The following is a 115343-nucleotide window of genomic DNA, read 5'->3' on the forward strand; positions in this document are numbered from 1 at the left end:
GCGACCGAACGAATGCGGCGCGAGCATCAGGGCTATGTGATAGTGCTTGAAAATGCGACGGAGCTGCTGCGGGCGCAGAAGCAGTCGGCGTGGAAGGAGGTGGCGCGGCGTGTGGCGCATGAGATCAAGAATCCGCTCACGCCGATCAGTCTGAGTGCGGAACAGATTCGCCGCCATATCGACCGCCTTGCGCGTGCTGTCGCTGAGGCCACGCCTGCCAGCGCTCCGGAGCCGCCCTCGATCGCTGTCATTCGTCGATGTTCGGAGGTGATTACCTCGTCGGTCGAGAGCATGCGGTCGCTCGTCGATCAGTTTGCCGCGCTTGCGGAGTTTCCGACGGCGCGGCCAAAGCCTGCGGACCTCAACACGATTGTCGAGAACTCGCTCGCGCTGTTTGCTGGACGGATGCAGACGGTTCGCGTCGTGCGCAAGATGAGCCCCGACCTGCCGCTGGTGATGGCGGATCCTGAGGCGCTGAAACGCGCGCTTGGCAATCTCATCGATAACGCCGCTGAGGCGATGCAGCAGAGTCTCTATCGCGAGCTGCAGATCAGCACTTGTCTGCTGGAGAACGGAATGGTCGAGCTTGCGATTGCGGACAGTGGCTCGGGCCTTACCGATGACATGCGCGAGCGCCTCTTTCTGCCTTACTTCTCGACCAAGCAGCGTGGCACGGGCTTGGGTCTCGCGATTGCCGCGAAGATTATCCAGGAGCATCAGGGCACTATTCGCGCGGAGAAGAATGAACCTGCGGGCGCGAGGTTCATCATCGAACTGCGTCCGGCTCTCTCGCCTGACAGCGACCCGGAAGCGCCGGCGGCCTTAAGTGCCTTCGCCACGCCGCAGAACGGTCATCAGCCGACGGTTGAGGTTGAGTCTGTCGCGGACACTCCAGTTCACAGCAACACCAAAGCAGAGGACGACTTTGCCTCCACCCTCCCCAGAGGCCCCCAATGAACCACGTACTCATCGTTGACGACGAAGCCGAGATTCGCGAGTCGCTCGAAAGCATCCTTCGTGAAGAGGACTATCTCGTCACCACTGCCGCTACTGCCGGTGAAGCGCTCGAGCTACTGCGGGATGCTGCCTACGATGTCGTCCTGCTCGACATCTGGCTGCCGGATCGCGACGGCCTCGATACTTTGACCGAGATCCGTCAGATGGAGTCGAGCAATGTTCCTGAGGTCGTCATCATCAGCGGCCACGGCACGATTGAAGCTGCGGTGCGTGCTACCAAGCTTGGGGCGTACGACTTTCTGGAGAAGCCTCTCTCGCTCGACCGCACGCTGATCGTCTTGAAGAATGCGATGAAGGCTCGGCAGATGCGCGAGGATAACCAGGAGTTTTCGCGTCAGCTTGCGAAGGGAACAGTGACAGGAAACTCTGTTCCCATGAAGGCGCTGCGCCAGCAGATCAAGCTGATGGCTCCTACGAACGGGCGCGTGCTGATCTATGGGGAGTCGGGGGCAGGGAAGGAGCTTGTCGGCAGAGCGATGCATGCGGAGAGTCTGCGCAAAGACCGGCCTTTTGTGGAACTCAACTGCGCGGCGATTCCAGAGGATTACATCGAGAGCGAACTCTTCGGTTATCGCCACGGAGCTGTGCCGGGTGGGCCCACTGAGAAGCGCGGAACGTTTGAGCGCGCGGACGGAGGAACGTTGTTCCTCGACGAGGTTGGCGACATGAGCCTGAAGACACAGGCCAAGGTGTTGCGGGCGCTCGATGAGCAGCGCTTTCTTCCGGTCGGCGCTTCGCATCCTGTGCACGTCGATGTGCGGGTGATCGCCGCGACGAATAAGGATCTTGAAGAGGAGATCGCTCGCGGCAACTTTCGCGAAGACCTGTTCTATCGCCTCAATGTCATTCCGTTTTTTGTGCCGCCTCTGCGCGACCGCAAGGAGGATATTCCTCTCCTCGTCAAAGAATTTCTGCAGCAGTTTGGCGCTGAGTACGGCCGTCCTCACGTCGAGATGACCGAAGATGCGCTTGCTGCTTTGAAGCAATACCACTGGCCGGGCAACGTGCGTGAGTTGCGCAATCTTGTTGAGCGCGTGCTGATCCTGAACCCGAAGACGCAACGCATCGAGCGCAAACATCTGCCGATGCTGGTCTATCGCGACTCGGCCAAGGACTCCAACAAGGGTAATGGACGCGAGGAGTTCACCAGCCTGCTGCAGGCTCGTGAGGCGTATGAACGCGACTACATTTTGAAAAAATTAGATGAGTTTCATGGCAATGTCAGCCGCGCCGCTGAGGGGCTGGGTCTTGAACGCAGTCATTTGTATCGCAAGATGAAAGCTCTGGGCGTCAGCGTCAAAGAATAGCTACTTTGAATCGCTACTTTCTTGCTTTGCGATACGCCTTCTCCAGGCGTTTCAGGGCTGCTGCAAGTTTGTCATCGTCTTCGACCGCGAAGCTTTGCCACTTTTCACGCTCAGTCGGTCCAGGTTCATTCAGTTTCGTTGCGATTGTGTTCGGCTGCTCCAACCCTCTGGTGCCGGGAAGCAAGGCAAAGATCGTGTCGCCCCGATAGATGCTGAACATGCCAAACATGCGGCCTATCCGTGTCTCAGGCCACCGTTGTACCTCGTCTATCAACAGACTCGACCGGCGCTGCATCTCCTCAGATACCTTGGGTAGCGCTGGCCGTCTGGCTCCCATCTCACTCTTCCGTCTGCTGTTTTTCTGCAATTAACTCCAACTGCCGACGCCAGTCGAGGTCTTCGACGAAGCCGCGGCTGGAGCGCCACTCTTCCTGAACCTTGACGAAGAGTTCGAGAAAGACGCGTGTGCCGAGGAGTGGTTCGATGTCTTTGCGGGCTGCGGTGCCGATGCGCTTCAGCATCTCGCCCTGCTTGCCGATGAGGATTGCTTTCTGTCCGGTGCGCTCGCAGAAGATTGCGGCGGAGATCTTCGTCACGGGCAGCTTGCCGTCCTTCATCTTCTTCATGGAGGCGGGCTCTTCGAACTTCTCGATGACGACCGCGGTGGCGTAGGGGACCTCTTCGCCGGTGAGCATGAGAATCTTTTCGCGGATGAGTTCGGCGACGAGGAAGCGCTCAGGCTGGTCAGTCAGTTGATGCTTGGGGAAGTAGCGCTGGCCCTCTTTGAGCTGTCCGACGACCTTCTCGAGAAGAAGATCGAGGCCCTCCTTCTTGCGGGCTGAGATGGGAATCACGTCGGCAAACGGATGCAGTGTGGACCAGTGCGCGATCAGCGGGAGCAGGTCTTTCTTGGGGATCGCGTCCATCTTGTTGAGGACGAGAATGACTGGGCACTCCAGCTTTTTGATCAGCGAGAGGGCGAAGTCGTCCTCGGCGGCGGACATGCCCATGCGGCCTGTGGTCTTGCCACTGTCTCCTGCGCCGGGGACCTTTGGCAGGCGGTGGGTCACGTCGACGATAAACAAGACGGCATCGCGTGACTCCAGCGCATCGTGGACCTCCTGCATCATGCGGCGGTCGAGCTGGGTGTCGGGCTTGTGGATGCCGGGTGTGTCGACCAGAACCACCTGCGCGGCGGGGTGACCGGGCTCGCCTTTGGCCTTCTTTTTCAGAGGAACTTCGAGCACGCCATGGATGCGTGTGCGCGTCGTCTGCGGCTTGTGCGTGACGATCGCCAGCTTCTGCCCGAGCAGGGCGTTGAGCAGAGTGGATTTGCCCGCGTTGGGGCGACCGATGATGGATACGAAACCGGAGCGAAAGGCCATTCTCTTTATTATGCGCTGTTGCGGTGCCCGAATTCGCAAACCTCGTCTAAACTGGCTCGTATGAGATTCACCAAACTGCGGACGGCACGCAGAGTCGCTCGAGGTCTGGCCCTGTTATCTTCTGTCACCGCGCCGCTGTTTCTTTCGGCTCAAGCTATCAAACCGTTCTCTTCGATTGAGGTTCACTCTGATCGGACGGTGACCTTCGCCTATAAGGATGCCGCGGCCGGCAAGGTGGAGCTGGTCGTGGGCGGGCTTCCGAAGAAGCTGCCGATGAAGAAGGATACGGCCGGCATCTGGACGGTGACGACGCCGTCGCTGCCGCCTGAGATCTATGGGTATCACTTTGAGGCGGATGGCGACTTCCGGCTGGATCCTGCGAATCCGGATACGACGATCAACCTGGTTGATGTTGCGAATGAGCTGACGGTTCCGGGCGATACGCCGCAGCTGTGGGAGGTGGCCGACGTTCCGCACGGCGTTCTGCACCACTACAACTACACAACGAATATTGTTCAGGGGCTGCCGCAAAATCAGAGTCGCTACTACGTGTATACGCCTCCGGGCTACGATCCGAAGGCTCCGCAGCCGTATCCGGTGCTCTATCTGCTGCATGGATGGAGCGATTCGGACTCGGGCTGGACGGCGGTGGGTCGCGCGGATCTGATGCTCGACAATCTGCTGGCCCAGGGCAAGATCAAGCCAATGGTAGTGGTGATGCCGCTGGGTTACGGGGATATGTCCTTCCTGCACCAGTTTTATGTGTGGGAGGACCCGGCCGCCATTGATCGCAACACGGATCTGTTTACCAAGGCGCTCCTTACGGAGGTGCTTCCGCGGGTTGAGGCGGAGTATCACGTCTCGAAGGATCGCAACGATCGGGCTATCGTCGGACTGTCCATGGGCGGACTTGAAAGCCTCTCGATTGGGCTCTCGCATACGGATAAGTTTGCGTGGGTGGGAGGATTCAGCTCGGCTGTGCACAATTTGAACTACGAGAACAGACTGGCTGCGCTCGACCCCAAGACGGCGGACCTTCGCCTGCTGTGGGTAGCGTGCGGAACGGAGGATTCGCTGATCGAGCCGAACCGCAAGCTGGCGGAGTTTCTCAAGAGCAAGAAGATGCCGGTCAAGCAGATTGAAACACCCGGCTATCACACGTGGATGGTGTGGCGGGATAATTTGAGCCAGTTTGCTCCGCTGCTCTTTCAGTCGAAGTAGCTGTTGAGAGTGGGCGTTATCTATCTGTTGCTGGTGCGTTGATCTCTTTGAGGTAGGCCGGGCTTAGCGTGCCTTTTGTCTTTGCGAGTGCGAGGAGAGTGGGGTAGAACTGGACGAATGTCGTGTCTACGGCGGCGTGACTCTCGTGGCATTCATAGCAGGAGGCGGGGCGCTTCACCACTTTGGCGGTGCCTTTGGGAGCGTCGAACTCGAAGAATCCCCAGCCGCCTTCGAGCTTCGCGTCCTTGACGTGGACCTCGATGCCCATGATCTCCGGGGATTGCGTGTGGCCGTTCTTGTTGATCGAACTGGCACCCTCGGCGCCGCGAATCTCGAGCACGAGCGTGGTCTTGTCGGGCCAGGTTCCAGTCTGGAGGAAGGCTCGATAGGAGCTGGGGTTGACGAAGACGTTGTCGAACATGGAGTGGCCCATCATGGACGCTTTGGGGCTGTAGCTCATGTCGACGCCGGAGGTGAGGAAGACCCACTCGCGGTAGTGCTCGGGCATCTTGAACTGGCCTTCCGTCGTGTAGCTTTGGCCAACTCCCTCGGCGATATCAGGGTAGGACCGGACATTCTCTTGTTGTGGCAGGAGGGCAACCAGGAGCAGCAGGAGCGCGGAACGCAGCATGGATTTACCTCGTCATCGGATTCAGGGTCTCATGGCAATACGGTCTGGCGGGGGATTTCGTTCAACAGCGAAAAGAGATAGGGAAGAGAGAAAAAGTTGGTCTCCGCATCCAGCACGCCACCTCCGTCTGCGCTCAACTTCGCGGATAATCAGTGCTAGCGCATGGAATCTTTCTTTACACGGTATAAAAACGTTCTGGTGCTGGTGGCGATCCTGCTGGCCCAGACGATCGGCCTTGCGGTGCAGGTTCGCCGCCCGGTCGAGTCGGGCGCTCCCGACAGCAGCAAGGTTACGCTTATCCGCTACTGGGCGGTGTCCGTCGTGACTCCGTTTGAGCGATTTTTTCATGGGATCGGTTATACCTTCCGGCATGGCTGGTCGAACTACGTGGATCTGCGTCACACCCGGCAGGAGAATCATGACCTCCAGGAGCAGATCGCGCGGCTGCGGCTGGAGCAGGCCTCCTTCGCCGAAGACGCCATGCAGGGGCACCGTCTGCAGGCCATGCTGGATTTCCAGCAACACTACGTGTCGACTACGGTCGCGGCACAGGTGATCGGGACGAGCGGGAACGATCTCTCTCGCGTGGTCTATATAGATAAAGGCGCGAAGGATGGTCTGAAGGCGGATCAGGCGGTTATTACTCCGGATGGCATCGTCGGCAAGATCCGCGATGTCTTCCCGCATACCTCGCAGGTGCTGCTGATCAACGACCAGACCTCGGGGGCGGGCGTGCTGCTGGCTACGACGCGGATTCGTGCGATTCTTCGCGGCAGCACCACCGGTCAGATTCTCATCAACAATCTGACTCCGGATGATCGGATCAAGCCCGGCGAACAGGTGCTCAGCTCGGGTGGCGACCAGGTCTACCCGCGCGGGCTTCCCGTCGGCACCATCGAGTCGATCAAGGTCGACCCGGATCATCAGCCTTACACGCTCATCCAACTTCGACCCGAAGCCAATCTGAATCAGCTTGAGGAGGTTCTGGTTATCACCGGGACCCAGACTACGCTGCCTGCTGCGGCCCAGAAGGATCTGGCTGCAGGAGCCGCGACTGCCGAGGCCCAGGCCGCCGCCAAACAGCTTGCAGACCAGCAGGCCGCTGAAGCTGCTGCGCGGTCGGCGGCTCAGATCGTGGCGGACCGGCTGCCCAGCATTCACGAGGGCGACGACGACACCACCAAGACGGGAGCTGCGGCAACACCCGCCGCCAAGACTCCGCCCGTCAACGTGGTTCCGAAGCCGCTTCCGACCCTTCACTCTGACCGTTATTCGCCGGGAGCGACGCCTTCGGCTGCCGATCTCAGACCCGGGGCTCCTGAGGCGGCCAATCCGGTTGTGCCTCAGACGCCGACTCCGGACGCAACGACTCAACCAGCAACACCGAAGCCGGTACAGCCTAAGCCTCGCAAACCTCAGCCTCCAGCGGACTCGGCTCAGCCCCCGACCCAGTCCCCAAACCCTCAGCCGTAGCAGTCTGCTAAAAACACCATGGCTACCCGCAGCTTTACATCCCGTCGAGAGCTAGAGCAGCACAGCTTTCCCTCTGCCGTCGCGTTGCTGGTTCCGCTGGGCGCGATCCTTCTGCAGGCGCTGCTCCCCCGGCCCTTTCCCCGGCTTGCCATCCTCGATCTCCCCTTGATCGTGACCATCTTCTTTGCCGTTTCGCGCCGCAACCCCGTCGCGGGGACCCTTACCGGTGCGGCCATTGGGCTTCTTCAGGACGCCCTCACCGCTCAGCCCATCGGGGTCAACGGCATGGCGAAGTCTGTCATCGGCTACATTGCGGCCAGCATTGGCATCCAGGTTGACGTTGAAAACCTTACGACGCGTATTTTCATCAACTTCGGATTCTTTCTTATCAACAGCTTTCTGCTTTTTCTGATCAACCGCCGTCTGCTTGGACTGACGAACTTTCACATCTACTGGGGACATGAATTTATCCGTGCCGCGATTAACACTGTCGTCGCGCTTCCCATCTTTTATCTGCTGGATAACACCAAACGCACCGAGTGAAAGCGAACTTCGACCGTCTAAACGGTACTTACGACACAACAGTGGTAGTCACGGATCACCGACTCCCGCCGTAAACTGAGATCAGCCATGCAAATGACCCACCATATCGACCCGAACGACGTCGGCCCCAATGGAAGGGCTGAGAAGGTCTCTGCGGGAAAACTTCATGCGGCCCAATATATTGTCGCGGGCATTCTGATTGTGCTGATCACGGGTCTCTGGCGCTTGCAGGTTCTTGGAGCGGACAACTTCCGCGCGCTCGCCGAAGCTAATCGAATTCGCAAGGTTCCAATCCTTGCGCCGCGTGGGAGGCTCTTTGATCGTGAGGGCCGGCTGCTTGTCGACAACTACCCTTCGGTCTCCTGCTACCTGCTGCGTGAGCAGGTCAAAGACCTCGATGTTGATCTGCCTCTCATCTCGCAGGGCCTCCACATCCCCATAGAGCAGATTCAGTCCACGCTTCGCCGTTACCAGATCGCACCGAAGTATCAGCCTATTCCACTGAAGCAGGACATCTCTCCTGACGAGCAGGCCTTCATCGCTGCGCATCGCGATGAGCTCCCCGAGCTTGAGACCCTCGACGAGCAACGCCGTCTCTATCCTCGGGACGGATTCGCCGCTCACCTCATCGGGTATGTTGGCGAAGTCTCCGAGCAGATGCTCGACGACCCACGCTACGCCTTCTACTCTCCCGGCGATGTCGTCGGCCGCTCCGGTGTCGAGCAGACCTACGACGCACTGCTTCGCGGGAAAGACGGCAGCCGCGACGTCATCGTCAACAGCCACGGCAAGGAGCTTGGACACCTCGGGCAAGAGCTCGCCATTCCTGGCAAAGATCTGAAGCTCACCATCGATCTTGACCTCCAGATCGCTGCGGAAAAAGCTCTCGATGGCAAGAACGGCGCCATCGTCGCGATGGACCCTCACACCGGCGAGATCCTCGCGATGGTCTCGCGTCCGACCTACGATCCCAACCAGTTCTCCGTCCGTCTCACCAAAAACTACTGGAACGAGATCATCAATAATCCGGATCACCCGCTGCTGAATAAGAGCCTTCAGGCGCAGCTTGCTCCGGGCAGTACCTTCAAGATCATCATGTCAGTGGCCGGCCTGCAGGAGAATGTCGCTCAGACGATGCATGTAAGCTGCAACGGCGGGGCAGAGTTTTACGGCCACTTCTATGCCTGCGACAAACACCACGGCGCGGTCGACATCAACAACGCGATTCCTTACTCCTGCGACACTTTTTACTACACGCTTGCCAATCGGCTTGGCATCGATACGATCGCGAAGTACGCCACCTCCGTGGGTCTGGGGCAAAGGACCGGCATCGACCTGCCCGATGAGGTCACCGGGACGATGCCTTCTACGGCGTGGAAGCTGAAGACGCAGCATGACAAGTGGTTTGCGGGCGAGACCATCTCGGTCGGCATCGGTCAGGGGGCCGTTACAGCGACGCCGATGCAACTGGCGCGTGCGCTGAGTGGTATCGCATCGGGTGGAGTCTTCCGCCGTCCCCACGTGATCTTCGCCGATGAAGTTCCGCCGGAGATGCAGCAGGCGATTCAGGAGTCCTTCCCCGGCTCGGGCGATGCGATCATTCCACTGACCACCGAGAACTGGCAGCTGATCACCGACGCGATGGCGAACGTGACCAGCAGCCCCATCGGCACTGCCTACGCTGCGCATCTTGAAGGGGTCGACTTCGCGGGCAAGACCGGGACGGCTCAGGTCATCGGCCACGACGCTCTTGCCAAGACAAACAAGGGCCACAACACGGAGCCGAATGCGTGGTTCGTCGGCATGGCTCCGCGGCGCAATCCCGACATCGTCGTCGCTGTGCTCTGGGAGCATGGCAACTGGGGCAACAACTCCGCCAAGCTCGCCTCGCAGATCATTGATGCGTATGTGAACAAACAGCGCAAACGCGACAATAACATCCGCATCGCAACTACTCCTGAGCCCGCCAAGCCCGCGGCTCCAACCAGCGAAACACCTACCGTACCCAGCGCAGAATAGGACAGACCAGCCATGCCCCGCCTCTCCTCTTATCGCGACTTCGACTGGGTCCTTCTCGGATTTGTGCTGCTGCTCTCGCTGATCTCTGTGCTTGAGATTAAGTCGGCTACGCTGCACACCAAGTTCCACGGCTTCGACCACAAGCAGGTCCAGTTTCTCGCCGGTGGCATTTTCCTGATGTTTGTCATCTCGCTGATCGACTATCACCGGCTGATCGATATCATCCACTGGGCCTATGGCGTCAGCGTGCTCTCGCTGATTGCTGTTCTGATCGTCGGCACCAAGGTTCTCGGCGGACGCCGCTGGATTAAATTTCCTGGCGGCATTCACTTTCAGCCGTCCGAGTGGGTGAAGCTGGTGCTGATCCTCGCGGTGGCCCGCTACTTCTGGGGGCTGGCGGGGAAGGAGCTTACGTGGGGGGATATCGGCAAGGCTGCGGCTATGGTGATGGTGCCGATGGCGCTCGTGCTCAAGCAGCCAGACCTTGGGACTGCGTTGACCTATCTTCCTATCTTGATCTGCGGGTTGTTTCTTGGCGGCATTCGCGTCAAGCAGGTTGGCCTGGTCGTGCTGGCGATTGCGCTTATCGGCGGGGTCGCCTGGAAGAGCGGCAAGCATCTGAAGCCGTATCAGCAGGCACGCATCAACGCGTTCATGGATCCTGACTCCGACCCACGCGGCTCCGGGTACCAGATTCGTCAGTCTCTTATCGCTGTCGGCTCCGGCGGCATATGGGGGAAGGGTGCGAACAAGGGGACACAGACTCAGGGAGACTTCCTCCCCATCCCGTACACCGATTTTATCTTTGCGGCCTTCTGCGAGGAGCACGGCTTTGTGGGTGCGATCGGGGTTCTGCTGCTCTACTTTCTTATTTTGATGCGTCTGATTCAGAACGCCCAGACCGCCTCCGATCTTCCCGGCAGCTTCATCATCATGGGGGTGGTCGCAGTTATCGTCTTTCAGATCGCCGTTAATGTTGGCATGGTCGTGGGCCTGATGCCGGTCACGGGGATTCCTTTGCCGTTGCTGAGTTATGGCGGCTCGTCGGTTCTGTTTACTTTTCTGTCGCTTGGGATCGTGATGAACATCCGCATGCGGCGGTTCGTGAACTAGCGGATTACAAGGGGTTACAGCTCGACAATAGAGGAATGTGAATGCCGTGTGGCTTTTGCAGCGGCTTTAGTGCAATACTGTTAGCAACACTGTTCGGCTGTAGATGCCGCTCAGTGTACCCCGCTACTCGGGCGCACGGTCGCCAGTCAGCGGCAACAAAAGACTTTTTAGAAGAAAAGGCCGGCCAGCCAGAGACATCGATCCGTTGGCCGGACAGGTTTTAGGGAATGATTGCATCCGGATGGCGAACGGCCCCGCCTCAAATCTCTGATTTTGAGGTTGTTCTGGTCACAAACTCCGCATGTCTCGAAATGCTTGAAGCATCCCCCCGTGTCCCCGATCTACCCGGTATTGCCCAATCCGCGCTCGCCTTGAGTGCGCCCACGGCAGAGCTGCATTCCTACCTCGTACCGGTCGTCGAGTCTTGTTCACGAGCTTCCGCAGCCCGTAATCTGTCCGCTCCACGGTGAGCCACACCTGCCCTCCGGGTCAGGCGAACTCCCGATTGTTCTCTGTCGCGTCTGCCGCTCGAACCTCCTAGAGGTCGGGCAGAAAGAGCACAGCGAATGTCGAAAGAAATTTATATCTCCAGTACCCCCCACGAGACTCGTCTCGCCATCGTCGAAAACGACGCCCTAACGGAAATCTATTACGAGCGCGAGAACGAGTACACTCTCGCTGGATCCATCTACAACGGTAAAGTCACGCGCGTTCTGCCAGGCATGCAGTCCTCCTTCGTGGATATCGGCCTCGAGCGCGATGCCTTCCTCTACATCACGGACTTCATGGAGGAGGCCGGCGACTCGGCTGACTTCGATACCAATGGCGACTCCGGCCGCCGCTCCGAGGGTCGGCGCAGTGACCGTGGCGACCGCAACGGCAGCCCCACCACCATCGAAGGCACGATAGCCAGCCCTCCGGATCGCCTCGACCAGACCAGCGACTCCGGTGTCCGCTCTTCCGAGCGCACAGACCGCGGTGATCGAGGTGGACGTAGCGACCGTGGCCGCGGTGGCAGAGGCCGTCGGGACCGTGGTGGCAACCGTGACCGCCAGCCCATTGCAGATCCGCTCGCGCCTGCTTCGCCGGACGACAGCTTCAACGCCCCAGTGACTGACTTCTTCTCCGCTGATCAGCCGACTGAAAATCTCACCGACCGAAACGACGCGGGCGAGATCGGCGAAGGAGCGCCTGGCGCTGATGGCAGCCGCCGCTGGCGTGGCCGTCGTGGCCGTCGTCGTGGCCGTGGCCCAGGGCAGCGCGACGAGTCGCCGAACGTCGCTGGTGCCACTCCGGAGAACGCCTCCGGTGAGGCCGTCTATGACGAAGACTCTTTCGACATCGACGGAGCCGCTGCGCCTATCGCGCCTGCCAACAGCACGACAGCTCCAATCGCCTCTGCCTATGGGGCCCCCGAGACAAGCACCTCCTCCCCGGAGAACTTGGACCGTGGCAATCGCGACCGAGGAAACGAACGTGGCGCCCGCAATGATCGCGGAGGCCGTAGTCGCGGAGGTCGCAACGACCGCGACGACCGCGGCAACCGTGGAGATCGAGGAGATCGTGGTGGACGTGACCGCGAACCACGCGTCCCTCGTGGCTTCGCTCCCAAGACTGCGCTCTACGGCGTAGACGACGCACCCGCCTACGATCAGGCCCCGGAGCTCGACGCCAACGCGCCCGAGCCCATCGTTCTCCCTGGCGAGTCTCTCTCCAAGTACCGCAAGGGCGGAGAGGAGCCGGTAGCCGCAGCGTCCAAACCTGCCGAGACCAATGTCATCATTCCGTCGGCGCCGGAGTTCAGCATCCCTGAAGGCTGGGACGGCGGATCGATTCTTCCGGGAGAGTCTCTCTCCCGCCATCGCCGCAACGAACCCCGCACAGAGAGCCGCAACCAGCCCCGCGCAGAGCATCGCCAGGAAGCCCGCGCCGACTACCGCAATGCCAGTCCCGCGCCTTCTCTGCCTCGCGCCGAAGTCATTCGTGAAGCAGACGGATTCAGCGTCGGCGAGACGATCGTCACGGAGACGAAGGAACAGCCCGAGGTTCTTCTCGCCACGCATCCCGACCTCATCTCGCACGAACAACTCCAGCACGAGACTCCAGCCGAGCCCGTCGAGTATGAACCTACCGACGCTTCTGCCTCCTACCGCATCGATCCCGCGGCTCCCAGCGAGTACCGCCAGAGCGCGCCAGTGCTCGATGCTCCTGAGGAGGTTCACGCAGAGACTCATGGCGAGCCGCAAGCTCACGATCACAGCGCCGAGCACAGCGCAGCCCACAGCATCACGCCTGCTCCAGACGAGCATGTTGCGCAGCTCCGCACTGAGCCTGCGCACACCGCGTACGAACCATTTGACTGGCAGACCCCGGCGGCAACCCCCTTTGAGCCTGCGTCCGCGCACGTTGAGCGTGCAGTTCTCGCCGAGGCAGCTCCCGCGCCGCACGAGTTGACCACGCTCCACGCTACCGGCGAGATGCACTCTGAGGCTCCGGTCGCGATCTTTACGCCCGAGCATGCCACCGAAACCGTCTCGCCGATTGAGCACGAGACTGCTGTCGCGAATCCGGCCGACAACGTCGTCGCAGACCAGGCAGCTCCGCAGCACTTCTCGCCCGGCATCGGCTCTCTCGAGGAGGAGACACTCGACGAGGAGGACTTCAACGCTACCCTCCACGCCAGCTCCATCGAAGAGATGGACGACTTTGAAGAAGAAGAGACACTCGAAGGCGCAGCCGATCTCGGCACTATGATTCGCGAGATGTCCATCGACCAGATCACCCGCTCCGGCAACGTGGACGAAGATGAAGAGGACGACCTCGAAGAAGAGGACGCTATTTACGATCCTCTCGTCGGCGACCTCGAGGACACTGACGAAGAAGACCTCGACGAATCGGACACCGAAGAAGATGTTCTGCATGAGGAGTTCGTGGAAGGCGACGAAGTAGCTGCAAACGGATTCGATCAGGCGCAGGCTGGTGCTCCGGCTCCCGCGACAGACCGCAATCGTGATCAGGACCGTGGCCGTGGCCGCCGCGATGGTCGTCGTGATGGCCGCCGCGGAGATCGCTATGGCCGCAGCGACCGAAACGACCGCCCCCGCAACACCGGTGGCGCAGGCGACCGTGAGCGCTCCAGCAGCGGACGCGATCGCCGTGGTGGCCGCAGTTCGATGCAGTCCACCAATCTGCCGGCCATCAGCGAACTGCTCAAGCCCGGTCAGGAGATCCTGGTTCAAATCGCCAAGGAGCCCATTGCGAAGAAGGGTGCGCGTATTACCTCGCACATTGCGCTGCCTGGCCGCTTCCTTGTCTTCATGCCGACCGTCAATCACACCGGGGTCTCCCGCAAGATCGACTCCGATAGCGAGCGCCGTCGTCTGAAGGAGATTCTGCTCAGCGAAAAGGGCGATGCTGCTGGCGGGTTCATCGTTCGCACTGCCGCATCGGGAGCCAGCGAAGAGGAGCTTCGCTCTGACCTGCGCTTCCTGCTCAATCTCTGGGCCGACATCAAGCAGCGCTCCGAGTCCTCGAAGTCTCCGGCGCTGATCTATCACGATCTCAATCTCGTTGAGCGCATCCTTCGCGATCAGGTCACGGACAACTTCTCCGCCATCTGGGTCGACAGCGAGAGCGAGTACGAGCGCGTTCTGCGCTTCCTGCAGCGCTTTCAGCCATCGCTGATTCGTCGCGTCAAGCTCTACACCAAAGAGACTCCTCTCTTCGAGCAGTTCGGCATCACCGAAGAGATCAACAAGGCGCTCCGCTCCAAGGTGTGGCTCAAGTCCGGTGGCTCCATCGTCATCAACCAGACCGAGGCGCTCGTCGCGATCGACATCAACACCGGCAAGTTCGTCGGCAAGACGGCTCGCCTTGAAGACACCATCGTCAAGACCAACCTCGATGCGATCCCTGAGATCGTTCGTCAGATTCGTCTGCGCGATCTAGGCGGCATTATCATCATCGACTTCATCGACATGGATGAGCGCAAGAACCGCAACAAGGTTATGGCTGCGCTGGAAGAGGAGTTGAAGACTGATCGTGCTCCTTCGAAGGTTCTTCAGTTCAACGACTTTGGTCTGGTCGCCATCACTCGCAAGCGGGTCAAGCAGTCGCTTGAGCGCACTCTGTCCACCACTTGCAACATTTGCACCGGCACCGGGATGGTCAAATCACCCGTCACCGTCTGCAACGACATCTACATCGAGATGCGCAAGATGCAGAAGCATCTCGACCGCGGCGACGTGATGCTTCGCGTCAACCCGGAGGTCGTCAAACAGCTCAAAGCTCCAGGCACCAAGTGGCTTCAGGAGATGGAAGAGATGGTCGGCAAGACGATCCTCGTCAAATCCGATCCCAGCTTGCACCCTGAGCAGTTCGACATTCACTAGACCGCTGTTTCTGAGAGGAGCTGCGCTTCAGCCTGTGACGAGATTCCGAAAAAAGATCGATTCATGGCATGAGATACTACGGGCGTCCAACGCATCGGGACGCCCGTAACTATTCTTCCCTCAGCATCTTCTGGCAAACGCAAAATGTAAAAACTCCGCCGGAGTGTCATCCTAAACAACATTTCCTGCGTCTTACACAACAAGCGCGTAAGAGTCGGGTTCAAGCCAATGAAGAACCTTACAGCACCAAGGGAGCCACGCAAAGATGCACACCACGATCACTGGGAATCGCCTACACCGTATCCTTGGCCGCACCGCGGCAGTCACTTTTTTTGCTGCTGCAGGGACCCTGGGCCTTCACGCGCAGCAGTCTGCCGGCACCGCATCCCCATTGCCGCCGGTTAATATAAAAGCGAGTCTGGTTACACCGCTCAATCTTTCCACTCCGGACGATCTCGGCTACAGCAGCAGCACGGGCAGTGCAGAGACCGCCAGTGCCGTGGACTTCAACCTCAGCAGCGATGTGAGCCAGCCTCCGCCGCGTCGTCGTTACAGCCGCCCAAACTACAGCGATAGCCATACCAACGCGGATGGCTCCGCGAAGTATACCTTCCTTGTCGGTGGGGGCTTCACTCTACCGACTGGCGGAACCCACAACTACGCGACGCCAAGTTGGAAGATCCAGGCCGGCGTTGGGCGCAACTTCAACAAGACCTTCGGAGTCATCGCCCAGTTCGACTACGATAAGTTCGGCATTCAGACCAGTACTCTCAATAACCAGCTTGCCCTCTACAATAATCTGTGCCCGACCTGCGGCTTTCCACAGATAAGCGGCAACGTCCATGATTGGTCCTTCACGCTCAATCCAATCGTGAACTACTATACGTCCGATACCCTCGGGGCATATGTCGTCGGTGGCCTTGGCTTCTACCACAAATACACCAACTTCACTACTCCGGTGACTGGTACGTGTTTCGACCCATATTATGGCTACTACCAGTGTTCGGCCAATCAATCCATCGACTGGTATACCAGCAATGCCTTCGGGGTGAATGCCGGCCTTGGCGTTACCTACAAGGTCTCGCGCTTTGCCTCGACGCGGTTCTACGCTGAGGCACGGTATGTCTGGACTGATAATAAGCCTCGTCCGTTCGATGTCAGCGGTACTACGAGCTACTTCAATGCGTTTCCGCAGGCCAGCGCGCGGACGACATACATTCCGGTCACCTTTGGACTCCGCTTCTAGCGTTTACCTGCGGGATCGAGCTGCAAAAGAAGAGAGGCACGCCGCCTCTCTTCTTTATTTTCTAAACTCTGCCTTGGGCGGTCTCTTCCGGTCGCGGGCTATCGCAGCCGAAGAAAAAATCCCGCAGTCACGCCGGCCACGGTTGCCAGGCTCATCAGCATCTGATGTCCGACCCCGCGCTGACGCATCTCCCATGTATTTGTCCACAACACTCCCATAAGAACGACCATCAAAGCCATGCCGCCAATCCACGGAGAGTGATCCGTGCCAAGGACGAGTGCTGCCGCATAACCCCCTATCGCAGTGCACACCAGCCACACCCCATCCTGAAGAAATTTGTATCTCGGCGTGATGCGATAGTCTCGCGCAACCAGATCAGGCAGGGACGTAGTAATGGCAAAGGTTGCCGCCATCGACAGGCCGACCGTGAGCAAATACCCAAGACTGATTGCAAGTAGAAGAAAAGCGCCAGTAATCATGAACCTATTCTGGTCTCCTGCGCTGCGATTTTGCCGACAGTTCTTCAGGAGACATCGACAGCCAGTCTATCAGTCTCAATCGTCTAAATGCCTACCGGATACGGCTTCTCGTGCATCTCCTGGTCGGGGTCGCGGCTCCGTTCGAAACGACCCTGCAGCAGGCTCAACAAGCCGGTGTACCAGTACCCGAACACAAAAAGCACTAGAAACGGTACCGTAAAGAAGTTCTCCGTCGAAATCGCATAGTAGACGGTCCAAGCAAAGTAGCATCCAATCGCCATCTCAATCCAGGGAATAACGCCCAGCCGTTTGCGATATACCTTTGCCTGGCTCTTCTCACCCTTCTTCTTCACGCTGTACTTCGGCGTCCTGGCGAACGCGCTCTTCACTCCCAACAGCGCCTCCATCACCGCCTTGGTATTGGTGATGGTCAAGCCCACCCCGCCCAGCGCCATGACGAACGGCACGTAGATGATGGACTTGTACCAGCTCTTCGGATAGAGCTCCTTCTGGCTCACCATGTAGAACGTTGAAACCGACATCGTGCTTGCGATGAACAGAGGAAAGTCGATCAGCAGCATCTGGATATAGCCCTGCCAGCTGCGAATAATCATCGCCGGCATCAACAACACACTCAGCACGATCATCAGCGGATAACTGATATTCGCCGTCAGGTGATACCACGCCTCGAGCTTCGTATGCCACGGCGCATCGCTCTTCAACACCCTCGGCAGAATCTTCTTTCCCGTCTGGATCAGACCCTTCGCCCATCGTGCCTGCTGCGTCTTAAAGGCGGTCATCTCAATCGGCAGCTCCGCTGGACATTCCACGTCCTGCAGATATTTGAACTGCCACCCCACGAGTTGGGCCCGGTAGCTCAGGTCAGTATCCTCGGTCAACGTGTCGTGCTGCCAGCCGCCTGCGGTTGAGATCGTCTCCCGCCGCCACATCCCCGCTGTGCCGTTGAAGTTGAAGAACACCCCAGCCCGGCTTCGTCCTCCGTGCTCGAGCACAAAGTGCCCATCCAGCAGAATCGCTTCAACCTGCGTAAGGAAGCTGTAGTTTCGATTCAGGTGGGTCCACCGCGTCTGCACCATGCCGATCTCAGGCTGCGCGAAGTGGTGAATCACCTGCATCACCCACTGGCGCGGCGGCACAAAGTCCGCATCGAAGATCGCCACAAACTCGCCTCGAGCAACATCGAGGCCTTTGTCCAGAGCTCCCGCCTTGTACCCATGCCGATTGCTGCGGTGCAGATAAACAATCGGCTGAGGGGCCATGCCGACAAATCCGCGCGCGTAACGTTCGACGATCTCCCGCGCCACGCCGGTCGTCTCGTCGGTCGAGTCGTCCAGCACCTGAACCTCAAACCGGTCTCGCGGATAGTCCAGACTGCACACCGCCTCGATCAGCCGCTCGATCACAAACTGTTCATTGAAGATCGGAAGTTGAACCGTGACAAACGGCAGTTGTCCCTCAGCGAACCGCATCGGTGGCTCACTCCACTTAGCTGCGTTCTTTTTGTTTTTGAAGTAGAGCCACACCAGCTGATAGCGGTGAATCCCATAAAACGCCAGAATGATCATGACGATGAAGTAGGGAATCAGCATCGCCGTATCGAAGGCATTCCATCGATACAAGTGCTCGAAGGTCTTGTCTGCGTAGTGGGTCTTCCAATAGTGACCGAAGCCCTTTGGACCGACCAGCAACCCGAGTTGGGACGTCAGTGTTTGAAGAGAAAATTGCAGGATCGTTGCTCCGCGAAAGGTTCGGGTACCCAACCGATTCTACGCGAATCTAGTTCAAGAACATCGTCCGGTAGACCGTATCGCGTTGAACCGGCTTGAATCCCGCGTCGCGAATCACTTGGCGCAACTGCTCCTCGGTCGCCGCATTGGCACCCTCGGCGTGGAGCACGCTGCCTACATCGTTGCCGCCGAAGCGTAGACCGACCTGCAGCACCTTCAGTCCTTGCGTCTCCAGGTTCGACTGCACGTTATCGATGTTGTCGAGGTACATGCGCGAGATGGCCAGCGTCTTCAGATACTCGACTGCGGTTGCCTCCTCAAACCCCGGCATTGACGCGGCTTTGGGCGCGAAGCTCCACGGCGTGAACGAGGCAAAGCCGTTCGTCTCTTGCTGCAGACCGCGCACAGCTTCAAGGTGATTTACGCGATGCTCGATCGTCTCGCCGCCGCCGAAGGTCATGGTCGCGGTTGTCTGCATGCCGAGCTTGTGAGCGGCGCGATGGACAGCGAGCCAGTCCGCCGTGGTCCACTTTGTGCGGGTGCCCTGCTGTACTGCATCGTCGAGAATACCCGCGTCATCACCGGGGATTGAGTCCAGTCCGGCATCGTGCAGGCGCGCGATAGTGTCTTCTATGGTGGCTCCGGTCTGCTTGGCGATGGAGAGGATCTCGCCGGCGGAGAGGGAGTGGAGCCAGAGGGAAGGGAAGCGTTTCTTGATGCTGCGAAAGAGCCCGTCAAACCAGGAGATTGTGAGCGCAGGGGTTACCTCGCCCTGCAGCATCACGCCGTGGCCGCCCCTCTCCACGATGTGGGAGATCTCTTCGCAGAGTTGATCAAAACCCGCGCCAGTTGCGGACTGCGCGTAGGTGACTCTTCCGTCGATCGCGTAGCTTACGACGCCTTCGGGGTGCAGACGGCGGCGGACGGCGTCGGCTTCCATTCCAATTCCAATCAGATCATCGCTACGAAAGCAGTCCAGCGCTTCGTTCCGGCTAATTCCCATGGTTCAATTCTACGGTTTTTGGCAGAAAAAAATCTGGGATGGGGGAATAGTGGTTTTTCAGGGGTATTTTGTGTTTTTGGGTGATTTTGCTGTGGTGAAAACGTGGTGAAGTTGTGGTGAAATGCGTGGCTGATGTGGTGTTTTAGCCGTCACTTTTTCGGGGCCGAAAGATACGCCACCTCTTGCAAGTTTATTTTCGGGAGACCAGATCCGGACGCCAGATCCCGGACGCGCTTACCGCTGGAGCAACCGGACCAGCAGGACGACGACCATCGAAACCAGCGCGATCAGGATAGGAACGCCGGCCTTCAACCACAGGCTGAACGAGGCCACCTGCTTTTCGAGCGCCTCCATCCGGTGTTCGTTCTGCTCCATCGACGCCTGCGCACGCTTTACCACTTCGCCTACCTCGGTGATCTGCGCGCTCTGGTCCTGCAACTGGCGGTAGAGCCCCATGTGCGCCTTGGTGACCTGTCCCAGGTCGCCGCGAACGCCCTCGGCCACAGCCAGCATCGCGGCTTCGTTTGCCTTTTCGGCGGCAGCTTTGGAGGTGAGAAACTTGTCCGCCATCGGCACCAGCCGCGAGATGTGAGGCAGCAACTCAACTAACTGCAAGAATACCTTTGGCCACATACACTGCTCCCGATGTTGCTCTTCTTATGTTTCTTGCGGCGAAGACTAGTCCAACCAACTTCTAAATCCTAGTCCAGACACGACCCTCGCTGATCCGTACCGAATCTTTATTTTGGTTCTTTATGGCGTGAGCGCCGAGCGCTTCTGCCTCCACCGCATTACGAGCGCGACGACCGTCACCAGCAAAATGGCCGTAACGATCCCCTGCGACCACAGACAGTAGATGCACCACTTCTGCAGGACGTATGCCTCGATGTAGCTGAGAAACGCCGCGAAGAGGAAGCCCACCTGAGCGAACTCGAAGACCAGCCACCAGCGGCCCATCAGCGCGAGAACGCCGATCGCCGCGTAGCCTGCGATACCCAGCATCGCCACGGGAATATGCGGGCCGGCCTTTGGGTCTTCGTCGAAGGTGTGGGGAGGAAAGACAGCAAAGCGGCTGTGGTTGACCGCGCCACAGTCGAACTTCTCGGTCACGGCGCAGGGAGGAGCCAGGGCAGGGTCCATGTAGTGAACGTGAAGGGCCATGGTTGAAACGATAATGCCTGCAACTGCCAGCAACGCAATCAGATACTTCATGTCTTCGATTTTACTTCGTGAGAGAACGTGAGGCGACGAGGTCGTCTTTGTGGTTCGAGGTCGGGTCATCCTCCGCATGGAGTTGCGGGTCGGTCTTGATTGGGGACGAGTATCATCAGAACAGGCAAGACGGGCGAGCGGCATAACACCCGCAGGGCTTGCCGCGGAGAGAAAAGATGCGCGGAGAGAAAAGATGATCGACAACCGCTTGAACATGAACGGGTATCCCACCACGATCGAGGGCGCACGCGAGGAGACGGCCTCGCTGCTGGCCAAGGTGCTGGGTATCACTTCGCTTGGCTTTCTGATCACGGCCCTGGGCGTCGCGACTGCTCCCGCATGGAGCACGATTCCAGGGATGATCGCGGTGCTTGTCCTCGTGCTGGCGATCACCTTCACTCGCAAGGCGAGTCCGGCGCTGGCGCTTGGGCTGTTCCTTACGCTGACCTACTTCATGGGCTGGGAGATCGGCCCGCTGATTCATCGCTACGCTCAGACTGTTGGGTCGGCGGTCGTCTTCAACGCGGCGGCAACGACCGGCCTGGGCATGGCGGCCATGGGATGCGTCGCGTATCTGTTCAACATCAACTATCGGCGCATCGCCGGTATTGGTTTCGCCGCGCTGCTTTTGCTGATGCTCGCCGGCATCGCCAGCATCTTCTTCCGCTTCATGACGCCGGATACCTACTCCTGGTTGACGCTGGGGGTCTTTACGCTGCTTACGGTCGGCGACTTTGCCCGTATCCGTGCAGGTGGAGATGGCCGGTCGGCGGTGTCTCTTGCTCTCTCGATCTACCTCGACGCGATCAACATCTTTATGGCGGTCCTGCAGTTGATGGGCGGACGCCGCAGGGATTAGCCGCGGAGGGTTGCGTCTGGCGAAGATGCAGAGCGTGCAGAGTGTGGATCGTCCGAAGACCTCCTGAAAGCGTTGAACCTTTTGGGTTCCTGTGCCTGATCCTCCAGGCACGAGGGTAGGGCATTGCTTCAGGGGCGCGATATTCACGCGCAGGTTGCTTTCTGTCGAGGTACACTGAGCCGACTCAATGAGGCACTCTCTACCGGAGGATCAAGTGAAGATTCAAGTCAATAGCGACAAGACGATTGACGTAGACGCGAGTTTGACGGGTTTTGTCGAAGGGGAGGTGGGCCGTGTTTTGGACCGGTTTGCCAAGAGGCTTACGCGGGTAGAGGTCCATCTTGCTGACGTGGATAACAAAAAGACAGGCAAAGCGGACAAGCGCTGCTTGATTGAGGTTCGCCCCGCTGGGGACAAGCCGCAGAGCGCGAGCGCAGTCGCTATGACGACGGAGTCCGCAGTTGGAGCGGCCCTGGGAAAGATGCAGCGCTTGCTTACCACCTTCTTCGGACGGAGGGGAAGGGCTCCAGAGGAGGTCTCCGGGCCTGTCACGCCCGCCGAAAAGGCCGCGCCAGTTCTGCCGGCCAAGAAAGCGGCGGCCAGTAAGACCGTTGCCAAAACAAGCAAGAAGGTCGCGGCAAAGAAGGCCGTAGCGAAGAAGGCTGCCGCGAAGAAGCCGACCAAGCTCAGTCCACGAGGCCCAAAGAAAAAGTTGATCTTCCAGGCCCGGCGAAAGTCTCAACCTTCCCGGTAGGCGGCGGACTACGAGGGCCGCTGCCTGCGGCCATGGAGAAGATGTCAAACTTTTATCGTTGAGTCGGTGCGCGGATTTATCTGGGAATTTGTCTGGGGATTTATCTGCGGATTTATGATGGAGCGGTGAACTCGACCAGCCGCAGACAGTTTCTCGCGATGCTTGGCGCTACCGGTCTTTCGGCCGCTGTTGCGCCTTCGTTTCTTGCAGCATCAGCGCCTGCCGGGCCGGTTCAAGAGCCATTCACTTTTCTGTTTGTTACGGATGCGCATCTCCAGCCTGAACTGAATGGCGTTGTCGGCACGGATATGGCATTCAAGAAGGCTCGTGCGGTCAAAGCTGACTTCGCCATCAATGGAGGCGATCACGTCTTCGATGCGCTGGGCGTGCCGAAGCAACGTGCCCTGACCCTCTTCGATCTCTACGACAAGACCGAACAGGATCTGGGCGTGAAGGTGTACCACACCGTCGGCAATCACGATGTCCTTGGCATCTACCCGGCCAGTGGTATCGCGCAGGATGATCCGCTCTACGGCAAGAAGCTCTTCGAGCAGCGCTTCGGCAAGCTGTACTACTCCTTCGATCACAAGGGCCATCACTTCATCGTGCTGGACTCGATCGGCATCACGCCGGACCGCGCCTACGAGGGCCGTATCGACGCGGCACAACTGCAGTGGCTGGCCGCCGATCTCGCTGCGCTGCCTGTTGGAGCGCCCGTGATTGTCTCGATACACATTCCGCTGGTTACGGCGATTGCAGCGTATATGCCCGAACCGGCTGTCGCGCCGGCTCACCACGGCCTGAGTGTTGCGAACGCCAACCAGGTGCTCGATCTCTTCGCTGGACATAATGTGCTGGGCGTTCTGCAGGGCCACACCCACGTCAACGAGGTGGTTGAGTGGAAGGGCGTGCCGTACATCACGAGTGGAGCAGTGTGCGGCAACTGGTGGCATGGCACGCGCCTGGGCACGCCGGAGGGCTTTACGGTCGTCACCGTCGCAGACAATAAGCTCACCACGCACTACGAACCCTCGGGCTTCCAGTCGGTCGCGCCGCAAAACACCTAAAGAACAGATGCACTGGATGGGGGGGGTGCCCCGCTCACGGGTGTTTTTGTTTCTTTGTTAAAATACCATGGTACATTGGTACGTATGGTTACTTCAAAGAACGTCGTTGAGATCGAGCGGATTCAGACAGGGGTCCGCATGGAGAAGCGGCTGCTGAAGGTGTTGAAGGCCGTGGCCGAGTTGAAAGACATGAGTCTGGGAGACTTGTTGGAGGGCATTGTGCTCCACGCGTTTGAAGGCAAGTCCGCGTTCTCCCCGCAGACCTTGAAAGAGATCGAGAAACTGAAGAACATCTATGGCCTGACGCTGCGTGCGTCCGACAGCCATCACTTGAAGGAGCGCAGATGAAAGCAACCACGTTACTTCCTCTCGCACTGGCAACTGGAGTCGTGAGCGCAGGACAGCCCCTTGCGATGGCGCAAACAGCAGCCTTGCCGGCTCACGTCAGCAACAGCTTTCAGTTCGTTGTGCCGGCTCCGTTGAGCCGCGCCTCGGCGCTCTTCGGTCCGGAGGGTGAGCGTTGCTGGGCGGGCAAGCACTGGAAGCCTGAGTTTCTTCATCCTCAACCGGCGGAGGACGTCCAGGGAGCTGTCTTCACGGTCCAGCATGGTCCGCATAAGAGCGTGTGGGTGAATACAGTCCTTGATCGGGTGGGAGGCCGTATGCAGTATGTGTCCTTTATCCCGGACGCGCTGGTCTTTACCGTCGAGGTGCGGCTCTCTGTCCTCGCGCCCTCGAGCACGAAGGTGGAGGTGACTTAGTTCGGACGGCTCTCGATGTAGAGGCGAATGATGATGTATTGGCCATGGGAAAGCAAGACGCGGAGAGCGGGCCGGAGTGGCAGAGGTCGATTGAGGAGTGCCTCGCCGCGGAGGGGAAGGCGGCAAAGCAGTAATCGTCGCGTGAATCCGATAACGACGCAGGGTCGGCCACCGCTGGAGGTATTTTGCAGGGCGAAAATTGTGCGGAACCTGGAAAAAGTAAGTTGAACCGCGTCGATTCCGGGGTATGCTGGGTAGCACTTCAGACGAGGTCGAAATTCCCGAGCTGTCTCGCGCTGACTTGTCGTCTGCACTTAGGCCCCAATTCCATCTTTCAGGAGTGATGCCATGCAGTGTCCCGTCTGCCACAACGAAGTCTCGCCCCAGAATGCATTTTGTAACCATTGCGGTGCGCCCGTTGCCACTGCTGGCGGCGCTGCTGCGAGTTCAACCGTGCCGCCTCCGCCGGACTATACGAATGTTCCGCCGGCTTACTCTACCGTGCCTCCTGGTTATGTTGTGGCTCCGCCGGTCGTGGCCAGCTCTGGCCTCTCGGAGAATGCGGCGGCGGCCATCTCCTACCTGACGATTATTCCCGCGATTATCTTCCTGGTGCTCGAGCCCTACAACAAGATGCCGCTGGTGCGATTTCACTCGTGGCAGTCGATAGGGCTTTGCGTGGGGGCGTTTGTGCTGCAGCTGCTGATCTCTTTTGGGGAGATGCTCCTGCACTTCATTCCGGGAATTGTTCTGCTGTTTTCGCTGGTGCATCTGGTGATCGGACTTGGCCTCTTTCTGATCTGGCTGTTCCTCATCCTGAAGGCCAGCAAGGGCGAGTGGTACAAGCTGCCGGTCATTGGCGACTTCGCCGAGAAGCAGGCGCGCGGGTAGATCTTCTGGCCCTGGGGAGCGGCAAGTCCTCTCTCCGGGGGGCGTACGGCGCGAGGCGTCTCTCCATCACGGCGATGGCTGCGGCGCTCTCGTCGACCAGGAGGAAGCTGCGAGCGTGTTTGGCGGCGGCGGCGCCGGTGGTTCCGCTGCCGGCAAAGAAGTCGAGCACCGTGTCGCCGGGGTTGGAGTGGACACGCACGATTCTCTCGAGAACGCCGAGTGGCTTCTGCGTGGCGTAGCCGGTCTTCTCCTTGCCGGTGGGCGAGACGATGGTGTGCCACCAGACATCGGTGGGCGTCTTGCCGCGGGCTGCCTTCGTTGCGCCGACCAGCCCCGGCGCCATGTAGGGGATACGGTCGCTCTCGTTGAGGTTGAAGGTGTAGCGCCTGGGATCCCTGGTGTACCAGAGGATGTTGTCGTGCTTGGCGGGCCAGCGTTTGGTGGCGCGTGCGCCGTAGTCGTAGGCCCAGATGATCTCGTTCTGGAAGCAGTCGCGACCGAAGATCTCGTCGAGCATGACCTTGCAGTAGTGGACCTCGCGATAGTCGATGTGGAAGAAGAGGGAGCCGGTGGGCGAGAGGACGCGGTGTGCTTCGACCAGGCGCGGTCGCAGGAAGCCGAGGAAGTCGTCGAAGCGGTCGCCATAACCTGCGCCTCCGTTTTGCTGCTCCAGCACTTCGGTGCGGTAGCGTCGGCCGCCGAATCCGACGCGGTCGCCTGCCTCATCGCGAATGGTCTTCATCTGGGTGCGGCTCTGACGTTTGCCGGTGTTGAAGGGGGGATCGACGTAGATCAGCTCTACGGATGCTGCTGCCAACGACTGCAAAACGGTGAGGTTATCTCCCTGCACGATCCGGTTCATGCCAACGGTCTCCGCTCCTAACACTAACGTACCCTTGGTCTCTTCGGCTGCGACGTGTATTGTTCTCTTCGGATGGCTCCGCTGCACTTGGCCCCGCTCGACTATGTCCGCGACACACCTCATCTACGCCATGCTCACTCACCGCGGCCGCGTCCGTAAGGGCAATGAAGATACCTGCGCCGCGGCGCCGGAGATCGGCGCGTTTGTCGTCTGCGACGGCATGGGCGGAGCGGCCGCCGGAGAGGTTGCGAGCAATCTGGCTGCCGATACCTTCCTGGCGAATCTCTCTTCGCCGCGAGGTGGGCTCGAAGCAGCGTCGTTGACGCCGGAGGCGCGCATGAATGCCGCGATTCAGGCGGCCAATCATGCGGTCTATCAGCAGTCCCGCCAGTTGCGGCAGTACAACGGCATGGGCACGACCCTGGTCGCCCTGCTGCACACGCCGGTGGTCCAGGGGGAGAATGGCAAGGCTGCATCCACTCGCCGTGCGCCGGCCAGTCATCTGAACTCCCGCGTCACCGATCCTCCGACGCTCTGGCTGGGCCACGTTGGCGACAGCCGCTGTTACCGCCAGCGTCGCGGCAAGCTGGAGCAACTCACCATCGATCATTCGCTGGTCGAGGAGCAGCTTCGCGCCGGGCAGATCACGCTCGATCAGGCGGCGCACTCGCCCATGCGCAACCTCATCACGCGCGCCATCGGTTCGCAGGCTACAGTGCAGCCCGAGATTCAAAGCCATCGTCCGCAGGCGAACGACGTGTATTTGCTCGCCTCCGACGGTCTGACCCACGAGGTGAGCGACGAAGAGATCGCGGAGATTCTGACTGCGATCCCCAAGCCGCAGACAATGGCCGCGCTCACCAGGGCGTGCGAAGAGTTGATTACGAGTGCTAATCGCAACGGCGGCAACGACAACATCACCGTGCTGCTGGTCGCCGTCGCTCCCTAGCTGCCGTAGTGGGTCAGTTTGGAATGAATGACTGAGGTTGCCGAAAGCCGACTTTGCGGGAGTGCCTCGGGTTCGTTGAACTCAAACCCAGGCGAATACGCACTGTCTCAGAATGCGTGGTGCAGTCCAAGCAGCGATGAACTCTTCTCTGGGGAGCAATTTGCCCTCAGCAAGTCGAAGCATTCCGCGACTCGTTCCGAGAATGATCGAGAAGTGACCAGACTCTGAAGGGGTGTCGTACAGGACGATGGGGATTTGTCGGCGTCTCCTCAATGTCAGCAGATCGGACAGATCGATGGCGTTTTCCACCGGCACACCCAGACGCTTGAGCCGACGATAACCGCGCATCTCAAAGCTGCCAATATCGTTGTCGGGCTCCGTGTGAAAAGAAACTTGAAGACCCAACTCTTTGAGGCCTGCCGCCAGATGAACTGCGAATACGCCATAGCGCTTCGTATGGCGACATGCGGAGATAATCTGAGCCGTTGTGAAGCTTTTCCCAAAATAATTGAGCACAGACCACGCGGCGATAGGACCGCAGTGTCCATCCAAGTCCAAGAGTTCTTCTGGGGCCGTCCACCATTCAGGAAATTTCATCGTCGGTACTTATCGGGTCGCTGTAACGTGCTGATGCAAAGCTTACCAGCGATCCTCGGAGCACCCGATTCGAGGTGATCCCGCGAAACGGTGTTATAGGTAACTAGGTGGCCCCGGATTTCAAATTGACGCACTGCCTAGCTCCCCTCTGATTCCGCGCATCCCTCTCGAACTGCTACACTGCGAAGTCGTCTGAAACTCCTTTATGCCTGATTTGAAGACCACTGAGACTACCAAGACCATTGCAATCCTCGGCGCCGGCACCATGGGCAACGGCATCGCGCACGTCTGCGCCCGCTCCGGCTTCAACGTGATCCTCTACGATCTGCAGCAGCCGTTTCTCGATCGCGGACTCGCCACCATCGAGAAGAATCTTGCTCGCGAAGTAACGAAGAACAAGCTGACCCAGCAGCAGGCCGATGAGGCACGAGCGCGTATTACTCCGACTCTCGACCGCGAAGCTCTCGGCAGTTGCAGCTTTGCCATCGAAGCCGCGACGGAGAAGTTTGCAATCAAGTCGGAGATCTTTCGTGATCTCGACCGCATCCTTCCCGCTGGCGCCATCCTCGCGACCAACACCAGTTCCATCTCGATCACGAAGCTTGCCGCAGTGACGAAGCGCCCGGAACAGGTCATCGGGATGCACTTCTTCAACCCGGTGCCGGTGATGCAGCTGGTGGAGGTGATCCGCGGCCTTGCGACCTCGCAGGCTACCTTCGACGCCGTCCATGCGCTCTCGCTGCAGCTTGGCAAGACTCCGGTCGAGGTCAACGACGCGGCAGGATTCATCTCGAACCGCGTGCTGATGCCGCTGATCAACGAGGCGATCTACTCCGTGATGGAGGGCGTGGCTACGGCTGAGGCCGTCGATCAGGTCTTCGTGCTCGGCATGGCGCATCCGATGGGCCCGCTGACTCTCGCCGACTTCATCGGCCTCGATGTCTGCGCTGACATCATGCGCGTCCTCGCCGACGGCCTTGGCAGCCCGAAGTACAACCCCTGTCCGCTGCTGGTTCGCATGGTCGATGCAGGCTGGCTGGGCCGAAAATCAGGTCGCGGCTTCTACACCTATCCCACATCATGAGCAAGATCGGCGCTTGCGGCTCTACACTAATGAGACCAGCCGAAGCCTGAAGCAGGACGCAGCATCCAATGGAAGAGGAGAGACAATGCCCAAGGAGTTTTACTACGAAGACTTTTACGTAGGCCAGAAGTTCAATTCGCTTGGCCAGGCCAAGGTGACTGCCGAAGAGATCAAAGAGTTTGGCAGCAAGTACGACCCGCAGCCCTTTCACCTCGACGAGGCTGCCGGCGAAAACTCTTTCTTCAAGGGCCTCGCGGCCTCGGGCTGGCTCACCGCCGCTATCGTCATGCGCCTTCGCGTGCAGTCGATCACGGTTGCGGGCGGCATGATCGGCGCGGGCGTCGAAGAGATGCGCTGGACCGAGCCGGTCCGTCCGGGCGACTCGCTCCGCACTGAGATCGAGGTCGTCGGGGTACGCCAATCCAACTCCCGCAAGGAGTTCGGTGTGGTCCGCACGCGCACGCTCGCCTTCAACCAGCGCGACGAAGTGGTGATGCGCTCGACCGTCAACTTCCTGGCTCCCGTCAGGCCCATCGGCAAGTAAAGAGGGAGCCTTCGATGACCAGTGAGGATCTCGCTCTTCTCAAATCCAGTATCGACCTCGTCGTCACCCTTGAGATGGCTGACGGCGAGCGGTTCCTCGCTCAAATTCTCTTTGTCTTCGAGTCCGAGGATACCCCCGACGTCTTCTACCTGAAGGTCGAGCCTGGGCCCAATGGCAACTTCGTTCCGCTGGGGAGTGGCGGCTATTCCACGCTGCTCTCGGACATCGCCGCGGTTCATCGTCTGGAGGATTGAGAGACTGTCCTGCCGGACGGGCGCCCTACGCGGGTAGCGGTCACTTCGTGACGTGTATACCGCTTTGCGTGGCGCTCCCGTTGGTCGCAGACAGAATCTTGTGCCGACCAACGGGAGGACCACGCGAAGCTTTAAAAAGGCGTGCGAACGCCCGCCCTCCGCGCAGGAGGCCCGTCCGGCAGGGCGAACCAATCTGGTTACCCGGACGACATTCTCACAACCAATCGGCGTATCCTAACGGGATGATGCGTATGACAGTGCTCGCCTCCGGATCCAAAGGCAACAGCACCGTCATCGCCAGCTCCCGGACACGCGTTCTGGTCGATGCCGGCCTCTCCTGCCGCGAACTTCTGCGGCGTATGGCCGTCGCCGGGGAAGACCCCGCCAGGCTCGACGCTATCCTCGTCACGCATGAGCATCAGGACCACATCGCAGGGCTTGCTGTCCTCGCGCGCCGCCTGAAGATCCCCGTCTTCTTCACCGAGCCGACCCACCGCGCCTGGGTTCGCATGCTGACCCCGCGCACCACGATGACCTACGCCAAGTGGCTCGATCATGTGCAACGCGAGAAGGAAGCCCGCGCCACCGCTATTGCTGCGAGCACCCCGACTTGTATCCAGACTGCGGGCCTGGCCGCCCAGCTTGCCGCGCAGTCTGAGGCGATCGCCAGCGTCTCCGCCGAGGCTGCTGCTCTCAACCGCTCCGACGACTCCAACATCACCCTTGAGTTGCCCGTCGACCCCGATGAGGAGGAGCTTTGCAGCCCCGAGCCCGCCGAACAAAAGGCAGAGCAGAAGGCAGATCCCACCCACCTTCCCGCAGTGGAGTACTTCCACGCCGGCACACGGTTTTCGATCGGTGACATCGACATTACCCCCTTCACCATTCCGCACGATGCGGCTGACCCTTGCGGGTTTGTGTTTGAGGCCGAGGGTATCCGCATGGCGCTGGCGACCGACCTTGGCTACATGCCGCCGAACGTCAAGGCTGCGCTCAAACGCATCGATGTGCTGCTGCTGGAGTCGAACCACGATCTCGAGATGCTGCGCGACGGCCCGTACCCCTGGTCAGTCAAGCAGCGCGTTCTCTCGCGCGTCGGCCATCTGTCCAACGACGCGACGGCTGAGTTTCTCGAGAAGGACTACGACGGAGGCGCATCGTGGATCGTCCTCGGACACCTCTCCGAGTCCAACAACGCTCCTGAGCTGGCGCGACTTTCAGCCGAACAGGCACTGGGTAACCAGCCTACGCTGCTCGGTAACCGGATTGTTCTGGCCGGGCAGTCTGTTCCGCTCGATCCGATCACGCTTTAGTTCTGCATTTTCAGATGGTTAGTGAGGGTACTCTAACGGTTACGATTCGATGAATCCTTTCCTTTCATCGAGCTATCAAACAAGATAGAATGGTGACTATAAACCGATGAAAAAAACAGCGTTAGCATTTCCAGTGAACCGCAGAGCCTATAGCCGAGGTTGCATCGATCAGGTGGTGGGAGATATCCTCTCCGGTTGGCGCTACGACATCTCGGGACTCTCTCCGGCCATGCGCACGGACTACGATCAGCATCTCTCCGATTGCAGCCACTGCCGTCGCCGCCAGCGCATCGCCCGCACCATTGATGTTCTCCTGATCAGCGTCAGCTCCCTTTCGATTGTTGCGTTTCTGCTCGCTGCCGTGGTCATTCACCGGGTTGAGGTTGTCACCCACATCAACACCGTTCGGGTCCATCTGAACCAGGCTCATGCGGTTGCCGTGTCGCTTGAGGCGGTCGCGATCGTCGGCCTTGTCTTCTCGACGCTCCTCTGGGTGCTGGTTGCCATTGCGACCCCGCTTCCCGGCTTTATCGGCGGCATCGTCCAGCAGCGGATTCCCGCTGATCTCCGCGACCGCTTTACCAAGGACGCCGCCTGAACAGAGTTTTGGGCTCTTCGTTAGCCGCCGCGCGGACCACATGCGGCGGCTTCTGATTACGGCGAACAATTCACCTCTGCCCCCCGCGGCATTTGATAGCGTAGTAGAACACAATGTCCTTCCCCACCCCTGAAGGCGAAGTCCTGCCGCCGCACACCGACGGTATCCCCGCTCAGCCGATCCCCGACTACGAGCGCGAGGCCTCACGCCCCAACTCCCGTGAGCGCGGCTGGAATATCTTCGCCACCCCCGGCACCTACATCCTGCTCGGCATCAACATCGCCGTCTTCTGCTACATGATCTTCCGCGGCGTCTCGCCCAGTAGCCCGACGCCTTATCAGCTGCTCTATTTTGGCGCGACCAGTCCGGAGCTGATCATGCACGGCCAGTGGTATCGCCTGCTTACGGCCACCTTCGTTCATGTGGGCCTGCTGCATATCGCGACCAACATGTGGTGCCTGTGGAACCTTGGCCTGCTCGGCGAGCCGCTGCTTGGCCCTTTCGGCCTGATCGCGGTTTATGTGATTACCGGTGTCGCCGGCAACCTGCTTGGCCTTTGCTCCAGCGTTATCTTTCGCGACTACGGCTCGGTAGGCGCAGGAGCCTCGGGCGCGGTCTTCGGCATCGCAGGTATTCTGATCGTTCTGCTGTCGAACAAGAAGCTCCCCATTCCGGTGTTCGAGCTCAAACGCCTCCGTCGCTCCGTCATTCAGTTTGCGGTGTTGAACCTGATCATCGGCATCGGCGCGAACTTTACCAGCATCGTCCGCATCGACAACCACGCCCACATCGGCGGCTTTCTGAGCGGGTTGGCGCTAGGCGTTCCGCTGGTGCCGCGCATGACCTCCGGCCGCACCCGCTACCTCGCGCGGCAGAAACTCACCTTCGCCGGTGCCGCGTTTCTGCTCCTCCTCTTCGCGTACTTCATCACCAAGCTCAGGTAAGCGAGTTAGCTGGTCGCCAGTCAGCGGAGTTGTCGCTGACTGACTTGCTGACCCGCCTTTGCGGCTGCATGCAGGACAGAGACGCTACCGCCTGGGCTCGGCCCAAAACGCTTCGAGCACACGGGCACACTCTTCGAGCAGCGCCTGCGCCTCTGCATCGAAGGCATTTAGGTGCTCGCTCTCCACATCCAGGGTCCCGATCACGCGATCGCCGTGGCCATGGGCAAGAACCGGAACGATAATCTCCGCCCGCGTGCTGTCGAACGTAGTCATGTAGCCCGAGTCATCGGCCACATTTCCGGCGTTGACCGTTCTTATTCCGGCAATCGCTCTCGCGGTGAGACCCTGCGTGATCGGAAAAGCGGGATGAGAGGGCGCAGAGTACCCACTCCACGCGATATTGACGACCAGTCCACGCTCGAAGTCGACATCATAGATCCCCACCCAACGCCAGGAGCCTTCCTTGCGAATGGCATCCGCGATTCTTTTCGCCCTGGTGGAGCGATCTGAGCCTTCAGCAGTGATGTTCCTGAGCGTATGCAGAAGTTCGCTATCCGGCACCAGTCGATCCCTCGGTCTGAGTAGAGTGAGACGAACCTCGTCCTAGCTGAGCGTCGTCTGGGCGAACTTCCGCACCATGGCCAGCAGCAGTCTCCGGTCGCTCTCCGACAAGTGCGCCGAGTAGCGCTGCACCTGGGTCAGAAACCGGATCTCCTCCTCGCCCAGGTTCAGCCCCGACATCTCCTTCGCCATCGTCTCTTCGGCAAAGAACTCCGAGAGCTGCAGGTCCAGCGCTCGCGCAATCTTCTGCAGTGTCTCGAGCGACGGCACCGTGTGCCCATTCTCCACACGCGAGAGATAACAGCGCAACAGCCCGGTCCGCTTCTCGATGTCGCCCTGCGACATGCCTTTTTGCAGCCGATATCCGCGAATCGTAGAACCGATATTCATCGAGATGGAAAGAGCCTCAATCGACTCGTTCGCCAGATCAACAGGTATAGTTTGCATGTCAGCCATTAGCCACAAAGTAAACAGCCGCAACGAGTTGGTCAATGCCTATCTTTGGGGACCAAGGCAATTCTGAACCATCCCAGGTTCATCGAGAGGCAGTTACCGGCCAAACCCTGAAGCCTTACTTGAACTCCCCCCGAGTCTGGGAACCGCCCCCGGCATTACTGGATCGGTTACTAGCGCTGGAGTAACCCCGTCCTTGCTGCGGGGTGGTCTTTGTGGAGGGTCATCCCACTCCTCCCACCCACCGGTACACGCTGCACAGATCCTCCGGCGAGGCCACGTGGTCCGCCGCCGTGTCCTCCTCCGACATCTCCACCGTCCCGGTCCACAGAAGCCTGAAGCCGACGTGCGCCTCCAGCAACTCGCCAGCCTCGGGGTTGAAGTAGATGACGTCCAGCAGCCCTGGCCTGCCTGCAAACTCAGTCTCCAGCCGCTCAATCAGCCGCTCCACCACCGGAGCCGCGAACGGGTTGAAGAGATAGAGCAGGCACGGCCCCTCTGGAAACGAAAATTCGGTCGCGTCCTGATGGAGAATCCGCACCGGACACACCGCCCGCCCTGCGCCGGTCCACGCGGCCAGGTTCGACTCGGCGGTCTTGGCCAGTGATGCGTTCAACTCCACGCCGATCACCTGACGAAACGAGAACTCCGAGGCCATCATCATCGCGCGCCCCTTGCCGCAGCCCAGATCGACGAAGCTGTACTGAGAGATCGCGGCATGACTGGAGTCGGAGATCCAATCCTCGACCACACGCCGAAACCGCGAAGGAGCCATGCCGTAGTAGGCGGTATTGAAGACGTCATTCTTATGGCCCGTGCGCAGGTCGCCACCGCCGATCAGCCCGCTCGTGTCGACGCCGTAGCGCTGATCGAACGGATGCAGCGGCGGCTTTTCCGCGCCCACAGCGCTGTCCTGTCGCTGCAGCCGCTCCAGCGCGATCCGCATCGTTCCCGCCAGTCCGCGTTGCGCCAGCGACCATCGCAGCTTCGACCATGCTGTGCCGAGTCTTGTCATTCGTCATCGTGTCTGCGTCAGGATCTCTGCGAAACGAAGCGCCGCCGGCTTCTTCTCTTAGCAAGAAGTCTAGTGCAACTCCCAACGCAGCGCGGGATCGACCAGCGTCTGCAGCAGAAAGTTATTTCTTGGCGGCGACCAGTGGGCCACCCGGCGCAGCAGCGAGACAAATAGCGATTGTTTCGCCACTACAATATCGACCGCCTTCTCGGAGATGAACGCGTGCCGCATCGAGTGGGGTGTTCCGCCCTCGAAGAACAGTCTGGATGTCCCGATCTCAATCTCATGCTCGATCAGGTACGAACGAATCATTGTTCCCACCGAGTACCTCTCAAGACCGCTGCGATTCATCTGCCAGTCGATCTCGGATACGCCATGATGTCTCCTGCCGCCGAGCAGGCTGATCCACTGGCCGTCCGGCGTCTTCACTCCAACGCAGAATAGTCCATTCAGCGCCTTCATCGTGCTGTATCGCCTCTCGAGGACGAGGTCGGAGACAGGATGGGTCGACGCCTGATTCAATTCGTTCAGCAAAGCTTTACTGAGATTTTTTTTAACATCGCCTTCAAAGGTGCATCCCAACTCTGCTTCGGCCTTGCGGCGGTAGTACCTCAGATTGCGGCGCGTGTGTTTGCCCATCGAAGCCAGCGTCTCATCGAGAGTCTTCTCCAATACGATGGTTGCCCCTACCTCGCGGGTCTGCGTGGTCCACCAGCGCTTTTTATCTCCTGCCACCGAGCCGTCGAAGCACTGCGACCAGGTCTCATTGCCCTCGCCAGCGTAGCTCAGCATCACCACTTGCGCGCCGCACGCCATCAAATAGCGACCCACACTCGTCGAGAGCCTGGTCCGTTCCGCAGGCGGTGCAATCACAGCTCGGCTGCCATTGAAGTCGCTAGTATTAAATACGCGCGAAGGCATCCCCAGTACTTTGTACTCATAGATCAGTACCGCGCCCTTCAAATCTTCGGCCCGGAGTTCCGCCAGATCCAAATTCGGCCGCTTCTCGGCCAGCACCAGATAGGGGATCTTCTTTAGATTGTCAGTTCCGGTAAGAAAGTATTCCAGATAGTCCATCGCCCCGGTTTGTTCGCAGAGCGCAGACAGTTGAACCAGGACAGGCTGAATGCGCAGGATCGCCGCCCGTCCGCGCAGAACGAAAAAGTGCGCGGCATCCAGGTCACTCCCCAATGAGTCTTTGGCTTCATGACTGGTCAGCAGCATAGTGACGTAGGTGAACCGAAGATCGCGGTAACTAATCAAAGACAGTGGTCTTTGCGATGCGGCAGATAGGGGCTGGTTTCATAGGATGCGTTTTTGCCAGTCCCAGGAGTGGCCGGCTGAAACAAATCAGTAATAACTTTTGGCAAACAAGTCACACAGGGGCTGGTAAGCTTACGCCAAATCAATTCAGATTGGATCTTCCCTGACTCAAACCTCTGCAATCATTCCGGGACTTGGTTTTTTCAACTCCTACCCATATTGCTTTGAGAGAGGCAACCCCAAAAAACTCTGGACAGGTGCAAAAGATCGACCTCGAAATTCAAGAGAACATCGAACCATAAATCAGCTGCTGGAAAGACTTTACAGTAAGTGCACGACGAAACTATGAATAAAATTTCATCCTGCCAATGGTATCCACAGGGCGAGTTACCCCATGAACATGCCGCCGTTCACATCCAGCGTGTGCCCAGTGATATAGCTGGCCTCCTCCGATGCGAGGAACGCAACCGCATGGGCGACCTCAACGTCGGTTCCAACTCGTCCCAGTGGAATGAACTGCGCATTCATCGCCTTCTGCTCGGCGGTCAGAACCTCGGTCATCGCCGTCTCGATAAATCCCGGCGCCACCGCGTTCACCGTAATCGTCCGGCTCGCCAGCTCCCGGGCCAGCGACTTGGTCAGCCCGATCAGCCCCGCCTTCGAGGCCGCATAGTTCGCCTGCCCCGCCTGTCCCGTCTCTCCCACCACTGAAGTCACGTTGACGATCCGCCCCCAGCGGCCCTTCACCATCTGCGACATCACCGCCTGCGTCATCAGGAACGCGCCCGTCAGGTTGGTCGTCAGCACATCGTCCCAATCCCTCCGCTTCATCCGCAGCGCCAGGATGTCCCGCGTGATGCCGGCGTTATTCACCAGAATGTGCACCGCTCCAAAGTGGGCGATCACCGCTTTCGCGCACTCCTTGATCGACTCCTCGTTCGAAACATCCAGCGCGAACGCATGCGCCTTTCCCCCGGCAGCCGCAATCTCCGCCGCAACGTCGCCCAGCTTCTCGAGATTCCTCGCCGCCAGCGCCACCGTCGCCCCCGCCCGCGCCAGCTCCAGCGCACACGCGCGCCCAATCCCCTGCGAAGCCCCCGTCACCAACGCAACACGTCCTGCCGAAATACTCATGACTCTCCTTGAAACAAAGCACCGAAACAAACTCACTCATTATACGAACCCGGTCAACAGGTTCTCCGAGCGGTCTTCGAGCAGCGACCAGATGTAAACATTCAGCTCTCGTGCGAAGTGCAGTACCGGTGCGTGATCCGGCAGCGCAATACCATGCGCCGCAGGTAGCTCATTCACGCGAATCTCTGCCTCGGCCCGCTCCAGCGGCCACGGAAGATGATGAATATGTCCCACCAGCATCCTCCCGCCGTGCGGAGCAAACAGGCAGTAGCGCTCCGTCAAAAAATGTTCCAGCGTGCCGCCAACACTCGGCCCGGCGAGCTCGCCCAGGGCGCGATAGCTCGCCTCGAAGCGAACGATGCTCCCCGTCAGCAGTCGTCTGCTGCGATACTCGATCGTTCCATCCTGCGCGGTTTTTCGTCGCATGTCGGCCAGAAAATACGGCAGATGAAACAGTGTCCGCGCACCCAGCACAGCCAGCGCACTCGCCGCATCGAGCGAGAAAAAATATACGCCGCGCAGCCCAGTGACCCGCGAACGCGCATAGGTCCGCAGATTCAACTCGCAAAACTTCCCCGCACTCGGAACCGTGACGCATCTCTCGCCCACCGCCCGCGTCCGTACCTGATCCATCCAGAAGGGCACCACACCCACCCACGCCCATCCGTCGAAGCTGTCGACCTCCAGTCCTGCAGGCAGCAGCCGCGCCATCGCGTCCACCGCAATCGGCCAGTGCGCGAACAGCAGGTCGTTCCACCGCTGCGCCATGCGCCAACGCCCTGCAGGCAGCTCATACGGACGATGTTCCACGGTGTTCAAAACATTCAGCATAGCTAAGGATAGATGCTGTCCACAGGCCACCGCTCTCAGATCAAGTATCCTGAGTCTCACCATGCCAGCCAGCCAGAAGACAGACACCCTCGATCCCTCCCCCGCAAACGCCTCCGCCGCGCACCCGCCCGCCAGCGAGACCGACGTCTACGCCATCCACGGTGCCGACCCCGAGGTCCTCGCCTACGCCATGGCCAAGTACTCCCGCTCCGCCCTCACCATGAAGGAGTCCCTCGCCGAGATCAGCTCCCAGCGCGCCGAGCAGTTCCTCAACACCTTCTACTTCGCCTACGGCCATCGCTCCATCGCCGACCTCGCCCACATCCCCTTCGCCATCGAGCGCCTCTCCCTGCTCGCCGCCATCGAGCTCGTCGACGAGCAGCGCTGGGACGGCCAGGAGCGCTCCACCCGCTACCAGAACTTCCGCCTCTCCGGCTGGTTCACCCCTGCCCTCGCCGCCGAAACCCCCACCTTCACCGCCGCCCTCGAGCGCCTCTTCGCCACCTACGACAAGGTCAGCGCCGGCATGCTCACCGCTCTCAAGGCCGCCATCCCGCAGCCCGAAGCCATGAAGCCCGAGGCCTACGAGCGCACCCTCAAAGCCCGCGCCTTCGACGTCGCCCGCTATCTCCTGCCGCTTGCGACCAACACCTCGCTGGGCCAGATCGTCAACGCCCGCACCCTCGAAACCCAGGTCTCCCGCCTGCTCACCAGCGACTTCGCCGAGATCCGCCAGCTCGGCGAAAAGCTCCGCGCCGCCGCCTCCGAGCCCGCCTGGAATGTCCAGCACGCCGCCGGCGAGGTTCTCTGCGAAGAGATCTCCTCCCTTGAGGGCAGCCTCGGCGAGCGCGCCCACGAAGCCTTCCTGCGCCCCGTCAAAGCCGCGCCCACGCTGGTCAAATACGCCGCCCCCAACGACTATCAACGCGAAACCCGCAGCGAACTCGCCCACGCCGCGAAGCTCCTCATGGGCAGCCAGCCCATCGCCCCCGCGCCCGTAGTCGATCTCCTCGACGGCGACGAACCCCTCGAGGTCGAGCTCGCCACCTCGCTCCTCTACCCGCACTGCCACTACCCCTACCGCCAGCTTCGCCACCAGGTCGCCGCCCTCAGCGCCAATCAGCGCGGCGAGATCACCGCCCTCGGCACCAAGCATCGCGGCCGCCACGACGAGCTCCTCCGCAGCTTCTCCTCCGGCCACAGCCTCCGCTTCGACATCCTCATGGACATCGGCGGCTTCCGCGACATGCACCGCCATCGCCGCTGCGTCCAGCTCCTCCAGCCCTACACCGACCTCCACGGCTACGACGAGCCCATCTGCCCCGGCCAGCCCACCCTCGCCGAAGCTGGACTCGAAACCCTCTACAGCGAAGCCCTCGCCGCCACCTACGCCACCTACCGCAGCCTGCGCGACTCCGCCGTCCCCGAGGCCGCGCAATCCGCGCAGTACCTCCTCCCCCTGGCCACCCGCTGCCGTTCGCTCTTCAAGATGGACTTCGCCGAAGCCCTCTATATCTCCGAGCTGCGCTCAGGCGTCGCCGGCCACTTCAGCTATCGCCGCGTCGCATGGGAGATGTACAAGGCCGTCGCCAAAAAACACCCCTCCCTCGCCCAGTACTTCCGCATCGAAGACGTCAACGAGCCAGTCGACCTATTGCGCCGTTAGTCGCGGGAGCTACTGAGGCGCGTGCCTGGTGAACTTGTGCAGGACGAACTCCTGAATAAAGCCGTTGGCCATATCGGCTGCGATGTCGACAAAGGTGGTCGAAAAGACCTGCCCCGCGCCGCGGTTCGACGCCGGATAGTAGGCATTGGAGATAGCGCCCGAGGCCACATATCCGCCCAGGCTTGAGAAGTTCGGCTGCAAGCGTCCGTTATCTCCCCGGCAGATGAAAGGCGTAGAGAGGGCATGCAGCGAGCGCGACTTCTTCGTTCCCGTCCCCTGGTAGAAGTAGCGCGGATCCTGATGAAGGAGGGAGGGCAGGATGGCGCCGCCGATGAAGATGTCGGTCAAACCGTTGGCGTAGTTGGCGCCCAGACGCTGGCCGTAACCCTTCGCGCCCTGGCCGTAGTCGGGTGTGCCGGCAGCCTGGTCGATGCCGGCGATGAACGCTGAGCCGGCGAAGGTGACGGGGTCAAGCGAGGTCTTGTAAGCCAGTCTGAACTTCAGCTTCGGCGTCAGCGGCGCAGGATTGTGGTCATAGACGACGTAGAAGTTGGGGATGAATCCCAGGATGCGCTGCTTCTCCGCTTCCTTGACCTGCTCGGTGGCGATCTCCTCGGGGCTAACGGCGTTGACCACGGTGACCGCGACTGCAATGCGGAGCCGAATGCCCGTCAGATCCATATACTGACCGGGCTTCAGGGTGATCTCCGGCGAGCTCCAGTCTGCGAACCCCTTGGCGCTGACCGTGACATGGTAGGGTACCTCCGGATTCAGATGGGAAAGTTTGAAGAATCCGTCATCGCCCGTCTTCACGCATTCGGGAGCGGTGAGCGAAGGGCTCTCAAGAGCGACGGTCGCTCCAGGAACGGTGCCATCATTCACATCGGTCACCGTACCGATAATGGTTCCAGTCGGTTGCGCGGATCGGAAACTATTCTGGGCTGCCGCAATGGGGACGCACACACTGACAATAAGACAAAACAGGCGATGCATGAGGCTCACCTGCCGCCGAGTCTCTTTGACACCTTGTTGGTGGACTTCCTTAACCTCTGTCACTCCGAAAAACAGCAGAGATTTCGCGAACGTCGTCTAGACACACTGATCAGATGCAGGTGTCGCGCCAGGTGATTCCGGATTTCCACGTGTGATAGTTCGGGCGATCGAGTGGACTCAACCTCATCTCTGGCCTCGATTGCAGCGCGGAACGCGTTCTTCCAAACAGATAAATTATCTCTGTCCTAGTGGACAGTCGAAGCAATCACCACACGAGATCAAACCCGTCGCCAGCGAGAACGCCCGGAAATTACCAAAAGGACACTTAAGTTGTATTCGCCTTTTATTTGCTTTTCCCATTTTGAGTGCTAGAATCCCAAATTGAAACATCAACCTCCCTTTCACCCACTCTCAGGAGAGAAATCACGTGGCAGATGACCGCAGCAAGGCAATAGAACTGGCCCTTTCCGGGCTGGAAAAGCAATTTGGCAAAGGTTCCATCATGCGGCTCGGCTCGAAAGACGTCGTGCCGATCTCGGTCATCTCCACCGGCTCCATCTCCTTCGACGCAGCCCTTGGTGTAGGCGGCGTCCCCCGTGGCCGCGTCATCGAGATCTTTGGCCCTGAGTCCTCGGGCAAGACCACCATCACCCTCCAGATCATCGCCGAGGCGCAAAAAGCCGGCGGCCTCGCAGCCTTCGTCGACGCCGAACACGCGCTCGACCCCGCCTACGCCGCCAAGCTGGGCGTCGACATCGACAACCTCCTCGTCTCGCAGCCCGACTACGGCGAGCAGGCCCTCGAGATCGTCGAAGCCCTCGTCCGCTCGAACGCCATCGACGTCCTCGTGGTCGACTCGGTCGCCGCGCTGGTCCCCAAGGCTGAGCTCGACGGCGAGATGGGCGACTCCCACATGGGGCTGCAAGCACGTTTGATGAGTCAGGCGCTGAGAAAGCTCACCGGCACCGTCTCGAAGTCGCGCACCTGCCTCATCTTTATTAATCAAATACGCGAGAAGATCGGCGTCATGTTCGGCAACCCCGAGACCACCACCGGCGGCAAGGCGCTCAAGTTCTACTCCTCTGTCCGCATCGACATTCGCCGCATCGGCGCCGTCAAAGACGGTGACTCGGTCGTCGGCTCCCGCACCAAGGTCAAGATCGTCAAGAACAAGGTCGCCGCACCCTTCCGCGACGCCGAGTTCGACATCCTCTACGGCGAAGGCATCTCGCGCGAGGGCGACGTGCTCGATCTCGCCGTCCTGCACAACATCGTCGACAAGAGCGGAGCATGGTACAGCTATCAGGGCGAGCGCATCGGCCAGGGCCGCGAGAACGTCCGCGCCTTCATGAAGGACAACAAGGACGTCTTCGCCCGCGTCGATGCCGAACTGCGCAAAAAGCTCGGCATCGCCGGCGTAGCCTCAGCCGACGTCCCGCCGGTGCCAGCCGACGGTCCCGTTCAGGCCAAGGAAGCCGTCCGAGCCAAAAAATAATCATCCGAACAGCAGGGAAGCATCAGTGAAGCGCCGGCATCAGAGTTTGCCGGCGCTTCTCCGCCTAAAGCGGCTGCCGATAAAGTCCGTTTTGCTTGCTGCTAAGTCCGTCTTGCTTTGCTGCTGAAAAAGTCCGTTTTGCTTAAGGGCACGGCTTCAGCCGTGCCGCAAGAGCTTTGGTCGTATTGCGGCTTAGCCGCTGAGGTCTGCGCTTCGTTTCCGAGGGTATTTTTTTCAGCACCCTCTAAATCCCTGGACACCTCATCCCGACCACATACGACGCGTCATCTCGACCGAAGCAACGAACAGTTTCATCGTTCGTTGCGCAGTGGATTGCGGCCACAGCTCTCAAGTTGCAGCGAACCGATTCATGCTGCGGTATCCGTCAAGACCCCGTCTTTTGTCCTTCTCCCAACACCCGACAAGCTGTCAAGCCCCTGTCGGAGCTAACCCTATGCAACCAAGCCACATAGACGTGGCGCATGAGTTACGCCGAACAATTTATACTGGAATCAGACGAAAAAAGCCCCGGCTAATCCTCGGGGCTTTTTCCTTTCAGAAACACAAAAACTCCCGTAACTCCTTTGCCTGCAGGAATCTGCAGGCAACTCGTTTGGAATGAAGGCTTTACCGGCAATACCCACGCTCTAAATCTGTGAAAATAAACGACTTATGCGCAGGTAATAGGGGGGGGACCCCCACTGGAAGGACGAGGCAATCAAGGTCGCAGTCGCCTTTACTGCATCCCCTCGCCGCCGCCCGGCCCGCCTGGAGGAGGTGGTGCCTGGCCATCGGAACCCGGTCCTCCACGCCCCTCCGGTCCGCCCTGCATCCTCATGCGGCGACGCTCACGCCCCTCGGCCTGCAGCTTGGTCCACTGATCCGGCGTCAGCACATTGCGAATCCCAAGCAGCATCTTGGCGTTCGCCTTTTCAAGCTCCGCGCGCGCCTGCGCCGTGTGGTCGATCTGCGCCAGGATCTTGTTCGTGTCCGGAGGATTCGCCGCCAGCATCGGCTCCATCAGAACCTCCTGCTTCTCGACCGCGGCTCGCAGGTCGATCAGTTGCAGCTTGCTCTGCTGCAGGATGTCGTCCATCCTCTTCTGCTGGTCCGGCGTCAGCGTCAGCTTCTGGATCAGGTCGGGATTATGCCACCAGATTCCCGGAGGTCCGATGCGGAAGCCCCCGCGCATCCCGCCTCCGCTCCATCCGCCGCGGTCCCGATCCATCCCGGCACCCGGCTGAGGTGGCGAACCCGCAGGTGGCTGCGCCGTCAAAAAACTTCCAGAGAGAGTCGCGAATAAAACAATCGAAAGTACAGGTTTCAGGCGCATGTCAGTTCGTCCCATGTCAGTTCTTCCTTTGATCTGAAGTAGAGGTGAGAGAAGTCGTGCTGTCGGTCGGATTGGCCAGCGGCTCCATCGCAGAAGGCACATCGGCCGAGACCTTCTGGTCGATATCCGAGAGCAAAGCCTCATCCGACTCCGCCGTCTGCGAAGACACCGCAGCAGCGGTCTTCGCCGCGGAACGAGCGGCAGATTGCTGGTGCAGGCTGATCGGGAAAAGGGCAGCGACGAAGACTACCGCCGCTGCTGCCCAGTAAAGTGGCTGCGAGAGCACGCTGTGTGGAGGCGCAATGGACGAACGCCGCGCATAGCTGTGAGCGAACTCCTGCCGCGAATAGGCAACCGAGGCATCGCGGAAGTGAGAGAGGGAATCGCGCAGGCTCTTCAGCTCCGCCGCGCAGATTAGGCAGGCCTGAAGATGCTGATCGACAACATCGGTCTCGCGATCAGCGCCAGCAGACGGAAGGGACGAGTCAGCGAGGAGAACGTCGCAGAGTTGCTCGTGAGTGAGGTGGAGGTTCATAGGGAGTCCTTGAGAGAGGCGTTATGGCGAGCCCGGATCGTCGCGAGAGCTCGGTAAAGATGGGTCTTGACGGTGCTGATGGGTAAACCCGTGATGCTGGCGATCTCGGAGAGCTCAAGCTCCTCGAGGAAGCGCAGCAGGAAGACGCTTCGCTGGCGCTCCGAGAGCTCTGCAACGCTCTGCCACACCAGCGTCATCTGCTCGCTGGCGATCAGGCGTGACTCGAGGGAGCTGTCGCGATGCGGAACGTAGGACGAGATGTCGGATACATCGACGGCCGTATCCGAGACCCGCTTCCAGAAGCGGAAACGGTCGGTGCGGGTGTGATCGCGAACCAGGTTCAGCGCAATCCGCATCAGCCAGGTCAGGATCGAGCAGTCGCCGCGGAAGCTGCTGCGCGCCGACCAGGCTCGAACGAAGGTGTCCTGGGTCAACGTCTGCGCCACATCGCGGTCGCGGATCGAGACCAGATGGAAGCGGAAGATCCGCTGCTCATAGGTGGCCACAATCGAGTCCATATCGTCGAGAGGCGTGGCCTGCGCCTGAGCGATGACCGTCTGCCGCGTGATGGAGAGACTATCGGAGCTGAGAGCTTGTGATGGCATTTGGGAACCGTATTCAGGCTGCTGCGGCATTGGTTTGCTGTTGAAAGAGACGCCCAAGTGGTCCCCCAAGACTACAGAATTGTGGAGATTTATTTTTTACCGGCAAAGCAAGGTATGCTGCTCATGCATGCATACGGTAAAAGCAATTTACCCCGGAACCTTCGATCCACTGACGAATGGACACCTCGATCTGATAGCCCGTGGGTCGAAGATCGTGGATGAGTTGGTCGTAGCGATCCTGCGCAACTCCGAGAAGGGGACGCCTCTGTTCACCGTTCCGGAGCGCGAAGAGATGATCACCGAAGCGACCCGCAGCTTTGGCAACGTCTCGGTAACCACCTTCAACGGTCTCCTGGTCGACTTTGCGCGGCAGCAGGGTGCCAAGGCTGTCCTCCGGGGCATCCGGGCCATCAGCGACTACGAGTATGAGTTTCAGATGGCGATGATGAACCGGAAGCTCGATCCTGAGCTCGAAACCCTCTTCATGATGCCGGCAGAAAAGTACACCTACGTCAGTTCAAGACTGATAAAAGGGGTCTTTCAGCTCGGCGGCGACGTTACGGCTCTGGTGCCTCCTCTGGTCGTCGAGCGCCTAAAGGCCAAGGTTCCGAACCGGCTCTGAGGGCCTGAGAAGACTTGCTCCTTTATCTCGCTGGCTAAATCTGCCAAACTAGAGATATGACCACAGCGACAGCGACGAAGATATTCGCAGACCGTATCGGCCGCATCGAAGTTTCCGCAACCATGGCGATCACAGCCGCAGCGCTTAAGCTCAAGTCTGAAGGCGTGAATCTCGCGGACTTTGGCGCCGGGGAGCCACATTTCTCCACTCCGCGCCATATCAAGGACGCGGCCATTGAAGCGATCGAGAAGAACTTCACCCGCTATACCAACGTGGCTGGTATTCCAGAGGTGCGCCAGGCCATCGTCGATCGGCACGCCTGCGACTTTGGCTCGAACTACACTCCCGACGAGTGCGTCTTCACCACCGGAGGCAAGCTGGCGCTGTTCAATGCGATTCAGGTTCTGGTTGACCATGGGGATGAGGTTATTCTTCCCGTTCCCTACTGGGTCTCTTTCAAGGACATCATCCAGTACGCGGGCGGCAAAGTCGTTTTGGTAGAGAGTAAAGAAGAAGAGAACTTTCGCATCACGGCGAAGATGATCGAGGCGGCGATCACCCCGAAGACCAAGGCGATCATCCTCAATACTCCGTCGAATCCTTCTGGTGCTGTGGTCGCTCCGGAAGATCTCGAAGCTATCGTCCGTCTCGCTCACAAGCATGGGATTTATGTGCTGCTCGACGAGTGCTACGTCTACCTGACGTTCACCGGTGAGGTCGTCAGTGGCGGCTCGTTTACCGATTGCAAGGAACATATCGTAGTACTGGGCTCACTCTCGAAGACGTATGCGATGACAGGCTGGCGAGCCGGCTTTGCGCTTGGCCCCAAGCCGATCATCGCGGCGATGAGCAAGCTACAGTCGCAGAGCACCTCGAACACAGCCAGCATGGTGCAGCGTGCGTCGATCGCCGCACTGACCGGATCGCAGGAGTGCGTCTCAGAGATGCGCGCCGACTACATCAAGCTGCGCGATCAGACTCTGGCAGGCTTCAAAACCATCCCGGGTCTGACCTGCACGGTGCCGCAGGGAGCCTTCTATGTGTATCCGAATGTGAGCAAGTTCATTGGTAAGGGCGGTATCAAGTCGGCGTCAGACCTGGCGGCGAAGCTGCTGAGTGAGGCGCATGTCGTCGTCGTTCCCGGTGAGGCCTTCGGGACTTCAGAGCATATCCGGCTCTCCTATGCGGTATCGCACGATGTCGTGGATGAAGGCGTAAAGCGAATACGGGATTACTTCGCAACGTTGAGTTAGTTGTTGATCTTGCGTCTGGACCGCACTGCTTTACGGTGCGGTCTCTTCACTAAGACGGAGGCTTATGCCCATTGAAGGTAGTAAGACGGAGCAGAGGTTCGCTCCGGTGATTCTTGCAGGCGGCAGCGGAACACGGTTCTGGCCTCGAAGCCGAAAGGCGCGAGCGAAGCAGGTGCTGGCTCTGGATGGAGAGCGGACCATGATTCAGCAGACGGTTGAGCGTCTGACTCCGCTGGTTGACCCTGCCGAAGTGTGGGTGATTACGAATAGCCTCCTTGATGACCTTATCGCCGAGCAGCTTCCTGAAGTACCTCGCGAGCATATCCTGAGCGAACCTGCGGCGAGAAATACTGCGCCTGCGTGTGCGCTTGCTGCTTTCCTGCTGGAGCCGAGCTCTCCAGAGACAGTGATTGGCATCTTTCCGTCGGATCATGTGGTGAAGAATGGGGCGCGATTCGCGGAGGTGATTCGCGCTGGCGTTGCGCTGGCTGCGAGTGGGGAGAAGATCGTCGTTCTGGGAGTTCCTCCTACGCGGGCTGAGACCGGTTATGGCTACATCGAGTTGGGGGAGACTGTAGATCCTGCGCAGGGTCCTCATTCCGGAGTTGCAGTTCGTCGCGTCAAGCGGTTTACGGAGAAGCCAAACGCTGAGGTTGCGGAGCAGTTCGTTGCGTCGGGCAACTACGCCTGGAACGGCGGGATCTTCCTCTGGAGTGCGCGAACTCTGGCGAATGCGATTCGCGAGCACTGTCCTGCGATGGCTCCGTTGCTGGAGAAGATAGCTGTTGCTCATCGCGTTTCGAAGGAGGAGTTTGAGCGCGTGTTCGCGGAGGTTTATCCGCAGTGCGAGAACATCAGCATCGACTATGCGGTGCTTGAGCCGCGCTCGGCCAAGGGCGAAGCGGGCGCTGAGATCTACAGTCTTCCTGGCGACTTTGAGTGGAACGATCTGGGCTGCTGGTCTGCGTTGCATGAGCATGCAGCTGGTTGTCCGCCGGAGAGCGTCTCGCTGACGAATGTGTTTGAGGGCGAAGATCCGCTTTGCATCTCGATCGACTCGAGCGGGAACTACATTCATGCGCCGGGAAAGGTCATCGCTCTGGTTGGCGTGACGAATCTGGTTGTGGTTCAGACCAAGGATGCTCTGCTGATTACGACTCGCGAACGCTCGCAGGATGTGGGCAAAGTTGTCGCTCAACTGAAGAGTGCTGGGCGAGAAGACCTGATCTGAAGTTCGTTTCTTCGTTCACCTTTCGTCTTCATTTTCTTCTTGTCTTCCTTTCTTTTCGCTGTTGCGGTTGCTGCATCAATCCATTCAGGAAAAATCGAAGAAACTATGGCAGAGACAGTTGTAAAGTTTGGCACGGACGGCTGGCGGGGCATTATTGCGGATGACTTTACCTATGCGAACGTTCGGGTTGCGGCGTCTGCGATCGCGAACTACGTTTTAGCGCAGGAGGATGCGGCGGCCGGGGTGTGTATCGCTTACGATACGCGGTTCGGCTCGCACTCCTTCGCGAAGGTTGTGGCCGAGGTGCTTGCCGGGGCTGGCATCCCGGTGGCGATGGCTGCGGAGATTACGCCTACTCCTGCGCTCTCGTATGCGGTGCGCGAGCGCAAGGCGGCGGGTGGGGTGATGATCACCTCGAGCCATAATCCGGCGGAGTGGAACGGGGTGAAGTACAAGGCCAGCTATGGCGGCTCGGGCAAGCCTTCGATCATGGCGGCGATTGAGAGCTATCTCGACAAGCCGCTGGCGAAGGCTGCGAAGGCTGCTTCGATCGAGACGGCCGACTTCAATACGGACTACGTCGCTGCGATCGCGCGCTTTGTCGATCTCGATGCGATTCGTGCCTCGGGATATAAGTTTTTGATCGATTGCATGTACGGTGCGGGACGCGGTGTGGTCGCTGGGATCTTTACGAAGGCTGGGATTCCTTTCGTCGAGATTCGCAACGAGATCAATCCGGCGTTTCCTGGGATCAATCCTGAGCCGATTCTGCCGCACATCAGGGCTGCGCAGGTTGCTGTGGTTGCGGAGCAGTGCGATGCGGGGCTGATCACGGATGGGGATGCGGACCGGATCGGTGCGGTGGATGAGCATGGCAACGTGGTGGATGCGCACAAGATCTTTGCGGTGCTTCTGAAGTGGCTGCTGGAGCGAAAGAAGTGGCCGGGCGATGTGACGCGCGCCTTCAACACGACGAAGATGCTGGACCGGATCTGCGCGAAGTACGGGCGGCGGCTGCATGAGCATGGGATCGGGTTCAAGTATGTGTGCGACCTGATGCTCGAGCAGGAGATTCTGATTGGCGGCGAGGAGTCGGGCGGCATTGGCATCAGCCGGCATCTGCCGGAGCGGGATGGGATGCTGAACTCGCTTTTGCTTGCCAACGTGATGGCGGATGAGAAGAAGACGCTCGGGCAGCTCGTCGCTGCGTTACAGGAGGAGTTTGGCGAACACCAGTATGGACGCATCGATATGCATATCGATGAGGAGTTGAAGCTGTCTGCGATTGCAAGGGCGAAGGCTTTGAAGGATGCGGCTGGCGCGGACTTTGCGGGGTTGAAGGTGCTTCGGGTGGAGACGCTGGATGGGATCAAGTTCTTTCTGGAGAATCCTGACTGTGCGGGCAAGCCCAATGCGGCGGAGACGTGGCTGCTGCTTCGCGCTTCGGGGACGGAGCCGTTGCTGCGGGTGTACTGCGAGAGCTGTTCGGTAGAGTCGGTGGAGCGGGTGCTGGCGGCGGCGAAGACGTTTGTTCTTGAGGGACGTGGGGCTTGAGCGCAGAGGTCTGCTTGAAGGTGAACGGCATCCTGTTCGATATGGATGGGGTGCTGGTGAGCTCGATTGGGTCGGTGGTGCGTTGCTGGCGGCAGTGGGCGGAGCACTATGGGATTCCCAACGCGGAGATCTTCATGGTGCCGCATGGGATGCGTGCGATCGAGATTGTGAAGTCGCTGGTTCCGGAGATCGATCCCGAGGAGGGTCTGCGGTATATCGAGGATCTGGAGATGAACGATGTGGCGGACCTGGTGGTGCTGCCGGGGGTGAAGGCGCTGCTGGAGAGTCTGCCGGCGGAGCGGTGGGCGATTGTGACCTCGGCGACGCGCAGGCTGCTGCTGGGACGTTTGAAGGCGGCTGGACTGCCGGTGCCGGAGCGGATTATCAGTGCGGATATGGTGGAGCGGGGGAAGCCCGACCCGGAGCCTTACCGGCGCGGCGCTGAGTTGCTGGGACTGCGGCCTGAGGATTGCCTGGTGGTGGAGGATGCTCCTTCGGGCGTTGACGCCGGGCTGGCGGCTGGGTGCCGGGTAGTGGGTGTAGCTGGGACGCATACCGTAGAGGATCTGAAGGGGGCGCAGTGGGTTGTTGGGTCGCTGGAGGGGGTTTCGGTGGGCGCGGACGCAGGTGGGCTTGAGGTGAGGTTTACTCGGGTGGGCTGAGGCTGACGGCTGCTGGGCCTGTCGCCTGCATGATGTCTCCGTCAACGTCTTGTCTCCTCTCTCTCCGGGGCGGGGGGGACCCCCCCTCCTATTACCGGGGTGTAAGCTACTTATTTTCAATAGCTTAGGCGACCTATATTGCCTGTAAATACGAGATAACAAAGGACTTGCCTGCAGATTACTGCAAAAAAAAGGGGTTACGGCTGATTGTTCACTTTAAACGCGAAAACTCCACGGGATTAGTGGAGTTTTGTTCCTTTGCTTCAAGTATAGAGGTTTGGGGGTAACTGATACGCCACGGATATGTCGTTGAATACGCTTGCTTTATGTGGTTCAGGGGGTTGACAGCGTTTTTTTGGCCCGTTTTATGTCTCTACCAGTGGATGGTGGGGGTGAAGAGGTAGTGGGTTTCGAGGAAGGAGGCGAGGGGGTAGAGGAGGAGCATGATGCCGGTGGCCCAGTAGAAGAGTTGCAGGGGGAGGGTGGAGGAGAGGGATGGGTGGGGGAGGGGCTCTGCTTCGCGGAAGAGGAGGGCGCCGATAAGTGAGATACCGGCGGAGAAGGCCAGGAGGAGGAGCGAGTCCAGAATGCGGTCATCCAACTCTTGATGGGGCTGAGGGAGGAGGTGGGGGTCTTCGAGGGGGAAGAAGACGGTGTGGAAGACCATGAGGAGGGAGAGAAGGCAGAGGAGAAGGGCTACGGGTTTGGCTAGTTCGAGCAACATGCTTCTGCTCCCTTGGGTGGGATCAGTTTACTGCTTTTGGAAGGTTGGTGGTCCTCAGGGTATGTGGAGCGTCGGAGGGAACAGTGGTCTCTCCACTGCGTGTTCGCGATGGGCTGCGAACAGCTTCGGTCGCGATTTTTGTGGGGAAGAGCGGGAAGGAGTGGAGTGTTTGAGTTGGAAGGTTCGAACGGTATGGGTGGGTGGAGTGTGTCGGGATCCTTCACTTCGTTCAGGATGACGGCGAAGAGCAGACAACAGCAACTGCAACTGCAACGGCAACCGCAGATCCCCTTCGGGGATGACAACAAGAATTGCAATTGCAAGTGCAAGTGCAAAGGCGAAATACAGGGATCCTTCGACTGCGTGACTCACAAAGTGCCGTGAGTCACTTCGCTCAGGATGACGATGTTATGGGATGGCGGTGTCGTGGGTGGTGGTGTTGACGGGTGGGGTTAATGGAGCGAAAAAAGGTGCGGAGGGAAGGATAGGAGCGAATTGATTATTGGCGCAGGAGTAGGGACTCTACGCGGTGGAGGTCTTCTTCGGTGTCGACTCCGATGGTGTCGAAGTCGGTGGGCTCTACGTAGATGGGGATGTTGTTTTCCAGGAAGCGGAGTTGCTCGAGGCGTTCGGTTTGCTCGAGGAGACTGGGGGGTAGGGTGGGGAAGCGCTCGAGGGTGGCCTTGCGGTAGGCGTAGAGGCCGATGTGCTTCCAATACTCAGGAGCTACTCCGTCGTGGGCTTGTCTGTCATGATTTTGTCCATAGCGGGCTTGTCCATCGCGATCGAAGGGGATGGTGGCTCGGGAGAAGTAGAGGGCGCGGCCGTCGGCAGCGGTGACTACCTTTACGGCGTTGGGGTTGGTGATGTTTTCGGGGGTGCAGAGGACTTTGAGGGTGGAGACTTCGACGTGGTGGTGGGTGAAGGGGCGGAGGAGTGCGGTGATGTGTTCGGGTTTGAGCAGGGGTTCGTCGCCCTGGATGTTGACGTAGATGTCGGCGTGGTGGTGGCGGGCGACGGCGTGGACGCGGTCGGTGCCGCTGGGGAGGTCGGGCGAGGTGAGCTGGACGGGCCAGTGGTTGCGGTGGCAGAGCTCGGCTACTTCGTCGGAGTCGGTGGCGATGAGGACGCGATCGAGCTGGGGGCAGGCGCTGGCGGCCTCGTAGACCCAGGCGAGCATGGGGCGTCCGGCGATGTTGCGGAGGACCTTGCGGGACAGGCGCGTGGAGGCGAGGCGGGCGGGGATGACGCCGAGGATGATCGGCTTCTTGCTTTGGCCGGTCTGCTGATCGCGGTCCCTGGCCTGCTGATCGCGGTCGCTGGACGACTTTTCGCTGTGGCCGGAATCAAGTATGATTGGAGATGGCTGTGCCGTGGCGATGGTTCTCTCTGACTACAGAGGAGTTTTGTGCCGGCATACCCCTTACACACATCGGCGGTGTAGCTCAGATGGTTAGAGCGACGGACTCATAACCCGTAGGTCGACAGTTCGATTCTGTCCACCGCCACCAAAGTGTTATAGCGACTGCAGGCGCACTCTGTATGGATCGAGAGTATCATTTTGTCTATATTGTTTTGCCTGCGGGATCATTTCGCCTGCGGGTGCGTCTAACCGGTATTGCGCCGGGAACACCCCTTGGAGTCGCTCCGAACTATGCCTAAGATCTCGAAGATTCTGTTGCTCGCTGTGTCGGTTGTTTTGGTGGTCACCGTGTTTCTGGGAGTGAACTCAAACCCTGTAAGTGCTGCGAGTGAGCCGCAGGATGGGGCGTATCGCCAGATCAACGTGTACAGCGAGGTGCTGCGGCATATTCAGACGGACTACGTGGAAGAGCCGAATATCAATGCGGTGACCAATGGCGCGCTGCGTGGCTTGCTGGAGTCGCTCGATGCGGACTCGAGCTATCTGACGCCTGAGGACTATAAGGCGTTCAAGGCGGACAAGGGCGGCAAGGCGCAGGTGGGGATCAACGTTTCGAAGCGGTTTGGGTATGCGACCGTGGTGTCGGTAGTGCCGGGGAGCCCGGCGGATAAGGCGAATCTGTCAGATGGCGACATTATTGAGGCGATTGGGCCGCAGGATACGCGGGATATCTCGCTGGCGATGATTCAGCTGCTGCTGGAAGGGCAACCGGGGAGCGAGCTGACGGTTTCGGTGGTGCGGCCGCGGAAGGCTGCTCCGGACAAGATTGTGATGACGCGGGTTTCGACGCCGCCGCCGCCGGTTGCGGAGACGATGTATGAGAACTCTTCGATCATTTATCTGAAGCCGGGCGTGCTGGATCATGACCATGTGCAGCAGATCGAGGCGAAGCTGAAGGCTATGCCGAAGGTGGGGAACAAGAAGATTCTGCTGGATCTGCGGGACGTTGCGGCGGGGGATATGCCGGAGGCGACTCGGCTGGCGAACTTCTTCCTGAAGGACGGCACGATTGCGATGCTGGAGGGGCAGAAGGTAGCGAAGCAGACGTTTACGGCCGAGGCGTCGAAGGCGATCAATACGACGGCGCCGGTGGTGGTGCTGGTGAATCGTGGGACGGCGGGGCCGGCGGAGCTGGTGGCTGCGGCGCTGCTGGATAACAAGAGGGCGGACCTGGTTGGCGAGAAGACCTTTGGCGAGGGCGCTCAGCAGAAGACGTTTGAGCTGCCGGATGGTGCGGCGTTGATTCTGTCGATTGCGAAGTACGAGTCGCCTTCGGGGAAGAAGCTGCAGGACGATGGCGTGACGCCGGGCGTTCTGGTGGCTTCGACCGCAGAGGATGCGGTGGCGGAAGAGGATACGACGACTCCGGCGGAGAAGTCGCAGCAGCCGCTGCAGAAGCCTGCGGTGACGGTGGATGAGCAACTTACGAAGGCGCTGGACCTGTTGAAGAGCAAGGCTGCTTAGGCTGATGGTTTCGGGCGGGATTAGCCCTTTTGTGGGAGAGTAACGCTCACTCTGCCGTGCTATTGTGAGACTTCGTGCAGAGCCTACACAGCCCCGAAAGAAGGCCGCCAACGCCTGATGACGAGATGCCCGATTGGCAACGTGCGCTTCGTCGCGCGACGTTGAACGGGCCTGATTATCCCAGCCGGCGAATTGCGAGACGGGTTACGTTCTATGTGCTGCTGGGGCTGTCTGCGGTCTTCGGCGCGCTCTGCGGGCTGATGCTGGTCTACTCGATCGATCTGCCGCAGATGGATGACCTGGCGCGGTATCGTCCGAACACTACGACGGAGCTGCTGGATGTGCATGGGAAGCCGTTCGGCTCGTTTGCACTGGAACGTCGCGTGGTGCTGCCGTACTCGGAGTTTCCGACGGTTCTGAAGCAGGCGATTATGTCGATTGAAGACAAGAGTTTTGAGAGCAACTGGGGGGTGAACCTGGTGCGGGCAGTGGGGGCCGCGTATCGGGATCTGCATTCGAGCGGGAAGGCGCAGGGGGCGTCGACGTTGACGATGCAGCTGGCGCGTAATTTGTTTCTCTCGTCGGAGAAGACGTATGGCCGCAAGCTGCAGGAGATCTTCCTGTCGGTGCAGATTGAGCGGCGATTTACGAAGCAGCAGATCTTCGAGCTGTATGCGAACCAGATCTACCTGGGGCATGGGACGTATGGGTTTGAGGCGGGGTCGGAGTACTTCTTCAACAAGAAGGTGCGGGATCTGACGCTGCCGGAGGCCGCGCTTCTGGCTGCGCTGCCGAAAGGGCCTGAGGCGTATTCGCCGATCAAGTATCCTGACCGCGCGTTGAAGCGCAGAAATCTTGTGCTGAGCGAGATGCTTGCCGACGGCAAGATCACGAAGAAGCAGGCGGAGGCGGCGGAGGCCGAACCGCTGGGGCTGCACCTGGAGCCGCCGGCGAATAGTGTCGCGCCGTATTTTGTGGAAGAGGTGCGAAGGCAGCTGGAGAAGCAGTTTGGCGTGGAAGAGGTTCATGGGGCGGGGCTGAAGGTTTATACGACGCTCGATCTCGATCTGCAGCAGGCGGCGAATAAGGCGATTCTGGATGGCACGGCAACGTATGAGCGGCGGCGTGGGTGGAAGGGAAGGCTGCCGAACGTGGTGCTGGATGGAGCGGATGTGGAGAGCTATCGCCATCCGGACTGGGTGCAGCCGATTGAGAACGGGAGCTATGTTCACGGTGTGGTGACTGCTGTTACTGCGAAGAGGGTGACGGTAAAGCTTGGTGCGCGACAGGCTGTGCTTACCCCGGAAGACTGGAGATGGACGCAGAATGTCGACGGCGATGGTTTCCTGCGCACGGGCGATGTGGTTTATGTGAAGGTGGAGGGTAGTTCGCCGGATGGTTCGCTGAAGGTGTCACTGCAGCAGGATTCGGGCGCGCAGGCTTCGATGATGGCGGTGGATAACTCGACCGGCGAGGTGCTGGCGATGGTGGGGGGCAGGGACTTCGCGTTGTCGCAGTTCAATCGCGCCACGCAGTCACAGCGCCAGGTGGGCTCGTCGTTCAAGCCTTATGTTTATACGACGGCGATTGAGGGTGGGGCTAAGCCTACGGACATCATCGTCGATGGGCCGACGACCTTTCCTACGCCGAACGGACCTTATACACCGCATAACTACGAAGGTGACTATAAAGGTGCGATGTCGCTGACGAATGCGTTCGCCGAATCGAGGAATATTCCTGCGCTGAAGCTGGCGGACCGGTATGGGATCCGCAAGGTGATCGAGACGGCGCATCGCTTTGGGATTACGAGCAATATTCCGGCGTTTCTTCCGGTGGCGATTGGTTCGGCGGATATTTCTCTCGCGGAGCAGGTGAGCGCGTATAGCGTCTTTCCGAACGACGGCATCCGGATTGAACCGCGATACATTCGCAGGATTACGCAGGCCGATGGACTGCCGCTGGATCCGGCTCCGTCGCAGGTGTCGGAGGTTGTCTCGGTGGATACGGCGCGCACGATGATGCAGTTGCTGCAGGCGGTGGTTCGCTTTGGGACGGGGGCTTCGGCTTCGCAGTTGAAGCATCCTCTGGGCGGTAAGACGGGGACGACGAACGACTACACGGATGCGTGGTTTGTCGGATTTTCTCCGTCGATTACGTGTGGGACGTGGATTGGATTTGACGATCGCGAATCGCTTGGGGAAAAAGAGACGGGGGCACGCGCGGCGCTTCCGATGTGGATGGATTTTATGAGGGCCGCGATTGCGACCAGGCCAGATGAGGCGTTTCCGACTGCGGGAGCTGCGAAGAAGAAGCTGGATGTACCGCTTGGCAGCGCGGCAAGCGTAGCTACTCCGGTTCGTCCGCTGGTGAAGAAGCAGGTGGCGGACGATTCTGCGTCAACGAGTGGGGAGAAGGCTAAAGGTGTTCTCACGACTAGTCCTCCGGCTGTCGCAGCGCCATCGGTTCCGGTGGAAAAACCAAAGGCGAATGGGACGTCGCCGCAGGTGATTTATGCGCCGGTGAAGCCTGCTTCGGTGCCCCAGGCGGTTGCGGCGCGTGTGAAGCCGGCAGCTATGTCGGCTAAGCCTGCGGATGAGCGGAGTGGAGTTTCGAATCCACCACCCGACATATATTGAAGTAGCGTTTTGCTTTGGCGACGTCGCGGCCGATCTGTTCTTTTAGCGCTTCGGGATTTGGCCAGCGCATCTCGTCGCGGAGACGACGCAGAAACGTCAGGACGAGCGATGTCGATTCGTTTAGCTCGATTGGGTGGAAGTTGAGCAGGTGGGTTTCTACGGTGAAGGAGTCCGCGCCGAAGGTTGGGCGGTTGCCTACGTTGGTTACTCCGTCGAAGGTTTCGCTCGATGCTCCAGCGCCTACGGTGAGCGAGGTGATGTAGACGCCGTTTGCGGGAAGCAGCTCGGCGTAGGGCGCGAGGTTGATGGTGGGGACGGTGTAGCGGGTGCCGTAGCCGCGGCCTGAGGCGGGTGTGCCGCAGATGGCGAAGCTGCGGCCGAGCAGGGTTCGAACGTGGGTGACGTCGCCTTCGGCGATCATCTGGCGGATGCGGCTTGAAGAGATGGTCTCTCCGCGCAGATGGCGTGGCGCGTAGACGCGCACGGTGAAGCCGAGTTCGCGGCCGAGGGCTTCGAGGTTTTCGATGCCGGCCTCGGCCTGATAGCCGAAGCGGAAGTTTTCACCTTCGTGGAGTTGGGTGACGTGGAGGGCGCGCTGGAGAACCTCGGTGGCGAAGGTGCGGGCCGTCATGCGGGAGAGTTCGCTGGTGAAGGGGAGGACGAGGACTGCGTCGATGCCGGTGGCTGCGAGCAGCTCGAGTTTTTGTGCGAGCGGCGTGATGAGTGGTTGACTGGATTCGGGACGGATGACACGCGCGGGGTGAGGATCGAAGGTGATGGCGATGGAGCGGAGATTTTGTGCGTGAGCTTGCGCTACGACCTCGGCGATGACCCACTGGTGGCCGCGATGGACGCCGTCGAAGTTGCCGATGGTGGCGATGGATGGGCCGAAGTCGGCGGGGATGTCGGCGAGAGAGTTGAAGATGATCATGGCTTCGCTTCGTTCCTTGGTTCTGCGAGAAGAGCCGGTACGCGAGAGGTCGGCGCACCGACAACTCCGTGATGCGCAGGAAGATTGTAAAGAACGGCGTAGTCTTCCCGAGAGTGGGACCCTGCCCAGACGTAGTGCTTCTGGTTGTAGCTTCGAGAAATGACCAATGAGTAGAGTGCTTTATCGTCAGGGTGCACGATGAAGACCGAGAATGGGTCATAGGTGGTCGCATAGGGTTTTGTGGAACCGTTGAAGCCGTCCCCATCCATAACCTGAGAGAGAGTCTCTTTGCCGACTATAAGACCAGCGCCGTCGGGAGTCGATTTAAGTGAAGTGACATCCAGGTGGTCGCGTTCAAGTACTTTGTAAGGATCGCCCGAGGTTGAAAATCCAATGACAAGTAACGCGGCGGCGTCACTCTCTTCGGTTTCGCTGATGAAAAACAGCAGGGTATGCGAGTCAGCATCTGTGCCATATTTGCCAACAAGGAAGTAGCGAGAAGGATTAAGTTTCAGGCCCGGGATATCGATCCAATACCCGAGTGCTCGACGCTCGTCAGGATTTGCTGGGATGCGAGCTATAGGGTTTCTCGCGGTGAAATTAAAGTGCTTGCCTGCGGAATCTACCTGAAAGGAACGAAACGAGGAGTTACCTCCTGGTTTGGTTTGAAACGTAAATGAGATCAGTTTGTTGGTTTCGGGCAAGCTAATGTTGACGGACTCGGCGGCAGCGACTTGACAGGAGGCTATGAGGAGAATCAAGAACTTCCACGCGAGACTCATGCGGCGGTCTCCGGTGCGATCTCGAAGGTGAGCTTGAGGCCGTCGTAGGCGAGACGGATGTGGGGTGGGAGGTCGGCCTCGGTAGCTTCGTGGTCGAGGTCGTGGCTCATGTGGGTGAAGAAGGCTCGGCGCGGCTTTAGTTGTTCGACGAGGGCGACGGATTTGTCGAGATGCGAGTGGCTGGGATGGGGGTCGCGGCGGAGGGCGTCGAGGATGAGGACGTCGAGGTTCTGGAGGAGCGGGAGGCTCTCGGCGGGGATGTCGCTCATGTCGGTGAGATAGGCGGCGTTGCCGAAGCGGTAGCCGGTGATCTGCTCGCGGCCGTGGGTGACGGGGACTCTGCGAAAGCATGCGCCGAAGAGATCGACTCCGGAGCCGGGTGTCGGGTCGATGCGATGGATCTCGACGCGGGCGCTGGTGGGATAGCGATCTTCTTTGCGAAAGGTGTACTCGAAGATGCGCTCGAGGGTCTTTGCGGTGGCGTCGTCGGCGTAGATGGGCAGGTTGCCGTTGCGGCGGAAGCTGAGGGGGCGGAGGTCGTCGAAGCCGAGGACGTGGTCGGCGTGGCCGTGGGTGTAGAGGACGGCGTCGACGCGGTGGATGTTCTCGCGGATGGCCTGGGCGTGGAAGTCGGGGCCGGTGTCGACGAGGATGGTGTGGTGGTTGTAGTCGAGGCGGAGGGAGGGGCGGGTGCGGCGATTGCGCGGGTCGCCGTGGGGAGAGACGGCGGAGGTGCAGACGGCGCAGTCGCAGCCGAGGGTCGGCACCCCCATGGAGGTGCCGGTGCCGAGGAAGGTGAGGGTAGCCTCCATCGTTAGCGGACGATGCTGGGGCCTGCGGGGCCGGGACGGCCTGCGCCGCCGGGGGCTTTGGAGGCTGCGGAGCGGGCGAGCGCCTGCGTGACTTCGAGGAAGGCCATGCGCAGCTCGAAGAGAGCGCTTTCGAGCAGGCGGGACTCTTCGGGGGAGAGATTGCCCTTCGTTTTGTCTCCGAGAACCTGGAGCATGTCGATGCTCTGGCGCGCTCCGAGGATGTCGACCTGGGGCTGCTGGCCCTCCTGCGTGGTGCCGCCGAGCTGCAGGATGGAGGTCATGTAGACGGACTGGACGAGCTGGTCGAAGCTCATGGTGGGGGGGTGGTCCATGCCGGGGTTGGCCGAGCGGATTGCGGTGTCGAGGCGATCGGCGGTCATGTCGTAGGCGCGCTTGGCCTGCTCGGTCTGCTCGGCGGTTAGGGCTGGCGGGAGCTCGGGCTCTTGCGGTGTCTGGGGTGCTGCGGGCTGGGGCGGCGTTGCAGCTGCTGGTTCGGCTGGCCTCGCCTCGCGCTCTTCTCTCTCTGGCGAAGGATCGGCGTCGGGGCGCAGCTCGCCGTCCATGGTGAACTTGCGGCGGTCGGTGACAACGAAGGGCTTGTTCTGATCAGGCATGTTCACACTCTTTCAGGAGGTTCAGATGCAACCGATGGCGCGGAGGCTGCAGGTTGCGAAAAGGGGAGCGAGACCGGATGTGCGATACCGCCGCCGGCGTAGAGGACTGGAAGGCCGCGGTCCAGAGCTTCGCGGCGGATGTAGCCTAGTCCGAAGGGGACGGCCTGGGCTTCGCCTGGTAGCGGGATGGCGGCTACGCTGGTGAGTTCGCCTATTTGTTTGCCGTCGGCTTCGAGCGATGTGCCGGCGGTTGGAAGATCGCCGTCGAGCCTGAAGCCGCTGAAGGTGCGATGGACGTTGCCGCGGGAGCGGATTCGCTCGACGATCTCCTGGCCGAGGTAGCAGCCCTTGGCGAAGTGCAGGGCGCGGGTCTGGCCGGTCTCCTGGGGGAGTTCGCGGTCGCGGATATCGGTTCCGATCTGCGGAGTTCCTTCGAGGATGCGGAGCCATTCGAGGCTTTGATCTTCGCAGGGGGTTACGTCGAAGGTTTGCAGCGCGCTGGTGAGCTTTGTCGTGGTCGCTTCCTCGGCCCACAGCTCGTAGCGCGGCACCAGAGGACTGTATGCGTGCAGGATATCGACTTCGGCGTTGTTCCAGCTAAGCGAGCGCATCGTGAGTGGGGCGAGATCGCCGGTGGGCAGGCCGATTTGCTGTAGGAGCGAGGCTGCTTTGGGACCGGCGACCTGCAGGCCCGATCGCGTGCTGCTGATGTCTGCGAGCTTGACGTCGTCCATGATGATGAATCGGTCGAGCAGAGTTATCAGGGTTGGGATCTGGGGCGAGCTTGTCTCCATGAGGAGATCGTCCGGGCGGGCGAAGATGGTGGCATCGCCCTGGATGCGTCCTTGAACGCTGAGGAGGAAGTTGTAGGTGCCCTCGCCGGGGGCCAATTGGTGGATTGCGTTGGTTACCATCCCGTTCAACCAGCGGACGCGGTCTTCTCCGGTGACTCGGATCCAGCCGGTTTGATTGAGATGCGACAGGCCAACCCCCTGAAGGAGCGCGGCAAGCTGTGTGGCGGAGCCTGGGGCCGGCGAGACGGCGATATCGGATTGTGCTGGTGAACTCATGACGGATTGATGCAAAAAACTTGCGTACACTTGATTATAGCGGTGGATCGAGAGGGTTATGTTGCTGGGAAGGCTTTGGGCCGGGAGCGGGAGTTCGATGAGGATGGTCGCGGCGTTTGCGCTGTGGTCGGCCAGTTTTGCAGCCTATGCCGCGCAGACGGCGACTCCGGGTGTTGCTCAGCCTGCTTCGCCTGCTGTGAGTCAACAGCCGATGACCAAGCAACAGGCGAAGGAGCTCTTTCGCTCTGTGGATGAGATTCTCAGCTTTGTCAGCAGCGACACCAAGCTGCCGATTGAGCATTCGGTGAAGCGCAAACTTATCTCGCGCGATCAGGTTAACCACTACCTCAAAGACAAGTTCGACGAGGATGAGGGCGCCAAGCGCATGGAGCGGTCGGAGGTTGTGCTTAAGAAATTCGGGCTGCTCGATCGCGATTTTCATCTGCGTCCGTTTTTGCTGTCATTGTTGACCGAGCAGGTTGCCGGTTTTTATGACAATAAGACGAAGACCGTCAATCTGCTCGACTGGATTGAGCCTGATGAGCAGAAGCCAGTATTGGCGCATGAATTGACCCACGCTCTGCAGGACCAGAACATCGACCTGACGAAGTGGTCCGACGTGAGTTTGTCCAGCACCTCGCATAACGTGCAGGAGGACAATCATCACCTGCAGATGGATGAGGCAGATACCGCACGGACGGCGGTGGCGGAGGGACAGGCGATGGCGGTCTTTATCGATTACACGCTGCGGTCCTCTGGTAAGACAATTGCCGATGCGCCGGATCTTGCGGACAAGTTGAAGGACCAGGCGACGGACACGGGCGGATCGCCTGTGATGGCACGTGCTCCGCTGCTGCTCCAGGAGTCTTTGCTGTTTCCGTATGGCGAAGGGCTTGGCTTCGAGCAGGCGATTCTGGTCAAGGCCGGCAAAGAGGCGGCGTTCCATGGCGTGCTCGCGAATCCGCCGTCTTCGAGCTTCGAGATCATGAATCCGCAGGCCTACATGGCGCATGCGCCGGTGCCGCTGGTTCGAATTCCGGATATCCATCCGCTGCTCGATCCGGAGTACACGCCCTACGATATCGGCGTGATGGGGGAGCTGGACGTTCGCATTCTTGCCGAGCTGTTTGGCGGGCGGGAACAGGCAAGTGCGTTGGCGCCGGAGTGGAATGGCGGAGTTTACTACGCGGCGCAACGCAAGTCGGCTGTGACCGAGGCGGAGAAGGAGTCGACGGCTTCTATTGGACTGCTTTACTACTCGCGATGGAAGAATGCTGATTCAGCGCGGTCGTTTCTGCGTATCTATGCGGCGCAGATTCCGAGAAAGTACTCGAACGTTGTGGAGCGCAAGAACGATGAGGCCGACGATGCGGAACTGGTGTACTCCACCAATGAGGGAGATGTTCTGATCTCTCGATCGGGAGACTCCGTCTTTATTGGCGAAGGTTTCAACCTGGCGCTGGCACGAAAGCTGCGCGACATAATTGCGAGCATACAGCCTGTGGGACCGATGCAACAGACAGTTGTGCCGGTTATGGAGCCAGCGCTCTCGATGTCGCGAGTTCTGGCGTCTTTCGGCGCGGTCAATGAGAGCGCGCTGCAACGGTATACTTCCAGAGGGGCGAAGTAGCCAGCCGGACCGTGTCCGCCAAAGGGAGCGACAGTATTTTGAAGAAGGCAGAGATTGGAATTATCGGGGGCAGCGGCCTGTATGCCATGCCTGGACTCACCAATGTGCGCGAGGAGCGACTGACGACTCCATTCGGCGAGCCGTCCGATGCTTTTGTTCTGGGTGAACTCGAGGGTCGAAACGTCGCCTTTCTTGCTCGCCATGGACGCGGCCACCGCATTCTGCCGAGCGAGTTGAACTTCCGCGCCAACATTTTTGCGATGAAGATGCTAGGAGTCGATACGATTCTTTCGGTCTCGGCGGTGGGCTCGCTGAAAGAAGAACACAAGCCGACGGACTTCGTAATTCCGGATCAGTTTATCGACCGCACGTTTGCTCGCGCTTCCACGTTTTTTGGCGAGGGGATTGTTGCTCATGTCGCATTTGGCGATCCGATCTGCGCGCCGCTGGCCGAGGTGCTGAAGAAGGCTTGCGATACGGTTGGTGTCGTCGGCAAGCTTGGTGGAACGTATGTCTGCATGGAGGGGCCGCAGTTCTCGACTCGCGCGGAGTCGAATCTTTATCGAAGCTGGGGCGCTGATGTGATTGGGATGACGAATCTGCAGGAGGCGAAGCTCGCTCGCGAGGCGGAGCTCTGCTATGCCACTGTGGCGATGGTCACCGACTACGACTGCTGGCGCGAAGGCCACGACGACGTTACGGTGGATCAGATTGTTGCTGTTATGCATCAGAACGCGGATAACGCATCAAAGGTAGTACGTGCGGCTGTTGCGGCGATGCCGGTGGATATGACAAAAGGCTGCGCGTGTGTCGATGCTTTGAAGTACGCCATTCTTACTGATCGCAAAGTGATTCCAGAAGAGACCAAGCAGAAGCTTTCTTTGCTGCTTGATAGATATCTCTGAGGTCACTCGTTTCGCATCCTAGTTTTGTAACTAGATTAGTTGCTAATATTTATTAGATCGTAGTGCAGAAGGAGTTTATGGCAATTCTCGTTGTAGGTTCGGTAGCGTTCGATAACATTGAAACTCCCCATGGTGCGGTGAAGGATTGCCTGGGCGGGGCGGCAACGCATTTTTCGCTTGCAGCCAGTTACTTTGCGCCGGTACGCGTTATTGCCGTTGTAGGGAAAGACTTCACTGCAGAGCATGAGGCGATCTTTACCCGCCGCGGTATCGACACGAAGGGCATCGAGCGGTCGGAGGGGCTTAGCTTTCACTGGACCGGTTCCTACTCGGGCAATATGGACGAGGCTAAGACTCTCGGCACAGACCTGAATGTCTTCGAGACGTTCGAGCCGAAGATTCCGGATGCGTATAAGGACAGCGAGTATCTGTTTCTTGCGAATATCGATCCTGTGCTGCAGTCGCGCGTGCGGAGCCAGATGCCGAACGTCCGCATGGTTTGCGGCGATACGATGAACTACTGGATTGCCGATCACTCCGCGAATCTTGCGAAGGTGTTGCGCGAGCTTGATGTGCTGCTGATCAATGATGGTGAGGCGCGCATGCTGGCGGGGGAGCGCAACCTGGTCTTGGCGGCAGAGAAGGTTCTTGCGATGGGACCGAAGACGCTGGTGGTCAAACATGGCGAGTATGGCGCGACCGCTTTCTTCAGCGATCGCTCGTTTGCAGGTGGCAGCAAGGCGTTGCGTCCGTTTCGTGCGCCGGCGCTTCCGCTTGCGGAGGTGATTGATCCTACTGGTGCGGGGGACTCGTTTGCCGGAGGCTTCTACGGATATCTCGCGTCGCAGCCTGCGCTGACGCCCGCAGTTCTTCGCACTGCGATGTTCTATGGCGGCGTGATGGGTTCGTTTGCGGTGGAGCGCTTCGGAACCGAGCGGTTGCAAAATGTGTCTCGTGAAGAGATCGATGAACGCTTCAAGCTCTTCCTGGAGATCTCGCACCTTGAACATGCGGGGGTCTAAATCGTCTCGGGGTTCGCGGCTCAACAGGCCGGCGGCATCGACCCTTGCGGGCCGTGCTGCTGGCTCGGGCGCTGCGGAGTTCGATCCGGAAGAGGTGAGGCCGGCGACGCGGCAGGAGACCTTTCCGGTCGCGTTGGGTGCGGTGCTGCTGTCTTTTGTCGCGCTGCTTCTGTCGTACTCGCGCGGATATCTCCTGCTGTATGGTGATGCTGTTGCGCATCTTGGTATTGCTCGACGCATTCTGGACTCACGCAATCCCGGGCTCGTCCAGCTGGGCGGGGTTTGGTTGCCGCTGCCGCATCTGCTGATGCTTCCTTTTGTCCAGAAGGTGGAGTGGTGGCAGAACGGGTTGGCTGGTGCGTGGCCTTCGCTGATCTGCTATATAGCGAGTGTTGCCGGTCTCTATCGGCTGGCGCGTTGGATGATGATTCCTCGCTGGGCTCTGGCGGCGACGGCTCTCTATGCGCTCAACCCGAATCTACTCTACCTTGCGACGACCGCGATGACGGAGCCGTTGTTCCTGATGCTGTTGATCTGGACGACTCTGCTTACCGTTGAATGTGTCGCCGCGATCAAAGAGTCGCGGGTGAGTGCGGTTAAGCGTCGTCTAGTGCTGCTTGCGGTCTTCATCCTGGCGGCTGTGTTTACGCGCTACGACGGCTGGATTCTGGGTGCTGCGGTGTGGTGTGTTGTGACGTTCTCGCTGGCGCGTAGTCGCGAGGTGTGGCGCAAGGTCGCTCCGGTTTTTGTTGTCTTCACGGTGCTGGTGATTGCAGGGCCTATCAATTGGCTGGCCTATAACCAGCACTTCTTTCATGATCCGCTGGACTTCCTGCGTGGGCCTTATTCGGCGGCGGCCATTGAAAAGAAGACGATGCCGCCTAACGGACATCACCATCGTGGATGGCATAATCCTGCGTGGGCACTGTTGTTTTATACGCGCGTGGCGCAGGTTGATGCAGCTTTCTGGGAGACTGGGTTTTTACTGATGGCGGCAGCCGTGGGTGGGTTGATCTTGGCGGTACGCCGTCGCCTTACACTGTCGTCGCTGTTGCTCTGGATGCCGCTGCCTTTCTATGTTTATTCGGTGGCTTACGGTTCAGTGCCGATCTTTATTCCGCAGCTCTGGCCGCACTCCTACTACAACTCGCGCTATGGGATGGAACTGCTGCCGGCGCTGGCGATCTTTACGTTTGTGGCGGTGCAGTGGATGGAGCGAAGGTGGAGCGAGACGCAACCGCTTGCCAGGAGACTGATGCAGCCGGTGACGCTTCTGCTGATCGCTTTGAATACGGTCGGGATGATGTACCGCACGCCGCTGGTGCTCAAAGAGGCGCTTGTCAATTCAACGACTCGCGTAGCGTTTGAGACGGCGCTGGCTCGTCAGCTGGGGGAGTTTCCCTACGGCTCCACGATTTTGATGTACAACTCCGATCACGTCGGAGCGCTTCAGGATGCTGGAATTCCTCTGCGGCAGACCGTCAATGAAGGAGACTACGACAGCTTCCAGGCAGCGCTGGCTACGCCTGCTGAGCACGCGGGCTATGTCGTTGCGATAGCCGGAGATCCGGTGGCGGCGGCCGTTGCGATGCATCCTCAGGGCCTTGACGAGTTGACGATCCTCTGTACGAGCGGCCAGCCCTGTGCACGTATTTACAAGTCTGACCGATTCAGTGTCGCGTCGCCGAAGTAGGGGAGGCCGACTTCCAGATAGCATTGAGGCAGAATAGGAGCACATGATTTCCTTCGTCAAAGCGCATGCCTGCGGTAATGACTTTCTGATCATCGAGGAGCCGCTGGCGCAGCGCCGCCATGCTGAGCTTGCTCGTAAGCTGTGTGCGCGGAACACCAGTGTTGGCGCGGATGGTATTGAGTTTCTTGATCGAACGGCGAACGGCGAATTTTTTCTGCGGCTCTTCAATGCGGATGGCAGCGAGGCGGAGCTCTCCGGCAATGGAACACGTTGTGTGGCCGCTTGGCTGGCGAGCAGCGAGGGGAGGCAGGAGGTTGCGCTTGGCACTCACGGTGGCTTGCGTACTTGTCATGTGATCGAGTCGAACGATCCGCTCTATCTGATCGAGAGCGAGATGGGCGTTCCGCGCGTGATGCAGCGCACGATTGTGATGCCGGGGGTGGGTGAGGTGCCGGGGGCGATGGTGAATGTTGGGAACCCTCACTTCGTTCTCTTTGTCGAGAGCGACGATTTCAGCGCGCATGGCTTGAATTGGCAGGAGCTAGGGGCGCAGATCAGCGTGAGCCCACTGTTTCCGCATGGGACCAACGTTGAGTTTGTTCGGATTCTTTCGCCTTCGGAGATTGCGTTTCGCATCTTTGAGCGAGGCTGTGGGCCTACGACCTCTTCCGGGACGGGAACATGCGCCTCTTCGGCTGCGGCGATGGTGCTTCGTGGGGTGGAGCGGGAGTTGACTGCGGTTGCAGAGGGAGGTCCGCAGCAAACGGTGTGGTCTTCGAACGATGCGGTGATGCGGTTGACGGGGCCGGCGGAGATTATCTGTCATGGCGAGGTTGCGGCTCTGTGACAACTCCCCTTTTCAAACCTCGTGTGCTGCGTTCGGGCGCGACCCTTGCGGTCTTGTCGCCGGCGAGTACTCCGAAGCCGGAGTTGGTGGAGCGCGGCATGGCCTACTTGCAGCGGCTTGGGTACAAGACTGTACTTAGTCCGCACGCGCTGGATAGCGGGCCGCTGTACTATGCGGGCAAACTGGAAGATCGGCTGCGGGACCTTCATGCGGCGTTTGCGAATCCGGAGATCGATGGCATCGTCTGCACGCGGGGCGGTTGGGGATCGGCGGAGTTGCTGCCTCATCTTGATGCGAAGCTGATTCGCTCGAATCCCAAGCCGTTTATCGGGTACAGCGACCATACCTCGCTTCATTGCTGGCTCCACAACGAGGCGAATCTTACTACGTTCTATGGGCCGATGGTGGCGGCTGATTTTTCGCGAGAGGATGGCGTGGACCTCGCGAGTTGGCAGCATAGTCTGACGGGCGATCATGCCTGGGCGCTTGGAGAAGCGGAGGGGCTTCGCGTCTTGCGTGCGGGGCAGGCTGAGGGCTGGGTCGCGGGCGGATGTCTTTCCATCTTCGCGGAGGGGCTCGGTACTCCGTATGCTCCGCACATTGAAAGGAAGAGCATTCTTTTTCTTGAGGATATCGGAACTAAGCCGTATCAGTGGGACCGTATGCTGCTCCATCTTCGCTATGCGGGGATTCTTGAGCACGTGACTGGGATCGTCTTTGGGGATATGGGACAAAACGTTTCGCCGGAGGAAGCGGATTATCTGGAGCAGGCGATTCTTCATGCGCTTCGCGAGTTTGATGGTCCGATCGCCGTCGGGCTGCGATGCGGGCATGTGAGCACGTATAACGTCACGCTTCCGCTGGGTGTCGCCGCGAGACTGGATCTCTCTGATGCGAGGAATCCGCGGATGCACCTTCTCGAAGCAGCGGTCAACGGTTAGGCTGGAGTCTCGCGACATGCAAAATTCCAAACACATTCATCTGATCGGCATCTGCGGTACGGCGATGGCTTCGCTGGCTGGAATGCTGCAGTTGCAGGGGCACCGTGTGACAGGGTCGGATACGGCGGCCTATCCGCCGATGAGCGATCTGCTTGCGTCGCTCAAGATTCCGATTCATGAGCCTTTTTCGGAGAGCAACCTGGCGCCGAGGCCGGACCTAGTTGTGGTGGGAAATGCGATCTCGCGGGGGAACGTCGAGCTTGAATATGTGCTGGATACGCGTATTCCATTCTGCTCGATGGCCTCGATTCTGCATGATGAGTTTTTGCCGGGGCGGGAGTCGTTGGTTGTTGCCGGCACGCATGGTAAGACGACGACTACGAGCATGCTGGCGTGGATCTATGAGGTTGCGTCGCGACAAAATCCTGCGCTGGCGCCGTCGTTTCTGATTGGTGGCGTTGCGGAGAACTTCGGGACGAGCTTTATGGTTCGTTCGACCAGGCCGTTTTTGCTGGAGGGTGATGAGTACGACACCGCCTTCTTCGATAAGGGGCCGAAGTTTCTTCATTACTTTCCCGACGCATTGATTTTGACTCACGTCGAGTTCGATCATGCGGATATCTATGCGGATCTGTCTGCGGTGAAGACTGCGTTCAAGCGGCTGGTCAATCTTGTGCCGGGGCGGGGGCGGATTGTTGCGTTCGATGGCAGTGAGAACGTGAGTGAGTGCGTCGAGAGGGCCTTCTGCGCGGTGGAGCGTTATGGCTTCGATCCTCTGTCGCACTGGCGTCTTGCGGATCTGCGGCATGAGGGGGCGTTGACTCGCTGGACGGTGACACGCGCGGGTGCTCCGTTCGCCAAACTGAGCCTGCCGATGGCAGGAGCGCATAACGCGCTCAATGCTACTGCTGCTGCGGCGCTGGCGGCGGGGCAGGGTGTTCCGGTTGAGGCGATCGTCGAGGCACTGGCGACCTTCAAGAGTGTGAAGCGCAGGCTGGAGGTGCGTTCGGTGGTCGGGGGCGTAACCGTGATCGACGACTTTGCGCATCATCCGACGGCGATTCGTGAGACACTGCGGGCGCTGCGGGAGTCGTATCCTAACCGGCGTCTGTGGGCTGTGCTGGAGCCACGGTCGAATACTCTTCGGCGGAACGTCTTTGAGTTGGATCTGGTGGATAGCCTTGCGCTTGCGGACCGCGTTGTGCTGGCTTCGGTGTTCAAATCGGAGAGCATTCCGGCGGACGAGCGATTGCATCCTGAGCATGTGGTGAGTGCTTTGAATGCACGCGGAGTTCCTGCGAGTCTGCTGGCGGATGCCGACGCGATTGTGAAAGCTGTGGTGCCGGAGTTGCGTGAGGGAGACGTGGTTGCGATTCTCTCCAACGGAGGATTCGGGAATATCTACGCGAAGCTTCCGGCGGCGATTGCGGGCCGGACTACAAGCAGGTAAGGCCGCGGTAGAGGCCCGCTGCGGCTGGTATCCTTGAAGATGGAATGTTCGCAACCCTGAAGCTCGTCTTTGTTTATCTCGCCCTCGGTCCAATCACCGGGATCATTGGCATCCCTTACACGCTGCTGGTTGGAGACGTTAGCAGGCTCTATCGCGTTGCGATGTGGATCACGAACGCGGGGGTACGCGCTGCGGGAATTAAGATCGACATCAGCGGGGTTGAAAATATTCCAGCAGGACGCAGCTGCATCTTTATGAGCAATCATGTCTCGAATCTTGATCCTCCGGTCACGATTCCGCTTCTGCCGGGGCGCAGCTCGGTGCTGCTGAAGCAGGAGCTGATGAATATCCCCATCCTGGGAAAGGCGATGCGGCTGGCGAAGTTTGTGCCGGTGGAGCGGGGGAGCCGCCGCGATGCTGCTCAGGCCAGTGTAGCGGCTGCAGGGGATGCGCTTCGCTCCGGGCTGCACATCCTGGTCTATCCGGAGGGAACGCGCTCGCCGGATGGGCGACTCTCAACCTTCAAGAAGGGGCCATTTTTTCTGGCGCAGGAGACGAAGGCTCTCATTGTTCCGATTGCTATTTCGGGAACGCAGACGATGATGCGAAAGGGCAGCAACGCGATTACGCCTGGGTTGGCGCGGGTTCAACTGCTTCCGGCTATCGAGCCTTCGGACTATGAGACGCGAGAGGAGCTGATGCGGGCAGTCAGGAATGCGATTGCAGCGGCGCTGCCGCCGGAGATGCAGCCGGCGGACTACTTGACGATGGCGTTGTAACCGTCTGTCTGAAGACGCTGCCGCATGGCGTCGGCATCTTTCTTGACGAAGAAGGGCCCGATCTGCACGTGGAGCAGCTTGTCCTGCGGCTCCTTGTGGATGGTTACGCTGTAGCCGCGTTGCTTCAAGGCATTGACGAGAACGTCGGCGTCCTCCTGGTGAGAGACGGCGGCTACCTGGACGATCGCTCCACCTTGTGCGGCGGATGGGATGGGAGCCACCGCTGCGGGCCTGCCGGTTGGCTTGATGGCTGGTTCGGGGCGAAAGTCTGCGGCTACGGCCTTGGCCCTGGCAGGTGTGGGAGCGGGCTGGGTTGCTTCCGTGGGTTGTGTTGCTGAAGCGTCTGGAAGGCTGGAGCGTTGACTCGCGTCCTCGGCAACGATCACTGGCAAGGGGGATGCTGCGTGAGCTGCGAGGCTTCCGGGAGAGGGTTTGGAGGCGGTGGACTCCGGGTTTGAGCTGGTGTTCTCCGCTGTGGTGGCTACAGGCGGGGCCGAACGTCTGCCCAGCGAGTAGCCGAAGCCGAAGAAGACCGCGCAGAGTAGACCGAGTACGAAGAAGATGCCAAGGATGGTGGTGGTGCCAAGCGAGATCTCGCGATCCTGTTCGCGAGAGTCGTGAAGATCCTGCAAGTCGTCGTCGGTTTGGTAGCGGCTGTTCACGGTCAGACCTTCTTCTCCAACGCCGTGTCGGGCGTGAATGTCTTATTGAACAGGTTCATCAGCTCCATTGGAAGGGGAAATACTATGGTGGTATTTTTCTCGACACCTATCTCGGTGAGGGTCTGGAGGTAGCGAAGCTGGAGGGTCATGGGCTGGGTGGCCATGAGTTGGGCGGCCTCGACGAGCTTGGCGGCGGCGTTGAACTCTCCCTCGGCGTGGATGATCTTGGCCCTGCGTTCGCGCTCGGCCTCGGCCTGCTTGGCCATGGCGCGCAGCATGGACTCGGGCATGTCGACCTGTTTGACTTCGACGGAGACGACCTTGACTCCGAAGGGGGCGGTGTGACCGTCGATGATGGTCTGGATGCGGATGTTGAGGGCTTCGCGGTGGGCGAGAAGGCCGTCGAGGTCGACTTCACCGAGGACCGAACGCAGGGTGGTCTGGGCGAACTGTGAGGTTTGATAGATATAGTTGGCGACTTCGATGACGGCCTTGGTGGGGTCGACGACGCGGAGGGTGATGACGGCGTTGACCTTGAGGGTGACGTTGTCGCGGGTGATGACGTCCTGAGGGGGAACCTCCATCGCCTCCTGGCGGAGGCTGACGCGGACGATCTGGTCGAGGGGGCGGAAGATCCAGATGAGACCTGGGCCCGCGGCTGCCTGCTTGACCCGTCCGAGACGGAAGATGACGCCTCGCTCGTACTCTTTGAGGATGTTGAGGGAGTTGACCAGGTAGAGAACTACGATGACGATGGCAAAGAGGAGCGGGAGAGACATCATGGGTAAGACCTCTGTCGGCCAGACTGCTGCCGCCGCTGCGATTGTAAAGCAGGCGCAGCGGCGGCCGGTGCTATTGGCTAGAAGCGGAAGAAAAAGCCGAATCCGGGTTGGAGCTCGGTGGTGCGCTTCTGGATGGTGAGGTAGTTGGTTTCGAAGTCTGGCGCCTTGAAGAACTGCTGGCGGAACTCAGCGCGCGCGCCGAAGTGTTTGTTCAGCATGTAGTCGCCGCCGACGTTGTAGTAGTAGGTGGCGCGTGCCTGCGGCGCCAGGCCTTCGCCGCCGCCGGGCGTGGGGCGGAAGGCGATTGTGCCGGCGCCGCCACCGGCGAAAGGTGCGATTCCGTGAAACTCGCGACGGAAGTGGGCGACGTAACCGAAGGTATACTCCGAGGCGTTCTGCTGGACTCCACCTACCGGTGTCGCTCCAAAGGGCGTGAAGGTCTGGGTGTAGCGGGCGTATCCATAGTTGAACTCGAATCCGACGTACGGCTTGACGGTGTAGCGGATCGTTACCAGAGGACCTACGGTATTGCCGGGGTGGAGATTAACTGCCGTCGGAACAGTGTTGATGACTACGGTGCCGTTGGAGTCTCTGTTGAGGATGGCGGAGGCGACCACGCCGATGTCGAGGCGGGAGAGTTGACGGTCCAGGCCCGATTGTGGGGTGGCCTGTGCGTTGGCGGTTAATCCGGCCGCGGGGAGCAGCAGGCAAAGTACAACGTTCCGAACCCAGGTCGGGCGAGACACATTCAACATCAAGAAAAGACTCCCTTATCCAAAAACTACTGTTCTTTCAGTCTACTCTGGCGCGGAGGCTGATGGGGGCTTCGACGATGCGTCAAACGGGCTTATTGGCGGGTTCGACGATCAGGGTCAGGCCGTCGAGGTCGCGCACTGAGACCAGAGAGCCTACGGGGAGTGAGTCCTGGCCCCGGAGGGAGGCCTGCCAGAGCTCGCCGCGGATCTCCACCTGGCCGGCGGGGCAGAGGGGGGTGCGGGCGATGGCGGTGCCGCCGATCATGGCCTGCGGGCCGGTGAGGACCTTGCCGCGACGGGCACGAAGCGCTATCCAGGCCAGGCCGAAGGAGATGCTGCCGAAGCCGAGGCCCGCGCCCAGGGCGGTTGCGAGATGGACGCGGAGCTCGGGGATGGGGCCGTCGACCAAGGTGGCAAGGCCGAAGATGAGCGCGGCGATGCCGACTGCTGCTAACACGCCGTGACTGCTGAACTTGGCTTCGAGGACCATCATGACGACGGCGGCCAACAGAAGAACGATCGCTGTGTGCCGGACGGGGAGAAGGTTTAGCCCGAAGAGACCGAGGAGCACGAAGAGTGTGCCGATGGAGCCCGGGACGACGGTGCCGGGGACGTTGAACTCGAGGTAGATGAGAAGCGCGCCGAGGACTAGCAAGAGCACCGCGATGTCAGGGTTGGTGAGTTTGCTGAGCAGGCGCTCGCGTTGGGAGGGGGCCGTGGAGATGATCTGTGTGCCCTGGAGATGCAGGGTCTGGGTGGTGCCATCGAAGCGATGGATCGTGCGGCCGTCGAGGGCTTTGAGCAGGGAGGCGTCGTCGGCGGAGACCAGGTCGATCAGGTTCAGTTTGAGAGCCTCTTCGTCGCTGTAGGACTTTGAGTTGCGGACGGCGTCCTCGGCGGCAGCGACGTTGCGGCTGCGGCGGGAGGTGAAGGAGCGCAGGAAGGCGGCAGCGTCATTCTCGATCTTTTCTTTGAGGATGGGATCGAGCTGGCGGCCTTCGACGATGGGGTGAGCCGCGCCTGCGTTGGTTCCGGGGGCCATTGCGGAGATGTCGGCTGATTCGAGGAGGAAGAAGCCGGCCGAGCCTGCTCTGCTGCCTGTTGGGGAGATGAAGATGATTACGGGGACGGGCGAGTTTTCGATGGCCTGAACCATGACGCGGGTGGACTCGAGCAGGCCGCCGGGGGTGCCCAGGGAGATCAGGACAGCTTCGGCGTGTTGGCTTGCCGCTTCGTGGAGGCCGCGCTGGAGATAGTCCGCGGTGATGGGCTGGATGGTGTCGTGGATGGTGAGTTTGACGACGGTGCCGGATGCGGCAAAGAGCTTGCCAGGCAGAACGCAGTAGATCGCCATCAAAAGGGAGAGGGCGACTCTTGCGGGGGAGTTCATGGCAGGCTCTGTCCGCGTGCCTGCAGGGCCTGACGCATGCCTTGCGCGGCAGAGTTCATCGGGTCGAGTTTTAGCGCCTTGCTGACGTTGCTCGCTGACGCTGACGGGTCGTTGGTCTGGAGATCAAGACGCGCGAGAACGAGATAAGCCGGGACGTTTGGGCGCAGCATGATGGAACTCTGAGCCTCGGCGCGGGCGTCGGCTGCATTGCCGCTGCGCTCCCGTACCTGGGCGAGGCCGGCGTGAGCTTCTGCACTGGCAGAGTCCGCTGCGATTGCGGTCTGGAACTCCTGCTCGGCTTCGGGGACCAGACCTTGCGAGAGATACTCGTGGCCTTGACGCGTGTACTCGGCAGCCTGTTCCGCTGGTGGCAGGGTGGCCAGACGCATGGCGCGCATTTGATCGAGTTGAAAGGCAGCCTGCCGGAAGGAAGCCTCCGAGTAGGTGCGCCGGATGCGCTCGAGGGGATCGAAGTCAGACGAGGCTTCGGTGTCTGTTGCAGAGGCGGTTGGAGTCGGAGGTCTCCGCCCTGCGCTGATGCTGGTTTTGAGTTGTGCGGCTTCCGTGTCTGCTGGTCGCAGCTTGAGGGTCAGGTCCACTTCGCGCTTGGCTCCTGCGAAGTCGCCCTGGCGAAATAGGGCGACGGCGAGGTTGTAGTGGTAGTCCGGGTCGTTGGGATCGGCCATCGAAGCGCGCTGAAAGAGAGGAACGGCGTTGTGGCCCTGACGGCTGGAGGCGACGGCCTGATTGTTGACGACCTCGGGGAGCGGAAGCCGGCTGGCGACGAAGGAGAAGGCTGATTCGGCCTCGGCGTACTTGGCGGTGTTGAAGCGGGAGAGGCCGATATAGAACCCTGCTTCGAGAGCGCGCCGGTCGGTCGGGGGGATCTTCGCAAACGTAGCCGCGGCCTGGTCGTACTCTCGCTCCGCGTACTGGGCCTTGCCAAGAGCGAGAAGGGCTGCGGGATAGTTCGGGTTCGCCGCGATGGCTGCCTGGAGGCGCTTGACCCTCTCCTGCGAGGTTGGCGCGTCGGTGCCGCGAATGTAGTTCTCAAAGGCGCTTAGCTGGACTCCGCCCGAGGCTGCAAGAAAGGTCTGCTGGGCTACGTTGAAGTGAGGATCGATCTGGCGCGCGACCTTCCACGCAATGGCGTTTTCGACGTCGAAGAGACGATTGAGTTCGCTCGAATCCTGCAATGGCGCGGAGAGTCTGAGGTTTTTGACCTCGAGCACCTGCGCCTGCACCGCGATGCGGCCGTTGATGACGTTGAAGCTGCCTACAATGACAAAGTCGGCGTCGAGATTTTGCGCGATGCGAATGGTGGTCGCGCGCGACGGCCTGAAGTCGATGGGCAGGCCGAGATGGTCGAGCGCGTACTGGCGGTCTTCGCGAGTAATCGTGAGGAAGCCCGCGGAGGTGAGGCGCTGATTCAACGTATCGGGAAACGAATCACCGACCCACGCCAGGGCTGCCTGTCCGGAACGATTGTCGAAGGGAAGAACAAGAACGACGCGGCCACCGGTGTCAGCTGTTTCCGCAGATTGGGAGACTCCGGCAATGCTGCAGAGCAGAAGCAGCGAAAGGAGCATTGGCCGTTGGAGGATCGAGCGAACTTGAAGGCGCTTCGTCACAGATATGAGTATAGAGGGTCAGGGTTTCTGCGGCGGAAGGAGGGACGCTTCAACGATACGGGGGGAAGTGGAGTACAGCGGCCCACTCCCCTCTGCGGTGCGCCTGCCAGACGACTTCGCCGTGGAGGATCGTCGCGACTTCGGAGGGGGAGAGGTCGCGATGGAAGTCGAAGTACTTCGTGTCCGCAGACTCGTTCTGCCGGCCGAGGTTTACGCGATTCGCAGGGGGAGCCCACTTGGTGGAGAAGATGAGCGCTACATCGTAACTCCCAGGATCGGCGGCTGCTTTTCCGATCTGGTCTAGCGAAAAGTTCAGGATGGGCGTGGTCTTGACGGGATGATTGGTGTAGCCGAGCTCAGAACGGTTAAGCTCTGAGGTCGCAGGCCATGCCGTGAGTACCGTCGCCTGAGGGTATTTCAGGTCGATGAAGCGGACCGCCTGCTGATGGAGGACGATGAAGTCGCGGTAGGTGAGGTTGTCCTCGGGCGCGAAGGCATAGGGCGGGTTGATCCAAATGCCGGCGAGGAACGCTGCTGCGCTCAGGGCGGCGAGGAGGAGCCATCGCTCGGGAAGGCGGCGGCGCCAGGTGCTGACGCAGACCAGCAGGATGAGCGGGTACATCGGGAGCAGATAGCGTGTGAGCAGCGCGCCGCCGAGGATGGAGAAGGCGATCCAGTTGGCAAGGAGGATCACGCCGATGGCTTTGAGGGCTGGGCGAGAGATGGGGAGTCGCTTATTGGTTGCGGCGACGGGGAGGAACATCGCGGCGATCATGCACACGACGGGTACGAACATGTTCATGTGCGCAAAGAGGTGGAGGAGGCGATGCCAGAGACAGAGGGCGATGCGGTAGGCGTCGAGGTTTGCGGTGGCGTTGTAGCGGAGGAACTCCGGATTGCCGAAGACGAAGCCGGTGTGGTGATAGTGATACGCATACCAGGCGGCGAGCGGCAGGATTGGAGTCAGGAGTGCGACGATCCAGGAGGAGTGGAGTCTGCGTGACAGAGGCTCGCGGCGATTCTGCAGAAGGAGGGTTGTCTCCCACAGGACAAGCGCTACTGGCGTGACGATGGATGTCTCTTTCGACAGCGCAGCGAGAGAGAACATCACTGCGGCGTAGATCGGATAGATAGGATTCAGCGCGAGTCTCGACGGCGCCTCTGCGGAGTTCTGGTTGAAGTAGAAGGTCAGCCCCCAGAGCGTGAAGGCTGCGGCGAAGATATCAGCGTGAGCGAGTGTGCTCTGTGCGAACCAGATGGGATAGATCGCGGTGAGTAAGACCGTGACTGCAGCGACTGTGGTGTTAGTCAGCGTTCTCGCAAGCTTGAAGACACCGAGCAGACCAGCTGCGGCGACCATGCAAACCAGCGTGCGCGTGCCGCTGACGACGTATCCGGAGAGGTGCCACCAGGCGGCGAGGAGGATCGAAGGAAGCGGCGGGTGAGCGTTGGTGACGGTGCTCTGCGGGATCAGGGTGCCGGTACGGAAGAAGTCCCACGCGGCGGGAATGTAGTAGCCTCCTTCGTCCCAGAAGTAAGGGAGGCGAAGGAGGCGAAAGTGCGAGAGATAGACGGCGACGAAAAAGAGCGGATAGAGCATCCAGAGGGGGATGTTCTCGAAAGCTCGCTGCCCGTCTTCGTCAGTGCTGCTTTGGGGTCGCACGCTTTAGTTGACGGGACCTTCGGGCTGGGGAAGTTGCTCGAGTGTGATGGAGCCGAAGGTCTGCTCGTACTGGGCGAGATTATGGCCGAGCACGTTCCAGAGGGCCTTTGCCTGCTGGGGGCTGAGATAGATGCCCTGAAAGTTTTTCACGTTCAATTCTTCGGGGTTGTCCTGGCTCATGGTGCCGAAGACGAGGAAGAAGTCCCAGACGCTCATGCGGACCTGCACGCTGTTGGCGTAGCCGTCACGGTAGTCTGCGGTGCTGGTGAGCTTGAGCTGGGGCTGTTTGTCCTGGGGGTGATTGGGGTTCTGCGGGCTCATCGAATCTCTTTCGGGGTTGGGTTGCTTTTCAGATATTGGTGCGGGAGAAGGGACTCGAACCCCCACGGATTTCTCCGCTTGGACCTAAACCAAGTGCGTCTGCCATTTCGCCACTCCCGCATTCTTCGTGGCTACACCGTGGTGGTGTGCGAAGAACTTGAGTGCCACCACCAGCCTATGGCAAAGGGGTGTTGATTGCAACGTTATCGGTGGGAAGAGAGGCGATCAGTGCCCCGCTCAATGCTTGATGAGCCACATGATCCAGCTGGCCGCGATAGTGCCTCCGACGAAGAGCACGAAGCAGAAGGCTCCGAAGCGGATCATCGTACGGGGTTCGGAGCGCTGCGTGATGCCAAAGACGATTGAGGTAAAGAGAGCGAAGAGCAGGACTGCTCCGAAGTGCGAGATGGTCACGAGCGTTTCCTCCCGGTGGCCAGCGAGTGCGCGTCGACGGCGGAGATGATGTTGAGGAGGCCGGCTACCACCATGAACTTGGTTCCGTAGTCGGCGGTGGCTACCTGCACGGTGACCTGGCCGAGATCGAAGATGCGAGCGAGGACGTAGAGCAGACCGTTGCCGAGGTCGCCGGCGAAGTTGAGAATGTCGAGCAGGTCGCCGGTGTTGGGCGAGTAGATCTTGCCCTTGAGAGCGAGGCCGATGGTGAACATCGCGACGATCGAGACCATCAGGAGGCCGCCGCGTATCCATTTGCGTTGCAGGAGATGACCTGCGCCGGGGATGAGCCAGCCGGCGATGAGGACCATCGTTGGCATCGAAGAAGATTTGCCAGCGACCTGCGCCGGAGCTTGTACGTTCGTCGTCATTTCAATCTTGATGATACCAGTTGCGGGCTACTAATTTGTGGCTCACCGAGCCACCGACGAGTGGCTTCCCGTGTGGCGAATTCGTTGAAGACTCTGCCGCCAGACTCTGCGGCTAGATTCTGACGAGTTCGGTCTGGATGCGGCCGGTGACTGCGGCTTTGCCTCTGCGGGCGATCATGTCGACCTCGCTGCGGATGCCGAATGCGTTGGGATCGCTGGCGCGGCCGGGGAAGTAGAGTCCGGGTTCGACGGAGAAGCAGGTGTTGGGGAGGATCAGGCGCTCGTCGTGGGTTTCGAGATTGTCCAGATTTGCGCCGTTGCCGTGGAGGACGGTGCCGATGTTGTGGCCGGTGCGGTGGGTGAACCATTCGCCGAAGCCGGCTTTGCGGATGAGGTTGCGCGAGGCGTCGTCGGCCTGCCAGCCGGCGATGGGTTGATTGGCGGCGAAGGCGTCCTGCACGACTTTGATGGAGGCGTCGCGGGCGTCGCGGACGGTGTTGAAGATGAGGTGCTCACGTTCGGTGGGCTCGCGGCCGACGACGCCGGTCCAGGTGATGTCGTACCAGACGGCGGTGGGGTCGTCTTTGAGCTTTGCCCAGATGTCGATGAGGACGAAGTCGCCATTGCGGATGGGGCGGGAGCTGGCGGCGGTGGACTCGTAGTGGGAGTCGGCAGAGTTGGGGCCGGCGCTGACGTTGGGGCCGTGCTCCCAGTCGAGTCCGACGCGCGCCATCGCCTCCTGCAGGTACTGCACCATGGTGTGTTCGTCGGTTCCATTGGAGTGGCCGCCGCCGGATCGTGCGCGGGTGCCGATCTCATTCCACGCTGCGGCGAGGATCTCGTCGATGTGTCGCTGCGCGACGTAGTGGGTGGCGAGTTGGGCGTCGGTGAGGACGGCTTCGAAGTGGCTTACGAGGTCGGCTGAGCTGACGATCTCTTTGCCCAGACTGCGGAGGAGCTCGATGGTGCCGGCGTCGACCATGGAGACGTACATGATGGCGTTGCGCGGGGAGTACTGCATGGCGAGCTTGGTCTGGCCTGCGAGGAGAGCTTCGATCTGCGCTTCGAGCTCCTGCCAGGAGGAGTAGACGGACTTTGTGCCGGGCAGGGAGTCGAGTCGTCCGGCTTCGATGCGATGGACCAACTTCTTCGGCTCGCCGTTCGCGGGGATGAAGTAGAACCAGCGGCGGGTGACGTGGGCGTTGGGGTCGAGGCCGAGGATCGAGTAGGCGAGGGGGTCGCGGTGGTGGTGGTCGTAGAAGAGCCAGCCGTCGATTTTATTTTCTCGGAGGGCTTGCTGGATGGCGGAGAGGTCGAATCTGGTCTGGCTCTGGGTGTCGGTGACGACGTTCGGCATGGTACCTCCCCTCCTGGGGTGAAAAGTGCGCAAAGTCTTCAAACCAGAAGACATGAGTCTGGACTTACTGGTCAAGTCTTCGCGGTTTAAATGCAAAGGCCCGGCTGTTGGCCGGGCTTCTTCTTCAGCTTTAAGGTTATCAGGCATGTCAAGGTTTTTGCTGTGGAAAGCGGCGAGTTAGCGAGTTAGCTAGTTAGCTAGTTAGCTAGTTAGCTAGTTAGCTAGTTAGCTAGTTAGCTAGTTAGCTAGTTAGCTAGTTAGCTAGTTAGCTAGTTAGCTGAGCAAAAGATAATGGCAAAAGCAAAGGCAATGGATTGGTTGCCTGAAGGAGTTCTAGTCTTTGAGTGAGCCGATTTTGGAGGCGTAGATATATCCTGCGTTGCGCTGATCTGCGGGGTAGCCGGCGTCGTCGAGCCACTTTACGCGGAAGCCTTTTTGCTGGAGGCGCAGGATGATTTCGGTTGGGTCGCCGACGGTGTTATGGACCTCCATCGCTAAATTGTCGACCGCGTCGAGCCATTGCACCGAGTCGCGAAAGATGGCGAACTCTGCGCCCTCGATGTCCATCTTCAGGAAGTCGACGTGTTGGATGCCGTAGGTCTTCATCAACTCTTCAACCGTGATGGCCAGGTTGCTGTCGAAGTCGTAGGGGTCGCACATGGCGTGGAGCGCGTCGGAGTCGTGACGGAGGGACTCTCCGCAGAGGACGCCTTGATGAATCGTCAGCCCGGGTACGGTGTCCAGCTTTGCGCGAAAGGTGTTGTCGGGGTAGGTGAGGGGATCGATGCCGACGACCTTACCGCCGGGACCTGCCAGCTGCTTCAAGAGGCTGGTGACGACGCCGGTGTTGCAGCCAAGATCGAGGCAAGTGTCGAAGTTGAGCTGTTTGAACTCCCGGAAATAAATTCGACGGACGAAAAACTCTCGCAGGAAGGCGTAGCCGTTTCCGGCCGTGGTGTTGATTGCGTTTACATCTACGTCGAGGTCGCGCCCGAGCAGGTGAAAGCGCAGGACGCCGCGCATGGCGTGATCGGCGGAGTAGAATTTGCGCTCTCGCAGAACGGTGGGGGCGTTCTGCAGGACGGCGCCATACCAGCGCAGCGCCTGGGACTTTGGCATGGTGTGCCAGGTTTGAATTACGTCGTCGGCGAGGCGTCTGAGTTGTTGGGCCATGGGTGGCTCCATAATACAAGACGATCGCTAACGTGAGATGTCGGTTGGCTGCACGATGACGAAAGCAAGGCCGGGATTGCTCCCGGCCTTTTGTGTGTTACGTGATGGGTTTGGTTAGGCGTTGACTGAGTTTTCCGCGTGGGCTGCGGCTGCGGTGGCTGCTTCGCGTTCCTTCTCGGCCTTCTCTGCTTTTCGGGCTGCGGCAGAGTTCTGGCCGAGCTCGGCGGCGAGGGTTTCGGTGGTGAAGGACTCGATGACGTCGCCGACACGGATGTCCTTGTGTCCTGCGAGATCGATACCGCACTCGACGCCCTGACGGACCTCGGAGACGTCGTCCTTGAAGCGCTTGAGGGAGGCAATCTTGCCCTTCCATACTTCGGCGCCGTCGCGAAGCAGACGTACCTGCTGATCGCGTTTGATGAGGCCGTCGGTGACACGGCAGCCGGCGATCTGGCCGACCTTGGTGATCTTGAAGACGTTGAGCACTTCGGCGCGGCCGGCGTAGTTCTCCTTGAAGACTGGTTCGAGGAGGCCGTACATCGCCTTGGTGATCTCGTCCTGCAGCTCGTAGATGATGGAGTGCAGACGAATCTCGACGTTTTCGCGCTCGGCGATCTCGGCAGACTTGCGATCGGGGCGGACGTTGAAGCCGATGACGACGGCGTTCGAGGCAGAGGCCAGGAGGACATCGGACTCGGTGATGGCGCCGACCCCGGAGTGGAGGACGCGAACGCGGACCTTCTCGGTAGACATGCGCTCGAGTGTGTCGGCGATGACCTCGACGGAACCTTGCACGTCGCCCTTGATGATGAGGTTGAGGTCCTTCATGCCGGCCTGCTTGATCTGCTCGGCGAGCCCTTCGAGCGAGACGCGGGAGCTCTTGGCGAGCTGGGCTTCGCGCTCCTTCATCTTGCGGTACTGAGCGATGCCCTTGGCCTTGTCGCGGTCAGCCATGACGAGGAAGGTGTCGCCTGCGTCGGGCATGCCCTCGAGGCCGAGGATTTCGACCGGGGTGGATGGGCCGGCTTCGGTGATGGGACGGCCACGGTCGTCGAACATGGCGCGAATTTTGCCGAAGGTGTTGCCGACGATGTAGCTGTCTCCGGTGCGGAGGGTTCCGTTCTGTACGAGGATGCTGGCGACGGCGCCGCGGCCGCGATCGAGTTTGGCTTCGATGACGGTTCCGACGGCGGGACGGTCGGGCTGGGCTTTTTGTTCGTTGACGTCGGCTACGAGGCAGATCATCTCCTCGAGCTTGTCGAGGTTGAGGTGCTTCTTCGCGGAGACTTCGACGAACTCGGTGTCGCCACCCATGTTGGAGGGTTGAAGGCCGCGCGCGGTGAGCTGCTGGATGACCTTGGAGGGGTTGGCCTCGGGCTTGTCGATCTTGTTGACTGCGACGATGATCGGCACGTTGGCTGCGCGGGCGTGGTCGATGGCTTCGAGGGTCTGGGGCATGACGCCGTCGTCTGCTGCAACGACGATGACGACGATGTCGGTGACCTTGGCTCCGCGGGCACGCATGCGGGTAAAGGCCTCGTGGCCTGGGGTGTCGAGGAAGACGATCTCGCGACCGAAGGCGGGAGAGTCGGGCTTGGTGATTTTGACCTTGTAGGCGCCGATGTGCTGGGTGATGCCGCCGGCTTCGCCGCCGGCGACGTCGGTGGAGCGGATGGCGTCGAGGAGCGAGGTTTTGCCGTGGTCGACGTGGCCCATGACGGTGACGACAGGCGAACGAACGACTTCGACCATGCCGGTGGTGTCTTCGAGGAAGCCTTCGATGGCCTCGTTTTCGAGCTGCTCTTCGACCGAGATGATGGTGGCGTCGGCGCCGAACTGGCGGGCAACGTCCTTGACCAGCTCGCCCTCGAGGGATTGGTTGACGGTGACGAAGACGCCCTTCATGAGGAGGGTGGCGATGAGGTCCTTGCCGCGAACGTCGAGCTTTTCGGCGAGATCCTTGACGCTGATGCCTTCGGTGACTGTGATGGTGCGGGTGATCGGCACCGGCTCGCGGGAGATCTGCGCGCCGCCGAAGCGTGGTGGCGGCTGGAAGCCCTTCATCGGGCCTTCTTTGGTCTTCTCGTAACGCTGTCCGCCGCGGCGTGAGGCTGGGCGGGCTGCGGGACGCATTCCCGGCTTTTCGCCAGGGCCGGGCATTACGCCAGGGGCTCCGCCGGGACCACCGGGGCCGCCGCCTGGGCGGGCTCCGAAGCCGGGACGCGCCGGGAAGCCGGGACGTGCGCCGGGGGTAAAGCCGGGACGGCCAGGTGCACCGCCGGGGCCTCCTGGGCCGCCGGGGAAGGTGCGGGTGGGGTGCATCGGACGGCGTGCGCCGGGAGCCGTCGAGGACATGGGACGGGAGCCGGGAGCGCCGGGCGACTGCGGACGGGGGCGCTCAAAGATGGGGCGGCCACGTTGCGGCGTGCCGGGGGCGACTGGAGGCGCGGTGTAGATGGGGCGGGGCCCGGTCTGCGGCATGATGACGCGACGGGCTGGGGGGCCGGGAGTCGGGGCCGGCGCTTCCGGAGCGGCTTCGGTCTCAGCCTCGGCTACGGGCGCTGGAGCTTCGACGATCGGTGCAGCGGGACCCGCTTCGACCGGCGGGGCCGGGGTTGGCTTTGGCTCGGTTGCTGTTTCCGCGGCCGGGGCAGGTGGAGGTGCGGGCTTTGCTACAGGTGGAGCAGCCACTACGGGGGCGGATGCGACCGCGGGGCGGTCAGCCGATGGCGGCACGGCGGCTGGAGAGACGGCGACTGGAGAAGCGGCGACTGGCGGGCGTGCGATGACCGGGCCGACGGGCGGCCTGGTCGCGATGGCCGGGCCTGGCGCGGGAGCGACGATATTTGCGCCCTGGCGGGGCAGAGGAACGATGCGGCGAGGCGCTGCCGGTCCAGTCTGGGCAGGTGCGGCAGAGGAGACCGGGGCCGCGGTGTGCGGTGCCGCGACGACGCGCGGCGATGCGGCTGCAACCGGGGCTGAGGCGGGCGGCGGCGCAACGACGGCGGTTGGGCGCGGCGGCGGTGCGGCTTTGGCGGTGGCCTCGGCTTGTTTGCGCTCGAGAATCGCCTTGAGGGCATCGCCGGGTTTGGAGACCTTGGAGAGGTCGAACCTGGGCTTGTTGTCGGCCTGCTGCTGCTGCCGGCTGGCCCCGCTTCTTCCGCCGTTCTTGAAGTAATCCCGAACTCTTTCGGCCTGATCGGCTTCAATCGAGCTGGAGTGGGTCTTTCCAGACACGCCAATGGCTTCGAGCGCGTCCAGGATTGGCCTGCTCTTTACTTCCAGTTCTCGTGCCAGATCGTTAATTCGAACTTTGCTCATCCGTCCCTTTTCGCTTGCCCTGCGCGGTTAGCTGTTCATAGCAGCCTCATCGTTGCAGGAATCTTTATTGTAAGTGCTCTTACTGGATTTCGAGAGTCCGTGATCCAGTGAGTGCTGTGGCGCGTGGTTGAACTGGCTAACCACGATCGTTTCCATCGTCGATACCTTCATCGGAGTGCTCCTGGGCTTCTTCTACCAGGCTGTCTACGCTGTCGTTATCCAATTCGATCCGTTCTTCTCGTGCATCATTGTCACTGAAGGCATCGCTGGCCGATTCGGCCTCTTCGGCGTTGGCGATGTCTTCTGAGGAGAGGTTGTTGACCTCGTGTGCGGTGCCGATGCCGGCTTCTGCGGCAAGAATTGCTTCGGGTGTCTTTTCCATGGAGCCCTCCTCCGCTTCAGTGACTGCCGTCTCTGATGCAGCGGAGATGGCAGGGGCAGGACGCTCTTCGCCTTCTTCGTACTGGCCGAAGTAGTGGCGAACGGCGACGGAGATCTTTTCGACGGTCTTTTCGCCGATGCCGGGGACCTCTTCGAGCTGCTCGGGGGTCATGTCGGCAAGGGCTTCGACGGTGGTGATGCCGGCGGCGATGAGCTTCTCGAGGATGGTTTCGCCGAGCTCGGAGACCTGTTCGATCGGGGTCGTGGGACCGCCGCTCATGGCCTGCATCTGGCTCTCGACCTCCTGACGCTTCTCCTCTTCGCTCTTGATGTCGATCTTCCACTGGAGGAGCTTGGCGGCGAGGCGGACGTTCTGGCCCTTCTTGCCGATGGCGAGCGATAGCTGGGTGTCGTCGACGATGACCTCGATCTGCTTGTCGGCGAGGTCGGTGATGGAGACGCGGCTGACCTTGGCGGGCTGGAGGGCCTTCTCGGCGAAGGTGGTAATCTCCTCCGAGAATTCGATGATGTCGATCTTTTCGCCGCGCAGCTCGCGGATGATGGACTGGACGCGCATGCCCTTCATGCCGACGCAGGCGCCGACGGGGTCGACGTCCTTGTCGCGGGACATGACGGCGATCTTGGTGCGCTCGCCGGCCTCGCGGGCGATGGCGCGGATGGTGACGGTGCCGTCGTAGATCTCGGGAACCTCGGACTGGAAGAGGTTCTGAACCAGACCCGGCGCGGCGCGGGAGACGATGACCTGCGGGCCCTTGGCGGCGCGGTCTACGCGGAGCAGGACGACGCGGACACGCTCTCCGACGGCGAACTGCTCGAGGCGCGACTGCTCGCGCTTGGGCATGCGGGCTTCGGCTTTGCCGAGGTCGAAGATGACGTCCATTGGCTCGAGGCGCTTGACGGTGGCGTTGAGGACCTCGCCGGCGCGGTGGTTGTACTCGTTGAAGACGGTGTCGCGCTCGGCTTCGCGGACCTTCTGGAAGATGACCTGCTTGGCCATCTGGGCGGCGATGCGACCGAGGGGGGTGGTGTCCTTGTAGAAGCGCAGTTCGCCGCCGACCTCGACCTCGGGGGCGAGCTCGCGGGCCTGCTCGAGGGTCATCTGGTTGATGTCGTCCTCGACCTGTTCGGGGGTTTCGACGACGGTCTTGAAGACGTAGGCGCGGATCTCGCCGGTCTCGCGGTCCATCTCGGCGCGCATGTTCTCCTGGGTCTTGTAGTACTTGCGCGTGGCGAGCGCGATGGCGTCTTCTACGGCGCCTACGACCACTGCAGGCTCGATACCTTTATCGCGGCTCAAAGTCTCAATCGATTGATACAGAACACTTGCCATTGTTCACTCTTCCTTGCTCATGCCCGATTTTTCGGGTTTGTTTCTTGTTGTTGCACTGATTTGATCTGTCGTTTGTGCGACAGCTTCTAAATCTCCGCGACCAGATTGGCCTTTTCGACGTTCGCCAGGGCGATGTCGACGGTCGATTCTGTCACAGCCTTCTTTGCCTTGCCCTTCTGTTTGACGGCAGAGAGGTCGATTGTCAGTACACCGTCTGAAAATTTGGCGAGACGGCCTTGCCACTGCCTGTTCTTGTTCACTGGCGTGAAGGTCTGGAGTTTGACCAGACTGCCTTGAAACCGGGTGAAGTCTTCGGGCCGAAACAGCTTGCGTTCGAGGCCGGGTGAGGAGACCTCGAGGGTGTACTCTGCGCCCGGGATGAGGTCTTCTACATCGAGGACGGTGCCGAAATCCTGTGCAAATACAGCGCAGTCCTCGTGGGTGACGCCGGAGAGTCTTTCGACCGGGACACCCTTCGGAAGATCCTGAACGGCTTCATTTGCTGCGAGTTCGGCAAGTTTGGCTCGTTCTGCTGCATTCTTTTCTACAAAGACGCGCAAGGTGCGGAACTTGACTCCGCCCTGAAACTCAAGATCGACGAGTTCCAGGTTGTGTGAGGCGGCGACACGCTCCGCGGTTGCTCGAATTTGGTCTAGCTGGACTGCCATAAGCGTTTTGTTTCCGGTTCGATGGTCCCGCGTGCACAAACGTTTTTAGAGCAAATAAAAAGTGGGCTTTAGCCCACTCATCTCTTCCGTCAAATCACCGGTGCGGTCACGGCTCTCATTCGTACGACGGAACAAAATCGTCTGCAACTCAAATGATACATCTACTTTTGCCGTAATTCAATGGTGTCCCGGTTAGAAGGGAACTGAGGCGCCCGGACGGGCCAAGAAACTTTCGTGAAATCAGACCATCCAATTTGCTATGGGCGGTTGGCGACTCTACAATCGATGAAATCCCGCGAAATACAGGCTTGCTGCCGCATGGCCTATCGCTTTTAAACAATTACAACTGGAACCTATAAAAATTATGATTAGCTCCCCCGTACCCGAAGCCCTTACGTTTGATGACGTTCTTCTCGTGCCTGCCTATAGCGACGTTGTTCCAACCCAGGTGAGCACCCAGACGCAGCTGACACGCAATATCACGCTGAGCACGCCGTTGATGTCGGCTGCGATGGATACGGTGACGGAGGCGCGGCTGGCGATTGCGATGGCGCAGCAGGGTGGGCTGGGAGTGGTGCATCGCAATTTGACGATTGAGCAGCAGGCGGGGGAGATCGACAAGGTGAAGCGGTCGGAGAGCGGGATGATCGTTGACCCGGTGACGATTGCGCCGGAGCAGTCGATTGCGGATGCGCTGGAGGTGATGCGGCGATACAAGATCTCGGGCGTGCCGGTGACGAAGAACAAGAAGCTGGTGGGAATTTTGACGAATCGCGACCTGCGGTTTGTCTCGCGGACGGATCTGTCGATTGACTCGGTGATGACGAAGGCGAATCTGATTACGGTGCCGGTGGGTACGACGCTGGAGCAGGCGGAGCAGATTCTGCATCAGCATCGCGTGGAGAAGCTGTTGGTGGTCAATGACGACTATGAGCTGAAGGGTCTGATTACGGTCAAGGACATTCAGAAGAAGCTGAAGTATCCGAATGCTTCGAAGGATTCGCAGGGGCGGCTGCGGGTGGCGGGAGCGATTGGAGCTACGGGGGATTTTCTGGAACGGGCTGAGGCTCTGGTTGCGGCGCGGGTGGATGCGCTGGCGATCGATTCGGCGCATGGACACTCGTCGCGTGTTCTGGAGGCGGTGCGCGAGGTGAAGAAGCGGTTTCCGCAGATCGATCTGCTGGCGGGAAATATCGCTACGTATGACGGGGCGATTGCGCTGATGGATGCTGGAGCCGATGCGGTGAAGGTGGGGATTGGGCCGGGGTCGATCTGCACGACGCGCATGGTGACCGGTGCCGGCATGCCGCAGATTACGGCTATCTCAGAGGCCTATCGTGCGGGCAAGGAGCGGGGTATTCCGATTATTGCTGATGGCGGAATCAAGTACTCGGGCGATGTGACCAAGGCGATTGCGGCTGGGGCCAGCGTGGTGATGATGGGGTCGCTGTTTGCTGGAGTGGATGAGAGTCCTGGGGAGACGATTCTTTATCAGGGGCGGTCGTTCAAGGCTTATCGCGGGATGGGTTCGCTGTCGGCTATGGCGCAGGGATCGGGCGAGCGCTACTTCCAGGGCAAGAGCGATATGGAAGATGCTGCGAGCACGGAGAGGCCATCGCTGACGGCGCGGGAGAACGGCGGCTCGAACCGGCTGGCGAAGTTTGTGCCGGAGGGAATTGAAGGGCGGGTGCCGCATCGTGGGCCGCTTGAGGGCATGGTGTATCAGCTGGTCGGCGGTCTGCGTTCGGGGATGGGGTATCTGGGATGCGGGACGATCGCGGAGCTGCAGGCGAATGCTCGATTTATTCGGATCTCGAACGCCGGGCTGCGAGAGAGTCACGTTCATGATGTGATCATCACGCGTGAGGCGCCTAACTATCACGTGGAGTAAGATTCGGTCGTGAATTCTCCTATGCGTTGAGGTGAAGCAATGTGCAGGAATATCAAAACACTGTTCAACTTCGATCCTCCTGTGACTGAGGGAGAGATTCGTGATGCGTCGCTTCAGTTTGTGAGGAAGATCAGCGGGTTTACGAAGCCATCGAAGGCGAATGAGGATGCGTTCCATTCTGCCGTCGATGAGATCGCTTCGGTTTCGGCTCGACTACTGGCGTCGCTTGAGACCAATGCGCCGCCTAAGGATCGAGAGGAAGAGGCTGCGAAGAAGAAGTCTCGGTCGGCGGAGAGATTTGCGGTTTGATCTTGGGCGAGGCGTCCTGCCGGACGGGCCCACTGCGCTTGGCCACCCCACAAACGAGACCTGTTTGTGGGGGCCCCGGTTCGCGCGGTCACTTCGTGACTTGTATACCTTGTTTTGGTGGGATGGTCATTGCCGGTCCTCCCGTTGGTTGGGAATAGGATTCGTCCGGTCTAGAACCATGGCGTCGAAGCGATGGCGGGTGAAGAAGCCGTGGTTCTCATACAGCTTGACGGCCTGCTGGTTGGCTTCGGTGACGGTCAGAGTGATGGCCGCGAAGCTGGCGCGGGTTAGATGATCGATGCAATGGTTGAGGAGGGCTCGTCCAAGGCCGTGGCCTCGCCAGGCGGGGGCGATGCAGAGCTGGGTGATGTGGGCGACGTCGCTGGCTACGCGGGAACACAGCAACATTCCGACGATGGAGCCGTTGTGGCGATCGCGAAGGACCCAGGAGGCGTTGGGCTCAAAGACGCCGCAGCCGGGGAAGCGGACGATGTTGTGGAGGAAGCGAAGGGAGCCGTGGAGGGAGCAGTACTGATCGTTGATGCGGGCGTCGATGTGACCGAGGTAGCACTCGTGGATGAGTTCGGCTGCGGCCTGATAGTGATCGGTGGACCAGCGCAGCAGCTCAACGGTGGCGGGAAGATTCAGCTCGGGAGGAGCATGGGGGGCGTCTGCCGGAACGCTGAGGTCGCACTCCATGAAGAGGCGGGGATACATGGTGAAGCCGGATGCGAGGAAGACCTCGTTGATGGAGCCGGCGTCGTAGAGCAGGAGCTGGGACTCGATGCGTTGAATGCCGGGGGAGTTTTGCAGAAGCTGCAGCAGCTGGTGGAGCAGGGTGTGCGTGGTTTGAAGCATCTGCGCCGTGTCGTTGGCGATGGCGAAGGCGTCACCGACTACTGCTTTCTGGCCTTCGTAGACGCAGAAGGTGAAGCCGCAGATGCGTCCGCGGTCGAGTGCGACGAAGCCGGGCAGGATGCGCGAGTCGAGGTACTGGAGGAGGAGTTCGGTGGAGCTTTGATAGTTCCAGCGAAGGCGTTGCTCCCAGACGCGCGACTCGGTTTCGAGCAGAGGACGAAGCTGGCGCGCCGAAAAGTGGCGAAGGTCCAGTATCTCGAGTTGGGTCGCGACGGCCATACCTGTGGGAGGTCTTTCGTCGAGCTTATAGGAATTTTGGTGGGATGGGTGAGTGTTAGTGCGGGCACCCCGGTGTCCTGCCGGACGGGCCTCCTTCCCTTAGCCACCCCACAAACGAAGACCTGTTTGTGGGGACCCCGGTTCGCGCGGTCACTTCGTGACGTGTCTACCGGTCTTGGTTGGATGATGGGGGTGGTCCTCCCGTTGGTCGGGCGGGACGTCTGGGGGGCGAGCGTAGACGCGGTAGACTTCGATCCCTTGCGATTCGTAGAGGAATAAGGGTTTGTAGACGCGCCCGCCGAGCCAGCGATCGAGATCGCCGGCGTCGCTGGCACGGATGACGAGGATGTGCTCCGCGTCGGGGACGCCGTCGGTGCCGTAGTGGATCATGGGCTGGTTGCGATAGAAGGCGAGGCCGTAGTCCATGTCGCGCTTGATGTCGGTGGCTACCAGCTTCACGTCGGGTGCCTGTTGCTGGATCTCGCGGGCGAGGGGGCGGGCAGAGTAGTTCATATCGAGCTCTTTGCCGTAGAAGCCGAGGAGAAAGACGAGAGTTGCGAGGACTGGAAGCAGGGTTACGTTGCAGATCTGCGGGATGCCCCAACGACGGATGGTGAGGAAGACGACGGCCCCGAAGGCTAGTGCGGCGGCGCCTGCGACCAGCAGCCATTGCGCGGAGGGTACGAAGGTCTCGTACTTCATGTGCTGAGGGGCGAGAGCGAGGACGAAGACGAGGAGGCCGCAGGTGGCGGCGTGCGCCCAGATGAGCCATTGCGGCAGGCCCTGGCGGCGGCTGCGGTTGAGATAGTCGGCGGTGAGGATGGTCAGCGGGGGGATGGAGGGAAGGATGTAGCCGGGGAGCTTGGAGCCGGAGAAGGAGAAGAAGACGATGGGGAAGAGTGCCCAGAGGACGAGGAACTCGGGGAAGGCGTCGCCGGCGCGGGTGTGGCCGAGGTAGCGGGCGGGGTTGCGACGGATCTTCCACTCGGCGATAGAGACTTCGATGGAGTCGATGAGCGCACGGATGGCAATGACGGTCCAGGGCATGAGTCCGAGGAGAAGGACCGCGAGGTAGTACCAGAAAGGTTGATGGTGCTGGTAGCGGTTGGTGGCGAACCGCTCGAGATTGTGTTCGAGAAAGAAGAGACGGTAGAAGGTTGGGTTGCGTTTTTGAACGGCGATGTACCAGGGCAACACCATGGCCAGATAGAGGATGACTCCGGGGATCCAGATGGTGCGGCGGAGAAGGGACCACTCGCGACGGAGGCCAGCGAAGAGGAGGATGATGACCAGCGCGAGGAAGGGAGCCACGGGGCCCTTTGCGAGCGTGGCCGCTGCTCCGAAGAAGTAGAGATCGAAGAGCCAGAATTTTTTGCCGGTCTCGTACCAGGCGTACCAGCCGAGCATTCCGATGCAGAAGGGCGCGGCGAGCTGCATGTCGGTGGAGGCGCCGCGGGCGAAGCTGACGATGGCCACGCAGGAGACGGTGATCAGTGCTGCGTCAAGGTGGCCGCCAGGGCGGAAGCGTCGCATGTGGAGGAAGATCAGGACGACGAGGGCCAGGGTTGCAGAGGAGGACGGGAGGCGGGCGGTCCAGTCGGAGACGCCGAACTCCTTGAAGAAGCTCATGGCGCGCCAGTAGTAGAGGGCGGGCTTTTCCAGCCAGGGCTTGCCATAGAGGATAGGGGTGACGGTGCCGCTGGCGATGCAGTGGAAGGAGTTGCGGATGTCTTCCAGGCGCGGGCTGTGCGGAATCATCTTGGCGTCGACATCGTGGCAGGCCTGCGAGTGCGCGGTGAGCATCTCGCGGGCGATCTGGGCGTACCGCGGCTCGTCGGCACCGACCAGGCCTAGCTGGTCGCCGCCGAAGACCGGGACCAGACCATAGAGCAGAAGAAAGATGGTGACCACGGAGAGGATGACAAACTCGCGGATTGTCGTGATTGAGGGCGGCTTTAGATACTGCTGGAGCCACATCACGGGTGCGCTGCCATTCCGTGCGCCGGTGACGGCGGGATGTTGAATATCGTTCATTTTCCTAAGAGGAGCGAGACAAGGCTATCAGAGTCCTGTCCGTAGCTGGGTGAGGATGCGCTCGAGAGCGACCGGGAGGGGGCCATCGAGGGTGCATCCGCTGGCGTTGCGATGGCCGCCGCCGCCGAAGCGTTCGGCGATCCGGGCGACGTCGGTCTCGCCTTTGCTGCGGATGCTGAGGCGAAACTGGTCGGCGTTGGCGACCTCGCGGAGGAAGACGGCTGACTCGACGCCGGCGATGCTGATGAGGTAGTTGACGACTCCTTCGCAGTCCTCGGCGATGGCGCCGATGCGGTCCATATCTTCGCTGGTGACCCAGGTCCAGGCAAGATCGTCGTCGCATTGGAGGTTAGAGAGAGCGATGCCGAGCAGGCGGATCTTGCTGGCCGGGTTGGAGAGGTAGATGTCGCGGGCTATTCGGCTGGGATTGGCTCCGCAGGCGGCGAGATGGTGGACCATCGCGAAGGTGTCGGCGGTGGTGCTGGAGTAGGTAAAGGTGCCGGTGTCGGAGAGGATGCCGGCATAGAGACAGGTGGCCATGGAGGGTGTGATCTCGACGTTCGCGGCTACGGCGATGTGGTAGACCATGGCGGCGACGGCGCAGGCGTGCTCGTCGATCCAATTGACCGAGGCGAAGGGCCTGCCGCTGGCGTGGTGGTCGATGTTGATAAGGGTGCGGCCCTCGAGACCGAGGAGGCCGGTGCGGCCGATGCCGTCGCATTCGAGGAGGATGGCGGGGGTGGTGCCGGTGGGGTCTACGTCGTTGGCAGAGGGCGTGTGGTGGATGCGGCCGATGTTGGGGAGGGTGCTGTAGGAGGAGGGGATAGGGTCGGCGAAGACGACGTCGGCCTGGCAGCCGAGCTGGTCGAGCACTTCGGCGAGGGCGAGGACGGAGCCGATGGCGTCGCCGTCAGGGCGGGTGTGCGAGGCGAGGAGAAAGCTGGGATGGGTCCGGAAGGCCGCCAGGAGGTAGTCAATCTGCGTTGCGTGAGGCTTGGTCTCGAGGAGAAGGGCTTGGGAGGTCATGGTTTGCAGGGGGCCCCTGGGATCGGTTCGGCTGGGGTGCGCTTCTGCTCCCGCTTGCGGGTGCGGGCGAGGAGCTCGTCCATGCGTCCAGTCATCTTCTCGGAGCGGTCGATGGCGAAGGTGAGCTCGGGGACGTGGCGTACGCCCATGCGGTCGCGGAGCTGGGAGCGGATGTAGGCGCGGGCGGTGGTGAGGCCTTCGAGGGTGGAGGCTTCCTCCTCCTCGTTGCCGTGGACGGCTACGAAGATGCGAGCGGATTTGCCGCCTGGGGCGAGGACCACCTCGGTGACGTAGCTGGGGGCGATGCGGGGATCGGAGAGCTCGCCTTCGAGCATGGCTCCGATCTCCTCGGAGAAGGTGTTGGCGACACGGTTGCGATGGTAGGTTCTGGCGCGCTGCTCGGGCATAGGATTTTGACTAGGTAGAACGGTTGAGGATATCAAAGTTGGGCCATTCCACCTAGTGTCTGGGAGCGATTCCGGCGGATTTCCTGTGGATTGCGGTGTCTTTTTGGGTCATTCGGGCAGGATTTCGGCGTAGGAGTCGGTGATTTCGGCGCTGAGGTTGGCGGCGATGCGGTGGGCGGCCTGGTCGATGTGGCGGAGCTGGCCGGTGAGGTAGCTGGTGGAGGAGGAGATGGCGGCGATGCCGAGGGTGGCGCGGTTCCAGACCATGCCGTCGTCCAGTTCGGCTATGGCTAAGTTAAAGCTGTGGCGGAGTTTATCTTTCATGGAGCGGAGGACCTGGCGGCGGTCTTTGAGGGACTGGGCGTGGGGGATTTCGAGTTCGATGGTGAGTTTGGCTATGGGCATGATGGTTGTCCCCCTCCCCCTCCCCCCTGAGGGTATCTTGGGCGTAAGTCTTTTATTTTGTTTTACGTGCAGGGGGTGTGTGGCTGTAAAATATTCTATCTAAATGACTTGCTTGCAAAATATAGAAAATAAGTGGGTTATGTCTGGTGGGTTGAAGGGTGGCCGTCTCTGGGCGTTGTTGTGGGTGGTTGTTTTGTCAAGTACCTCCTGATTTTTTGGTTAGCGGACGAGGATCAGGTAGATGGTCATGGCGACTCCTGCGGCGGCGAGGAGGAGGCCGAGGACTACGGCGTCGCGGGAGACGTGGCCGGGGCGCCAGGTGCCGGAGCTTAGCTCGTGAATCAACTGGAAGTGGCGGTAGACGGAGCTGAGATTGACGATGACTCCAAGGGCTACGAGGGCGACGCCGGACCAGAGGGAGAAGCCCGTTGTGTTGGCGGGCAGGTGGGACTGGGTGGCGGTGATCTGGCGGAGGAAGAGGCCGAAGCGGCTTACGGCAAAGCCGATGCCCATGAGGCCGAGGCCGGTGCGGATCCAGGCGAGGAAGGTCCGCTCGGCTGCGAAGTAGACGCGGGGGTCCTGCTCGGCGGGCGGGGGCTGCGGAGTCGGCATGGTGGGATTGTAAGGCAGCGGACCGGGGTGTCCTCCGCGGGTGTTTCAAGATGCGGATCGTGATGGCTTGGTGGTGGTTTGTTGGTAGTTTCTGGTGGTCTTGCGGCGTTGTTCCAGGTGGTGGGGAGGGAATAGTGAATTTACTCTTTACAATAAGTTATTTCTTATATAAGTTTTTGTCTATGGATGGTCTTGATACAAAGTTCTCGGCCTTAGCTGATCCCACGCGTCGGGCGATTCTGGCACGGCTCTCATTGGGAGAGGCCACGGTCAATGAGCTGGCACGTCCCTTCGAGATGTCGCAACCGGCGATCTCGCAACATCTGAAGGTGCTTGAAGATGCTGGGCTGATCCTGCGCCGGGTGGAAGGCACAAAGCGACCCCGTCGCCTTGCAAAGGAGGGTATCGAAGCGATGGATCAGTGGCTTGGAATGCTCCGCACTGCGCTTGAGAAGAACTTTGACCGGTTGGATGGAGTTCTGGCCGGTATCGACACACAGAAGAGTAACGACACATAGAAGGGAGAGATGCGATGAGCAAGATGACGTTGACGACCGAAGGCGATACGCATGTGATTGTGACGAGGCGCTTTGCTGCGCCGCCGGAGGCGCTGTATCGCGCGCACACCGATCCGGAGTTGATACAGAAGTGGCTGCTCGGCCCTGAAGGCTGGACCATGCCTGTCTGCATCAATGACGCGAAGGCTGGAGGGAAGTTCCGCTACGAGTGGACGGACGGCAAAGGCGCCGGATTCCATATCACTGGTGAGTATCTTGAAGTGAATCCTTTCAGCAGAATCGTGCACGTCGAACGGATGTTCCTGCCGGATCGAACGCCAGACAACCATGTTGAAACCACCTTCGATCGAGACGGCGAAGGGAGCTTGTTGAAGATCCGGATGACACTGCCCGATGAGAAGACGCGAGCGATGATGCTGGCGACAGGCATGGAGCATGGGATGGAGGCGAGCTATGTGCGTCTTGAGGCGATGATCTAGTTTGCTTGCGATGGCGGAGTTTCCTAACAGATTCGGAACAGCGGTTTCTTCACTGTGCGGCCCACGATGGAACTGTGGGCCGCTTCGGTCGAAATGGCGATTTTTGTGGGGGAGAGCGGCGACGGTTGGACTGTTTGGGTTGGAAGGTTCGAACAGCATGGGCGGGTGGAATGTGTCGGGATCCTTCACTCCGTTCAGGATGACGGCTAAGAGCAGACAACGGCAACAGCAAAGGCAACAGCAAAGGCGAATGCGAATACAGGGATCTCTCCACTGCGCGGTTCACGATGAGACCGTGAATCGCTTCGGTCGAGATGATGGTGTTTTGGAGGAGGACAAACATTATGACGGTGTTTTGGAGAAGGACAAATATTATGACGGTGTTTTGGAGGAGGACAACGCTCTCTGAAATTGATGGAAGAGTGGCGGGGGAGTGTGGGCAAATGTGGGAGGTAGTGACAATTCTGTGACGGAGTTCGCTTATAGTCGGAGACCATGATGGGGCATGGAAGATGGACGGGGCGGGAGCGGGTGGCGGCCAAGGGGTGGCAGGTTTTCTTTGTGCTTGTGTTCACGGGTTTGATCTCCGGGTGGGCGCGGGCGGGTACGGTCAAGGCTCAGTTTGTTGGCTCGGAGAGTTGCAAGACTTGTCATGCTGCGGCGTACAACGGGTGGAAGCAGACGCGCATGGCGAATGTGGTGAGGGATCCGAAGGTTCATCCGGAGGCGGTGCTGGGGGACTTTACGCATCCGAATCCGCTGGTGACGTTTGGGCTTGACGATGTGGCGTTGGTGTATGGGAGCCGATGGAAGCAGAGGTATTTCACCAAGCGTGGGGACGACTACCATCCGGAGCCGGCGCAGTGGGATGTGAAGAAGGGGCGATGGCTGCCGTACCACGCGGAGACGGGGACGGACTGGTGGCTTCCGTTCTATGGGCCGAGTAACTTCGATCGTCCTACGGGGCCGACGTGCGATGGGTGCCACTCGGTGAACTACAACGTGGAGACCAAGCAGGTGACGGAGTGGAATGTCGGGTGCGAGAAGTGCCATGGGCCGGGGAGCCTGCATGTGGCGCGTCCGACGAAGCAGAACATTGTGAATCCGGCGACGCTTGATTATGTGCGGGGCAATGACACGTGCATTCAGTGCCACAGTCAGGGGCGGCCGTTGGCGAATCCGATTGCCGGGAAGTACTTCGACTGGCCGGTGGGGTTTGTGCCGGGGGAGCGGCTGGCGGATTTCTGGACGCTGGAGGAGTTGAAGCCGGGGGTGACGAACTTTTTTCAGTATGCGGACCTGACGGCGCATAAGAACAGGATGCAGGGGAATGATTTTGTGCAGAGCAATATGTATCACCGGCAGATCAGATGTTTTGACTGCCACCAGGTTCACAGCAATGAGAACGAGTCCGACCTGATCGCGAAGGGGAATGCGGTTTGTCTGACGTGCCATACGAAGGACAACCCGGCGGGGCTGAAGGGGACGGTGAGCGAGCATACGCATCATGCGGCGGGGAGCAAGGGGAGCGAGTGCGTGGCTTGCCATATGCCGAAGATCGAGCAGACGATCAAGGACAACTTTGTGAGTGCGCATACGTTTCGGTTTATTACGCCGAGGGAGACGGAGCAGTCGGGGATTCCTAATCCTTGTACCTCTTGTCATACGGATAAGTCGACGGCCTGGGCTACGAAGGAGTTGAGGGGTTGGGGGACTACTTCGCCGTGGCGGGTGGGGAATTAGTTTTTTCTTTTGCGCTTGAGAGGCTCGGCTGGGAGGGGGGGGGTATACCCAGGGGTTAAAGCCCCTTTTCTTTTTTGTCTTGAGAGACCCAAGGCTGAAGCCTTGGGGTACCTAGAGGCAAAGGCAACCGCAAATGCAACAGGGTTGAAAAGCTTACATTCCCACCCATCGCAAAGTGCGCGATGGATGGGGCACCCTGTTGGTCGTGGCTGGTGGTTGAGAACAGACAACCGATTCGTTGTGTGGCTGGGCGGGTGGCAACGGCAAATGCGGGGCTCTCAAGTTGTGGCGGCAAAGTGCTTGGGTATCTTCTACAATTCGAGTTTGGGAGATGGCCATTGAGGAAGAGAGAGTTTTTGGGGAGTGGCGCTTGTTTGGTGCGGCGTGTTTCTTGGGTGATGTCTTCGGTGATAGTGCCGGCGGTGATGCTGGGAGTGTTTGCGGGGGTGAGTGTGAGTAGTGCGCTGGGTGCTGTGTTCGAGGGGAAGAGTGCGGCGTTTGGGCCGTCGAATCCGTTTTATGCGAAGAGTGCGCTGCCGTTTGAGGCTCCGCCGTTCGACCGGATCAAGGATGGCGACTATGAGCCGGCGATCGAAGCTGGCATGGCGGAGGAGCTGAAGGAGATCGACGCGATTGCGGATAACTCTGCTGCTCCTACGTTTGAGAATACGGTTGTTGCGATGGAGAAGACGGGCGCGCTGTTTCAACGGGCGATGGCTGCGTTCGATGGAGTGACGGGGGCGAATACGAATCCTGAGCTGGAGAGGGTGCAGAAGGAGCTGGCTCCGAAGCTGGCGGCGCACCGGGATGCGATTTATTTGAATACGAAGTTGTTTGGTCGCGTGGCGGCGGTGTATGAGGCGAGGGCTTCGCTGAAGCTGAGCCCGGAGGGGCTGCGGCTGGTGGAGGTGAGGTACAGGGACTTTGTGCATGCGGGCGCGAACCTGTCGGATGCGGAGAAGGAAAAGCTGAAGAAGCTCAATGAAGAGGAGTCGACGCTTTCGAATGGGTTCCGCAGCAAGGTGCTGGCGGCGACGAAAGATGCGGCGTATGCGACGACGGATAAGGCTGCGCTGGCGGGTTTGACGGCGGCGGATTTGAGCGGAGCGGAGGCGGCGGCGAAGGAGCGGAAGAAGGAGGGGTATGTGCTGCCGCTGCAGAACACGACGCAGCAGCCGGTGCTTTCTTCGCTGAGTGTAAGGGCGACGCGGCAGGCGGTGTTTGATGCCTCGTGGACGCGGACCGAGCGGGGGGATGCGAACGATACGCGAGCGACGATTGCACGGCTGGCGCAGCTGCGGGCGGAGAAGGGGAAACTGCTGGGGCATGACAGCTATGCGGGTTGGAAGCTCGAAGACCAGATGGCGAAGACGCCGGAGAGTGCGTTGAAGTTTATGGATGCGCTGGTGGCTCCTTCTGTGGCGAATGCTGCGGAGGAGGCGAAGGATATTCAGGGTGTGATCGATTCTCAAAAGGGTGGGTTTTCGGTTGAGCCCTGGGATTGGGAGTTTTATTCGGAGCAGGTGAGGAAGGCGAAGTTCGATATTGATGAGGCGCAGGTGCGGCCTTACTTCGAGCTGAACAATGTGCTTGAGAATGGCGTGTTCTATGCGGCGGGACAGCTGTATGGGCTGAGCTTCAAGGAGCGGAAGGATATTCCGGTTTGGAATGCGGATGTGCGGGTGTTCGAGGTCTTCGACGCGGATGCGAAGCCGCTGGCGCTGTTTTACTGCGACTACTACAAGCGGGATAACAAGAACGGCGGGGCGTGGATGTCGAACTTCGTCGATCAGTCGAAGCTGATGGGCAGGCTGCCGGTGGTCTATAACGTTGCGAATCTGCCGAAGCCTGCGGCGGGAGAGCCGGCGCTGATCAGCTTCAGCGATGTGGTGACGATGTTCCATGAGTTTGGACATGCGCTGCATGGGATGCTGGCGGATAGTGAGTACCCGAGCTTGTCGGGGACCTCGGTGGCGCGGGACTTTGTGGAGTTTCCGTCGCAGTTCAATGAGCATTGGGCGACGTATCCGGCGGTGTTTGCGCACTATGCGAAGCACTATAAGACGGGCGCGGCGATGCCGGAGGAGTTGGCGGGGAAGATCAAGCGGGCCGTGGATTTCAATCAGGGGTATCTGCTGACGGAGCTGGTGGCTGCGGCGGAGCTGGATATGCAGTGGCACTCGCTGCCGGTGGGCGAGGGGTTGCAGGATCCGGATGAGTTTGAGAGGGATGCGCTCGAGAAGAAGGGGTTCACGCTGGGCTATGTGCCGCCGCGTTACCGGTCGAGCTACTTTTCGCACATCTGGGGCGGGGGATATGCGGCGGGGTACTACGCGTATCTGTGGAGCGAGATGCTGGATGATGATGCGTTCCAGTGGTTCCAGGATCATGGTGGGTTGACGCGGGCGAATGGGGACCGGTTCCGGAAGATGGTGCTGTCGCGGGGGAATACGGAGGATCTGGCGAAGATGTATGAGGCGTGGCTGGGGAGCGCGCCGAAGGTGGAGCCGATGCTGAAGTATCGCGGGCTGGAGAAGCCGGCGGCGAAGTAGTTGCGGCTTTGGTGAAGTGCGCCCTGCGCGGGCGGCGGTCACTTCGTGACGGGTATACCCCTTCGGTTGGCGCTCCCGTTGGTCGCGAGGAGATATTCTTTCGCAAGCCATCGGTGAGGGCGGCGACGATTTTTCTTCGCAATTTTGACAACTTCAGATATGCTCATTTCCATTCCAAGTTCACATAGCAAACTGAATTTCACCTGTCGCGAAGTTTAAGTTCACAGTTGCCTGGGCGTCGTTACCACGGGTCCGCCGTGCTGCATCGCTGCATTCGTGTCTTCCGGATTGGCTACTTTCAGACAAAAGAAAACTGTTTCGGTTCAAGCTGCACTACTTCAGGAGCCAGAGATTATGACTAAGCGGTTGCGTCTTTCCTTCCTCGTCCTTGTTTGCCAGATGATGTGTGTGCTTCTGGTTTGTCCTGTGTTTGGGCAGCAGACGCTTGGCGGCCTGACGGGGGTGGTGACCGATTCTCAGGGTGGGATCTTGCAGGGCACGGTGGTGACTGCGGTGGGCGATCAGACGGGTTTGACCCGGACCCAGACGGCGGGGAGCAATGGGTTTTATGACTTTGCGAATCTGCCGATTGGGACTTATACGCTTTCGTTTACGAAGGAAGGTTTTCAGACGCAGAAGATGAGCGCGGTTCCGGTGCAGAGCGACCGGACGGGAACGGTGAATGCGAGTTTGAGTGTGGGCGCGGTGAATACGGTGGTGAGCGTGGACGCGGTGCCGCTGCTGAACGCGGTGGATACGACGAACGGGTACATTCTGGATAGAGCGCAGATCGAATCGATACCGCAGCCGACGGGGAGTTTTACGGGGTTGGCGATTCTGTCGCCGGGTGTGAACGCGGAGCTGCCGGGTGGGACGGGAGCTCAGTCTGGACTGGGGAATCTGCCGATCTGGGCGAATGGCCAGCGGGACACGAGCAACAGCTTCTCGATCAACGGCGTGGACGCGAGCAGCCTGTTCAACGGGAAGAGTACGAGCCAGGTCGGCTCGCAGCGCGTGATCAACAGTACAGGCGCTTCGACCACGCAGGGCGGTGCGGGGGTGATTCAGACGGTCGCCTCGGTTTATCTTTCGATTGGCAATGCGATTCCGACGCCGGCTCCGGAGACGATCCAGGAGGTTCGGGTGAACGCGTCGATGTATGACGCCCAGCAGGGTTCTACTTCTGGTGCGCACATCGATGTGAGTACTGCTTCGGGCACCAACTCGTATCACGGCACGGCGTACGGGCGTCGTGGAACGAACTGGATCAACGCGGCGCCGTTTTTTTTGAAGAATAATCCGCTGCTCGCGAATGATCCGAAGGATGAGAATCCTGAACTGCATCGCTATATTGCAGGGGGCACCTTTGGTGGTCCGATTATCAAGAACAAACTGTTTGGCTTTGTGTCGTATCAGCACCTGCAGGTGTCGGATCAGGAGATCGGCGACAACTTCATCAATGTGCCGGTTGGCCTATCGGATAACAATCGCGATGCTGCGGGTTTCGCGAACATGGTGAACGGTTCATTTGGTACGGGTCTTACCGCTGCCAATATTGATAAGACAGCGTTGGCTTTGTTCAACTCGCCTTCGCTTCCTGGTGAGCCGGGCAAGTGGCTTGTGCCGAATGACACGGGATCTTCGACCATGTCTGCCTCTCACCCCTACAACGCTTTCCTTCCGGGAACTGGCCGCTTCAAGGCCGATATGGCGGTGGCCAATCTTGACTACAACATCTCAAGCAAAGACACGCTTTCGCTGAAGTATTTCTATCAGCATGATCCGACGCTGGCTCCCTATGCCTACTCCAGTGTTCCGGGATTTACCGAACACCTAGACTCAGGCGCGCAGGTCTTTTCGATCATCAACACTTATCTGGTGAAGTCGAATCTGAGTACGACGGAGAGCTTAGGGTTTCTTCGCGAGAAGACCTGGGTGGATAACGAGCAGCCCTTCGGTCCGAGTGCGATTCCCGGAGGCTCGCAGGGTACGGTTTCGATCAATGAGTTTGGGTCGAATTACTTTCCCGGCGTGTCGATTGTGAATGTGCTGGGCAGCGCTCAAGGCCAGTACGGTCTGGTTAGCAACGGCATCCTCAACATTGGCCCGAATGCGGAGGGGCAGGCACCTAACACGGGCGCGTTCCAGAATCGCTGGCAGCCGTCGGGGAATGCTATCTGGACGTTGGGCAAGCACACGGTGAGCTTTGGAACCAGCTATAGCTACACGCAGCTGAACACGATCGACAAGCGCACGGGAACGGGTACTGTCGCGACAGACGATCTGAGCGCCTATGCCCAAGGCTATGTGACACCTGGCAGCGCTTCGACGGCGTTTTATGTCAGTTCGTTTCTACAGGGTGATGCGAGCCGTTACTACCGGGCAAAGCAGGTGGGAAGTTATGTGCAGGACAAATTTCAATTTACTCCCACGCTTTCGATTACCGCCGGGCTGCGCTACGACTGGAACGGCGGCCTGACGGAGAAGAACGGACGCATCTTCAATTTCGACCCCACGCTCTATAGCTACAATCAGGCGTCGGATACGATCGTCAATCCAGGCTTCATTATTGCGAGCAATAACAAGAACGGGACCAGCGGCGTGAGTCCGACGACACTGACGGGCCGGCAGTGGGGAGTTGGTCCGCGGCTGGGCGCGGCGTGGCAGCCGGAGAGGTTCGGGGGGAAGGTGGTGGTGCGTTCGGGGTTCGGGATGTACTACGACCGCGGCGAACTGTTCAGCTACTTCTCCCCTGGCTATGCGATTGGAACCGTCACGGGCGGGCCTTTCGGGGTGAATCAGCAGCTTCCGTTCGTGACGGCTCAGAGCTGCCCAGTTCAAAGCTTCTACAGTGGCTTTATTCCCACCTGCGGTGGGGCAGATGGCGGCGCTCCGACCGCAGCCAGCGGCAACCTTGCTAATCCTTATACAAATATCCAGAATGCGCCTCCAACGAATCCCAAGTCTTCCGACCTGAGCAACTACCTTCCGAATATCGCGAGCATCAGCAATGGCGGGCAGCCGATTTCGCTGGGCGTCTACGATCGCGCGAACAAGCTGCCTTACACGTTCAACTACACGCTTGATATTCAGTGGCAGCCGCGCAATGACCTTGCGGTCACGCTGGGCTACGTTGGTAATCTTGGCCGGCATCAGGTGATTCCGGTTCCCTTCAATCAGCCAGGAATCGCGTCACCTTCCGCGGCGATTCACGGGGAACACTACTCATATGGGTACAACGTTGAGGGAGCGAATTTGCCCGACGGGAGTGGTTATGATTTCGACTACGAAGGCGGCAACATCGATCATCGCGTTCCTTATATCGGCTATGCAGCAGAGTCGATCGACTACAAGGCTGCCGGAGTAGATGCCTATAACGCATTAACGGCGCATATCGAAAAGCGTATGAGCCATGGCTTGCAAGTTGCAGCATCCTATACGTACTCTCACGCGCTCGACGAGCAGAGCGGTCTGGGACTTTTCTACAACGGCAACAACCCACTGAATCTGCGCGATGGGTACGCTTCGGCGGACTTTGATCGCACGCACGTCATCAACTTCAACTACGTCTACAGGCTGCCCGACTTCGTTCACAGCCACAATATTGAGAGCTATTTCACGAATGGGTGGTCTCTGGTGGGGCTTACGATTCTGCAAAGCGGTCAACCTTATAGCGTCATCGACTTTAGCGGAGCTGTGGGTAGCATCTACTACAGCACGAGCAATGGCATCACCAACCCCATCGTTCCGTTGGCTCCTGGCTGTAATGCGAAGAACGCGAAGACCGGCCACTCGGGGGCCTTCAATCCGAATGGCGACCCAAATCTGAATGCGCTCAAGGCATCGTGCTTTACGCTTCCTCTTCTGCAGGCAGGCGGACTAAACGGCGCAGTTCCAACGTCTGATCCTTACGAGACCGGCTTTACGACGGGCCAGCGTAATATCTTCCGTCAGGCTTTCCAGAAGCGCGCGGATGCCTCGCTGATGAAGGTGACGAAGTTCTCGGAGCGATACAGTCTCACTTATACATTTGATGTTTACAACCTAACGAATACGAGCAGCTTCGATGTACCAGGGAATGAAGTATCGCAGAACGTGAACTTTAACCCGCTTCCGGTTGCCGGGACACCGGTTCTACCTACTTCCTGCGATGCCACCAACGCAGGCTTCTACAACTGCCCGAGTGGGCTTGGTACGGTGACGCACACGATTGGGAGCCCGCGACAGATACAGATGGCGCTGCGGTTTTTGTTCTAACTTTTAATTGTGTTTGGGAAGAGCTGTCCTGCCGGACGGGCCCGCTGCGCGCGGGGCGGTCACTTCGTGACGCGTATACCTTGTTTGGTGAAAGTTGCTGTTGAGGGCCCTCCCGTTGGTCGGGATTAGCGGGGCTGCGCTACTGCCTTTCAGGGATTCAGTTGGGGCTGGGTGGTCTCTTTGAGGGTGGTGCCGGTTAGCTGCAGGCGATGGGCTTCGGCGCAGTAGAAGGCTATGCGGGCGGCGGCGGTGGCGTAGTCGAGGCCGGCGGTGCGGATATTGGAGATGCAGTTGCGGTCGGCGTCGGTGCGGCCGGGGGCGGGGTTCCAGGTGATGTAGGCGCCGAGGGAGTCGGGGGAGCTGAGGCCGGGGCGCTCGCCGATGAGGATGAGAGAGAGACGGGCTTGGAGGAGGGAGCCTATTTGGTCGGCGATGGCTACACGGGCCTGCGTGGCGATGCAGACGGGGCCGAGGGTTTGGTTTTGCGGAAGGGCGGGGAGGAGCGCGGCGAGGAGAGGGATGGCGTGGTGCTCGACTGCGGTGGCGGAGAGACCGTCGGCGAGGACGATGACCAAGTCGCAGGGGGAGGGGTGGAGGAGAGCGGCGGAGGCTGGGGCGAGGGTGCGGCCGAGGTCGGGGCGGTGGAGGTAGGAGACGCGGTCGGGGGCGGCGCTGGCGAGGGTGAGGATTGGGGCGGTCAGGGACGGGAGTTCGGTGCGCAGGCGGTTGGCGAGGTGTTCGGGGGCGAGTGCGGCGTGGACGGCGTCGCGGGCCTGGGCGTGTGCTAGCTGGAAGTCGAGGATGTCTGTGGTGGTGAGGCTGACGCCGGTGCGGTGGAGGGCGACTCGGGCGGGCGTGTAGTTGCGTAGGGACAGGGCCGGGGTGGTGGCTGGGATTTCGAGATCCTCCAGCTTCGTTTCGGGGTTGGTTGTTTCGTCGTTGGTGGATTCGTTGGTCATAGTTGGTGTGCGTTTCCAGGGATCTGTTGCGAGGGTCTGAGGATCGATGATAGACCGTGCGCTGAGTGACGGGAGTTGTTCGGGGTGTTGGTTCGGGTAGGATGTTGGTCTGACTCGATCGCTGCGAAACAAAGCTTGTTGGAGAGATGCGGTTGATTTCTACTTGAAGGACCGATGGTGAGATGGCGGCAGGAAGTCTTCAGGGATTTTGATTTAGACAGGGCCTCCTTATGTTGCGGTTTATTGGAAGTCTAATCCGGCCTTATCGCGGCACGCTGGTGGGGATCTTTCTGGCGATGCTGGTGGAAACGGTGATGAGCCTTGCGACGCCGTGGCCGTTGAAGATCATTCTGGATAATGTGGTGGGCGACCACAGGATGGCTCCGTGGCTGCACCGGTTGATCGGGCCATTGCTCGAGAGCGGATCGCGGCTGCATGTGGCGGCGCTGGCGGCGTTGGCGTTTGTGGTGATCTCGCTGCTGGGTGCGGTGGCTTCTTACATCGACAACTACTACACGGAGAGCGTGGGGCAGTGGGTGGCGCATGATCTGCGGATGAAGATGTACGAGCATCTGCAGCGGCTTTCGCTGGGGTACTACAACACGCATGCGACGGGAACGATTCTGAGCACGATTACGGCGGATATTCAGACGATCGAAGGGTTTGCTTCGTCTTCGACCTTGAATATTCTCGTGGATCTGCTGACGATTGTCTGCATGCTGGGGTTGATGTTCTGGCTGAACTGGGACTTCACTCTGATTGCTGTCGGGGTTACGCCGTTTCTTCTGCTGTTTGTTTCGCGGTTCAAGAAGGCGGTGAAGAAGGCGACGCGTGAGGTTCGGAAGGAGCAGAGCGAGATTGTTGCGGTGGTGCAGCAGGGGCTTGAGTCGATCCAGGCGGTGAAGGCGTTTGGGCAGGAGGAGACCGAGCAGGCGCAGCTGCAGCTGGTGAGCGAGGCTACGGTGAGTGCGGCGTTGAAAGCGCGGAGTGTGAAAGCGTTATTGTCGCCGGTGGTGACGATTACGGTGGCGCTGTGTACGGCGGTGGTGCTGTGGCGCGGGGCGGGGCTGATTCTGGCGAAGACGATGACGGTGGGAGAGCTGACGGTGTATCTGGCTTACCTGGCGAAGTTCTTCAAGCCGGTGAAGGATCTGGCGACGACGACGAATGCGGTGGCGCAGGCTGCCGTGGGGACCGAGCGTATTCGAGAGATTCTGGAGACGGATACGATTATTCCGGAGAAGGAGGATGGGCTTGCGCCGGAGACGGTTGCGGGGGCGATCGAGTTGGAGCATGTGGCGTTTGGATATGATCCAGAGACTCCGATTTTGACGGATGTGAGCTTCAAGATCGGGGCGGGGCAGTTTGTGGGGATCGTGGGGCCGACGGGGAGTGGGAAGTCGACGGTGGTGAGTTTGATTCCGCGGTTTTACGATGTGCAGTCGGGAACGGTGAAGATCGATGGCGAAGATGTGCGAGGTTATAAGCTGAAGTCGCTGCGCGAGAAGATTGGATATGTGCTGCAGGATACGGTGCTGTTTCGCGGGACGATCTTGGAGAATATTGCGTTTGGACGGCCTTCGGCTACGAAGGAGGAGGTAGTTGCGGCGGCGAAGCTGGCCAATGCGGATGAGTTCATTTCGAAGATGCCGCTGGGGTACGAGACGATGGTGGGGGAGCGGGGATCGACGCTGTCGGGTGGGCAGAGGCAGAGGATCGGGATTGCGCGGGTGATGGTGCGGAACAGCCCGATTCTGCTGCTGGATGAGCCGACGGCGGCGCTTGATAGCGAGTCGGAGAAGCTGGTGATCGATGCGCTGGAGAAGTTGATGGAGGGGCGGACGGTGATTGCGATCGCTCATCGGCTGAGCACGATTCGGGATGCGAATCAGATTATTGTGATCGACGGCGGCGTGGTGGCGGAGAATGGGACGCATGAGGAGTTGATGGCGAGCAATGGGATTTATGCGGCGCTGCATCGGACGCAGTTCGACGGTGGGCTGGACAAGGTGATGGCTTAAATGGACGGGTAGTTGTGTTTGGCAGTGAGAGGCTGTAGAAGAGATCAACGCCGGTTCCTGAAATTAGTAGTTGAGGGAAGAGACTATGTCGCGCTCGGTGATTGTTTTGCCTGACGATTCTGCCCAACCGATTCTGGACGCCATTCATGGGGCGAAGGAGTCGATCCGGGTAAAGATGTTTGTGTTTTCGGATCCGACTCTGCTGCAGGCGGTGACTGCCGCGCATCAGCGTGGGGTGAACGTGCGGGTGATGCTGAACCCGGAGAGGCGGGACGGCGAGAAGGAGAATGGCGAGTCGCGGATTGCGTTGACTGACGCGGGGATTGAGGTGCTGGATAGCAATCCGTGCTTCGATCTGACGCATGAGAAGTCGATGGTGATCGATGACAGGATGGCGTTTGTCGAGTCACTGAACTGGGAGACGAAGAATCTTACCGAGACGCGGGACTATGCGATTGTGACGACGCATAAGCACGAGGTCGAAGAGGTGATGGAGTGCTTCGACGCGGACTGGAAGCGGGAGGACTTCAAGGCGGGGGATCACTCGCATCTGATCTGGTGTATCGGCAATGGGCGGCAGCGGCTGGGGCAGCTGATCGATGAGGCGAAGAAGTCACTGTGGCTGCAGAATGAGCGGTATCAGGACCCGACGATCATTGAACACCTGGTGAGGGCGAATCAGCGGGGGGTGAAGGTTCATATTATGGCGCGGCCTCCGCATAAGCTGAAGAAAGACAAGCTGATTGAGGGCGTGAGCGGGCTGAGGGTGCTCGAAGATATTGGCGTGAAGATTCACAAGCTGAAACACATCAAGCTACATGCGAAGCTGCTGCTGGCGGATGAGGAGCGCGCGATTATTGGGTCGATCAATCTTGCTCCGGGGAGCTTCGACAGCCGTCGGGAGTTGGCGATTGAGGTGAGAGACGATCACATCCTTGATCGTTTACTCAAGACGGTTCGGCATGACTGGGAGAACTCGACGCGGCTGGATTTGAGCGATGAGGGGCTGCTGGCGGAGTTGGAGCAGTACGATCCGAATGTTGCGGAGGATCTGGGGTTGGAGACGCACAAGGGTGGGAAGAAGTGTTGAGCTTGTGAGGCTGACGGATGTCGTGGTTATCGAGAAAAATGGGTGACGGTGAGCGCGATTGGGAGCCCTACAAAGAAGATATGAATGACAAGCTGGGTGATGAAGGCCCTTGGCGAGAACTCTCTTTTGGGGGCAGCTGAGAGCGGAACTACGATGCGGCTCATAACCACATGAACGACGATGCCGTAGAGTGTGCCGTAAAGGATGGGTTTTTCTATCAGGATCGGTAGTTTGATGCTCATCGCGTAGTAGATCGCAGCGACGGCCAAGGCGATGAGGAAGTGGAAGATCAGTCCGAGCGTGGCGGTTCTTTTGCCTCCTTTGAAAACGGAGGGTCCCAAAGCACCGCTGGCAATGCCCTGCCATAGTCTTTCAAGCGGCAGGCCTTGCAGTGCAAAGAGCGTCGAGGTTGCGGTTATGTCCAGGACTCCAGCGAACAAGCCCGCGAGCGTAATTGTTTCTGTGCCATTCATTCGTGAAGCAAGTTACGTGGGTTCGATCTGCTTTGTTCCGTCGCATCTTTTTTTTGGTTCTCGTCGGCGACGCAAATGGAGCGAATCGTTACGGATCAGGGAGCATGGCTGGTAGGTGAAGCCGGTGGGGGGCGGGGGTGTTGAGCCAGGCTTCGAACTCGGGGGCGGGGCGGAGGTTGAGGAGGCGGCGGAGGTAGAGGGCGTCGTGGAAGGAGGTGCTCTGGTAGTTGAGCATGATGTCGTCTGCTCCGGGGACGCCCATGATGTAGTTGACGCCGGCGGCGCCGAGCATGGTGAGGAGAGCGTCCATGTCGTCCTGGTCGGCTTCGGCGTGGTTGGTGTAGCAGATGTCGCAACCCATGGGGAGGCCGAGGAGTTTGCCGCAGAAGTGGTCTTCGAGGCCTGCGCGGAGGATCTGCTTGCCGTCGTAGAGGTACTCGGGGCCGATGAAGCCTACGACGGTGTTGACGAGCATGGGGTTGAAGTGGCGGGCTACGGCGTAGGCGCGGGCTTCGAGGGTTTGCTGGTCTACATTATGATGCGCGCCCGCGCTTAGGCTGCTGCCTTGTCCGGTTTCGAAGTACATGATGTTGGGGGTGGGGTTCTCTGGTGCGCGGTTGAGGCTGCGGGCTTGCTGGTGGGCTTCTTCGAGGAGGGCGAGGTTGATGCCGAAGCTGGTGTTGGTGGCTTCGGTGCCTCCGACGGATTGGAAGAGGAGGTCGAGCGGCGCGCCTTGCTGCATGGCCTGCATCTGCGTGGTGAGGTGGGCGAGGACGCAGGATTGGGTGGGGATGTCGTAGCGGCGGCGGATGTGATCGACGAGGTGGAGCAGGTTGGTGAGGGTGGCGACGTTGTCGGAGACGGGGTTGATGCCGATGACGGCGTCGCCTGAGCCGAGAAGGAGGCCGTCGAGGATGGAGGCGGCGATGCCGGCTGGGTCGTCGGTGGGGTGGTTGGGTTGGAGGCGGGTGGAGAGGCGGCCCGGGAGGCCTACGGTGGTGCGGAACTTTGTGACGACGGAGATTTTGCGGGCTACGAGGATGAGGTCTTGGAGGCGCATGAGTTTGGAGACGGCGGCGGCCATCTCCGGGGTGAGGCCGGGGGCGAGGGCGGCGAGGCTGGCGGGGGTGGCGGCGTCCGAGAGGAGATGATCACGGAGTTCGCCTACGGTGAGGCTGGAGATGGGGGCGAAGGCGGTGGTGGCGGCGGGAGTGCGGCTGGTGTCGAGGATGAGGCGAGTGACTTCGTCGGTCTCGTAGGGGATGATGGCTTCGTTGAGGAAGTGGGTGAGGGGGAGATCGGCGAGGGCGTGCTGCGCGGCTACGCGTTGCTGGGCGGAGGTGGCGGCGATGCCTGCAAGCTCGTCGCCGGAGCGGGCGGGGGTGGCTTTGGCGAGGAGATCGGCGAGGGAGTCGAAGGTGTAGCGGACGCTCGCTATGGTGTGGGCGTGGGCCATTGGGTACTACGCTAGCAGGTTGGAAGCGGTATTAGAGCGGGGGTAGCGGATGTTGCGTTTGTTTTGCTGCCATGACTGCAACGACAAATACACGGGCGAAATACAGGGATCTCTCCACTGCGTCGCGCGATGAGACGTGCGACTCCGGTCGAGATGGCGATTTTTTTGGGGGTGAAGAACGAGCAAAGTGCAAAGGCAAAATACCAAAAAGCAGATTCCTGTGGGATGACAAACAAAAGAACAAGCAACGACGAGATAGAAGCAGGTGCAAGTGCAAAAGATAGCTGGGGAGGAGTTTACATTCCCACCCATCGCAAAGTGCGCGATGGATGGGTCACCCGATGGATTGTGGTTGAGTGGCTAAGAACAGCCAACGACCAATACAGGGATCGCTCCACTGCGTCGCGCGATGAGGCTGCGCGACTCCGGTCGAGAGGACGAATTTTGGAGGATGGCGCGTGGATTTGGTTTTTGGTGCGGGACGTTGTGGCTTATTGGTGGGTTTCGAGTTTGATTTTGAGGACGGTGTTGAGGTCGGAGAGGCGTTGCATCTCGCGTTTGTCTTCGTCGATGTCCTGGATGGCGACGACGCCGCCGGAGACTTTGCCGTCCGGGTCGAGAACGGGAGCGCCGGTGAGGCTGATCCAAGCACTTGAACCGTCACTGTGGAAGCGGAGGTACTCGGTTGGGCCGATGGATTTTCCTCCCATGATGGCGTTGGCGAGCGGGTGGTCCTGGTCCTGATCAATATTCCGTGTGGATTTCGTGTTGGGTCCTGGGGTGAACGAGATGGACTCTCTGCAGTAGTCGTCGATCATGGCTGGAGCAGTTTCGGTGCTGCGAAGGATCTCCTCGGCTCGCGGGTTACTCATGACGACACGGCCGTCGGGTGCTTCGGCGATGACGATCCCTACTGGAACTGCGTCGAAGACCGCCTTGAGACGAGCTTCGCTGCGGCGGAGGGCCTCCTCGGCGCTTCTCTGGTCGTTGATGTCCTCGACGGTGCCGTACCAGCGGATGATTTTGCCGTCCTTTCCGCGGCGTGCGGTTGCGCGAGCGCGCATCCAGCGCCAGGTGCCATCGACGCGATGGATGCGGTACTGAACATCGAGTGGGCGACCGGTGCGGAGGGATTCTGTCCAGATGCGGGAGGTTGATTTGACGTCGTCGGGGTGGAGGGCGCGGATCCAACCGGTTCCGAGAGAGTCCGGGACGGAAAGGCCAGTGAGGCTCTCCCATCTTTGACTGGCGTCGAGGATCATGCCTTGGGGGTCGGCGGTCCAGGGGACCTGGGGGTTGAGCTCGACTGTATGGCGGTAGTGGTCTTCGCTTTCGGCGAGGGCTTGTTCGGCCTGCTTGCGGCGGGTGATATCGACGACGGAGACGGAGACTCCGATGACCTCATCGGCCTCGTCGCGGGCGGGGTGGAAGGAGATGAGATGAGTGCGTTTTTCGTTGAGGGGATTGGGGTCCGGGTAGCAGATTTCGAGGTCGTTGCTGGCTTGTCCATTGAGGGCGCGCAGCAGATAGGGCTCGCAGAGGGGGAAGACGGACGGCATGACCTCGGAGATGTAGCGGCCGAGGTGCGCGGCTACGGGGAGGTGATGCATTCCGGCGAGGCGCTTGTTGACGCTGACGTAACGGAGGTTGCGATCGACGAAACAGAGGCCGACGGGGACACCATCGTAGATGGCATTGAGCTGGGCGAGGCGTTGGGTGGGAAGAGCTTCGAGGCGGAGGGGGAGGGTGGAGTCGGCTACGGGGGAGCGCGGCTCGGGGACGGGAGGGACGGGGTCGAGCCTGGCGGCGAGGACCTCGGGGAGTTGCTCGGGGGGGACGGGGCGACCGTAGAGCCAGCCCTGGCCGAGGTCGCAGCCGAGCCAGAGGAGCATGTCGGCTGTGGTTTGGCTTTCGATGCCTTCGGCTACGGTGGTGAGGCTGAGACTGTTGCCGAGGCCGACGATGGCGGCGGCGATCTTGCGGCTCTCGCGGGTGTGGCCCATGGAGCGGACGAAGCTGGCGTCGATTTTGAGCTCGTCGAAGGGGAGGGACTGGAGGTGGCGGAGGCTGGAGTAGCCGGTGCCGAAGTCGTCGAGGGCGAGACGGGAGCCTTGCTCTTTGAGTTCGGTGGCGATGCGGTAGGCTTGCTCGGTGTTGCCGACGAGGGCGCTCTCGGTGATCTCGAGGATGAGGCGGTTGAGGGGGAAGCTGGCCTGCTCGGCGGCGGCGCGGATGTGTTTGGGGAGGGAGAAGTCGGTGAGCTGGGTGAGGGAGATATTGACCGAGAGGGTGAGGTGCTCGGGGATGTCTTTGGCGGCGGTGAAGACGGCTCGGAGGAGATTGCCGGTGAGTAGACCGTTGAGGCCGGCGTCTTCGGCGAGGGGGATGAATTCGTTGGGAGTGATGAGGCCGCGGTTGGGATGCAGCCAGCGCGCGAGGACCTCGAATCCGCTGAGCAGGCCCGTGCGCAGCTCAACCAGCGGTTGAAAGTACGGAATGATTTCGTTCTTCTCAAGCGCTCTACGCAGAGCGTTCGCGTCTTCCGCAGCCATGGCAACGACGATACTACGGCCCGGATGCAAGTTATACATGGAATTTTCGGGATCGCCATCTGGCGACGAGATCGCGGGCGGCGGAGGGCCAGTCGGGGTAAGTGAACTGGAAGCCGGTGTTGAGGAGACGGCCGGGGATGACCTGGCGGCTTTTGAGGATGAGCTCGGATTCGGTGCGCAGGAGGAAGGTGCCGATCTCGAGCATCCACGGTGCTGTGGGTAGACCGATGCGAGCGCCCCAGGCTTCGCGGAGGATGCGGAGGAAGTCGCGATTGGGGAGGGGATTTGGCGAGGCGAGGTTGACTGGGCCGGTGATGGCCGGGGTGGCGATGAGGAACTCGACGGCGCGGAGGAAGTCGGCCTCGTGGATCCAGGAGACGAATTGAGTGCCGGGTGCGTTGGTGCCGCCGAGGCCGTGGCGAACGAGACTGAGAAAGACGGCGAAGACTCCTCCGGGATCGGGGCTGAAGGTCATGGCGCTGCGTAAGGCGACTTTGCGGGTGCGTGGGAGTGGGGTCGAGAAGAAGGAGGACTCCCAGGCTTTGGCTACTTCGATGGAGAAGTTCCAGGTGTCGGGTGCGCCGGGCTCGTTGCCGCCGAGTTCGCCGGTGGCCTCGTCCATGGGGCGGTCGAGGGAGTGGCGATAGATGGTGGCGGTACTGGCGTTGAGCCAGATGGTGGGTGGGTGCTTGAGGGAGGCGATGGCTTCGTCGAGGATTTTTGTGGAGAGGACGCGGGATTCGAAGATGGCGCGGCGGTTGGCGGGAGTGTAACGGCAGTTGACGCTGCGGCCGGCGAGGTTGATACAGACGTCGCTCTGTTCGAGTTCGACGATCCATGGGCCGGTGGTGAGGCCGTTCCAGGGGACGATGCGCCAGGGAGCGGTGTGTGGGGTGCGGCTGAAGACGACGGTGTGGCCCTGGTGGTGAAGATGACGGGCGAGGATGTGGCCTACCTGACCGGTGCCGCCGGGGATGACTATCTTCATGGGCGCGTTTGCCTCTGCGCTGTTTTGTTGGTTGATGCGGGTGCGGTCTGGGTTGGCGTGTCGCTCTGGGTTGGCAGATAACTCTGCCAGTCGGAGGACTCGGCGAGCTGCTTGATGACTGCGTTTCGTTCGCGGACGAGTGACAGCATGTAGTTGCGGAGAAAGAGCACTTCGGCAAGGGGCCCGAGGATGGGCAGGGGAGCGGAGATGCGGAGGAGATCCTGCATCTCGGTTGCGCCGGAGGGGAGGGTGCGGAAGATGTGATCGGTCTGCATGGAACGGAAGATTCCCTTGACCATGGTGACCTGGAAGTAGGTTGGTGGTTCGATGGCCGTGACTTCGTTGGTGAGGTTTTGCCAGGTGCCGAAGTGTTTGGCGCGCCAGGTGACCTGGTCGGAGAGATTGGTGAGGCCGGAGGTGAGGCCGGCGATCGCGAGGGCTTGCTCGCCGCCGTGGATGTTGGCGAGGAAATGGACCTCGACGCTGCGGGAGAGATCGAAGCAGCGTTGGATGGGGGCTGTGATCGTTGTGATCTCGTCGATGTGGATCATCGTCGGTGTTTCCTCTCCAGCAAGAGTAAATGTGTGCCACGAAGGCGCTTTCGGAGGGAGTGGTTGGGGAGGATAATTTTTTGTGGTTGTGCTAACTAATGGATTAGTTGGTCGTCTCTCCTTTGAGTAAATTCTTACTTCTTCTAGTTTGAAGGGGTTTGGACGTTGAGAGGGTTATGCCGCCAAAGAAGTCCATCACGTTGACCGAGGCTGAGTTACGGCTCATGAAGATCTTATGGGAGCGTGGCGAGTCGGCTGTGGGAGAGCTGGTGGCTGCGATGCCCGATGGGGCGGCGCTGGCTTATAACTCGGTGTTGACGACGATTCGGATTTTGGAGCAGAAGGGGTATGTGCGGCATCGGCAGGAGGGCAGGGCGTTTCTGTATAGTCCGTGCGTTGAGGAGCAGGAGGCCAGCCGGTCGGAGGTTCGTCATATGATGCAGCGATTCTTTGGCAACTCGAGAGAGAAGCTGCTGCTCTCGCTGCTCGGGGACGACGAGGTTACGGCGGAGGAGTTGCGGCGGCTGAAAGAGGCGATTGCGGCGGCTGCGGATGACCGCGCGGGAGACGAGCTGTGATGGTGAACTTTCTGCATGGTGTCGAGGGGCTGTCGCGAGTGGCGGCTGGGTCGGCGGTGTCGGGGTTGTGGCAGGGGCTGGTGCTGGCGGCATGTGTGGGGATTTGTTTGCGGCTGATGCCGAAGACGACAGCGGCGATCCGGTTTGCGGTGTGGACGGCGGTGTTTGCGGTTCTGGCGTTGCTGCCGCTGCTGCATGCGTATGGAATGCGTGTTGGGGATGGAGCGGCTGGCGCAGTCGTGCAGGTGGATGTGCGTTGGAGCTTTGCAATTGCTGGGCTGTGGCTGGCTGTTTCGTTGGTGCGCGGGGTGAGGCTGGCGATGGGCGCGGTGCAGCTGCGTGGGATATGGAAGCGCGCGACGCCGGTGGAGATGGGCGCAGGTTGGAGTTCTTCGCTGGCGGTGGGATGGCGCGGGGTGACGCTTTGCACGTCAGTGGATGTGGACCGGCCGAGTGTGATTGGATTTTTTTCGCCGCGGATCTTGATTCCGCTTGCGATGTTTGAGCGGCTTACTCCGGTGGAGTTAGAGCAGATTGTGCTGCATGAGATGGGGCATCTGCGACGGGCCGATGACTGGATGAACCTGGTGCAGAAGATTGGGTTAGTGCTGGTACCGCTGAATCCGGTTTTGCTGTGGATCGAGCGGAGGCTGTGCTTCGAACGGGAGCTGGCGTGTGACGATGCGGTGCTGCGATTGACGAAGGCTCCGAAGGCTTATGCGACTTGCCTGACGGGGCTGGCCGAGCAGCGGCTGGGTCGGCGAGGGGCGGCGCTTTCGCTGGGTGCGTGGGAGAGACGGTCGGAGCTGGCGCAGAGGGTGCATAGTATTTTGCGGCGCAGCGAGGGGATGGGCAGGACGCAGGCTGGCGTGGTGATGAGTGTGCTCGTGCTGGGACTTGTTGGAGGAGCGGCTGAGCTTTCGCGCTGTCCGCAGGTGGTTTCGTTCTCTGGTGGTGTGGCACCTCTGCATGCGGATGCACGGAGTTTCGCTGCGGGTGGTGCGGAGTATCGGGCTGTTGGGTTTTCTGCTTCGCAGACAAGCGCTGCGATGGGAGCTGCGCGTGAGACGCTGCTGAAGGCTTCCATGCCGATGGGTTCGGCGGGGCAGTTGCCACAGCAGAAGGGTGCTGTGGCTGCCAAGCGTCGTCATGCTGTGCATTCGGCTGCGTTGCTGCGTGCGAAGCAGGATCGAGCGATGCAGCGGGCGCAGCAGATGCAGGGATGGGTTGTGCTGACCTCGTGGGAGGAGTCGTCGCAGCCAAGGATGGTGCTCACAGTGTCGAGTGAGCGGGTGTTTTCTTCTTCGTTTGCAGCCGTGCCAACCGCGGGCGGCTGGCTGGTCATTCAACTTTAAACAAAGCTGTACGAACTGTTGTGAGGATCGATCATGGCGTTTGAAACTAATAAATTAGTAGGTAAGGCGGGGCGGGTTGCCGTTCCTGCAGGTGCTGCCGCGGCTCTGGTGCTGGCAGCTGGAATGTTCGTTCATCACAATGGCGTTCATGCGGCGATGATTGCTTCGCCGATCGCGTCGCCCGCGCCGATGGATGACAACAGTGTCTCGTCGTTGGTTGCGCTGGACAACGCGGTGGAAGCGGTAGCGGCGCGGGTTACGCCTGCGGTGGTGAATGTGGCGGTCACGTCGCGTGGGTCGTCGGAATCGGAACATGAGACGGGCGGCGATCAGGAAGATGGTCCACAGCAGGGACAGAGTCTGCCGCCGGGGCTTCAGCAGTTCTTTGGACAACTGCCGCCGGGAATGATGCAGCAGAGGCCGCAGCAGCCTCAGCTGGAGCATGGGATTGGCAGCGGAATCATCATCTCACCGGAT

104 protein-coding genes and 2 tRNA genes (2 of these 106 cut by a window edge) are annotated in these 115343 nt (G+C 60.1%); 52 read left to right on the forward strand and 54 right to left on the reverse strand.

Features of this window, described 5'->3' with window-relative positions:
* Together HDF09_RS17750 and HDF09_RS17755 are read left to right on the forward strand one after the other, a co-directional pair.
* Positions 1–957, forward strand: partial view of a sensor histidine kinase gene (locus HDF09_RS17750; protein ID WP_183768811.1) — the 3' portion only. Its footprint begins 1650 nt before the window's first position; only the last 957 of its 2607 coding nucleotides appear in the window; the start codon falls outside the window, past its left edge; its stop codon occupies positions 955–957.
* Complete coding sequence (locus HDF09_RS17755) at positions 954–2324, forward strand: sigma-54-dependent transcriptional regulator (protein ID WP_183768812.1); 1371 nt, start codon at positions 954–956, stop codon at positions 2322–2324. The genes HDF09_RS17750 and HDF09_RS17755 overlap by 4 nt, the downstream gene beginning before the upstream one ends.
* A gap of 13 nt (positions 2325–2337) precedes the next feature.
* On the opposite strand, the gene HDF09_RS17760 is transcribed toward HDF09_RS17755, so the two are convergent.
* Positions 2338–2553 carry a hypothetical protein gene (locus tag HDF09_RS17760; RefSeq protein ID WP_183768813.1) on the reverse strand — a complete coding sequence of 72 codons (216 nt, stop codon included), beginning with the start codon at positions 2551–2553 and terminating at the stop codon, positions 2338–2340.
* Between the two features lie 109 nt (positions 2554–2662).
* Positions 2663–3709 (reverse strand): GTPase Era, encoded by a 1047-nt coding sequence (gene era, locus HDF09_RS17765; protein WP_183768814.1) that lies wholly within the window; start codon positions 3707–3709, stop codon positions 2663–2665.
* Positions 3710–3769: 60 nt separating this feature from the next.
* Between era and HDF09_RS17770 the strand changes: the two genes are divergently transcribed.
* On the forward strand, positions 3770–4930 hold the full coding sequence (locus HDF09_RS17770) for an alpha/beta hydrolase (protein WP_183768815.1): 1161 nt from the start codon (positions 3770–3772) through the stop codon (positions 4928–4930).
* 16 nt (positions 4931–4946) lie between these two features.
* Here the strand turns inward: HDF09_RS17770 and HDF09_RS17775 are convergent, their stop codons facing one another.
* Positions 4947–5561, reverse strand: coding sequence for a cytochrome P460 family protein (locus HDF09_RS17775; protein WP_183768816.1), 615 nt, complete (start codon positions 5559–5561; stop codon positions 4947–4949).
* Positions 5562–5723: 162 nt separating this feature from the next.
* Here HDF09_RS17775 and mreC point away from each other — a divergent pair, with 162 nt between their 5' ends.
* The 6 genes from mreC (at position 5724) to HDF09_RS17805 (ending at position 16346) form a co-directional block, all read left to right on the forward strand.
* Positions 5724–7034 carry a rod shape-determining protein MreC gene (mreC, locus tag HDF09_RS17780; RefSeq protein WP_183768817.1) on the forward strand — a complete coding sequence of 437 codons (1311 nt, stop codon included), beginning with the start codon at positions 5724–5726 and terminating at the stop codon, positions 7032–7034.
* An 18-nt stretch (positions 7035–7052) separates the two neighbouring features.
* Positions 7053–7577 (forward strand): rod shape-determining protein MreD, encoded by a 525-nt coding sequence (gene mreD, locus HDF09_RS17785; RefSeq protein WP_183768818.1) that lies wholly within the window; start codon positions 7053–7055, stop codon positions 7575–7577.
* Between the two features lie 87 nt (positions 7578–7664).
* Entirely contained in the window at positions 7665–9596 is a 1932-nt protein-coding gene (mrdA, locus tag HDF09_RS17790; RefSeq protein ID WP_183768819.1) for a penicillin-binding protein 2, read from the forward strand.
* A gap of 12 nt (positions 9597–9608) precedes the next feature.
* Positions 9609–10709, forward strand: coding sequence for a rod shape-determining protein RodA (gene rodA / locus HDF09_RS17795; protein ID WP_183768820.1), 1101 nt, complete (start codon positions 9609–9611; stop codon positions 10707–10709).
* 566 nt (positions 10710–11275) lie between these two features.
* Positions 11276–15100, forward strand: a complete 3825-nt coding sequence (locus HDF09_RS17800; RefSeq protein WP_183768821.1) for an Rne/Rng family ribonuclease — start codon at positions 11276–11278, stop codon at positions 15098–15100.
* A gap of 265 nt (positions 15101–15365) precedes the next feature.
* Entirely contained in the window at positions 15366–16346 is a 981-nt protein-coding gene (locus tag HDF09_RS17805; protein ID WP_183768822.1) for an outer membrane beta-barrel protein, read from the forward strand.
* A 98-nt stretch (positions 16347–16444) separates the two neighbouring features.
* On the opposite strand, the gene HDF09_RS17810 is transcribed toward HDF09_RS17805, so the two are convergent.
* From HDF09_RS17810 to HDF09_RS17830, 5 genes are all read right to left on the reverse strand, one after another.
* Complete coding sequence (locus tag HDF09_RS17810) at positions 16445–16825, reverse strand: hypothetical protein (RefSeq protein WP_183768823.1); 381 nt, start codon at positions 16823–16825, stop codon at positions 16445–16447.
* Positions 16826–16908: 83 nt separating this feature from the next.
* On the reverse strand, positions 16909–18411 hold the full coding sequence (locus HDF09_RS17815) for a glycosyltransferase (RefSeq protein ID WP_260181790.1): 1503 nt from the start codon (positions 18409–18411) through the stop codon (positions 16909–16911).
* Between the two features lie 211 nt (positions 18412–18622).
* Positions 18623–19576, reverse strand: a complete 954-nt coding sequence (locus HDF09_RS17820) for a radical SAM protein (protein WP_183768824.1) — start codon at positions 19574–19576, stop codon at positions 18623–18625.
* A gap of 234 nt (positions 19577–19810) precedes the next feature.
* Positions 19811–20209, reverse strand: coding sequence for a hypothetical protein (locus HDF09_RS17825; RefSeq protein WP_183768825.1), 399 nt, complete (start codon positions 20207–20209; stop codon positions 19811–19813).
* A gap of 120 nt (positions 20210–20329) precedes the next feature.
* Entirely contained in the window at positions 20330–20788 is a 459-nt protein-coding gene (locus tag HDF09_RS17830) for a vitamin K epoxide reductase family protein (RefSeq protein ID WP_183768826.1), read from the reverse strand.
* Between the two features lie 49 nt (positions 20789–20837).
* Here HDF09_RS17830 and HDF09_RS17835 point away from each other — a divergent pair, with 49 nt between their 5' ends.
* From HDF09_RS17835 to HDF09_RS17860, 6 genes are all read left to right on the forward strand, one after another.
* Positions 20838–21647, forward strand: a complete 810-nt coding sequence (locus tag HDF09_RS17835) for a Bax inhibitor-1/YccA family protein (RefSeq protein ID WP_311719890.1) — start codon at positions 20838–20840, stop codon at positions 21645–21647.
* A 214-nt stretch (positions 21648–21861) separates the two neighbouring features.
* Entirely contained in the window at positions 21862–22401 is a 540-nt protein-coding gene (locus HDF09_RS17840; RefSeq protein ID WP_183768827.1) for an HPF/RaiA family ribosome-associated protein, read from the forward strand.
* 125 nt (positions 22402–22526) lie between these two features.
* Positions 22527–23468 carry a metallophosphoesterase family protein gene (locus HDF09_RS17845; protein ID WP_311719894.1) on the forward strand — a complete coding sequence of 314 codons (942 nt, stop codon included), beginning with the start codon at positions 22527–22529 and terminating at the stop codon, positions 23466–23468.
* A gap of 138 nt (positions 23469–23606) precedes the next feature.
* Positions 23607–23816 carry a hypothetical protein gene (locus tag HDF09_RS17850; protein WP_260181688.1) on the forward strand — a complete coding sequence of 70 codons (210 nt, stop codon included), beginning with the start codon at positions 23607–23609 and terminating at the stop codon, positions 23814–23816.
* Positions 23813–24229, forward strand: coding sequence for a hypothetical protein (locus HDF09_RS17855; protein ID WP_183768829.1), 417 nt, complete (start codon positions 23813–23815; stop codon positions 24227–24229). Before HDF09_RS17850 ends, HDF09_RS17855 begins: the two co-directional genes overlap by 4 nt.
* Positions 24230–24577: 348 nt before the next feature.
* A complete protein-coding gene (locus tag HDF09_RS17860; protein ID WP_183768830.1) occupies positions 24578–25120 on the forward strand; it encodes a hypothetical protein in 543 nt (180 codons plus the stop codon).
* Here the strand turns inward: HDF09_RS17860 and HDF09_RS17865 are convergent.
* Complete coding sequence (locus tag HDF09_RS17865) at positions 25083–25982, reverse strand: DNA-methyltransferase (RefSeq protein ID WP_183768831.1); 900 nt, start codon at positions 25980–25982, stop codon at positions 25083–25085. The two genes, HDF09_RS17860 and HDF09_RS17865, sit on opposite strands and share 38 nt — an antisense overlap.
* Positions 25983–26085: 103 nt before the next feature.
* On the opposite strand from HDF09_RS17865, the gene HDF09_RS17870 reads away from it, so the two are divergent.
* A complete protein-coding gene (locus HDF09_RS17870; RefSeq protein WP_183768832.1) occupies positions 26086–26931 on the forward strand; it encodes a PP2C family protein-serine/threonine phosphatase in 846 nt (281 codons plus the stop codon).
* Positions 26932–27012: 81 nt separating this feature from the next.
* Here HDF09_RS17870 and HDF09_RS17875 read toward each other — a convergent pair whose 3' ends face one another.
* On the reverse strand, positions 27013–27528 hold the full coding sequence (locus tag HDF09_RS17875) for a cysteine peptidase family C39 domain-containing protein (RefSeq protein WP_183768833.1): 516 nt from the start codon (positions 27526–27528) through the stop codon (positions 27013–27015).
* Between the two features lie 205 nt (positions 27529–27733).
* Here HDF09_RS17875 and HDF09_RS17880 point away from each other — a divergent pair, with 205 nt between their 5' ends.
* The 6 genes from HDF09_RS17880 to HDF09_RS17905 all read left to right on the forward strand — a co-directional run bounded on the left by HDF09_RS17880 (position 27734) and on the right by HDF09_RS17905 (position 32265).
* Positions 27734–28612 (forward strand): 3-hydroxybutyryl-CoA dehydrogenase, encoded by an 879-nt coding sequence (locus HDF09_RS17880; RefSeq protein WP_183768834.1) that lies wholly within the window; start codon positions 27734–27736, stop codon positions 28610–28612.
* The gene (locus HDF09_RS17885; RefSeq protein WP_406704986.1) at positions 28554–29156 is read left to right on the forward strand and encodes a MaoC family dehydratase; all 603 of its coding nucleotides are present in this window, start codon (positions 28554–28556) and stop codon (positions 29154–29156) included. Before HDF09_RS17880 ends, HDF09_RS17885 begins: the two co-directional genes overlap by 59 nt.
* Before the next feature lie 14 nt (positions 29157–29170).
* Positions 29171–29410, forward strand: coding sequence for a hypothetical protein (locus HDF09_RS17890; protein WP_183768836.1), 240 nt, complete (start codon positions 29171–29173; stop codon positions 29408–29410).
* A gap of 242 nt (positions 29411–29652) precedes the next feature.
* Positions 29653–30723: an MBL fold metallo-hydrolase gene (locus HDF09_RS17895; protein ID WP_183768837.1), complete on the forward strand. Its 1071-nt coding sequence runs from the start codon at positions 29653–29655 to the stop codon at positions 30721–30723.
* A 133-nt stretch (positions 30724–30856) separates the two neighbouring features.
* Positions 30857–31321 carry a hypothetical protein gene (locus tag HDF09_RS17900; protein WP_311719902.1) on the forward strand — a complete coding sequence of 155 codons (465 nt, stop codon included), beginning with the start codon at positions 30857–30859 and terminating at the stop codon, positions 31319–31321.
* Positions 31322–31434: 113 nt separating this feature from the next.
* The gene (locus tag HDF09_RS17905; protein WP_183768839.1) at positions 31435–32265 is read left to right on the forward strand and encodes a rhomboid family intramembrane serine protease; all 831 of its coding nucleotides are present in this window, start codon (positions 31435–31437) and stop codon (positions 32263–32265) included.
* 84 nt (positions 32266–32349) lie between these two features.
* Here HDF09_RS17905 and HDF09_RS17910 read toward each other — a convergent pair whose 3' ends face one another.
* The 6 genes from HDF09_RS17910 to HDF09_RS17935 form a co-directional block, all read right to left on the reverse strand.
* Positions 32350–32826, reverse strand: coding sequence for a GAF domain-containing protein (locus HDF09_RS17910; RefSeq protein WP_183768840.1), 477 nt, complete (start codon positions 32824–32826; stop codon positions 32350–32352).
* A gap of 42 nt (positions 32827–32868) precedes the next feature.
* Positions 32869–33273 carry a helix-turn-helix domain-containing protein gene (locus HDF09_RS17915; protein ID WP_179585397.1) on the reverse strand — a complete coding sequence of 135 codons (405 nt, stop codon included), beginning with the start codon at positions 33271–33273 and terminating at the stop codon, positions 32869–32871.
* A gap of 229 nt (positions 33274–33502) precedes the next feature.
* Positions 33503–34294 carry a methyltransferase domain-containing protein gene (locus HDF09_RS17920; protein WP_183768841.1) on the reverse strand — a complete coding sequence of 264 codons (792 nt, stop codon included), beginning with the start codon at positions 34292–34294 and terminating at the stop codon, positions 33503–33505.
* A 69-nt stretch (positions 34295–34363) separates the two neighbouring features.
* Positions 34364–35557 (reverse strand): GNAT family N-acetyltransferase, encoded by a 1194-nt coding sequence (locus HDF09_RS17925; RefSeq protein WP_183768842.1) that lies wholly within the window; start codon positions 35555–35557, stop codon positions 34364–34366.
* A gap of 387 nt (positions 35558–35944) precedes the next feature.
* The gene (gene fabG, locus HDF09_RS17930) at positions 35945–36691 is read right to left on the reverse strand and encodes a 3-oxoacyl-[acyl-carrier-protein] reductase (protein WP_183768843.1); all 747 of its coding nucleotides are present in this window, start codon (positions 36689–36691) and stop codon (positions 35945–35947) included.
* A gap of 39 nt (positions 36692–36730) precedes the next feature.
* Positions 36731–37522, reverse strand: coding sequence for a YqjF family protein (locus tag HDF09_RS17935; protein WP_183768844.1), 792 nt, complete (start codon positions 37520–37522; stop codon positions 36731–36733).
* A gap of 61 nt (positions 37523–37583) precedes the next feature.
* Between HDF09_RS17935 and HDF09_RS17940 the strand changes: the two genes are divergently transcribed.
* Positions 37584–39188 carry an FAD-dependent thymidylate synthase gene (locus HDF09_RS17940; protein WP_183768845.1) on the forward strand — a complete coding sequence of 535 codons (1605 nt, stop codon included), beginning with the start codon at positions 37584–37586 and terminating at the stop codon, positions 39186–39188.
* Positions 39189–39197: 9 nt separating this feature from the next.
* Here the strand turns inward: HDF09_RS17940 and HDF09_RS17945 are convergent, their stop codons facing one another.
* Positions 39198–40181 (reverse strand): carboxypeptidase-like regulatory domain-containing protein, encoded by a 984-nt coding sequence (locus HDF09_RS17945; RefSeq protein ID WP_183768846.1) that lies wholly within the window; start codon positions 40179–40181, stop codon positions 39198–39200.
* Between the two features lie 427 nt (positions 40182–40608).
* Between HDF09_RS17945 and recA the strand changes: the two genes are divergently transcribed.
* Positions 40609–41676, forward strand: coding sequence for a recombinase RecA (gene recA, locus HDF09_RS17950; protein WP_183768847.1), 1068 nt, complete (start codon positions 40609–40611; stop codon positions 41674–41676).
* Between the two features lie 736 nt (positions 41677–42412).
* Here recA and HDF09_RS17955 read toward each other — a convergent pair.
* The 3 genes from HDF09_RS17955 to HDF09_RS17965 are packed head-to-tail and all read right to left on the reverse strand — an operon-like array spanning position 42413 to position 44149.
* The gene (locus tag HDF09_RS17955) at positions 42413–43024 is read right to left on the reverse strand and encodes a Spy/CpxP family protein refolding chaperone (RefSeq protein ID WP_183768848.1); all 612 of its coding nucleotides are present in this window, start codon (positions 43022–43024) and stop codon (positions 42413–42415) included.
* Between the two features lies 1 nt (position 43025).
* Positions 43026–43544, reverse strand: coding sequence for a hypothetical protein (locus HDF09_RS17960; protein WP_183768849.1), 519 nt, complete (start codon positions 43542–43544; stop codon positions 43026–43028).
* Positions 43541–44149: an RNA polymerase sigma factor gene (locus tag HDF09_RS17965; protein WP_183768850.1), complete on the reverse strand. Its 609-nt coding sequence runs from the start codon at positions 44147–44149 to the stop codon at positions 43541–43543. The genes HDF09_RS17960 and HDF09_RS17965 overlap by 4 nt, the downstream gene beginning before the upstream one ends.
* A 127-nt stretch (positions 44150–44276) precedes the next feature.
* Here HDF09_RS17965 and coaD point away from each other — a divergent pair, with 127 nt between their 5' ends.
* The 5 genes from coaD to HDF09_RS17990 all read left to right on the forward strand — a co-directional run bounded on the left by coaD (position 44277) and on the right by HDF09_RS17990 (position 49471).
* The gene (gene coaD, locus HDF09_RS17970; RefSeq protein WP_183768851.1) at positions 44277–44771 is read left to right on the forward strand and encodes a pantetheine-phosphate adenylyltransferase; all 495 of its coding nucleotides are present in this window, start codon (positions 44277–44279) and stop codon (positions 44769–44771) included.
* A gap of 56 nt (positions 44772–44827) precedes the next feature.
* Positions 44828–46024, forward strand: coding sequence for a pyridoxal phosphate-dependent aminotransferase (locus tag HDF09_RS17975; protein WP_183768852.1), 1197 nt, complete (start codon positions 44828–44830; stop codon positions 46022–46024).
* A 64-nt stretch (positions 46025–46088) separates the two neighbouring features.
* A complete protein-coding gene (locus HDF09_RS17980; RefSeq protein ID WP_183768853.1) occupies positions 46089–47255 on the forward strand; it encodes a mannose-1-phosphate guanylyltransferase in 1167 nt (388 codons plus the stop codon).
* Positions 47256–47360: 105 nt separating this feature from the next.
* Positions 47361–48809, forward strand: a complete 1449-nt coding sequence (locus HDF09_RS17985; RefSeq protein ID WP_183768854.1) for a phosphoglucomutase/phosphomannomutase family protein — start codon at positions 47361–47363, stop codon at positions 48807–48809.
* The gene (locus HDF09_RS17990; protein WP_260181707.1) at positions 48806–49471 is read left to right on the forward strand and encodes an HAD family hydrolase; all 666 of its coding nucleotides are present in this window, start codon (positions 48806–48808) and stop codon (positions 49469–49471) included. Before HDF09_RS17985 ends, HDF09_RS17990 begins: the two co-directional genes overlap by 4 nt.
* Positions 49472–49844: 373 nt before the next feature.
* Here HDF09_RS17990 and HDF09_RS17995 read toward each other — a convergent pair whose 3' ends face one another.
* Complete coding sequence (locus HDF09_RS17995; protein ID WP_183768855.1) at positions 49845–50195, reverse strand: hypothetical protein; 351 nt, start codon at positions 50193–50195, stop codon at positions 49845–49847.
* Positions 50196–50694: 499 nt separating this feature from the next.
* Complete coding sequence (gene kdsB, locus HDF09_RS18000) at positions 50695–51456, reverse strand: 3-deoxy-manno-octulosonate cytidylyltransferase (protein ID WP_311719987.1); 762 nt, start codon at positions 51454–51456, stop codon at positions 50695–50697.
* A gap of 173 nt (positions 51457–51629) precedes the next feature.
* Here kdsB and HDF09_RS18005 point away from each other — a divergent pair.
* The 3 genes from HDF09_RS18005 (at position 51630) to HDF09_RS18015 (ending at position 55718) form a co-directional block, all read left to right on the forward strand.
* Positions 51630–51706 (forward strand) — tRNA-Met (locus HDF09_RS18005).
* A gap of 143 nt (positions 51707–51849) precedes the next feature.
* Positions 51850–53082 carry a S41 family peptidase gene (locus HDF09_RS18010; RefSeq protein WP_183768856.1) on the forward strand — a complete coding sequence of 411 codons (1233 nt, stop codon included), beginning with the start codon at positions 51850–51852 and terminating at the stop codon, positions 53080–53082.
* A gap of 125 nt (positions 53083–53207) precedes the next feature.
* Entirely contained in the window at positions 53208–55718 is a 2511-nt protein-coding gene (locus tag HDF09_RS18015) for a PBP1A family penicillin-binding protein (RefSeq protein WP_183768857.1), read from the forward strand.
* Here the strand turns inward: HDF09_RS18015 and HDF09_RS18020 are convergent.
* From HDF09_RS18020 to ygfZ, 5 genes are read right to left on the reverse strand one after another with little or no spacing between them, the layout of a single operon-like run.
* On the reverse strand, positions 55663–56649 hold the full coding sequence (locus tag HDF09_RS18020) for a bifunctional riboflavin kinase/FAD synthetase (RefSeq protein WP_183768858.1): 987 nt from the start codon (positions 56647–56649) through the stop codon (positions 55663–55665). The genes HDF09_RS18015 and HDF09_RS18020 overlap by 56 nt on opposite strands.
* Positions 56646–57431, reverse strand: a complete 786-nt coding sequence (locus tag HDF09_RS18025; protein ID WP_183768859.1) for a hypothetical protein — start codon at positions 57429–57431, stop codon at positions 56646–56648. The genes HDF09_RS18020 and HDF09_RS18025 overlap by 4 nt, the downstream gene beginning before the upstream one ends.
* The gene (locus HDF09_RS18030) at positions 57428–58243 is read right to left on the reverse strand and encodes an MBL fold metallo-hydrolase (protein ID WP_183768860.1); all 816 of its coding nucleotides are present in this window, start codon (positions 58241–58243) and stop codon (positions 57428–57430) included. Before HDF09_RS18030 ends, HDF09_RS18025 begins: the two co-directional genes overlap by 4 nt.
* Positions 58244–58245: 2 nt before the next feature.
* Complete coding sequence (locus HDF09_RS18035) at positions 58246–58857, reverse strand: DUF1844 domain-containing protein (RefSeq protein WP_183768861.1); 612 nt, start codon at positions 58855–58857, stop codon at positions 58246–58248.
* A 2-nt stretch (positions 58858–58859) separates the two neighbouring features.
* Positions 58860–59927 carry a CAF17-like 4Fe-4S cluster assembly/insertion protein YgfZ gene (gene ygfZ, locus HDF09_RS18040; RefSeq protein ID WP_183768862.1) on the reverse strand — a complete coding sequence of 356 codons (1068 nt, stop codon included), beginning with the start codon at positions 59925–59927 and terminating at the stop codon, positions 58860–58862.
* 58 nt (positions 59928–59985) lie between these two features.
* Between ygfZ and HDF09_RS18045 the strand changes: the two genes are divergently transcribed.
* From HDF09_RS18045 to HDF09_RS18080, 8 genes are all read left to right on the forward strand, one after another.
* Positions 59986–61557: a hypothetical protein gene (locus HDF09_RS18045; protein WP_260181718.1), complete on the forward strand. Its 1572-nt coding sequence runs from the start codon at positions 59986–59988 to the stop codon at positions 61555–61557.
* A gap of 38 nt (positions 61558–61595) precedes the next feature.
* Positions 61596–62462, forward strand: a complete 867-nt coding sequence (gene mtnP, locus HDF09_RS18050; RefSeq protein ID WP_183768984.1) for an S-methyl-5'-thioadenosine phosphorylase — start codon at positions 61596–61598, stop codon at positions 62460–62462.
* Positions 62463–62539: 77 nt separating this feature from the next.
* Complete coding sequence (locus HDF09_RS18055) at positions 62540–63484, forward strand: PfkB family carbohydrate kinase (RefSeq protein ID WP_183768863.1); 945 nt, start codon at positions 62540–62542, stop codon at positions 63482–63484.
* Entirely contained in the window at positions 63471–65177 is a 1707-nt protein-coding gene (locus tag HDF09_RS18060) for a glycosyltransferase family 39 protein (protein WP_183768985.1), read from the forward strand. Before HDF09_RS18055 ends, HDF09_RS18060 begins: the two co-directional genes overlap by 14 nt.
* 43 nt (positions 65178–65220) lie before the next feature.
* The gene (gene dapF / locus HDF09_RS18065) at positions 65221–66024 is read left to right on the forward strand and encodes a diaminopimelate epimerase (RefSeq protein WP_183768864.1); all 804 of its coding nucleotides are present in this window, start codon (positions 65221–65223) and stop codon (positions 66022–66024) included.
* Complete coding sequence (locus HDF09_RS18070) at positions 66021–66965, forward strand: S66 peptidase family protein (RefSeq protein WP_311719919.1); 945 nt, start codon at positions 66021–66023, stop codon at positions 66963–66965. Before dapF ends, HDF09_RS18070 begins: the two co-directional genes overlap by 4 nt.
* A gap of 16 nt (positions 66966–66981) precedes the next feature.
* A complete protein-coding gene (gene mpl, locus HDF09_RS18075) occupies positions 66982–68415 on the forward strand; it encodes a UDP-N-acetylmuramate:L-alanyl-gamma-D-glutamyl-meso-diaminopimelate ligase (RefSeq protein ID WP_183768865.1) in 1434 nt (477 codons plus the stop codon).
* Positions 68416–68459: 44 nt separating this feature from the next.
* Positions 68460–69194: a lysophospholipid acyltransferase family protein gene (locus HDF09_RS18080; protein ID WP_183768866.1), complete on the forward strand. Its 735-nt coding sequence runs from the start codon at positions 68460–68462 to the stop codon at positions 69192–69194.
* On the opposite strand, the gene HDF09_RS21190 is transcribed toward HDF09_RS18080, so the two are convergent.
* The 15 genes from HDF09_RS21190 to HDF09_RS18155 form a co-directional block, all read right to left on the reverse strand.
* On the reverse strand, positions 69173–69856 hold the full coding sequence (locus HDF09_RS21190; protein WP_183768867.1) for an SPOR domain-containing protein: 684 nt from the start codon (positions 69854–69856) through the stop codon (positions 69173–69175). The two genes, HDF09_RS18080 and HDF09_RS21190, sit on opposite strands and share 22 nt — an antisense overlap.
* A gap of 2 nt (positions 69857–69858) precedes the next feature.
* Positions 69859–70638, reverse strand: coding sequence for a slipin family protein (locus HDF09_RS18090; protein ID WP_179637228.1), 780 nt, complete (start codon positions 70636–70638; stop codon positions 69859–69861).
* 77 nt (positions 70639–70715) lie between these two features.
* Positions 70716–71393 carry an outer membrane beta-barrel protein gene (locus HDF09_RS18095; RefSeq protein ID WP_183768868.1) on the reverse strand — a complete coding sequence of 226 codons (678 nt, stop codon included), beginning with the start codon at positions 71391–71393 and terminating at the stop codon, positions 70716–70718.
* Between the two features lie 82 nt (positions 71394–71475).
* Positions 71476–72783 carry an NfeD family protein gene (locus tag HDF09_RS18100; protein WP_183768869.1) on the reverse strand — a complete coding sequence of 436 codons (1308 nt, stop codon included), beginning with the start codon at positions 72781–72783 and terminating at the stop codon, positions 71476–71478.
* Complete coding sequence (locus HDF09_RS18105; protein WP_183768870.1) at positions 72780–74372, reverse strand: tetratricopeptide repeat protein; 1593 nt, start codon at positions 74370–74372, stop codon at positions 72780–72782. Before HDF09_RS18105 ends, HDF09_RS18100 begins: the two co-directional genes overlap by 4 nt.
* Positions 74373–74463: 91 nt before the next feature.
* Positions 74464–76014: an ArnT family glycosyltransferase gene (locus HDF09_RS18110; protein ID WP_183768871.1), complete on the reverse strand. Its 1551-nt coding sequence runs from the start codon at positions 76012–76014 to the stop codon at positions 74464–74466.
* Between the two features lie 66 nt (positions 76015–76080).
* A complete protein-coding gene (locus HDF09_RS18115; RefSeq protein ID WP_183768872.1) occupies positions 76081–76398 on the reverse strand; it encodes a DUF3467 domain-containing protein in 318 nt (105 codons plus the stop codon).
* Between the two features lie 36 nt (positions 76399–76434).
* Positions 76435–76518 (reverse strand) — tRNA-Leu (locus tag HDF09_RS18120).
* A 117-nt stretch (positions 76519–76635) separates the two neighbouring features.
* Positions 76636–76812, reverse strand: coding sequence for a hypothetical protein (locus HDF09_RS18125; protein WP_183768873.1), 177 nt, complete (start codon positions 76810–76812; stop codon positions 76636–76638).
* Complete coding sequence (locus HDF09_RS18130; RefSeq protein WP_183768874.1) at positions 76809–77222, reverse strand: DUF6677 family protein; 414 nt, start codon at positions 77220–77222, stop codon at positions 76809–76811. The genes HDF09_RS18125 and HDF09_RS18130 overlap by 4 nt, the downstream gene beginning before the upstream one ends.
* A 112-nt stretch (positions 77223–77334) precedes the next feature.
* The gene (locus HDF09_RS18135; protein ID WP_183768875.1) at positions 77335–78579 is read right to left on the reverse strand and encodes a M24 family metallopeptidase; all 1245 of its coding nucleotides are present in this window, start codon (positions 78577–78579) and stop codon (positions 77335–77337) included.
* 333 nt (positions 78580–78912) lie between these two features.
* Entirely contained in the window at positions 78913–79752 is an 840-nt protein-coding gene (locus tag HDF09_RS18140; RefSeq protein ID WP_183768876.1) for an FkbM family methyltransferase, read from the reverse strand.
* A 114-nt stretch (positions 79753–79866) separates the two neighbouring features.
* A complete protein-coding gene (infB, locus tag HDF09_RS18145) occupies positions 79867–83073 on the reverse strand; it encodes a translation initiation factor IF-2 (protein ID WP_183768877.1) in 3207 nt (1068 codons plus the stop codon).
* 136 nt (positions 83074–83209) lie between these two features.
* Positions 83210–84805 carry a transcription termination factor NusA gene (gene nusA / locus HDF09_RS18150; RefSeq protein ID WP_183768878.1) on the reverse strand — a complete coding sequence of 532 codons (1596 nt, stop codon included), beginning with the start codon at positions 84803–84805 and terminating at the stop codon, positions 83210–83212.
* 86 nt (positions 84806–84891) lie between these two features.
* Positions 84892–85473 (reverse strand): ribosome maturation factor RimP, encoded by a 582-nt coding sequence (locus HDF09_RS18155; protein ID WP_183768879.1) that lies wholly within the window; start codon positions 85471–85473, stop codon positions 84892–84894.
* A 364-nt stretch (positions 85474–85837) separates the two neighbouring features.
* Here HDF09_RS18155 and guaB point away from each other — a divergent pair, with 364 nt between their 5' ends.
* Positions 85838–87364 (forward strand): IMP dehydrogenase, encoded by a 1527-nt coding sequence (guaB, locus tag HDF09_RS18160; RefSeq protein WP_183768880.1) that lies wholly within the window; start codon positions 85838–85840, stop codon positions 87362–87364.
* 39 nt (positions 87365–87403) lie between these two features.
* Positions 87404–87673 carry a DUF2277 domain-containing protein gene (locus HDF09_RS18165; RefSeq protein WP_183768881.1) on the forward strand — a complete coding sequence of 90 codons (270 nt, stop codon included), beginning with the start codon at positions 87404–87406 and terminating at the stop codon, positions 87671–87673.
* A gap of 126 nt (positions 87674–87799) precedes the next feature.
* Here HDF09_RS18165 and HDF09_RS18170 read toward each other — a convergent pair whose 3' ends face one another.
* The 6 genes from HDF09_RS18170 to HDF09_RS18195 form a co-directional block, all read right to left on the reverse strand.
* Positions 87800–88810, reverse strand: a complete 1011-nt coding sequence (locus tag HDF09_RS18170) for a GNAT family N-acetyltransferase (protein ID WP_183768882.1) — start codon at positions 88808–88810, stop codon at positions 87800–87802.
* Between the two features lie 150 nt (positions 88811–88960).
* Positions 88961–90844 (reverse strand): ArnT family glycosyltransferase, encoded by a 1884-nt coding sequence (locus HDF09_RS18175; RefSeq protein ID WP_183768883.1) that lies wholly within the window; start codon positions 90842–90844, stop codon positions 88961–88963.
* A 27-nt stretch (positions 90845–90871) separates the two neighbouring features.
* Positions 90872–91870 (reverse strand): DHH family phosphoesterase, encoded by a 999-nt coding sequence (locus HDF09_RS18180; RefSeq protein WP_183768884.1) that lies wholly within the window; start codon positions 91868–91870, stop codon positions 90872–90874.
* A complete protein-coding gene (gene rbfA, locus HDF09_RS18185) occupies positions 91867–92277 on the reverse strand; it encodes a 30S ribosome-binding factor RbfA (protein WP_183768885.1) in 411 nt (136 codons plus the stop codon). Before rbfA ends, HDF09_RS18180 begins: the two co-directional genes overlap by 4 nt.
* A gap of 108 nt (positions 92278–92385) precedes the next feature.
* On the reverse strand, positions 92386–92682 hold the full coding sequence (locus HDF09_RS18190; protein ID WP_183768886.1) for a DUF503 domain-containing protein: 297 nt from the start codon (positions 92680–92682) through the stop codon (positions 92386–92388).
* Positions 92683–92901: 219 nt separating this feature from the next.
* Complete coding sequence (locus HDF09_RS18195) at positions 92902–93294, reverse strand: YidH family protein (protein WP_183768887.1); 393 nt, start codon at positions 93292–93294, stop codon at positions 92902–92904.
* A 50-nt stretch (positions 93295–93344) separates the two neighbouring features.
* On the opposite strand from HDF09_RS18195, the gene HDF09_RS18200 reads away from it, so the two are divergent.
* The 5 genes from HDF09_RS18200 to HDF09_RS18220 all read left to right on the forward strand — a co-directional run bounded on the left by HDF09_RS18200 (position 93345) and on the right by HDF09_RS18220 (position 102843).
* The gene (locus tag HDF09_RS18200) at positions 93345–93812 is read left to right on the forward strand and encodes an ArsR/SmtB family transcription factor (protein ID WP_260181731.1); all 468 of its coding nucleotides are present in this window, start codon (positions 93345–93347) and stop codon (positions 93810–93812) included.
* Between the two features lie 14 nt (positions 93813–93826).
* Complete coding sequence (locus HDF09_RS18205) at positions 93827–94291, forward strand: SRPBCC domain-containing protein (RefSeq protein ID WP_183768888.1); 465 nt, start codon at positions 93827–93829, stop codon at positions 94289–94291.
* A 495-nt stretch (positions 94292–94786) separates the two neighbouring features.
* Complete coding sequence (locus tag HDF09_RS18210; protein WP_260181733.1) at positions 94787–96034, forward strand: cytochrome c3 family protein; 1248 nt, start codon at positions 94787–94789, stop codon at positions 96032–96034.
* Between the two features lie 377 nt (positions 96035–96411).
* Entirely contained in the window at positions 96412–98586 is a 2175-nt protein-coding gene (locus HDF09_RS18215; RefSeq protein WP_311719935.1) for a M3 family metallopeptidase, read from the forward strand.
* 354 nt (positions 98587–98940) lie between these two features.
* Entirely contained in the window at positions 98941–102843 is a 3903-nt protein-coding gene (locus HDF09_RS18220; protein ID WP_183768889.1) for a carboxypeptidase-like regulatory domain-containing protein, read from the forward strand.
* A gap of 149 nt (positions 102844–102992) precedes the next feature.
* On the opposite strand, the gene eutC is transcribed toward HDF09_RS18220, so the two are convergent.
* Complete coding sequence (gene eutC / locus HDF09_RS18225; RefSeq protein ID WP_183768890.1) at positions 102993–103802, reverse strand: ethanolamine ammonia-lyase subunit EutC; 810 nt, start codon at positions 103800–103802, stop codon at positions 102993–102995.
* 230 nt (positions 103803–104032) lie between these two features.
* Here eutC and HDF09_RS18230 point away from each other — a divergent pair, with 230 nt between their 5' ends.
* Both HDF09_RS18230 and HDF09_RS18235 read left to right on the forward strand, forming a co-directional pair.
* The gene (locus HDF09_RS18230; protein ID WP_183768891.1) at positions 104033–105823 is read left to right on the forward strand and encodes an ABC transporter ATP-binding protein; all 1791 of its coding nucleotides are present in this window, start codon (positions 104033–104035) and stop codon (positions 105821–105823) included.
* An 85-nt stretch (positions 105824–105908) separates the two neighbouring features.
* On the forward strand, positions 105909–106913 hold the full coding sequence (locus tag HDF09_RS18235) for a phospholipase D-like domain-containing protein (RefSeq protein WP_183768892.1): 1005 nt from the start codon (positions 105909–105911) through the stop codon (positions 106911–106913).
* Positions 106914–106939: 26 nt separating this feature from the next.
* On the opposite strand, the gene HDF09_RS18240 is transcribed toward HDF09_RS18235, so the two are convergent.
* The 5 genes from HDF09_RS18240 to HDF09_RS18260 form a co-directional block, all read right to left on the reverse strand.
* On the reverse strand, positions 106940–107386 hold the full coding sequence (locus tag HDF09_RS18240) for a hypothetical protein (protein ID WP_183768893.1): 447 nt from the start codon (positions 107384–107386) through the stop codon (positions 106940–106942).
* 88 nt (positions 107387–107474) lie between these two features.
* Positions 107475–108842 (reverse strand): ethanolamine ammonia-lyase subunit EutB, encoded by a 1368-nt coding sequence (locus HDF09_RS18245; RefSeq protein WP_183768894.1) that lies wholly within the window; start codon positions 108840–108842, stop codon positions 107475–107477.
* Positions 108843–109333: 491 nt separating this feature from the next.
* Positions 109334–111433 carry an EAL domain-containing protein gene (locus HDF09_RS18250; RefSeq protein ID WP_260181740.1) on the reverse strand — a complete coding sequence of 700 codons (2100 nt, stop codon included), beginning with the start codon at positions 111431–111433 and terminating at the stop codon, positions 109334–109336.
* On the reverse strand, positions 111426–112382 hold the full coding sequence (locus HDF09_RS18255; RefSeq protein ID WP_183768895.1) for an epimerase: 957 nt from the start codon (positions 112380–112382) through the stop codon (positions 111426–111428). Before HDF09_RS18255 ends, HDF09_RS18250 begins: the two co-directional genes overlap by 8 nt.
* Positions 112379–112933 carry an SRPBCC family protein gene (locus HDF09_RS18260; protein ID WP_260181741.1) on the reverse strand — a complete coding sequence of 185 codons (555 nt, stop codon included), beginning with the start codon at positions 112931–112933 and terminating at the stop codon, positions 112379–112381. Before HDF09_RS18260 ends, HDF09_RS18255 begins: the two co-directional genes overlap by 4 nt.
* Before the next feature lie 176 nt (positions 112934–113109).
* Between HDF09_RS18260 and HDF09_RS18265 the strand changes: the two genes are divergently transcribed.
* The 3 genes in view from HDF09_RS18265 to HDF09_RS18275 are tightly spaced (at most 33 nt apart) and all read left to right on the forward strand, a layout consistent with a single transcriptional unit that may run on beyond the window.
* The gene (locus HDF09_RS18265; protein WP_183768896.1) at positions 113110–113511 is read left to right on the forward strand and encodes a BlaI/MecI/CopY family transcriptional regulator; all 402 of its coding nucleotides are present in this window, start codon (positions 113110–113112) and stop codon (positions 113509–113511) included.
* Positions 113511–114866: a M56 family metallopeptidase gene (locus tag HDF09_RS18270; RefSeq protein ID WP_260181796.1), complete on the forward strand. Its 1356-nt coding sequence runs from the start codon at positions 113511–113513 to the stop codon at positions 114864–114866. The genes HDF09_RS18265 and HDF09_RS18270 overlap by 1 nt, the downstream gene beginning before the upstream one ends.
* A 33-nt stretch (positions 114867–114899) precedes the next feature.
* Positions 114900–115343 carry the 5' portion of a Do family serine endopeptidase gene (locus HDF09_RS18275; protein WP_183768898.1) on the forward strand. 1146 nt of this gene lie beyond the right edge of the window, so the window shows 444 of its 1590 coding nt (coding positions 1–444); its start codon is at positions 114900–114902; the stop codon falls past the right edge of the window.

This window comes from Edaphobacter lichenicola, from assembly GCF_014201315.1.
GTDB lineage: Bacteria > Acidobacteriota > Terriglobia > Terriglobales > Acidobacteriaceae > Edaphobacter > Edaphobacter lichenicola_B.

Coding starts and splice junctions, on each gene's coding strand:
- HDF09_RS17755 (WP_183768812.1), top strand. CDS start 954: ATGAACCACGTACTCATCGTTGACGACGAAGCCGAGATTCGCGAGTCG.
- HDF09_RS17760 (WP_183768813.1), bottom strand. CDS start 2,553: ATGTTTGGCATGTTCAGCATCTATCGGGGCGACACGATCTTTGCCTTG.
- era (WP_183768814.1), bottom strand. CDS start 3,709: ATGGCCTTTCGCTCCGGTTTCGTATCCATCATCGGTCGCCCCAACGCG.
- HDF09_RS17770 (WP_183768815.1), top strand. CDS start 3,770: ATGAGATTCACCAAACTGCGGACGGCACGCAGAGTCGCTCGAGGTCTG.
- HDF09_RS17775 (WP_183768816.1), bottom strand. CDS start 5,561: ATGCTGCGTTCCGCGCTCCTGCTGCTCCTGGTTGCCCTCCTGCCACAA.
- mreC (WP_183768817.1), top strand. CDS start 5,724: ATGGAATCTTTCTTTACACGGTATAAAAACGTTCTGGTGCTGGTGGCG.
- mreD (WP_183768818.1), top strand. CDS start 7,053: ATGGCTACCCGCAGCTTTACATCCCGTCGAGAGCTAGAGCAGCACAGC.
- mrdA (WP_183768819.1), top strand. CDS start 7,665: ATGCAAATGACCCACCATATCGACCCGAACGACGTCGGCCCCAATGGA.
- rodA (WP_183768820.1), top strand. CDS start 9,609: ATGCCCCGCCTCTCCTCTTATCGCGACTTCGACTGGGTCCTTCTCGGA.
- HDF09_RS17800 (WP_183768821.1), top strand. CDS start 11,276: ATGTCGAAAGAAATTTATATCTCCAGTACCCCCCACGAGACTCGTCTC.
- HDF09_RS17805 (WP_183768822.1), top strand. CDS start 15,366: ATGCACACCACGATCACTGGGAATCGCCTACACCGTATCCTTGGCCGC.
- HDF09_RS17810 (WP_183768823.1), bottom strand. CDS start 16,825: ATGATTACTGGCGCTTTTCTTCTACTTGCAATCAGTCTTGGGTATTTG.
- HDF09_RS17815 (WP_260181790.1), bottom strand. CDS start 18,411: ATGATCATTCTGGCGTTTTATGGGATTCACCGCTATCAGCTGGTGTGG.
- HDF09_RS17820 (WP_183768824.1), bottom strand. CDS start 19,576: ATGGGAATTAGCCGGAACGAAGCGCTGGACTGCTTTCGTAGCGATGAT.
- HDF09_RS17825 (WP_183768825.1), bottom strand. CDS start 20,209: ATGTGGCCAAAGGTATTCTTGCAGTTAGTTGAGTTGCTGCCTCACATC.
- HDF09_RS17830 (WP_183768826.1), bottom strand. CDS start 20,788: ATGAAGTATCTGATTGCGTTGCTGGCAGTTGCAGGCATTATCGTTTCA.
- HDF09_RS17850 (WP_260181688.1), top strand. CDS start 23,607: ATGGAGAAGCGGCTGCTGAAGGTGTTGAAGGCCGTGGCCGAGTTGAAA.
- HDF09_RS17855 (WP_183768829.1), top strand. CDS start 23,813: ATGAAAGCAACCACGTTACTTCCTCTCGCACTGGCAACTGGAGTCGTG.
- HDF09_RS17860 (WP_183768830.1), top strand. CDS start 24,578: ATGCAGTGTCCCGTCTGCCACAACGAAGTCTCGCCCCAGAATGCATTT.
- HDF09_RS17865 (WP_183768831.1), bottom strand. CDS start 25,982: ATGAACCGGATCGTGCAGGGAGATAACCTCACCGTTTTGCAGTCGTTG.
- HDF09_RS17870 (WP_183768832.1), top strand. CDS start 26,086: ATGTCCGCGACACACCTCATCTACGCCATGCTCACTCACCGCGGCCGC.
- HDF09_RS17875 (WP_183768833.1), bottom strand. CDS start 27,528: ATGAAATTTCCTGAATGGTGGACGGCCCCAGAAGAACTCTTGGACTTG.
- HDF09_RS17880 (WP_183768834.1), top strand. CDS start 27,734: ATGCCTGATTTGAAGACCACTGAGACTACCAAGACCATTGCAATCCTC.
- HDF09_RS17885 (WP_406704986.1), top strand. CDS start 28,554: ATGCAGGCTGGCTGGGCCGAAAATCAGGTCGCGGCTTCTACACCTATC.
- HDF09_RS17890 (WP_183768836.1), top strand. CDS start 29,171: ATGACCAGTGAGGATCTCGCTCTTCTCAAATCCAGTATCGACCTCGTC.
- HDF09_RS17895 (WP_183768837.1), top strand. CDS start 29,653: ATGATGCGTATGACAGTGCTCGCCTCCGGATCCAAAGGCAACAGCACC.
- HDF09_RS17905 (WP_183768839.1), top strand. CDS start 31,435: ATGTCCTTCCCCACCCCTGAAGGCGAAGTCCTGCCGCCGCACACCGAC.
- HDF09_RS17915 (WP_179585397.1), bottom strand. CDS start 33,273: ATGCAAACTATACCTGTTGATCTGGCGAACGAGTCGATTGAGGCTCTT.
- HDF09_RS17920 (WP_183768841.1), bottom strand. CDS start 34,294: ATGACAAGACTCGGCACAGCATGGTCGAAGCTGCGATGGTCGCTGGCG.
- fabG (WP_183768843.1), bottom strand. CDS start 36,691: ATGAGTATTTCGGCAGGACGTGTTGCGTTGGTGACGGGGGCTTCGCAG.
- HDF09_RS17935 (WP_183768844.1), bottom strand. CDS start 37,522: ATGCTGAATGTTTTGAACACCGTGGAACATCGTCCGTATGAGCTGCCT.
- HDF09_RS17940 (WP_183768845.1), top strand. CDS start 37,584: ATGCCAGCCAGCCAGAAGACAGACACCCTCGATCCCTCCCCCGCAAAC.
- HDF09_RS17945 (WP_183768846.1), bottom strand. CDS start 40,181: ATGCATCGCCTGTTTTGTCTTATTGTCAGTGTGTGCGTCCCCATTGCG.
- HDF09_RS17955 (WP_183768848.1), bottom strand. CDS start 43,024: ATGGGACGAACTGACATGCGCCTGAAACCTGTACTTTCGATTGTTTTA.
- HDF09_RS17960 (WP_183768849.1), bottom strand. CDS start 43,544: ATGAACCTCCACCTCACTCACGAGCAACTCTGCGACGTTCTCCTCGCT.
- HDF09_RS17965 (WP_183768850.1), bottom strand. CDS start 44,149: ATGCCATCACAAGCTCTCAGCTCCGATAGTCTCTCCATCACGCGGCAG.
- coaD (WP_183768851.1), top strand. CDS start 44,277: ATGCATACGGTAAAAGCAATTTACCCCGGAACCTTCGATCCACTGACG.
- HDF09_RS17975 (WP_183768852.1), top strand. CDS start 44,828: ATGACCACAGCGACAGCGACGAAGATATTCGCAGACCGTATCGGCCGC.
- HDF09_RS17980 (WP_183768853.1), top strand. CDS start 46,089: ATGCCCATTGAAGGTAGTAAGACGGAGCAGAGGTTCGCTCCGGTGATT.
- HDF09_RS17985 (WP_183768854.1), top strand. CDS start 47,361: ATGGCAGAGACAGTTGTAAAGTTTGGCACGGACGGCTGGCGGGGCATT.
- HDF09_RS17995 (WP_183768855.1), bottom strand. CDS start 50,195: ATGTTGCTCGAACTAGCCAAACCCGTAGCCCTTCTCCTCTGCCTTCTC.
- HDF09_RS18010 (WP_183768856.1), top strand. CDS start 51,850: ATGCCTAAGATCTCGAAGATTCTGTTGCTCGCTGTGTCGGTTGTTTTG.
- HDF09_RS18015 (WP_183768857.1), top strand. CDS start 53,208: ATGCCCGATTGGCAACGTGCGCTTCGTCGCGCGACGTTGAACGGGCCT.
- HDF09_RS18020 (WP_183768858.1), bottom strand. CDS start 56,649: ATGATCATCTTCAACTCTCTCGCCGACATCCCCGCCGACTTCGGCCCA.
- HDF09_RS18025 (WP_183768859.1), bottom strand. CDS start 57,431: ATGAGTCTCGCGTGGAAGTTCTTGATTCTCCTCATAGCCTCCTGTCAA.
- HDF09_RS18030 (WP_183768860.1), bottom strand. CDS start 58,243: ATGGAGGCTACCCTCACCTTCCTCGGCACCGGCACCTCCATGGGGGTG.
- HDF09_RS18035 (WP_183768861.1), bottom strand. CDS start 58,857: ATGCCTGATCAGAACAAGCCCTTCGTTGTCACCGACCGCCGCAAGTTC.
- ygfZ (WP_183768862.1), bottom strand. CDS start 59,927: ATGAGTTCACCAGCACAATCCGATATCGCCGTCTCGCCGGCCCCAGGC.
- HDF09_RS18045 (WP_260181718.1), top strand. CDS start 59,986: ATGTTGCTGGGAAGGCTTTGGGCCGGGAGCGGGAGTTCGATGAGGATG.
- HDF09_RS18055 (WP_183768863.1), top strand. CDS start 62,540: ATGGCAATTCTCGTTGTAGGTTCGGTAGCGTTCGATAACATTGAAACT.
- HDF09_RS18060 (WP_183768985.1), top strand. CDS start 63,471: ATGCGGGGGTCTAAATCGTCTCGGGGTTCGCGGCTCAACAGGCCGGCG.
- dapF (WP_183768864.1), top strand. CDS start 65,221: ATGATTTCCTTCGTCAAAGCGCATGCCTGCGGTAATGACTTTCTGATC.
- mpl (WP_183768865.1), top strand. CDS start 66,982: ATGCAAAATTCCAAACACATTCATCTGATCGGCATCTGCGGTACGGCG.
- HDF09_RS18080 (WP_183768866.1), top strand. CDS start 68,460: ATGTTCGCAACCCTGAAGCTCGTCTTTGTTTATCTCGCCCTCGGTCCA.
- HDF09_RS18090 (WP_179637228.1), bottom strand. CDS start 70,638: ATGATGTCTCTCCCGCTCCTCTTTGCCATCGTCATCGTAGTTCTCTAC.
- HDF09_RS18095 (WP_183768868.1), bottom strand. CDS start 71,393: ATGTTGAATGTGTCTCGCCCGACCTGGGTTCGGAACGTTGTACTTTGC.
- HDF09_RS18100 (WP_183768869.1), bottom strand. CDS start 72,783: ATGAACTCCCCCGCAAGAGTCGCCCTCTCCCTTTTGATGGCGATCTAC.
- HDF09_RS18105 (WP_183768870.1), bottom strand. CDS start 74,372: ATGCTCCTTTCGCTGCTTCTGCTCTGCAGCATTGCCGGAGTCTCCCAA.
- HDF09_RS18110 (WP_183768871.1), bottom strand. CDS start 76,014: ATGCTCTATCCGCTCTTTTTCGTCGCCGTCTATCTCTCGCACTTTCGC.
- HDF09_RS18115 (WP_183768872.1), bottom strand. CDS start 76,398: ATGAGCCCGCAGAACCCCAATCACCCCCAGGACAAACAGCCCCAGCTC.
- HDF09_RS18130 (WP_183768874.1), bottom strand. CDS start 77,222: ATGACGACGAACGTACAAGCTCCGGCGCAGGTCGCTGGCAAATCTTCT.
- HDF09_RS18135 (WP_183768875.1), bottom strand. CDS start 78,579: ATGCCGAACGTCGTCACCGACACCCAGAGCCAGACCAGATTCGACCTC.
- HDF09_RS18140 (WP_183768876.1), bottom strand. CDS start 79,752: ATGGCCCAACAACTCAGACGCCTCGCCGACGACGTAATTCAAACCTGG.
- infB (WP_183768877.1), bottom strand. CDS start 83,073: ATGAGCAAAGTTCGAATTAACGATCTGGCACGAGAACTGGAAGTAAAG.
- nusA (WP_183768878.1), bottom strand. CDS start 84,805: ATGGCAAGTGTTCTGTATCAATCGATTGAGACTTTGAGCCGCGATAAA.
- HDF09_RS18155 (WP_183768879.1), bottom strand. CDS start 85,473: ATGGCAGTCCAGCTAGACCAAATTCGAGCAACCGCGGAGCGTGTCGCC.
- guaB (WP_183768880.1), top strand. CDS start 85,838: ATGATTAGCTCCCCCGTACCCGAAGCCCTTACGTTTGATGACGTTCTT.
- HDF09_RS18165 (WP_183768881.1), top strand. CDS start 87,404: ATGTGCAGGAATATCAAAACACTGTTCAACTTCGATCCTCCTGTGACT.
- HDF09_RS18170 (WP_183768882.1), bottom strand. CDS start 88,810: ATGGCCGTCGCGACCCAACTCGAGATACTGGACCTTCGCCACTTTTCG.
- HDF09_RS18175 (WP_183768883.1), bottom strand. CDS start 90,844: ATGAACGATATTCAACATCCCGCCGTCACCGGCGCACGGAATGGCAGC.
- HDF09_RS18180 (WP_183768884.1), bottom strand. CDS start 91,870: ATGACCTCCCAAGCCCTTCTCCTCGAGACCAAGCCTCACGCAACGCAG.
- rbfA (WP_183768885.1), bottom strand. CDS start 92,277: ATGCCCGAGCAGCGCGCCAGAACCTACCATCGCAACCGTGTCGCCAAC.
- HDF09_RS18190 (WP_183768886.1), bottom strand. CDS start 92,682: ATGCCCATAGCCAAACTCACCATCGAACTCGAAATCCCCCACGCCCAG.
- HDF09_RS18195 (WP_183768887.1), bottom strand. CDS start 93,294: ATGCCGACTCCGCAGCCCCCGCCCGCCGAGCAGGACCCCCGCGTCTAC.
- HDF09_RS18200 (WP_260181731.1), top strand. CDS start 93,345: ATGCGGATCGTGATGGCTTGGTGGTGGTTTGTTGGTAGTTTCTGGTGG.
- HDF09_RS18205 (WP_183768888.1), top strand. CDS start 93,827: ATGAGCAAGATGACGTTGACGACCGAAGGCGATACGCATGTGATTGTG.
- HDF09_RS18210 (WP_260181733.1), top strand. CDS start 94,787: ATGATGGGGCATGGAAGATGGACGGGGCGGGAGCGGGTGGCGGCCAAG.
- HDF09_RS18220 (WP_183768889.1), top strand. CDS start 98,941: ATGACTAAGCGGTTGCGTCTTTCCTTCCTCGTCCTTGTTTGCCAGATG.
- eutC (WP_183768890.1), bottom strand. CDS start 103,802: ATGACCAACGAATCCACCAACGACGAAACAACCAACCCCGAAACGAAG.
- HDF09_RS18230 (WP_183768891.1), top strand. CDS start 104,033: ATGTTGCGGTTTATTGGAAGTCTAATCCGGCCTTATCGCGGCACGCTG.
- HDF09_RS18235 (WP_183768892.1), top strand. CDS start 105,909: ATGTCGCGCTCGGTGATTGTTTTGCCTGACGATTCTGCCCAACCGATT.
- HDF09_RS18240 (WP_183768893.1), bottom strand. CDS start 107,386: ATGAATGGCACAGAAACAATTACGCTCGCGGGCTTGTTCGCTGGAGTC.
- HDF09_RS18245 (WP_183768894.1), bottom strand. CDS start 108,842: ATGGCCCACGCCCACACCATAGCGAGCGTCCGCTACACCTTCGACTCC.
- HDF09_RS18250 (WP_260181740.1), bottom strand. CDS start 111,433: ATGTATAACTTGCATCCGGGCCGTAGTATCGTCGTTGCCATGGCTGCG.
- HDF09_RS18255 (WP_183768895.1), bottom strand. CDS start 112,382: ATGAAGATAGTCATCCCCGGCGGCACCGGTCAGGTAGGCCACATCCTC.
- HDF09_RS18260 (WP_260181741.1), bottom strand. CDS start 112,933: ATGATCCACATCGACGAGATCACAACGATCACAGCCCCCATCCAACGC.
- HDF09_RS18265 (WP_183768896.1), top strand. CDS start 113,110: ATGCCGCCAAAGAAGTCCATCACGTTGACCGAGGCTGAGTTACGGCTC.
- HDF09_RS18270 (WP_260181796.1), top strand. CDS start 113,511: ATGGTGAACTTTCTGCATGGTGTCGAGGGGCTGTCGCGAGTGGCGGCT.